Genomic DNA, 113,532 nt, shown 5'->3' with positions numbered 1-113,532 from the left:
GAACAGCACCGACATGGCATCGAACAGATGGCTCTTGAACGCGTCGCCGTCGTTCCAGTGACGCGGCAGCGGGTTGGGCAGATCGAAATCCATGTGTCGCGGGCGGATCTGCAAACCTTCCGGGGTGGTACTGGCCATAAGGGCTCCCTTGCGCTGATGAAGTGCCACCGACTATGGCGCCCGTGGGCTCGCCGGCACAGGTTCGCAACAGCCAATGTTGCAGTCATATCCGGCCATCGGGGCTTGGCCAGTGGAAAGTTGGGGGATAGGTGACGGGCGCGTCGAGGAGATGGGGTGCGCGATGCGCACCAGCTGTTCGCCGCTGGTTGTGTGGGGGGGGACACCGCGCATCCCAGGGCGGACAGCGCCGCCCGAATGCGGCGCATAATCCTGCGGAAATCGCCTTTAGCTGGCCGGCGTATCGAATTCGCCGCGGTACTGCTGCACCAGGTGCAGGTTGTCGTGCTGCCAGGGGTGGAAGTCGGCCTTGTAGAAGTCCAGGTAGACCCGCACCAGCGGCCGATAGATGCCGCGCGAGCCCCATAGCCAGGCCAGGCCGTCGCGCCATACCCGCCAGTTCCACAGCAGGCCGTCGCGCTTGAGCATGTGCAACAGGCCCTTGGTGGTGTCGAGCGTGAAGAAGAAGGTGCTCTGCAGCATGGCGCGGCGGCGCAGCCAGGGGTTGCCGCTGACCAGCTGGAACACGTCGAAGGCCACCGCCTTGTGCTCGGTCTCTTCCAGGGCGTGCCAGCGCCACAGGCGCGCCATGCGCGGGTCCGCGCCTTCCAGCCAGAGCGGATCCTTCAGCAGGGCGTCGGCCATGATCGCGGTCAGGTGCTCCACCGAGGCGGTGGCGGCCAGTTGCAGCTTGCTCGGCAGGTGCTTCTGCAAAAAGGCCAAACGGCGCTTGAGGCCTCGCTCCAGATAATCGATGTCATAGCCCAGCTCGCGCAGGCGCTCGCTGTACTCGAGGTGCTCGCGGCTGTGATGGCCTTCCTGACCGATAAAGCCGCGTATCTGCTCCTTGAGTCGCGGATCTTCGACCTGCTCGCGAAACAGCCGCACCGAATCGATGAAGAAGCGCTCGCCGTCGGGGAACAACACCGACATGGCGTTGAACAGATGGGTCTTGAATGCATTGCCGCCGTGCCAGTGTCGCGGCAGTGGATCGGGCAGCTCGAAGTCGAGCTGGCGCGGGCGGATCTGCAAGCCTTCCGGGGTGGTACTGGCCATGCCTGTTGCCTCCGGTTGCGGGACCATGGTGCAACTATGGGCTTGTGGCGCGGCCGCGGGCAAGGTTAAGGTCAGCCAAAACACGGGTCATTTACGGCCAGCCGCCACGACAAGACGCCCGATGAAAAACGCGCTGAACTTCACTGCCGAACTGGTTCCCGTGGCCTATGCCGAGGCCTTGCTGGCGCTGGCCGAGGAGCGGGGTGTGCCGCGCGATGCCCTGTTCGCCGCCGCACGGGTGCGCCCCGAAGTGCTGGGCAGCCCGAACGGACGTCTGTCCTTTCAGGATTTTCACCTGCTCACCCAGGCCGCGCTGGAGCGCTGCGGCGAACCGGCGCTGGGCCTGGTGCTGGGCCAGCGGCTCAACGTCTCCACCCATGGCATCCTCGGTTATGCGGTGCTGTCCAGCGCCAACCTGGGCAAGGCGCTGCAGTTCGCTCTGAAGTACTACCGGGTGCTTGGCCTGGCTTTCGAGCTGGAGCTGGTGGAGCAGGGCGAGGACATGGAATTGCGCGCCGTCGAGTCCTTCCCCATGGGGCCGCAATCGCGCTTTGCCGCCGAAGGCCTGTTGACCAGCATTCACACCATCGCCCGCTTCCTGCTCGGCGAGGAATTGCAGGGGCTCGCCGTCGGCTTCGCCCATGCCGCGCCGGACTACGCCACACGCTACGCCGAGGTGTTCGGCGTGGCGGCGCAGTTCGAGCAGCCCTGGCACTGGTTGCGCCTGCCGCGGCACTATCTGCAGCGGCCCATGGCCCTGGCCAACCCGGCCACGGTGCAGATGTGCGAGCAGCAGTGCGAGGCGCTGCTGGCCAGCCTCGACGTGCAGGACGGCCTGCTCACCCGCGTGCGTCGCCTGCTGCTGGCGCGCCCTGGCGATTTCCCCGACCTCGAAAGCGCCGCCAGCGCCCTGCACACCAGTGGCCGCAGCCTGCGCCGGCACCTGGCGCAGATGGGCACCAGCTACCAGCAGGTGCTCGACGAGGTACGCAAGCGCCTGGCCCTGCAGTACCTGACCACCACGCATTTGCCGCTGTACGAGATCGCCCAGTTGCTGGGTTTCAGCGACCCGTCCAACTTCCGCCGTGCATTCAGGAAATGGACCGGTAAACTGCCCGGCGATTATCGAAACGAGGCCCTCTGATGAACACCGCCGAACGCCCCTCCCTGATCCGCGAGACCTTTCCCGTCGGCCCCTTGCAGTGCAACTGCACCATCATCGGCGATCCGATTACGAAGAAGGCCATCGTGGTCGATCCGGGCGGCAATCCCGATCTGATCATGGCGCGTCTGGAGGCCCATGGTCTCAAGGTGGTCAGCATCATCCACACCCATGCCCACCTGGATCACTTCCTCGCCTCCGGGCAGATGAAGGAGAAGACCGGCGCCACGCTGCATCTGCACAAGGAGGATCAGTTCCTCTGGGACAATCTGGAGATGCAGTGCCGCATGTTCGGCGTGCCCTACACCCCGGTCCCGGCGCCGGACAGGTGGTTGGCCGATGACGAGGAGCTGGCCTGCGGTTGTGGTGTGGCGCTGCACACGCCGGGGCATACGCCGGGTTCGATGAGCTTCTGGTTCGAAGACGCCAAGCTGCTGATCGCCGGCGACACCCTGTTTCGCCGTGGTATTGGCCGTACCGACCTGTGGGGCGGCGACTACGCCACCATCGAGAGCTCCATCAGGCAGCGCCTGTATCGCCTGGACGAGGACGCCACCGTGGTCACCGGGCACGGGCCGGATACTCGCCTCGGCGACGAGATGCGCGAGAACCCGTTTATCCGTGCCTGAACCCGCTGTCGCGGGTGCTGTCTACACTGGCATTCTGCCGTCCTTCGAGGAGAACTCGTCATGTCCCGTCTATCCCTGATCGCCGCCTGCTCCGCTGCATTGCTGCTGGCCGGCTGCGCCTCGCAGAACCCGTACGACCAGAGCGCCCCGAGCTCGAACAAGACCGCCACCTACGGCGGCCTGGGGGCGCTGGCCGGTGCCGCTGCGGGGGCTTTGATCAATCACGACAACCGCGGCAAGGGCGCGCTGATCGGCGCCGCGGTGGGCGGTGCGGCCGGTGCCGGTTATGGCTACTACGCCGACAGGCAGGAGGCCGAGCTGCGTCGGCAGATGCAGGGCACCGGTGTCGAGGTGCAGCGCCAGGGCGATGTGATTCAGCTGATCATGCCGGGCAACATCACCTTCGCCACCGACTCGGCGGAGATCGCCAGCAGCTTCTACGCGCCGCTGAACAACCTGGCCAACTCCTTCCGCCAGTACAACCAGAACAGCATCGAGGTGGTCGGCCACACCGACAGCACCGGCTCGCACAGCTACAACATGAGCCTGTCGCAGCGCCGTGCGCAGAGCGTGGCCAGCTATCTGATCGCCCAGGGAGTGGATGGCAGCCGGGTCAGCACCCGCGGCATGGGGCCCGATCAGCCGGTGGCGAGCAACGCCACGGCCGAAGGGCGCGCGCAAAACCGCCGGGTTGAGGTCACCCTGCGCCCCCTGCCGGGCGTGCAGTAAGCCCGCACTTCCGGGATTTGTTCTGGGTCGCAGTCCAGCCGCTGCGCGGCTGGTAAGCTTGCGCGGAACTTCGTCCGCACAGTCGGTTCGAAGGCTCCGGCAAGCTGCCGACACCAGAACAACTCCCTAAGGAAGTCCCTATGAACACCAGGCGTAATCTGATCGCGGCCACCGCGGTCATGGCCTTGCTGGCCGGCTGTACCACCAACCCCTATACCGGCGAGCAGCAGGCCGGCAAAGCCGGCATCTACGGCGGTATCGGTGCGGTGACCGGTGCCGCGATCGGTGCAGCTACCTCGAGCAAGAAAGACCGTGCCAAGGGCGCGCTGATCGGTGCTGCAGTGGGCGGTGCGGCGGGTGGCGGCTACGGCTACTACGTCGATACCCAGGAAGCCAAGCTGCGCCAGACCCTGCAGGGCACCGGCGTGCAGGTGCAACGCAATGGCGATGACCTGAAGCTGATCATGCCGGGCAACATCACCTTCGCCAGCAACTCGGCCGACATTTCCAGCAGCTTCTATCCGACCCTGAATTCGCTGGTGCTGGTGTTCAAGGAATTCAACAAGAATGGCGTGAACATCGTCGGTCACACCGACAGCACCGGTTCGCAGGAGCTGAACCAGAGTCTGTCCAGCCGCCGTGCGCAGAGCGTGGCCAACTACCTGACCGCCAACGGCGTACCGGGCCAACGCATTTCCGCCTACGGCGCAGGCCCGAGCCAGCCGATCGCCAGCAACGCCACCGATGCCGGCCGTGCGCAGAACCGCCGCGTCGAGATCAATCTGCGTCCGCTCTGAGGCGCCGATTCGCTGAAACGAAGCCCTCGCTTGCGAGGGCTTTTTTCTGCCCGTTCAGACCCGTTGCGCGGCGCCGCGAGCCAGGCCCAGGCATGTTCCATGGCGCGCCGGCGACCGCCCGTCGCAACCCCTCTGGCCAAAGGCCAGTGATGCAAAAGCTGACTAGAATGCTTGCTGTGGTTCTGTGAAGGCCGTGCAGGGCGTGTCTCTGCGTATTGGTTCTGGATGACCGAAGGGAGAGCGAATGGACGACAGAGCTGTCGAGCGGCCGCACAGGCCCTGGGTGCCATTGCTGGCTGCGCTGGGGCTGCTGCTCGGCCTGGGCGGGCTGGTGTTCTGGCAATGGAGCACCCTTCAGGAGCGCGAGCGCGAGGACGCTCAGCGACGGTTCTTGCTGCAGGCCGAGGATATCGGTCAGCGCATAACGGCTCGTATGCGGACCTACGAAATGGTCCTGCGCGGTGTGTCCGGGCTGATGATCGGCAGCGACCAGGTCTCTCCAATCGAATGGGAGCGAGCCCTGGACCAGCTCCAGCTGCAGGACCGCTACCCCGGCATCCAGGCCGTGGCCTGGGCCCGCTACCTGGCGCCGGAGCAGCTCGCCGAATTCCGCGTCGAGCTGCAGGCGGACGAACTCGACTATCAGGTGTTCCCGCCCGGGCAGCGCGAGCATTACCTGCCGATCAAGTACGTCAGCCCGCTGGATTGGCGCAACAGGCGGGTGCTGGGCTTCGACATGCTCAGCGAAGGGGTCCGCCGCCTGGCCATCGAGCGCGCGATCGAAACGGGGCAGGCCAGCCTGAGCGGCCCCTTGGTCCTGCGTCAGGAAATCGATATCAACGTGCAGCAGGGCGTTCTGCTGTTCCTGCCGGTATTTCGTCCCAGAATGCCGCTCAATACGCCGGAGCAGCGCCGTGCTGCGCTGCTGGGGATGGTCCATGGCGCGTTTCGCAGCCACGACCTGATGGAAGGCATCCTGGGCAGCCAGACACGCCATTTCGACATCGTGCTTCGGGATGTGAGTGCGCAAGGCGGTGAACTGCTGCGTGGCGAGGCCCCGGCCAATGGCTGGGTGCCGCGTTTCAGCAGTCAGTTGCAGCTGCCGCTCTACGGGCGCAACTGGGAGCTGGCGTTGACGGGCACGCCCGAATACGAGCGTAGTCTGATCGACCGCTCCGGTACGTTCAGCCTCTGGTCCGGCCTTGCCGTGGCGCTGCTGCTGGCTCTGCTGGTCGGCGGCTATCTCTATCAGCGCGAGCGCAAGCTGCACATGAGCGAGCAGGCCGCGCGAGACCTGCAGGAGCGCGAGGAGCGTTTTCGCCTGCTGGTGGAGCGTCTGCCGGTGGCCACCGTACTCTGTGACGCCAAGGGGCGGATCGAGATGGCCAACCGCAGCGCCGCCGAACTCTTCGACTGCCCGCTCAATGGTTTGCTCGGCGAGACGGTGCTGCGCGTGCTGCCCAATATCGAATCGCCGCAGGATCTGCAGGAGCAACTGGGCGAGAGTGACGAGCGCATGGTGCGAACCCTGCGTGGCGAGTCGATCCCGGTGAGCATCAGCCTCAACCCGCTGCACGAGGGCAGCAGCTACCTGATCAATCTGGTCGATCTGCGTGCGCGCAAGGTGGCGGAAGAGCGCTTCCGCCTGGTGGTGGAGGCGTCGCCCAATGCCATCGTGCTGGTGGACGGCCTCGGCCGAATTGCCATGGTCAACCGGCAGACCGAACAGATGTTCGGTTACGAACGGCAGATGCTGCTTGGCGAACCGATCGAGATGCTGCTGCCCGCGGCTCTGCGGGGCGGTCATGTGGCGCTGCGCAGGGGTTATCAGGCCATGCCCGAACAGCGCCGTATGGGCGGCAACCGCGAGCTGTTCGGCCAGCATCGCGAGGGGCGGCTGATACCGCTGGAGGTCGGCCTGTCGCCAATCCGCAGCGGCAACGAAAGCCTGGTGCAGGCGGTGATCATCGACATCAGCGAGCGCAGGGCCGCAGAGCAGAAGTTGCGCGAGCAGGCCGAGCAGTTGCTGCTGGCCAACCGCTACAAGTCCGAATTCCTCGCCAACATGTCCCATGAGCTGCGCACGCCGCTTAACAGCATCCTGATTCTCAGCGACCAGCTGCGGCAGAATCTGGCCGGCAATCTCACCGAGAAGCAGACCAAGCATGCCGACATCGTGCATCGCGCCGGCAGCGACCTGCTGCAGCTGATCAACGATGTCCTCGATCTGGCCAAGGTCGAGTCGGGGCGCATGCAGCTCAAGCTCGAACCGATCAACATGCAGGACGTGCTGGTGGAGCTGGACGCCAGCCTGCGGCCGATGGCGGAGCTCAAGGGGCTCAGCCTGCATACCCAGATCGACGCCGGTGTGCCGCGCGTCATCCACAGCGACCGGGTGCGTCTGCACCAGATTTTGCGCAACCTGCTGTCCAACGCGCTGAAATTCACCGACCAGGGCGAGGTGACCCTGACCGTCAGCAGCGAAGGCCGGCAGGAAGACGAGCGCGAGCTGCTCTGCTTCAGTGTGCGCGATACCGGCATCGGCATCGATCCGGCCCAGCACGAGCAGGTGTTCCAGGCCTTCCAGCAGATCGACGGCTCCACCAGCCGGCGCTTCGGCGGCACGGGCCTGGGGCTCGCCATCACCCGCCAGCTGGTGCTGGCGCTCGATGGCGATATCGGCCTGCAGAGCACGCCGGGTCAGGGCTCGACCTTTACCGTCAGGTTGCCGGTGCAGAGCGCACCCGCCACAGCGGAGCCTGCCACCGAAGGCCCTCAGCGGGCCGGCGATGGTCCGCCGCTGCTGATCGTCGAGGACGACGCCAACTTCGCCGCGGTCATCGCCGAGGAGGCGCATGCCCATGGCTTTTCCAGCGTGCATTGCCGCACCGGCCTGCAGGCACTGGGGCTGTTGCAGCAGGAGAGCTTCAATGCGGTCATCCTCGACATCCTGCTGCCTGATCTCAGCGGCTGGCAGCTGTTCCGGCGCTTGCGCGCCCAGCCGAGCCATCGCTACACCCCGGTGCACATCATTTCCTGCGTGCCGCAGCCGGTGGGCTGGAACGACGACGGCACGCGCTATCTGGTCAAGCCCATCGGCCGCGACGAACTGGAACAGGTGTTTCTGGAACTGCAGCATGGCGCCGCGCACGAGCAGGCGTTACTGCTGGTGGAGGACGTGGCGGTCGAGCGTGAGCACTACCGCGAACATCTCGCCCAGCTGGGGTTCGTCGTGACCGCCTGTGCCAATGCCGAGGAGGCCCGTGCGGCCTACGCCAATGGCGAGTTCGCTGCCCTGGTGATCGATCTCGACCTGCCCGACCAGGACGGTTTCGCCCTGCTCGACAGCCTCAACCAGCTGCGGCCGTTGCAGGGTATGCGCGTGGTGATCAACACCGGCGTGGACGTCACCCAGCAGACCCTGCAGCGCCTGCGCCGCTACAGTGCAGTGGTGGTGCGCAAGCATGGCGATGACACCGAGGCGCTGTGCCAGGCCGTGCAGGGTTTTCTCGGCGACGTGCGCACGCCGCAGCAGGCCCACCCGCGTCTCAATCCGCTGCAGGGACGGCGCGTCCTGCTGGTGGACGACGACGTGCGCAACGTCTACGCCCTCACGGCCCTGCTCGATGAAGTGGGACTGCACGTCAGCTCGGCGAAGGATGGCATCGAGGCGATCGCCGCCTACCAGCGTGACACCTTCGATCTGATCCTGATGGATATGGCCATGCCCAACATGGACGGCTACACCGCCACGCGGCTGCTCAAGCAGGAGCACGGTTGCAGCATTCCGATCATCGCCCTGACCGCCCACGCCATGAAGGGGGATCGGGAGAAATGCATCACCGCCGGTGCCGACGACTACATGGCCAAACCCATCAAGCGAGACGAGCTGATTGCGCTTCTGGAACGCTGGTTGAGCATGCCGCTCATGACGTCTGCCAGTAATGAACTAACCTGATGGCAGGAGTGATCGGGACCGGGCAAAAGGACAGAGGAGTTACGATGGCCCAGGCGCAGAGCAAGACCGTCGCCTTACCCGCCACGCAGGTTCTGCTGGTGGTGGATGACCGCGTAGAGAATCTCGAGGCCATGCAGGCGCTGCTCGAGGACGGCGAGTGGCAGTTGCGCTGCGCCAGCTCGGGGGAAGAAGCCCTGCGCTGCATGCTCGAGGAAGACGTCGGGCTGGTGCTGCTGGACGTGCAGATGCCCGGCATGGACGGTTTCGAAGTGGCCCGCCTGATGCGCGGCAACCCGCGTACGCGGCTGACGCCGATCATCTTCGTCTCCGCCATTGCCCAGACCCAGGATGCGGTGCTGCGGGGATACAGCACCGGGGCGGTGGACTTCGTGCTCAAGCCTTTCGACCCCTCTGTGCTGCGGCACAAGATCCACAGCCTGCTGGAGCACGAACGCAATCGCAGCGAGTTGCAGCAGCTCACGCAGCAGCTCGATCGGGCACGAGCCTTCAACGCCTCGGTGCTGGCCAACGCCGCCGAGGGCATCATGGTGGTAGGGGAGGACGGCCGGATCCAGTTCGCCAACCCCGCCATGGCGCAGATGCTGGAGGGCGAAGTCGGTGACCTCGAAGGCGCCGAGCTGATGTCCTTCCTCAAGAATCCCGCCGTCGAAGGCGGATGGCAGGAGTCGGAGTTCTTCCGTCATTTCAAGCGCGAGGCCACCTACCGGGTGCACGAGGCCATGCTGCGCACGCTCAGCGGTGGCTGCCTGCCGGTGGCCTTGTCCTGCTCGCCGCTGCCGCGCATGCAGCAGGCCATGGTGGTCATCGCACTGGACATGTCGGTGGTGCGCAACCTGCACGCCCAGCTCGAGTCGCAGGCGGTGACCGATTCGTTGACCGGCCTGCTCAATCGCCGCGGCTTTCACCTCGCCCTGGAGTCCGCCCTGGCGCGTATCGAGCGCAGCGGCCAGCGCATCGCCGTGCTCTATCTGGATCTGGACGGTTTCAAGCGCATCAACGATTCGCTCGGCCACGACGTCGGCGATCAGCTGCTGCGCCGCGTCGGCGAGCAGCTCAAGGCCTGCCTGCGCCCCTACGACAGCCTGGCACGCATCGGCGGCGACGAGTTCACCGCGCTGCTGGACAACCTCGGCCACCCGGAGGACGCCGCCAAGGTGGCGGAGAAGCTGATCGAGCTGGTCTCGGTTCGTCACACCCTCGATGGCGTGGACTTCACTCTCGGCGCCAGTGTCGGCATCGCCTGCTTCCCCGAGTGCGGGCAGAGCGTCGAGGGTTTGCTGCGCTCGGCCGACATGGCGATGTATGAGGCCAAGCGCGCCGGGCGTCAGCAATACCGCTTCTTCTCGCCGGAGATGAACGGCCGCGCACGCTCGCGGCTGATGCTCGAGGAAAGCCTGCGCCATGCCATCGAGAACGACGACTTCGTGCTGGTGTATCAGCCCCAGTTCCATCTGAATAGCGGACGGCTGCGCGGCTTTGAGGCCTTGCTGCGGTGGCAGCACCGGGTCGCCGGCATCGTCGCGCCCAACGTGTTCATTCCGCTGCTCGAGGAGACCCGCCTGATCAACCGCCTGGGCGAATGGATCTTTCGTGAAGGCGCCAGGCAGCTGGCCGGGCTCAGGAGCCAGTTCGGCGAGGAGCTGATCCTCAGCATCAACGTCAGTCCGGTGCAGTTCGGCATGCCGCAACTGGTGGCGGACCTGCAGCGGGTACTCGACGTCCATGGCCTGAAAGCCAGCCAGCTCGAGGTGGAGGTGACCGAAAGCGCGCTGATGCAGGACCTGGAACTGACCCAGGCGCAGCTGCGTCATCTGCGCGAGCTGGGAGTGAAGATCGCCATCGACGACTTCGGCACCGGCTACTCGTCATTGGCCTATCTGCGGCACTTCGAGCTGGATACTCTGAAGATCGACCGCCTGTTCATTGCCAATATGCTCGATTCGCCGCGCGATGCCGCGGTGGTCAGCACCATCATCGACCTCGGCCATCACCTGGGGCTGGAGGTGATAGCCGAAGGGGTGGAGACCCAGGCCCAGCGCGATTGGCTGGTCGAGCACCGCTGCAGCATCATGCAGGGCTTTCTGGTGGCGCCCGGCCTGTCGGCCGAGGCTGCGCTGCAGGTGCCGGCGCAGCTGGATTGGACCAAACTGCCCCTGCCGCGTGGTGACTGAAGCGTCGGTGATGCGTCAGGTCTGCTGGTGAAGGCTGGCGAGCTCCGCGTCCTTCTCCTCCCACAGGCGATTGACCCACTGCTGGAAGGCCAGACGGTAATCATCGTCCTGGTCGTAGTTGCGACCGATGAATTCACGGGGAATCTCCACCTGCTTGAAGCGAACCTCCACGGCGTCGAGGCGGCCGCAGAGCAGGTCCCAGAAGCCGGGCACACCGTGCGGATAGTGGATGGTGACGTTGACGATGGCATGCAGCTGTTCGCCCATGGCATCGAGCACGAAGGCGATGCCGCCGGCCTTGGGCTTGAGCAGGTAGCGGAACGGCGAGTTCTGCTGCGCGTGCTTGGCCGGCGTCAGGCGCGTGCCTTCGAGGAAGTTGAACACCGCCACCGGGTTGCTCTTGTAGCGCGCGCAGGCGCGGCGGGTGGTGGCCAGGTCCTGGCCGCGCTTTTCCGGGTACTTGGCCAGGTATTCCTTGCTGAAGCGCTTCATGAAGGGAAACTCCAGCGCCCACCAGCACAGACCGATCACCGGCACCCAGATCAGTTCCTGCTTGAGGAAGAACTTCAGCAGCGGCATGCGCCGGTTGAGCAGGTACTGCAGCACCAGAATGTCCACCCAGCTCTGATGGTTGCTGGTGACCAGGTAGGAGTGACGGGTATCGAAGCGTTCCAGGCCTTGAACCTTCCAGTCGATGCGGCCGACCAGGCGCATCCAGAACTTGTTGAAGCCGATCCAGCTTTCCGCGATGCCGTGCATCACGAAGCGCAGCGCACGCTGCGCCGGGGCGAACGGCAGCAGCAACTTGAGCAGGGCGACGAAAAATAGCGGCCAGCACCAGAACAGGGTGTTGAGTGCCAGCAACAGGCCGGCGAGCAGGCCGCGCAGCGGCGCGGGAAGAAAGTGCAGCATCGGGCGAACGCCTCCTTAGGCAGGCCGCGCGTCATGCGGGCGGCCTGGGTATGGGGCTTTCTACGAGCCCCGAATCGATCGAGCGCGCTGCGGCGATCCGTGCGGCAGGCTGGGTCGGCGCCAAGGTTAACGATTGTGCACTGACCTGCAAGTGCCAGTCATGACCATCGGGTGTCACACCGTAGGGTGCGCCGCGCGCACCAGAGGAAACGCATTTGTTTCACGGCGCTTAGGGCGCACCCTACGGCGCTTCAGCTCGGCAGGTTGGCCGCCTGGATCGCGGTGAGGGCGATGGTGTAGACGATGTCGTCGACCAGGGCGCCGCGTGACAGGTCGTTCACCGGCTTGCGCAGGCCCTGCAGCATGGGGCCGACGCTGATGCAGTCGGCGCTGCGCTGGACCGCCTTGTAGGTGGTGTTGCCGGTGTTCAGGTCGGGGAACACGAACACCGTGGCGCGGCCGGCCACCGGGCTGTTCGGCGCCTTCTGCCGGCCGACGCTCTCGATGGCGGCGGCGTCGTACTGCAGCGGACCGTCGAGCAGCAGATCCGGGCGTTTTTCGCGGGCCAGGCGGGTGGCGGCGCGCACCTTCTCCACTTCCTCGCCGCTGCCGGAGTCGCCGGTGGAGTAGCTGAGCATGGCCACACGCGGTTCGATGCCGAAAGCCTGCGCCGAGTTGGCGCTCTGCAGAGCGATTTCGGCCAGCTGTTCGGCATTGGGGTCGGGGTTCACCGCGCAGTCGCCGTAGACCAGCACCTGATCCGGCAGCAGCATGAAGAACACCGAGGACACCAGGTTGTAGCCGGGCGCCGTCTTGATCAGCTGCAGCGCCGGGCGGATGGTATTGGCGGTGGTGTGGATGGCGCCCGACACCAGGCCATCGACCTCGTCCAGGGCCAGCATCATGGTGCCGAGCACCACGGTGTCTTCCAGCTGTGCCTCGGCCATCGGGGCGTTGAGGCCCTTGCCCTTGCGCAGCTCGACCATCGGCTCGACGTAGCGGCCGCGAATCAGGTCCGGGTCGAGAATCTCCAACCCTTCCGGCAGTTCGATGCCCTGCGCGCGGGCCACTGCACGCACGTCTTCCGGCTTGGCCAGCAGCACGCAACGGGCGATGCCGCGCGCCTGGCAGATGGCCGCTGCCTGCACGGTGCGCGGTTCGCTGCCTTCGGGCAGGACGATGCGCTTGGCCGCGGCCTTGGCCCGTTGCACCAGCTGGTAGCGGAACGCCGGTGGTGACAGACGCAGCTCGCGCGGGGTGCCGCAGCGGGTGGTCAGCCAATCGTGGTCGATATGCCCGGCGACGAAGTCGGAGACCTTCTCGGCGCGCTCGCGGTCGTCCACCGGGATTTCCTTGTTCAGCCGGTTGAGGTTGGTGGCGGTGTCATAGGAGCCGGTGCTCACCGTCATCACCGGCAGGCCGCTGGCCAGTGCGCCGTTGCACAGTTCCATGATGCGCGGGTCGGGCGCGAAATCGCTGCACAGCAGCAGCCCGGCCAGCGGCACGCCGTTCATCGCCGCCAGGCAGGCGGAGAGAATGATGTCGTCGCGGTCCCCCGGCGTCACCACCAGGGTGCCGGGCTTGAGCAGTTGTACGCTGTTGGCCACGGCGCGGGCGCAGAGCACGATCTTGAGCATGCGCCGCTGTTCGTAGTCGCCGGCGTTGAGGATGCGGGCGCCGAGCAGCTCGGCGACGTCCTTGGTGCGTGGTGCATTCAGTTCGTCCTGCCAGGGGATGCAGCCGAGCAGGCGAAAGTCCTCGGTCTTGAGCAGCGGCGAGAACTCCTGCAGACGTTCGGCGAAGGCCTCGATGCCGTCCTCGCTGCGCACCTTGTTGAGGATCACGCCGAGCACCTTCGGGTCCTTGGGGCCGCCGAACAGCTGCGCCTGGATCTCGATGCGGTCGGACAGTTCGGTGAGGCTCTCGTCCTCCGGCGCACTGACCAGGATCACGTCGGCATCCAGGCTCTTGGCCAGGTGGAAGTTGACCCGCGCGGCGTAACTGGCGTGGCGCGTCGGCACCATGCCTTCGACTATGACCACGTCCTTGTCGGCGGCGGCCTGCTGATAGAGGCTGATGATCTCTTCCAGCAGTTCGTCCAGCTGGCCGTCGCCGAGCATGCGTTCGACATGGCTGAGCGGCAGCGGTTTGGGCGAGTGCAGGCCGTGGGTGCGGGCGATCAGCTCGCTGGAACGCTCCGGGCCGAGGTCGCCTGCATGCGGCTGGGCAATGGGCTTGAAGAAGCCGACCTTGAGGCCGCTGCGCTCCAGCGCGCCGACCAGGCCGAGGCTGATGGAGGTGAGACCGACACCGAAGCCGGTGGGGGCGATAAAGAAGGTATGCATGAAAAAGCCTCAGTCGAGCAGGGCAAGAGTGTCGAGAGCGATCTGCCGCTCTTCGTTGGTCGGCACCACCAGTACCAGCGGGCCATGCGCTGCCTGGATCGGCCCGCCGACGCCGCGTACGCAGCGCGCGTTGGCTGCAGGGTCGAGGGCAAAGCCGAGCAGGCCGAGGTGTTCGAGGGTCTTGCTGCGGATCAGCGCCGAGTTTTCGCCGATACCGCCGGTGAAGATCAGCCCGTCGAGGCGGCGCAATGCGCAGCTCATGGCCGCCAGCGACTTGGCCAGGCGATAGCAGAACACCTCGATGGCCAGGGTGGCGCCGGCATGACCCTGCTCGCGGGCCTGCTCCAGGCTGCGCATGTCGTTGGACAGGCCGGACAGGCCGAGCAGGCCGCTGTCCTTGTTGAGCATGCTGTCGATCTGTTCCAGGCTCCAGCCCAGGGTACGCGCCAGGTGGCTGTGCAGGTTGGGGTCGACATCGCCGCTGCGCGTGCCCATCACCAAACCCTCCAGCGGCGTCAGGCCCATGCTGGTATCAAGGCTGTGGCCGTTTTCCACGGCGCAGGTCGAGCAACCGTTGCCTAGGTGCGCCACCAGCCAGCTGCTGGCCTCGGCCGACAGGCCGGCCATCTGTGCGGCCTTCTGGCTGACGTAGCGATGGCTGGTGCCATGAAAGCCGTAGCGGCGCACGCCGTGCTCGCGGTACAGCGCCTCGGGCACGGCATAGCGGTAGGCGTGCTCGGGCAGGCTCTGGTGGAAGGCGGTATCGAACACGGCGACCTGGGTAAGCGTCGGGAACAGCTTCATCGCCGCCTCGATGCCCAGCAGGTTGGCCGGGTTGTGCAGCGGCGCCAGCGGCGCGACCTGGCGGATCGCCTGCAGGCTGACGGCATCCAGACGGCTGGCGCCGGAGAAGTATTCGCCGCCATGCACCACGCGGTGGCCGATGCCGTGCAGCTCGCCTGCGGCGACGCGCTGCACGATCGGCAGCAGATGGGACAGCGCCAGGCGGTGGTCGGCGCCGGCAATCACCAGGCTGTCGCGCTCATCGCCCTGCTGCCAGTGCAGGATGGCTTCGGGGCTGCCCAGGCGTTCGGCCAGGCCGCTGAGGGGGAATTGCTCCTGGGCTTCGTTGACCAAGGCGAACTTGATCGACGAACTGCCGCAGTTGATCACCAGAATGTTGCGAGCAGACATTTAAGCTTCCTTGAATTCATCGTGCGACCGATCCCTGGCACACCAGCCGCAGGCGAAGGGGCTGCCCAGTCTGGCCTGACGTCGCTCGGGGTCGAGTACCCAGGCCCGATTCTGCCAGGGTGGTCGGTGGCGTACATGTTGAGTATGACCACAGGACAAGACTGCCACCCAGTCGCCGTGTTCGTCCTGACGAAAATCAACGATACGCGTGGTCCGTTTGTCAGGGCTCGGGTCGCAATCCCGATCGGCCTTGGTTAGACTTGTTCGTTCATTTATCTTTCGCAAAAGGTCTCCCCATGCTGATCGCCGCCAACAAGGCCGTCTCCATCGACTATACCCTGACCAACGATGCCGGTGAGGTGATCGACAGCTCGGCTGGCGGCGCACCGCTGGTCTATCTGCATGGTGCGGGCAACATCATCGTCGGCCTGGAAAAGGCCCTGGTCGGCAAGAAGGCCGGTGACGAGGTCGAAGTGGCCGTCGAGCCGGAAGAAGCCTACGGCGAGTACAGCGCCGAGCTGGTTGCCACCCTGAGCCGCGCCATGTTCGAAGGCGTCGACACCCTGGAAGTCGGCATGCAGTTCCATGCCTCCGGCCCGGACGGTAGCATGCAGATCGTCACCATCCGCGATATCGACGGCGACGATGTGACCGTCGACGGCAACCACCCGCTGGCCGGTCAGCGCCTGAACTTCAAGGTCAAGGTGGTGAACGTGCGTGACGCCAGCGAAGAGGAAGTGGCCCACGGTCACATCCACGGTGAAGGCGGCCATCACCACTGAGTCGCTCAGGCGACTTGCGGTCGTTCACTGCGGAGCAACCGCTGCTAAGCTCAAAGCTCGCGATAAAGGCGCCTCATGGCGCCTTTTTCTTGTATGCCGGCGTGCCTGTCGGCAGCCGCTTCGATGGTTTTCAGGGCCCACGCCCGCTGCACTGAATTCGCTGAGGAAGTTCGTCATGAGTGCCTTTCACGATCTCAATCTCCGTGCCCTGGATGGCCAGGAACTGCCGCTGGCACCCTACAAGGGCCAGGTGGTGCTGGTGGTCAACGTCGCCTCCAAATGCGGCCTGACGCCTCAGTACGCCGGGCTGGAGAAGCTCTACCAGCAGTACAAGGGCAACGGTTTCACCGTGCTCGGTGTGCCCTGCAACCAGTTCGCCGGGCAGGAGCCAGGCAGCGAGGACGAGATTCGCGAATTCTGCAGCCTCAATTACGGCGTGACCTTCCCACTGGGCAGCAAGCTGGAGGTCAACGGCCCCGCTCGCCACCCGCTGTATCGCCTGCTGGCCGGTGAGGGCGCCGAGTTTCCCGGCGACATCACCTGGAATTTCGAGAAGTTCCTGGTCGGCCAGGACGGGCGCGTGCTGGCGCGCTTCTCGCCGCGCACCACGCCGGACGATCCGGCGCTGATCCAGGCCATCGAGAAGGCGCTGGGTCTGTAGCGCCTTCGCGCTAGGGGCCGAGGGCTGCAAGCGCGACTGATCGGCCAATCTCTCGGCCATTTCCTCACGCGGCCTTGTTCGCCCGGTCGTCCGCTTGCTTAATCGGACGACTTGCCGAGGACTGCGCCCATGACCAGTTTTTCCAACGAGCCACTTCCCGCCATGGCTTCACCGGCCGAACTGCGCGCGCTGATCGAAAGCCGCCGCGCGGTGCGCCGTTTCACCCCCGAACCGGTGCCGGACGCGGTGATTCGCGATTGCCTGGAGCTGGCCGTGCTGGCGCCGAACTCCTGCAACCTGCAGCCCTGGAGCTTTCAGGTGATCCGCGATGCGGCGCTGCTGGCGCAGCTGCACCCGGTGTGCATGAGCCAGAACGCCGCACGGGCGCCCCTGATCATCGCCGTGCTGGCGCGGCCCGACACCTGGCGCCAGGCCTGTCGCAACGTCATCGATTACTGGCCGGAAGCCGAGGTGCCGGCGCGCATCCGCCGCTTCTACAGCAAGACCGCGCCGTTCCAGTACAACCAGGGGCCGCTGGGGCTGCTGGGGCTGTTCAAGCGGCAGCTGGTGCGCCTGGTGGGGCTGCGCAAGCCGCTGATGCGCAAGCCCAACAGCAAGGCCGACATGCGCCTGTGGGCGGTGAAGTCCACCGCGCTGGCGGCGCAGAATCTGATGCTGGCCTTCCAGAGTCATGGCTATGCCACCTGTCCGATGGAAGGCTTCGATGAGGTGCGCCTGCGCCGCGTGCTGGACATTCCGCGCCAGGCCATCCCCATCATGCTGCTGGCCGTCGGGCGGCAGGGCGAGAAGGGCGTGTACAACCCGCGCCTGCGTTTTCCGCTGGAGCAGCAGGTCACCTGGCTGTAAGCAGGTTTGACCTGGATCAAATGGCCTCGTCTTGAATACGGCGTAATCGTCCTTATCTAGTCTTCATCTCGGCGGGTTTCGTTTTTCGGGGATGTTGTCCCGGCCCGCCATTCTGGAGGAAGGACATTTATGCGTATCGATCGTTTGACCAGCAAGCTGCAGCTTGCACTCTCCGACGCCCAATCCCTGGCCGTGGGCATGGACCACGCCGCCATCGAACCGCTGCACCTGATGCAGGCGCTGCTGGAGCAGCAGGGCGGCTCGATCAAGCCGCTGCTGATGCAGGTGGGCTTCGACATCAATAGTCTGCGTCAAGCTCTGACCCGCGAGCTGGATCAGCTCGGCAAGCTGCAGAACCCCACCGGCGACATCAACCTGTCGCAGGATCTGGCGCGCCTGCTCAACCAGGCCGACCGCCTGTCACAGCAGAAGGGCGACCAGTTCATTTCCAGCGAGCTGGTGCTGCTCGCCGCCATGGACGAGAACACCAAGCTGGGCAAGCTTCTGCTGGGCCAGGGCGTGTCGAAGAAGGCCCTGGAAAATGCCATCGCCAACCTGCGCGGCGGCCAGGCGGTGAATGATCCCAACGTCGAGGAGTCGCGCCAGGCGCTGGACAAGTACACCGTCGACCTGACCAAGCGCGCCGAGGAGGGCAAGCTCGACCCGGTGATCGGTCGTGACGACGAGATCCGCCGCACCATCCAGGTGCTGCAGCGCCGCACCAAGAACAACCCGGTACTGATCGGCGAACCCGGTGTGGGCAAGACCGCCATCGCCGAAGGCCTGGCCCAGCGCATCATCAACGGTGAAGTGCCCGATGGCCTCAAGGACAAGCGCCTGCTGTCGCTGGACATGGGCTCGCTGATCGCCGGCGCCAAGTTCCGCGGCGAGTTCGAGGAGCGCCTGAAGGCCGTGCTGAACGAGCTCAGCAAGCAGGAAGGGCGCATCATCCTGTTCATCGACGAGCTGCACACCATGGTCGGCGCCGGCAAGGCCGAGGGCGCCATGGATGCCGGCAACATGCTCAAGCCGGCTCTGGCCCGTGGCGAGCTGCACTGCGTCGGCGCCACCACGCTGGACGAGTACCGCCAGTTCATCGAGAAGGATGCCGCGCTGGAGCGCCGCTTCCAGAAAGTGCTGGTGGACGAGCCGAGCGAGGAGGACACCATCGCCATCCTGCGCGGCCTCAAGGAGCGCTACGAGGTGCACCACGGCGTGACCATCACCGACGGTGCGATCATCGCCGCGGCCAAGCTCAGCCATCGCTACATCACCGACCGCCAGCTGCCGGACAAGGCCATCGACCTGATCGACGAGGCCGCCAGCCGCATCCGCATGGAGATCGACTCCAAGCCGGAGGAGCTGGACCGCCTGGATCGCCGCCTGATCCAGCTGAAGATCGAACGCGAGGCACTGAAGAAGGAAGACGACGAGGCGACCAAGAAGCGCCTGGTCAAGCTGGAAGAAGACATCGCCAAGCTGGAGAAGGAATACGCCGACCTGGAGGAAATCTGGAAGTCGGAGAAGGCCGAGGTTCAGGGTTCGGCGCAGATTCAGCAACGCATCGAACAGGCCAAGACCGAGCTGGAAGCCGCGCGGCGCAAGGGCGACCTCAACCGCATGGCCGAGCTGCAGTACGGGGTGATCCCGGATCTGGAGCGCAGCCTGCAGATGGTCGACCAGCACGGCAAGAGCGAGAACCAGCTGCTGCGCAACAAGGTCACCGACGAGGAGATCGCCGAGGTCGTGTCCAAGTGGACCGGCATTCCGGTAAGCAAGATGCTCGAAGGCGAGCGCGAGAAACTCTTGAAGATGGAAGGCCTGCTGCACCAGCGGGTGATCGGCCAGGACGAAGCGGTGGTGGCCGTGGCCAACGCCGTGCGCCGCTCCCGTGCCGGATTGGCTGATCCGAACCGGCCGAGCGGCTCGTTCCTCTTCCTCGGCCCGACCGGGGTGGGCAAGACCGAGCTGTGCAAGGCGCTGGCCGAGTTCCTCTTCGACACCGAGGAAGCGCTGGTGCGCATCGACATGTCCGAGTTCATGGAGAAGCACAGCGTCGCGCGTCTGATCGGTGCGCCGCCCGGCTATGTCGGCTACGAAGAGGGCGGTTACCTGACCGAGGCGGTGCGCCGCAAACCCTACTCGGTGGTGCTGATGGACGAGGTGGAGAAGGCCCACCCGGATGTGTTCAACGTGCTGCTGCAGGTGCTGGAAGACGGTCGCCTGACCGACAGCCATGGCCGCACCGTGGATTTCAAGAACACCGTGATCGTGATGACTTCCAACCTCGGCTCGGCGCAGATCCAGGAGCTGGTCGGCGACAAGGAAGCGCAGCGCGCGGCGGTGATGGACGCGGTGAGCAGCCACTTCCGTCCCGAGTTCATCAACCGTATCGACGAGGTGGTGGTGTTCGAGCCGCTGGGCCGCGAGCAGATCGCCGGCATCGCCGAGATCCAGCTCAAACGTCTGCGTGGTCGCCTGGCCGAGCGCGAGCTGAGCCTGGAGCTGACGCCGGAGGCGCTGGACAAGCTGATCGCCGTCGGTTACGACCCGGTGTACGGCGCGCGCCCGCTCAAGCGCGCGATCCAGCGCTGGATCGAGAACCCGCTGGCGCAGCAGATTCTCGCCGGCGACTTCGCCCCGGGCGCGGTGGTGCATGCCAAGGTGGACGGCGAGGAGATCGTCTTCGCCTGATCGCTTGCCGCGTCAACACAAAGTCCCGCCAAATCGGCGGGCCTTTGCTTTTGTAGCCCGGATGAAATCCGGGGAGTCGGCGTCAGGTGTTCCCGGATTGCATCCGGGCTACGGTGCTTACGCCCCGCAAGCGGGAGAGGGGAGACAAAACCGTAGCCCTCAGCAGCAACCACCCCAATGCTTCTTCTTCGAGGTATGGCCGATGCCGGGGTTGAAGGTGTTGGTCGGGTCCAGTTCGCGGTAGAAACCGGCCAGCGCCGGCTTGGCCACGTACAGGTGGCCGACGTTGTGCTCGGCCGGGTACTCGGCGCGGCGTGCATCCAGCAACTTCCACATGCGGTGCTCCATCTCGATCGGGTCGATGCCCTTCCTGACGATGTAGTCCTGGTGGAACACGTGGCAGAAGAAGTGCCCGTAGTAGAGCTTGTGGATGATCTGCTCTTCCATTTCCTGCGGCAGCGTCTCGACCCAATCGCGGTCGTTGCGGCGCAGGGCGATGTCCAGGGCGAGGATGTCCTCGACGCTGCTGCGGTGTGCCTCACGGTAGCGGATCGCGGCGCCGGCGATGGCGAAGCGGTGCAGGAAGGCCTTGCGCCCTTCCTCGGCGTCGCACTCGAAGTAGGCGCCGCTGGCGCTGCCGGTGAAGTACTTGATGAGGAAGGCGCGGGTCTGCTCCAGGGTGTCGTTGGACACCCGCACCAGCAGGTGATGCTCGAAGCGCTCACGGTACTCGCGCATGCGCGCCGGCAGGTGGCTGGGCAGCAGGTTCATCAGCGCCTGGATCACCCGGTCGGTCACCCCGCGCAGGCCGAAGCGCTCGAAGAAGCCGTCGACCCGGCTCTTCATGGCGAAGGCGGCCGGTACCCTGGCGGTGCCGAATTTGTCGATCACCAGGAAGGTGTCCTTGCCGTATTTTTCGCCGATGTCGAAGGCGGTGCGGTGGATGTACTCGCCGGCAATGGGCAGGCGCGGCAGCTTGGCCAGCAGGTGGCGGCGCACTTCGGTAAGGTCGTGCGGGTCGTTGCTGCCGATGTAGAACACCGTGCTCGGCTCCTTCGGGAAGGTATCCAGGCGCACGGCGAACAGGCACAGCTTGCCGGCCGAGCCGGAGGCTTCGAACAGACGCGACGGGTCGGCGTTGAAACGCGCCGGGGTGTCGGCATCGACATCGCGCACGTGCTCGCCGTAGCGCGCGTCGGAAGCCTTGGCGTGTTCTTCGTTGCGCACCTGCTGCGCCGTGTAGTCGCCGTTCTGCAGGCGGGTGAGGATTTCCTCGGGGCTGTCGCCCAGGTCGATCCCCAGGTGGTTGACCAGCTCCAGCGAGCCGTCATCCTTCACCTGCGCGTACAGCGCCAGTTCGGTGTAGGCCGGGCCGCGGCGCACCAGGGCGCCGCCGGAGTTGTTGCAGATGCCGCCGAGCACCGAGGCGCCGATGCAGGACGAGCCGATCACCGAGTGCGGCTCGCGGTTCAGCGGCGCCAGGGCCTGCTCCAGGCGATCCAGGGTGGCGCCGGGCAGGCAGACCACCTGCTGGCCATCGTTGATCAGTTGCACGCCGGTGATGCGCAGGGTGCTGATCAGCACGATCTCGCGGTCGTAGTCATCGCCATCGGGGGTGGAGCCACCGGTCAGGCCGGTATTGGCCGCCTGCATGATGACGATACGGTCGGCCGCCACCGCCGCCTGCAGGACGCGCCACTGCTCCAGCAGCGAGCCGGGGCGCACCACCGCCAGGACATTGCCCTCACCGGTGCGGTGGCCCTTGCGAAAACGCCGCGTGGCCTGCTCGTCGATCAGCACATGGCTGTCGCCGACGATCTGGCGCATCTGCGCCAGCAGGGTGTCTCGGGATACGGTGGTGGCGACTGCAGCGGTCATCGGCTCAACGCTCCTTTACCAGCAGGTCCGAGGTGATCTCGGCGATGGACTTGGCGCCGGTCAGCACCATGGCCACGCGCATTTCCTTCTCGATCAGGTCCAGCAGGTTGCTCACACCGGCCTGACCGGCGACCGCCAGCGCGTAGATGAAGGCGCGGCCGAGCAGCACGGTGTCGGCACCGAGGGCGAGCATGCGCACCACGTCCAGGCCGGTACGGATGCCGGAGTCGGCAAGGATCTTCAGCTCGCCCTTGACCGCATCGGCGATGGCCGGCAGGGCGCGGGCGCTGGACAGCACGCCGTCGAGCTGACGGCCGCCGTGGTTGGAAACGATGATGCCGTCGGCGCCGAAGGTCACCGCGTCGCGGGCGTCTTCGGGGTCGAGGATGCCCTTGATCACCATCGGGCCGTCCCAGAAGTCGCGGATCCACTCCAGATCCTTCCAGGAGATCGACGGGTCGAAGTTGGCGCCCAGCCAGCCGATGTAGTCGGCCAGGCCGGTGGGATTGCCGCGGTAGGCGGAGATATTGCCCAGATCGTGCGGCTTGCCCATCACCCCGACATCCCAGGCCCACTGCGGGTGGGTCATGGCCTGCAGCACGCGGCGCAGCGGCCCGTTCGGACCGCTCATGCCCGAATGGGCATCGCGGTAGCGCGCACCCGGCACGGGCATGTCCACGGTGAACACCAGGGTCGAGCAGCCGGCGGCCTTGGCGCGCTCCAGGGCGTTCCTCATGAAGCCGCGGTCCTTCAGCACATAGAGTTGGAACCACATTGGCCGGTCGATGGCCGGCGCCACTTCCTCGATCGGGCACACCGATACCGTGGACAGGGTGAAGGGAATGCCCTTGGCCGCTGCCGCCTTGGCCGCCTGCACCTCGCCACGGCGGGCGTACATGCCGGTCAGGCCCACGGGCGCCAGGCCCACCGGCATGGACATCTTCTCGCCGAACAGCTCGGTGGACAGATCCAGCTCGGACATGTTCTTCAGCACGCGCTGGCGCAGTTCGATGTTCGACAGGTCGGCGACGTTGCGGCGCAGGGTGTGCTCGGCATAGGCACCGCCATCGGCGTAGTGGAACAGGAAGGGCGGCAGCTTGCGCTCGGCGGCGGCGCGATAGTCGGTGGAGGCAGAAATGATCATGAGCTCATCCTGTTGCTGAAAAGGGGAAGCGTAGCCTGACGGCAGTAGCCCCGGCATGGCCGGGGCGTTTCAAGGCGCTTGGGGCTATTCGATCAGCCGGCTACCAGCGGATCGCTGACCCCCAGCACGTAGATCGCCAGCATCGCGATGCTGCCGGTGAACAGCACGTAGTACAGCGTCGGCCAGATGGTCTTGCGCAATGTGCTGCCTTCGCGACCGAGCAGGCCGACGGTGGCCGACGCGGCGACCACGTTGTGGATCGCCACCATGTTGCCGGCTGCGGCGCCGATGGCCTGCACGGCGACGATCAGCGCGCCGGAGATACCCAGGCTGCTGGCCACGCCGAACTGGAACTGGCTGAACATCATGTTGCTCACCGTGTTGGAGCCGGCGATAAAGGCGCCCAGGGCGCCGATGCTCGGTGCCAGCAGCGGATAGATGCCGCCGACGCTGTCGGCCACCCAGCGCGCCATCAGGATCGGCATGCTGGCCAGCTCGGCGCCGTTGACACCGGAGTTGATCAGGATGCGCACCATCGGCACGGTGAACAGCAGCACGAAGCCGGCGCTGAGCAGCACGCTGGACGATTCCTTCACCGCCTTGCTCAGCTCACGCACCTTCATGCCGTGCAGGAAGAAGGTGGCCAGAACCACGGCGACCAGAATGCCACCCGGCAGGTAGAGCGGTTGGAAGTTGGCGCTGATGCCGGTTTCGCCAAGCAGGTCGGGGAAGTTCACCACCACCGCCTTGAGCGCGTTGCCCACTTCCGGGAACACACGGCTGATCACCAGCAGGGCGCCGACCAGCACATAGGGCAGCCAGGCGCGCAGGGCACTCATCGGCTTGGCGGTCAGCTCGTCCAGCTTCATCTCGACGGTGCCCAGCCACTCGCTCGGCCACTTGTCGGCCGGGGCGAAGTCCCAGGTCTTCTTCGGTACCAGGAAGCCGAAGCGGGCGGCGCTGGTGACGATGGCCAGGCCGATCAGACCGCCCAGCAGCGAGGGGAATTCCGGGCCGAGGAACACGCCGGTGGCGGCGTAGGGCAGGACGAAGGCCAGGCCGGCGAAGAGGGCGAACGGCAGCACTTCCAGACAGGCTTTCCAGCTTTTCTCCTGACCGAAGAAACGCGTCAGCATCATCGCCATCACCAGCGGCATGACCACGCCGACAGTGGCGTGGATGATCGCCACCTGGCTGGTGATCAGCTGCAGGAACTGCGCCCAGGACGAACCCTGTTCCACCAGGTGTGCGCCGATGGTGGCGGTGTCCAGACCGGTGTTGATGCCGACGATGATCGGCGTGCCGACCGCGCCGAAGGACACCGGCGTGCTCTGCACCAGCATGCCCATCAGCACGGCGGCCATGGCCGGGAAGCCGATGGCTACCAGCAGCGGTGCGGCGATGGCCGCTGGCGTGCCGAAGCCCGAGGCGCCCTCGATGAAGCAGCCGAACAGCCAGGCGATGATGATCGCCTGGATGCGGCGGTCAGGGCTGATGGTGGTGAAGCCGGCGCGGATCGCGGTGATGCCGCCGGAGTGCTTGAGGGTGTTGAGCAGCAGGATGGCGCCGAAGATGATCCACAGCAGACCCAGGGTGATCAGCAGGCCCTGCAGGGTCGAGGCCAGCACGCGGTTGAGGGTCATGTCCCAGGCGAACAGACCGACGGCGGCGGTGACCAGGTACACCAGCGGCATGGCGCGCTTGGCCGGCCAGCGCAGACCGATCAGCAACACGGCTGCCAGCAGGATGGGAGAGAACGCCAGCAGGGCGAGAATTCCGTTGGACATTGGGGCTACTCCGTGGCGAGGCGCACACGGCGCGCGAGGGAGAATGCGGTATCCGGCAGACGTACAACGCTATGGGGTGTCATGGCATGACCTCGACGTCGTTCTTGTTCTTGAAGTGGGTTAATTGGTAATACCAATTTACAAAGGTGCGGGCTCAGGTTAAAAGTCGCTCAATGCCCTGTCAAATCGTCGCGCTAAGACTTTCGTCGTAGAATGCCGTCTTGTCCGCCGCTGACCAGCGCTATAGGCTGGCGGCACAAGGCTTTACGTCTGGTCAAACCAATGGAGAAGTTCGGGATGGAAGTAGGGTTGGTGCGGCAGCGCCGCTTGTCGGACGATATCGTCGCGCAACTGGAAACCATGATTCTCGAAGGCACGCTGCGTGCCGGCGAGAGGCTGCCCGCCGAACGTGCCCTGGCCGAACAGTTCGGGGTTTCACGCCCTTCGCTGCGCGAGGCGATCCAGAAGCTGGTGGCCAAGGGGCTGCTGGTGAGCCGCCAGGGCGGCGGCAACTACGTCGCCGAAGCCCTCGGCTCGACCTTCAGTGATCCACTGCTGCAGCTGCTGGAGAACAAGGAAGATGCCCAGCGCGACCTGCTCGAGTTCCGTCACACCCTGGAAGGTTCGTGCGCCTACTACGCAGCGCGGCGTGCCACGGACATCGATCGGCAGCGCCTGACCGAAGCCTTCGAGGCCCTGCAGGATTGCTATGCCCGGGCGGGCAAGGTGACGCGGGCCGAGGAGGGCGCCGCCGATGCGCGTTTCCATCTGGCGATCGCCGAGGCCAGCCACAACGCCGTGCTGCTGCACACCATCCGCGGCCTGTTCGATCTGCTCAAGCGCAACGTGGTGACCAACATCGGCGGCATGTACGCCCAGCGCGAGGAAACGCGCGACATGCTGATCAGCCAGCACCGCGCGCTCTACGAAGCGATTGTCGAAGGTCGCGCCGAAGACGCGCGGGACCTGTCCAACCAGCACATCGACTACGTGCAGGAAGTGCTCTCGGAAGTGCAGCTGGAGGCGCGGCGGGTGGAGCGGGCGCAGCGGCGCGGAGCGGTCAGACCCTAGGTACGCAGTGCGCACCGCTGCTGGCCTGCGTTGCGCTAAGCCGGTTGTGACGCGAAGGGAGATTGGTGCGCATGGCGCACCCTACGGGAAGCAGCGGTCGGGCTGTAGGGTGCGCCGCGCGCACCGCTGCTGGTCTTTGTTGTGCTAATCCGGTTGTGAGCGAAGGAATATTGGTGCGCATGGCGCACCCTACGGGAAGCGGCGGCCGGGCCGTAGGGTGCGCCGTGCGCACCGCTGCTGGCCTGCGTTGTGTTAATCCGATTGTGATGCGAAGGGAGATTGGTGCGCATGGCGCACCCTACGGGAGGCAGCGGCCTGGCCGTAGGGTGCGCCGTGCGCACCGCTCCGTCCTTCGTCTCGGCCTTTTCCCAAGGTTCGCAGCTGAGGCTGGCCGCTGCGCTCAGTCGTCCTTGCCCTTGCTGCGCATGGCGCGCTGGACTTCGCGGTTGGCGTCGCGTTCCTTCTCGACGTGACGCTTGTCGAAGTCCTTCTTGCCCTTGGCCAGGGCGATCTCGCATTTCACCAGGTGCTGCTTCCAGTACAGTGACAGGGCCACGCAGGTGTAGCCCTTCTGCTGTACGGCGCCGAACAGCTTGTCCAGCTCGCGTTTGTGCAGCAGCAGCTTGCGGGTGCGGATGGGGTCGGCGATGACGTGGGTGCTGGCGGTTTTCAGCGGCGTGATATGCGCGCCCATCAGCCAGGCCTCGTCGTCCTTGAGCAGCACGTAGCTGTCCACCAGCTGCGCCTTGCCGGCGCGCAGGCTCTTGACTTCCCAGCCGGCCAGGGCGACGCCCGCCTCGAACTTCTGTTCGACGAAGTAATCGTGCAGCGCCTTCTTGTTCAGCGCGATGGTGCCTTGAGGATGTTTCTTTTGCTTAGCCATAGGGCGCGCATTATAGGGAGTCGCCCGCGCCTGCGCCATGGGGCTTTACCGCGCCAAACTTGAGCCCATGTCGCTAATCTCCGACAATGCGCGATCTTTTTTCCCGCAGTATGGGGTGTGGGCCGCAATGGCGAGCGACAAAGTTTCGATTCATGGTGCCTGGGCCAGCCGCTGGGTGTTCATTCTGGCGGCCACCGGCTCGGCGGTCGGCCTGGGCAATATCTGGAAGTTTCCCTACATGACCGGCGTCTACGGCGGTGGTGCGTTCGTGGTCATGTATCTGTTCTGCATCGCGCTGGTCGGCGTGCCGATCATGCTGGCGGAAACCCTGATCGGTCGTCGCGGCCGGCAGAGCCCGGTCAACGCGATGAAGAGCCTGGCGGCCGAGGCCGGGGCGTCCAGGCACTGGTCGCTGGCGGCGCTGATCGGCATGGTCGCGGCGCTGTTGATCCTGTCCTTCTACAGCGTGGTGGCGGGCTGGTCGCTCGATTACATCCTCGGTATGGGGCGCGGCGATTTCACCGGCATCAGTGGCGATGGTGCCGGCGCGGCGTTCGGCGGGCTGACCTCCGATCCTTGGCGACTGACCCTGTGGCACAGCCTGTTCATGCTGGTCACTGCCTTCGTCATCGCCAAGGGTGTAGTGGCCGGTCTGGAGCGCAGCCTGCGCATCATGATGCCGCTGCTGTTCGTGCTGCTGCTGGTACTGCTGGGCTACAGCTTCACCACCGGGCATTTCCGCGAAGGCTTCGATTTCCTCTTCCATTTCGATCCGAGCAAGGTTCAGGACGGCATTCTCGCCGCCATGGGTCATGCCTTCTTCACCCTGAGCGTCGGCGTCGGCTCGATCATGGTCTACGGCGCCTACATGCCGAAGAAGGCCTCGATCGGCGCCACCGTGCTCACTGTTGGCCTGCTCGATACCCTGGTGGCGCTGACCGCGGGGCTGGCCCTGTTCCCCATCGTCTTCGCCGCGGGGCTTGAGCCGGGCGGTGGTCCGGGGCTGATGTTCGTCACCCTGCCGATCGCGTTCGGCAATATCGCCTTCGGTCAGGTCATGGGGCTGATCTTCTTCGTGCTGGTGGCCGTAGCCGCCTGGAGCTCGTCGATCTCCATGCTGGAGCCGGCCGTGGCCTACTTCGTCGAGAAGACCGGGCGCAGCCGGGCCAAGGTAACTGCCGCGCTGGCGCTGGTGTGCTGGCTGCTGGGCATGGGGACGGTGCTGTCGTTCAATCTGTGGGCCGAGGCCAAGTTCTTCGTCTTCGCCGATGATGGTTTCCACCTGTTGCAGTGGGGCGCCGAGGGCGGCAAGACCTTCTTCGACAGCATCGACTACCTCACCAGCCGCATTCTGCTGCCACTGGGTGGCCTGTCCTTCGCGCTGTTCGCCGGTTGGGTGCTGAGCCGCGACGCGGTGCGCGAAGAGCTGGCGATCAGAAGCCCGCTGCTGTTCAATCTGGCCCTCTGGCTGATTCGCGTCGTGGCGCCTATCGGCGTGCTGATCGTGTTCATCGCGGAGCTGAGCAAGTAATGACCACTCGAATCCAGCGTTCGGCGTTGTTGCCCTATCCGGCGCAGGCGCTGTTTGATCTCGTCAACGACGTGGCCCGTTACCCCGAGTTCCTGCCCTGGTGCAGCAGCAGTCAGGTTCTGGAAGTGAGCGAGAGCCATATGCTGGCCAGCCTCGAGGTGGCCAAGGGCGGGCTCAGCCAGCGCTTCGTCACGCGCAATGCGCTGCAGCCCGGCGAGCGCATCGAGATGAACCTGCAGGAGGGACCTTTCACCCGCCTGCATGGCGTCTGGGAGTTCAAGGCGCTGGGCGACAAGGCCTGCAAGATCAGCCTGGACCTGACCTTCGACTACGCCGGGCCGCTGGTGCGCGCCACGCTCGGCCCCCTGTTCAATCAGGCAGCCAACACCATGGTCGATGCCTTCTGCCAGCGAGCCAAGCAACTGCATGGATAATCCCAACATCGCCATAGAGGTGGTCTACGCCCTGGCCGACAGGCAGAAGCTGCTGCGCCTTTCCGTACCGGTTGGCACCACGGTGCGCGAGGCGGCGCTGCGTTCGGGCATGCAGCAGTTCTTTCCCGAACTGGACCTGCATCACGCGCCCTTGGGCATCTTCGGCAAGGCGGTCGCCAAGCCCGAGGAGCGGGTGCTCGAGGAGGGCGAGCGGGTCGAGATCTACCGACCCTTGATCGCGGATCCCAAGGAGGTGCGCAAGCAGCGTGCAGCCAAGGCCAAAGCCAGGGAAGAGGGCGAAGAGCCGGCCTGATGGGGTTGTCGTCTCTACTGGAGCGATCGCCAGATGCAAAAAAGCCCGGAAGATTCCGGGCTTTTTCGTGTCCGCGTGTTACTGCGGATCGGTGTCCAGCGGCTCTGGCGTGGGGACCGGAACGGTTTCCACCTGGTCCACTTCGCGCTGGATCTGCTCCAGCAACGAGCCGGGCGCCGGCGGCGTTTCGCTCTGCGGTCTGGCTTGCGGCTGCGCGCTGCTGGTGTCGCTGCCTTCGCCCATGATGGCCTGATCGCGGCTGACGCCGGGCATGAAGTCGCCGGCCAGGCCGACCAGTTGATCGTTGCCGTCGAACACCAGGCTGACGCGTTCCTGCAGGCGCTGGGTGCCGCCGGGTTGCATGCTGTATAGGTAGTCCCAGCGGTCGGCGTGGAAGGTGTCGGTGATCAGCGGGTTGCCCATGATAAACCGCACTTGGCGTCGGGTCATTCCCGGGCGCAGCTGGTCTATCATGTCCTGTGTCACGACATTGCCCTGTTGAATGTCGATCTTGTAAACCCCGGGGAATGAACAACCGGCGAGTGCGAAGAGCCCGGTCAGCGACAGGCTGGTCAGCAAGAGCTTGGTTTTTTGCATCGGAGGGTGACTTCCACTATCTTGGGCAACTTGAACCCCGGATCATACCCGTATTGAAGGATGCTGCGAAGCAGCATCCATGAGAAAGCAGACCATGGTTGAAAATAACGAACTGCGCAAAGCTGGACTGAAGGTGACCTTGCCACGGGTCAAAATCCTGCAGATGCTGGACAACGCCGAGCACCGCCACATGAGTGCGGAAGACGTCTACAAGGCACTGATGGAAGCCGGTGAAGACGTCGGTCTGGCGACCGTGTACCGCGTGTTGACCCAGTTCGAGGCTGCTGGTCTGGTGGTGCGTCACAACTTCGATGGCGGCCATGCGGTGTTCGAACTGGCCGACAGTGGCCACCACGATCACATGGTCTGTGTCGATTCCGGCGAAGTGATCGAGTTCTTCGACGCCGAGATCGAGAAGCGCCAGAAGGAAATCGTCAAGGAGCACGGTTTCGAGCTGGTCGATCACAACCTGGTGCTGTACGTGCGCAAGAAGAGCTGATGCTTCTGCGGCAATGAGAAAGGCGACCCTAGGGTCGCCTTTTTTGCTTTGGCCTCGCCCGGCTGCAAGCCGGGGCTTGCGGATTGCGGCCGGCTGCGTCGTTTCAGGCCGCCTGGGCGTTGGTGACCATCTTGCGGGCATGCGCCAGGGATTCTTCGGTCAGGTCGACGCCGCCGAGCATGCGTGCGATCTCCTCGACGCGGCCGGTCTCATCCAGCTTGCTCACGGCAGTGGAAGTGGCGTCGACGCCGCGGCGCTTGTGCACGAACAGATGCTGATGGCCCTGCGCGGCGACCTGCGGCAGGTGGGTGACGCACAGCACTTGGCCGCGTTCGCCCAGGCGGCGCAGCAGCTGGCCGACCACTTCGGCGGTGGGGCCGCCAATGCCGACGTCCACCTCGTCGAATACCAGGGTCGGCACGCGCGAGGTCTGCGCGGTGATCACCTGAATCGCCAGGCTGATGCGTGACAGCTCGCCACCCGAGGCGACCTTGGCCAGGCCGCGCAGCGGCTGACCGGGGTTGGCGCTGACCAGGAACTCCACGGCCTCCAGGCCATTGGCATGCGGCTCTTCGCTGTTGATTGCCTGCAGCTGGATGCTGAAACGCCCGCCCGGCATGCCCAGCGCCTGCATTTCCTGCTCCACGGCGGCGGCCAGGCGCTCGGCGGCACTGCTGCGCAGGGCGCTGAGCTCGGCGGCCTTTTCCTGATAATGACGTTCATAGGCGGCCAGTTCTTCGCTCAGGCGTTCGCCGGCCTGGTCGTCGGCGTTGAGGTTTTCCAGCTCCTCGAACAGCTGCTGCTGCAGGGCGGCCAGTTCGCCGGGCTGGATGCGGTGCTTGCGCGCCAGGGTGTAGATGCTGTCCAGGCGTTCTTCGAGAAATTGCTGGCGCTGCGGGTCCGCATCGAAGTGATCGACGAAGCGGTTCAGTTCGCCCACGGCTTCCTCGACCTGGATCTGTGCGCTGGCCAGCAGGTTGCTCGCTTCCGCCAGCGCGCCGCCCTGGCCGCCGAAAGCGCCGAGGCGGTTGAGGCTGGCGGTGAGTGCCGACAGCACGTTGCCGGCATCGCTCTCGCTGCACAGCTCCAGCACCTGGCGGCAGGCGCCGAGTAGTGCCTCGGCATTGCTCAGGGCCTTGTGCTCCTGTTCCAGCTGTTCCAGTTCGTTTTCGCCGAGAGCAAGGTTCTCCAGTTCTTCGAGCTGGTAGCTGAGCAACTGATGACGGGCGCGCTGCTCGTCGCCCTGGCTCGAGATGCGCTCCAGCTCGTTGCGCGTCTGTTTCCAGCGCTGTGCGGCCAGCTGCACCTGGCGCGCCAGTTCCTGGCTGCCGGCGTACTCGTCGAGCAGGCGGCGGTGGGTGTCGGTCTTGAGCAGCGATTGGTGTTCGTGCTGGCTGTGGATATCGATGATCAGCTCGCCGAGGGCCTTGAGGTCGGCCTGCGGGCAGGGGCTGCCATTGATATAGCCGCGCGAGCGGCCTTCGGCGGTGATCACCCGGCGCAGGATGCACGGGCCGTCGCTGTCCAGGTCGCGCTCGGCGAGCCAGGCACGCGCTTCGGGGATGTCCGCCAGGTCGAAGCTGGCGAGAATGTCCGCCTTGTCTGCACCGGGGCGTACCACGCCGCTGTCGGCGCGATCGCCCAGGCACAGACCGAGGGCGTCGAGCATGATCGACTTGCCCGCGCCGGTCTCGCCGCTGATGGCGCTCATGCCGCCGTCCAGTTCGAGGTCGAGGTGGTCGACGATGGCGTAGTTGTGAATGGACAGGTGCACCAGCATGGCGAACGCTCCCGAATTGATGTCTGGTTATTTATACAGTGTTTTTTCTTTTCCTGGCAATCCTCGCTATCGCCCCTTGAAAGCTGTGGAATTGGCTCCATATAGGCGGCAGGTGCGCGGGCTTGACTCGCGCCGATTCAATCGAGAGGAGGAAGGCATGGCTGACGAACAGAACCTGGATACGCAGAACCCCGAAGCGCAGGCGGCCGAGAATGCCGCGCCGAGCGACGACCTGGCGGCTCGCGTGCAGGCCCTGGAAGAGCAGCTGGCTGCGGCGCAGGATCAGTCGCTGCGCATGGCGGCCGAGCTGCAGAACGTACGTCGTCGCGCCGAGCAGGATGTGGAGAAGGCGCACAAGTTCGCACTGGAGAAGTTCGCCAACGATCTGCTGCCGGTCGTCGATAGCCTGGAGCGCGGCCTGGAGCTGTCGAGCCCGGACGACGAGGCGATCAAGGGCGTGCGCGAGGGCATGCAACTGACCCTCAAGCTGTTCATCGACACCCTGGCGCGTCATCAGCTCGAGGCGGTCGAGCCGCATGGCGAGCCGTTCAACCCGGAGCACCATCAGGCCATGGCGATGGAAGAAAGCACCCACGTCGAGCCGAACTCGGTGCTCAAGGTGTTCCAGAAGGGTTATCTGCTCAACGGTCGTCTGCTGCGCCCGGCCATGGTCGTGGTCAGCAAGGCGCCGACCACGCCGCCGCCGTCCATCGACGAGCAGGCTTGAAATTTTCGGGGGCGACCCCATTTTTCAGTCAAGCGTTTTAGTGCTGCCGGCGCCTGAGAAACGAGGCGCCGGAAAAATCAAAGTTTCGGGAGAATTTTCATGGGCAAAATCATCGGTATCGACCTGGGGACCACCAACTCCTGCGTCTCCATTCTGGAAAACGGCAACGTCAAGGTGCTGGAGAACGCCGAAGGCGCTCGCACCACGCCGTCCATCATCGCTTACGCCAACGATGGCGAAATCCTGGTTGGTCAGTCGGCCAAGCGTCAGGCCGTCACCAACCCGCACAACACCCTGTACGCGGTTAAGCGTCTGATCGGTCGTCGTTTCGACGAAGACGTCGTGCAGAAAGACATCCAGATGGTGCCGTACAAGATCGTCAAGGCGGACAACAACGACGCCTGGGTCGAAGTGAACGGCCAGAAGATGGCGCCACCGCAGATCAGCGCCGAAGTGCTGAAGAAGATGAAGAAGACCGCCGAGGACTACCTGGGCGAGCCGGTGACCGAAGCGGTGATCACCGTGCCGGCCTACTTCAACGACAGCCAGCGTCAGGCCACCAAGGATGCCGGTCGCATCGCCGGTCTCGACGTCAAGCGCATCATCAACGAGCCGACCGCGGCGGCGCTGGCCTATGGCATGGACAAGGCCAAGGGCGACCACACCGTGATCGTCTACGACCTGGGTGGCGGTACCTTCGACGTGTCGGTGATCGAGATCGCCGAAGTCGACGGCGAGCACCAGTTCGAAGTGCTGGCCACCAACGGTGACACCTTCCTCGGTGGTGAAGACTTCGACATTCGCCTGATCGATTACCTCGTCGACGAATTCAAGAAAGAAACCGGCATGAACCTCAAGGGCGACCCGCTGGCCATGCAGCGCCTGAAGGAAGCTGCCGAGAAGGCCAAGATCGAGCTATCCTCGAGCCAGCAGACCGACGTCAACCTGCCGTACATCACTGCAGACGCCACCGGTCCGAAGCACCTGAACGTGAAGATCTCCCGTTCCAAGCTCGAGTCGCTGGTCGAGGACCTGGTGCAGCGCACCATCGAGCCGTGCCGTATCGCGCTGAAGGACGCCGGTATCGACGTCAGCAAGATCGACGACGTGATCCTGGTCGGCGGCCAGACCCGTATGCCGCTGGTGCAGAAGACCGTTGCCGAGTTCTTTGGCAAGGAGCCGCGCAAGGACGTCAACCCGGACGAAGCCGTGGCCATGGGCGCTGCCATTCAGGGCGCGGTACTGGCTGGTGACGTCAAGGACGTGCTGCTGCTGGACGTCTCCCCGCTGACCCTGGGTATCGAAACCATGGGCGGCGTGATGACCGCACTGATCGAAAAGAACACCACCATCCCGACCAAGAAGTCGCAGGTGTTCTCCACTGCCGACGACAACCAGAGCGCCGTGACCATTCACGTGCTGCAGGGCGAGCGTAAGCAGGCTGCGCAGAACAAGTCCCTCGGCAAGTTCGACCTGGCCGAGATTCCGCCGGCTCCGCGTGGCGTGCCGCAGATCGAGGTGACCTTCGATATCGACGCCAACGGCATCCTGCACGTGTCCGCCAAGGACAAGGCCACCGGCAAGCAGCAGTCCATCGTGATCAAGGCCAACTCCGGTCTGTCCGAGGAAGAGATCCAGCAGATGGTGCGTGATGCCGAGGCCAACGCCGAGGAAGACCGCAAGTTCGAGGAGCTGGCCACCGCGCGCAACCAGGGCGATCAGCTGGTGCATGCCACCCGCAAGATGCTCACCGAAGCGGGCGACAAGGCCACTGCCGACGAGAAGGCGGCCATCGAGAAGGCCATCGGCGAGCTGGAAGTGGCCGTGAAGGGGGACGACAAGACCGCCATCGAGGCCAAGATGAACGCACTGTCCGAAGCCACCACGCCGCTGGCGCAGAAGATGTATGCCGAGCAGCCGCAGGGCGCCGCTCAGCCGGGCGCGGAAGAGCCGAAGGACGCTGCCGACGACGTGGTCGACGCTGAGTTCGAAGAGGTCAAGGAGAACAAGTAAGGGACGCGGCCCGGCAAGCGGGCCGCCTCTTCTTTACGCTCCACCGTCGCTCGCGACGGGCAGGATTCGCCGCGCGGGAGCCTTCTCCCGCGTCGGCGTATCTGGAGCTCACGAATCTGAGAGTGCAGCACAACTATGGCAAAACGTGACTATTACGAGGTACTGGGGGTCGAGCGCGGCGCCAGCGAAGCCGAATTGAAGAAGGCTTATCGGCGTTTGGCGATGAAGTACCACCCGGACCGCAACCCGGATGACAAGGGCGCCGAAGAGAAATTCAAGGAGGCCAACGAGGCCTACGAAGTGCTCTCCGACGCCGGCAAGCGTTCGGCCTACGACCAGTACGGCCATGCCGGCGTCGACCCGCAGATGGGCGGCGGCGGTGGCGCCGGTTTCGGCGGTGCCAACTTCTCCGACATCTTCGGCGACGTGTTCAGCGACTTCTTCGGCGGTGGCCGCGGTGGCTCGCGCGGCGGCGCCCAGCGCGGCTCGGATCTGCGCTACACCCTGGAGCTGGACCTGGAAGAAGCGGTGCGCGGCACCACCGTGACCATTCGCGTGCCGACCCTGGTCGGCTGCAAGACCTGCGATGGTACCGGCGCCAAGAAGGGCACCAGCCCGGTCACCTGTACCACCTGTGGTGGTATCGGTCAGGTGCGCATGCAGCAGGGCTTCTTCTCCGTGCAGCAGACCTGCCCGCGCTGCCACGGCAGCGGCAAGATGATCACCGACCCCTGCGGCAGCTGCCACGGTCAGGGGCGCGTGGAAGAGAGCAAGACCCTGTCGGTCAAGGTGCCGCCGGGCGTCGATACCGGTGACCGCATTCGCCTGTCCGGCGAGGGCGAGGCCGGTACGCATGGCGGTCCGGCTGGTGACCTCTACGTGGTGGTCAACGTCCGTGAGCATGCGATCTTCCAGCGTGACGGCAAGCACCTGTACTGCGAAGTGCCGATCAGCTTCGCCGATGCGGCGCTGGGCGGCGAGCTGGAAGTGCCGACCCTCGATGGCCGGGTCAAGCTGAAGATCCCCGAAGGCACCCAGACCGGCAAGCTGTTCCGTCTGCGCGGCAAGGGCGTGGCCCCGGTGCGCGGCGGCGCGGCGGGCGATCTGATGTGCCGGGTCGCGGTGGAAACGCCGGTCAACCTGAACAAGCGTCAGCGCGAGCTGCTCGATGAGTTCCGCAAGTCGCTGCAGGGCGATGACTCCCACTCGCCCAAGGCCAGTGGCTGGTTCGAGGGCGTCAAGCGCTTCTTCGGCGACGTTTAACCCCAAAGCGCCCCGGCAATGCCGGGGCGACGGCTTGGAGCTGATGTATGCAACGTATTGCAGTGATGGGCGCCGCCGGGCGCATGGGCAAGACCCTGATCGAGGCCGTGAGTCAGGCCGAGGGCGCAACGCTCAGCGCGGCCATCGATCGCGCCGACAGCAGCCTGATCGGTGCCGATGCCGGTGAGTTGGTCGGCCTGGGCAAGATCGGCGTGACCCTGGCGGGTGATCTGGCGGCGGTGGTCGATGATTTCGACGTGCTGATCGATTTCACCCACCCGTCGGTAACGCTGAAGAACCTGGAGGTCTGCCGTCAGGCCGGCAAGGCCATGGTGATCGGCACCACCGGCTTTACCGTGGAAGAGAAGCAGCAGCTGAGCGAAGCGGCCAAGCAGATCCCGATCGTCTTCGCCGCCAACTTCAGCGTCGGCGTCAACCTGTGCCTGAAGCTGCTGGATACCGCCGCCCGCGTGCTGGGCGATGACGTGGATATCGAGATAATCGAAGCGCATCACCGGCACAAGGTCGATGCGCCGTCCGGCACGGCGCTGCGCATGGGTGAAGTGGTCGCCGATGCGCTGGGGCGTGATCTGCAGAAGGTCGCCGTGTATGGCCGCGAAGGTCAGACCGGGGCGCGCGAGCGCGAGACCATCGGTTTCGCCACCGTGCGTGCCGGCGACGTGGTAGGGGATCACACCGTGCTGTTCGCCGCCGACGGCGAGCGTGTGGAGATCACCCACAAGGCTTCCAGCCGCATGACCTTTGCCAAGGGCGCGGTGCGTTCGGCGCTGTGGCTGCAGCAGCGTTCGCCTGCCCTGTACGACATGCAGGACGTGCTGGGGCTGCGCTGACGCGAATGTGTGACTGGGCGTCTTATCGGGTGGACCGAAAAAGGGTTTTCCTGTAAGCTTCCTGTTTTAGTGTGTCCACTAAAGTTACGCAGAATGGCTCAAATAAAAAAGCGGGATGACCTTCACACGTCATCCCGCTTTTTTACAACCTGCGTTTGCTTCAAGCCTTGATCGAGACGGAGGTCTTCTTGACTAAGCCAGCCCCCAAACCTGCCATTTTGGCCCTTGCTGACGGCAGCATTTTTCGCGGCGATTCCATCGGGGCCGATGGCCAGACGATCGGAGAGGTGGTGTTCAACACCGCCATGACCGGCTATCAGGAAATCCTTACCGATCCGTCCTATGCCCAGCAGATCGTCACCCTGACTTACCCGCACATCGGCAACACCGGTACCACCCCGGAAGATGCCGAGTCCAATCGCGTCTGGGCTGCTGGCCTGATCATTCGCGACCTGCCGCTGACCTCCAGCAACTGGCGCGACAAGCAACCGCTGGACGAGTACCTGAAAGCGAACGGCACCGTCGCCATCGCCGGTATCGATACCCGCCGCCTGACCCGCATCCTGCGCGAGAAAGGCTCGCAGAACGGCTGCATCCTGGTCGGTGACGACGCCACCGAAGAGAAAGCGCTGGAACTGGCGCGCAGTTTCCCGGGCCTCAAGGGTATGGACCTGGCCAAGGAAGTCACCTGCGACAAGTCTTACGAGTGGCGCTCCAGCGTGTGGAACCTGGAAAGCGACAGCCATCCGGAGATCGCCGCTGCCGACCTGCCGTATCACGTGGTTGCCTATGACTACGGCGTGAAGCTGAACATCCTGCGCATGCTGGTCGCCCGTGGCTGCCGCCTGACCGTGGTACCGGCGCAGACGCCGGCCAGCGAAGTGCTGGCCCTGAATCCCGATGGCGTGTTCCTCTCCAACGGCCCTGGCGACCCCGAGCCGTGCGACTATGCGATCAAGGCGATCAAGGAAATTCTGGAAACCGAGATTCCGGTGTTCGGCATCTGCCTCGGCCACCAGCTGCTGGCCCTGGCCTCCGGCGCCAGGACCCTGAAGATGGGCCACGGCCACCACGGCGCCAACCACCCGGTGCAGGACCTGGATACCGGCGTGGTGATGATCACCAGCCAGAACCACGGTTTCGCCGTGGATGAAGGCAGCCTGCCGAGCAACCTGCGGCCGATCCACAAGTCGCTGTTCGACGGCACCCTGCAGGGTATCGAGCGCACCGACAAGGACGCCTTCAGCTTCCAGGGCCACCCGGAGGCGAGCCCCGGCCCGCACGACGTGGCCCCGCTGTTCGACCGCTTCATCGAAGCCATGGCCAAGCGCCGCTAAGCCCCGCCGACTGACCCAAGGATTCGAGTAACCGCTATGCCAAAACGTACAGACATCAAAAGCATCCTGATCCTCGGCGCCGGCCCCATCGTCATCGGCCAGGCCTGCGAGTTCGACTACTCCGGCGCCCAGGCGTGCAAGGCGCTGAAGGAAGAAGGTTTCCGCGTCATCCTGGTGAACTCCAACCCGGCCACCATCATGACCGACCCGGCCATGGCCGACGCCACCTACATCGAGCCGATCAAGTGGGCCACCGTGGCCAAGATCATCGAGAAGGAGCGTCCGGACGCGCTGCTGCCGACCATGGGCGGCCAGACCGCGCTGAACTGCGCCCTGGACCTGGAGCGCCACGGCGTGCTGGAAAAGTTCGGCGTCGAGATGATCGGTGCCAACGCCGACACCATCGACAAGGCCGAAGACCGCTCGCGCTTCGACAAGGCCATGAAGGACATCGGCCTGGCCTGCCCGCGTTCGGGTATCGCCCACAGCATGGAAGAAGCCTACGGCGTGCTGGAGATGGTGGGCTTCCCCTGCATCATCCGCCCCAGCTTCACCATGGGCGGCACCGGCGGCGGCATCGCCTACAACCGTGAAGAATTCGAAGAAATCTGCGCCCGCGGTCTGGACCTGTCGCCGACCAACGAGCTGCTGATCGACGAATCGCTGATCGGCTGGAAGGAATACGAGATGGAGGTGGTCCGTGACAAGAAGGACAACTGCATCATCGTCTGCTCCATCGAGAACTTCGACCCGATGGGCGTACACACCGGCGACTCCATCACCGTGGCCCCGGCGCAGACCCTGACCGACAAGGAATACCAGATCATGCGCAACGCCTCGCTGGCGGTGCTGCGTGAGATCGGCGTGGAAACCGGCGGCTCCAACGTGCAGTTCGGCATCTGCCCGAACACCGGGCGCATGGTGGTGATCGAGATGAACCCGCGCGTGTCGCGCAGCTCGGCACTGGCCTCCAAGGCCACCGGCTTCCCCATCGCCAAGATCGCCGCCAAGCTGGCGGTCGGCTACACCCTCGACGAGCTGTCCAACGACATCACTGGCGGTCGCACCCCGGCGTCGTTCGAGCCGGCCATCGATTACGTGGTAACCAAGGTCCCGCGCTTCGCCTTCGAGAAATTCCCCAAGGCCGATGCCCGCCTGACCACCCAGATGAAGTCCGTGGGTGAAGTCATGGCCATCGGCCGTACCTTCCAGGAGTCGGTGCAGAAGGCCCTGCGCGGTCTGGAAGTCGGCGTTGCCGGCTTCGATCCGAAGCTCGACCTGAACGACCCGGAAGCCGAGAGCACCCTGCGTCGCGAGCTGACCGTGCCCAGCGCCGACCGTATCTGGTACGTGGCCGATGCCTTCCGCGCCGGCAAGAGCGTTGCCGAAGTGTTCGAGCTGACCCGTATCGACGAGTGGTTCCTGGTGCAGATCGAGGATCTGATCAAGGACGAAGCCACCGTGCAGACCCTCGGCCTGTCCGCCATCGACTACGACCTGATGTTCAAGCTCAAGCGCAAGGGCTTCTCCGATGCGCGTCTGGCCAAGCTGCTGGGCGTTTCCGAGAAGAGCCTGCGTGCCCACCGCCACAAGCTGAAAGTGCTGCCGGTGTACAAGCGCGTGGACACCTGCGCCGCCGAATTCGCCACCGACACCGCCTATATGTACTCGACCTACGAGGAAGAGTGCGAGGCCAACGCGTCGAACCGCGAGAAGATCATGATCCTCGGCGGCGGTCCGAACCGTATCGGCCAGGGCATCGAGTTCGACTACTGCTGTGTACACGCCGCACTGGCCATGCGTGAAGACGGTTTCGAGACCATCATGGTCAACTGCAACCCGGAAACCGTCTCCACCGACTACGACACCTCCGACCGCCTGTACTTCGAGCCGGTGACCCTGGAGGACGTGCTGGAAATCGTCCGCGTCGAGCAGCCCAAAGGCGTGATCGTGCAGTACGGCGGCCAGACCCCGCTGAAGATCTGCCGCGCCCTGGAAGAAGCCGGCGTGCCGATCATCGGCACCAGCCCCGAGGCCATCGACCGCGCCGAAGACCGCGAGCGCTTCCAGCAGATGGTGCAGCGCCTGAACCTGCGTCAGCCGGCCAACGCCACTGCGCGCAGCGAAGACGAAGCCCTGGCGCTGTCCAAGGGCATCGGTTACCCGATGGTGGTGCGTCCGTCCTACGTGCTGGGCGGTCGGGCGATGGAAATCGTCTATCAGGAAGAAGAGCTCAAGCGCTACATGCGCGAAGCGGTGAAGGTGTCCAACGACAGCCCGGTACTGCTGGATCGCTTCCTCAACTGCGCCATCGAAGTGGACGTGGACGCGGTCAGCGACGGCGAGACCGTGGTGATCGGTGCGATCATGCAGCATATCGAACAGGCCGGCGTGCACTCCGGTGACTCCGCCTGCTCGCTGCCGCCGTACTCGCTGCCGGCGCACATCCAGGACGAGATTCGCGAGCAGGTCAAGAAGATGGCTCTGGAGCTCGGCGTGGTCGGCCTGATGAACGTGCAGATGGCCGTGCAGGGTGAGGACATCTACGTCATCGAAGTGAACCCGCGCGCCTCGCGTACCGTGCCGTTCGTTTCCAAGTGCGTCGGCGAGTCGCTGGCCAAGGTGGCGGCGCGCGTCATGGCCGGCAAGACCCTGGCCGAAGTCGGCTACACCAAGGAAATCATCCCGCCGTTCTTCAGCGTCAAGGAAGCGGTGTTCCCCTTCGCCAAGTTCCCGGGCGTCGACCCGATCCTCGGCCCGGAGATGAAGTCCACCGGTGAAGTCATGGGCGTCGGCGACAGCTTCGGCGAAGCCTTCGCCAAGGCCCAGCTGGGTGCCAGCGAGATCCTGCCGAATTCCGGTTGCGCCTTCATCAGCGTGCGTGAGGACGACAAGGCCGAGGCCGTTCAGGTCGCACGCGATCTGGTCAGCCTGGGCTTCGAAGTGGTCGCCACTGCCGGTACCGCCAAGGTGATCGAGGCTGCCGGCCTGCCGGTACGCCGCGTGAACAAGGTGACCGAAGGTCGTCCGCACGTGGTCGACATGATCAAGAACGACGAAGTCACCCTGATCATCAATACCACCGAGGGGCGTCAATCCATCGCTGACTCCTACTCGATCCGTCGTAACGCTCTGCAGCACAAGATCTACTGCACCACCACCATCGCGGCGGGTCAGGCGGTCTGTGAGGCGCTCAAGTTCGGTCCCGAGAAGACCGTGCGCCGGCTGCAGGATCTGCATGCAGGAATCAAGGCATGAACAAGTACCCCATGACCGTCCAGGGCGCTCGCGCCCTGGAAGAAGAGCTGGCGCACCTGACCAAGGTGCGTCGTCCCGCACTGAGCCAGGCGATCGCCGAGGCTCGCGAACTGGGCGACCTCAAGGAAAACGCCGAATACCATGCCGCGCGTGAAGAGCAGGGTATGGTCGAGGCGCGCGTGCGTGATATCGAAGGTCGCCTGCAGAATGCGGTGATCATCGATGTCACCAGCATCGAGCACACCGGCAAGGTGATCTTCGGCACCACGGTGGAAATCGCCAACGTCGAGACTGACGAAAGCGTGACCTACCAGATCGTTGGCGAAGACGAAGCCGACATCAAGCAGGGCAAGATCTCCGTCGGTTCGCCCATTGCCCGTGCCCTGGTGGGCAAGAGCGAGGGTGACGTGGTCGGCGTGCAGACCCCCAGTGGCCTGGTCGAGTACGAGATTGTCGAAGTCCGCCACATTTAAGCCGCAACAGCCGTCGCGGGCCGCTGCCGTCAGTTGGCAGCTGGCCCAGACCCTCTGGGTCGGCGGCTTGTGGTTGTTGCAGTTCGTCATTCTGCCTGCCATCGGCCAGACGGGCCTGGCGCCCTTGCTGGTGCAGGAGATAGCCGAGCGCCTGGTGCCGCTGCTGGTCGGCCTGGCGGCAGTCTGCGTTGCGCTGCAGGCCTTCGCCCTGCTGCGAAGCGAGGGGTTGCCGAGTCTGCTGCGGGATATGCGTGGGCAGTTGCTGTTGACCGTTGCGGTCATGGCCCTGAGTTACTTTGTGACGCTGCACTACTGGCCCGAGGCCCAGTACTGGCTACGCTTCAGCTATCTGGTGATGGCTTTCTGCGGGTTGCTGCTGGTGCTGCAGCCTGTGCCAGGCGCGCCACTCAGGCGCTAGCAGCCTGTGCAGGAGCGAGTCATTTGCGACCAGGGCTTGGTGTGATGCCTGCCCAGCCGCGAATGAGTCCGCTCCCGCGCCTGCTCAGCCCTGATAACGAATCACGTTGGACAGGTTGCGATTGGGCTTGGGGTTCTTGCGATAGAGCAGGGCGACCTTGCCGATCGATTGCACCAGTTCGGCGCGGCCGGCTTCGCACAGGGCGGTGATGGCGGCCTGACGATCCTCGCGTTCGGCGAGGCGCAGCTGTACCTTGATCAGCTCGTGGTCGTTGAGTGCGCGGTCCAGTTCGGCCAGCACGCCCTCGGTCAAACCATTGTCCGCCACGATCAATACAGGTTTCAGGTGGTGGCCGATAGATTTGAATTGTTTCTTCTGCTCTTGAGTGAGCGGCATAATCGTTAGTACCTAATTCGGTCTGGAAAACGGCGCCTATCTTACCCGAGCCCGCGCAGTTATTCATGGCCCGTTGAGTTCGAGGTTTCAGTGGCACGTTCCAAGACCAGCCAGCGTTGGCTGAAAGAACATTTCGATGATCCTTACGTGAAGATGGCGCAGAAGGACGGCTATCGCTCGCGCGCCAGCTACAAGCTGCTGGAGATCCAGGAGAAGGATCGCATCCTGCGTCCGGGCATGACCGTGGTCGATCTCGGCGCCGCGCCGGGCGGCTGGTCGCAGGTCACCAGTCGGGTGATCGGCGACAAGGGGCGTCTGATCGCCTCGGACATTCTGGAAATGGACAGCATTCCCGATGTCACCTTCATTCAGGGCGACTTCACCGACGATGCGGTCTTCGCGCGCATTCTCGAGGCCATTGGCGAGAATCCGGTCGACCTTGTTATTTCCGATATGGCCCCCAATATGAGTGGGGTGAGGGCGGCCGATCAGCCGCGCGCCATGTACCTGTGCGAACTGGCGCTGGATCTGGCCGGGCGCGTGCTGCGCCCCGGCGGCGATTTCCTCATCAAGATTTTCCAGGGTGAAGGCTTCGACACCTACCACAGGCAGGTGCGCGACAGCTTCGACAAGGTGCAGATGCGCAAACCGCTGTCCTCGCGCGATCGTTCGCGTGAGCAGTATTTGTTGGCGCGTGGCTTTCGCGGCTTGTGAGTTGAAACTGGTGTCCGCCCTGTCGGTCTCAGTGGCAGAAACCTCATAAAGGGTTACAGACGGCGCCTGCGGGATGCGGGCGTTTGGTGTAAGTTAGTCGGTATATCACTGGTCGTCATGGGAAGCCCGCTTCGCCACGAGGCCTGCTTCAGAGGGTAGCTAATTGAACGACATGGCAAAGAATCTGATCCTGTGGCTGATCATCGCGGCGGTACTGGTTACCGTGATGAACAACTTCTCCAGCCCGAGCGAGCCGCAGACCCTGAGCTACTCGCAATTCATCGAGCAGGTGAAGGAAGGGCGCGTCGAGCGCGTCACCGTCGATGGTTACGTGATCACCGGCAAGCGCACCGACGGCGAAGGCTTCAAGACCATCCGCCCGGCGATTCAGGACGGTGGCCTGATCGGTGACCTGATCGACAACAACGTGGTCATCGAAGGCAAGCAGCCCGAGCAGCAGAGCATCTGGACCCAGCTGCTGGTGGCCAGCTTCCCGATTCTTGTGATCATTGCTGTGTTCATGTTCTTCATGCGCCAGATGCAGGGCGGCGCTGGTGGCAAGGGCGGGCCGATGAGCTTCGGCAAGTCCAAGGCGCGCCTGCTCTCCGAAGACCAGGTCAAGACCACCTTCGCCGACGTCGCCGGTTGCGACGAGGCCAAGGAAGAGGTCAGCGAGCTGGTGGAATTTCTTCGCGATCCGGGCAAGTTCCAGCGCCTGGGTGGCCGCATCCCGCGTGGCGTGCTGATGGTCGGCTCGCCGGGTACCGGCAAGACGCTGCTGGCCAAGGCCGTGGCCGGCGAAGCGAAAGTGCCGTTCTTCACCATTTCCGGTTCCGACTTCGTCGAGATGTTCGTCGGCGTCGGTGCCAGCCGCGTGCGCGACATGTTCGACCAGGCCAAGAAGCACGCGCCGTGCATCATCTTCATCGACGAGATCGATGCCGTCGGTCGCCATCGTGGCGCCGGCATGGGCGGCGGTCACGACGAGCGTGAGCAGACCCTCAACCAGCTGCTGGTGGAGATGGATGGCTTCGAGATGAACGACGGCATCATCGTCATCGCAGCCACCAACCGTCCGGACGTTCTGGACCCGGCGCTGCTGCGTCCCGGCCGCTTCGACCGTCAGGTGGTGGTCGGCCTGCCGGATATCCGCGGTCGCGAACAGATTCTGAAAGTGCACATGCGCAAGGTGCCGATGGGCGACGACGTCAATCCGGCGGTCATCGCACGCGGTACCCCGGGTTTCTCCGGTGCCGATCTGGCCAATCTGGTCAACGAAGCCTCGCTGTTCGCCGCTCGTGCTGGCAAGCGCCTGGTGGAGATGAAGGAATTCGAGCTCGCCAAAGACAAGATCATGATGGGCGCCGAGCGCAAGACCATGGTCATGTCCGACAAGGAGAAGCTCAACACCGCGTTCCACGAGGCGGGCCACGCCATCGTCGGTCGTCTGGTGCCCGAGCACGATCCGGTCTACAAGGTTTCCATCATTCCGCGCGGTCGTGCCCTGGGCGTGACCATGTTCCTGCCGGAAGAGGATCGCTACAGCCTCAGCAAGCGCGCCCTGATCAGTCAGATCTGCTCGCTGTTCGGTGGCCGTATCGCCGAGGAAATGACCCTGGGCTTCGATGGTGTCACCACCGGTGCATCCAACGACATCATGCGCGCCACGCAGCTGGCCAAGAACATGGTCACCAAGTGGGGCCTGTCCGAGAAGCTCGGCCCGCTGATGTATGCCGAAGAAGAGGGCGAAGTGTTCCTCGGTCGTAGCATGGGCAGCCAGCACAGCAATGTGTCCGGTGAAACCGCCAAGCAGATCGACGAAGAGGTGCGCCGCATCATCGACGAGTGCTACGCCACCGCCAAAAAGCTGCTGGTGGAAAACCGCGACAAGCTCGACGCCATGGCCGAAGCGCTGATGAAGTACGAAACCATCGACGCCGAGCAGATCGACGACATCATGAACGGTCGCGAGCCGCGCGAACCGCGTGGTTGGGACGGTGGCGGCGACTCCGGTGCCCCGCAGGCCAAAGTCGACGAGGTTGATCGTCCCGAGAAGCCCATTGGCGGGCCGGCGGCCGAGCACTAAGGTCGTCTATGTTCGAACGGCAATACCCGAGCCGGCTGCCCTGTGGCAGCCGGCTTCTTGATTTGTCCCGTCCGCAAGTGATGGGCATCCTCAACGTCACGCCCGATTCATTCTCCGACGGCGGTCTCTTCGTTGCCCGTGACGCTGCGCTGCGCCATGCCGAGGCGATGGTCGCCGCTGGTGCGACGCTGATCGATATCGGGGGGGAGTCCACCCGTCCTGGGGCGCGCAGCGTTTCGCCGACCGAGGAGCTGGAGCGCGTGGCGCCGATGGTCGAAGCCATCGCTCGTGAGCTCGACGTGATCATTTCCGTGGATACCTCGACGCCGGCCGTCATGCGCGAAAGCGCGAGGCTTGGGGCCGGGCTGATCAATGACGTACGCTCGCTGCAGCGTGACGGCGCGCTGGATGCTGCGGCAGACACGGGTCTGCCGGTGTGTCTGATGCACATGCGCGGCGAACCGGGGACCATGCAGGACAATCCGCAGTACCCGGACATCGTTGTCGAGGTGCGTGATTTTCTCGTCGAGCGCATGGCGGCGTGCGCGACAGCCGGTATTCCCGCCGAGCGGATCGTGCTCGATCCGGGCTTTGGTTTTGCCAAGACACTGGAGCACAATCTCGCCCTGTTCAAACACATGGGCGAGCTCCTGGCACTGGGGAGGCCCTTGCTGGTAGGCGTTTCTCGCAAGAGCATGATCGGCAAGGTGCTTGGTCACGAGGTCGGCGAGCGGCTCTATGGCAGCCTGGGGTTGGCGGCTCTTGCCCTGACCAAGGGCGCGAATATTCTGCGTGTGCACGATGTTGCCGAAACGGTGGACGTGGTGCGCATGATCGCTGCGGTCGAGGCAGCGCAATAACAAGGAAAGCGTTATGGCTAGAAAATACTTCGGCACCGATGGCATCCGTGGCCGCGTCGGGCAGTTCCCCATCACTCCGGACTTCATGCTCAAGCTCGGCTGGGCGGCGGGCATGGCGTTTCGCAAGGAAGGCAAGTGCCGCATCCTGATCGGCAAGGACACGCGCATTTCCGGCTACATGTTCGAGTCGGCCCTGGAGGCCGGCCTCGCTGCAGCGGGTGCCGATGTGCAACTGCTCGGCCCGATGCCGACGCCGGCCATTGCCTATCTGACCCGGACCTTCCAGGCCGATGCCGGTATCGTCATCAGCGCCTCGCACAATCCGCATGACGACAACGGCATCAAGTTCTTCTCCAGTGAAGGCACCAAGCTGCCGGATGACGTCGAGGCGATGATCGAAGAGCTGCTCGACCAACCGATGACGGTGGTCGAGTCTGCCGGGATCGGTAAGGCTTCGCGGATCAACGATGCTTCCGGTCGCTATATCGAGTTCTGCAAGGGCAGCGTGCCCAGTGGTACCAGCTTCAAGGGGCTGAAGATCGTCATCGATTGCGCCCATGGCGCTGCCTACAAGGTCGCGCCAAGCGTGTTTCGCGAGCTGGGTGCCGAGGTGCGGGTCATCTCGGCGCAGCCCGACGGGCTGAACATCAACGACGGTTGCGGCTCCACGCATATCGCCGCGTTGCAGGCCGAAGTGGTGGCGCAGCAGGCCGATCTGGGTATCGCCTTCGACGGCGACGCCGACCGCGTGCTGATGGTCGATCAATATGGTGCGGTGGTCGATGGTGACGAACTGCTGTTCATCATCGCTCGCGACCTGCAGGAGCGTGGGCGGCTGCGCGGTGGCGTGGTCGGCACGCTGATGAGCAACCTGGGGCTGGAGCTGGCGCTGGCCGAGCTGAACATCCCCTTCGTTCGCGCCAAGGTGGGCGATCGTTACGTGATCGCCGAGCTGCTGGCGCGCAACTGGCAACTGGGCGGCGAGAACTCGGGGCATCTGGTGTGCTTCCAGCACACCACCACGGGCGATGCGATCATCGCCGCGCTGCAGGTGCTGATGGCGCTCAAGCGCCGTGGGCAAAGCCTGGTCGAGGCGCGCAGCGATCTGAAGAAATGCCCGCAGGTGCTGGTCAATGTGCGCCTGTCCGGTGCGGTCGATCCGCTCGAGCACCCTTCGGTGAAAGAGGCCTGCGCGCGGGTGACCGAGCGTATGGCCGGGCGCGGCCGCGTACTGCTGCGCAAGTCCGGTACCGAGCCGCTGGTGCGAGTGATGGTCGAAGGTGACGAAGAAAGCAGCGTGCGCAGCTATGCCGATGAATTGGCTAAGATTGTTGCCGAAGTCTGTGCTTGATTGAGCTTGCTACCGAGGGTGCTCTTGGGTAACATCTGCGCCCTCTTTGATCGACGAGGTAAAACATGCGTCGCCCCTTGGTCGCCGGTAACTGGAAAATGCACGGTACCCGCGCCAGCGTCGCAGAGCTGATCGAAGGGTTGCGTCGGCAGGAGTTGCCTGTCGAGGTGGATGTCGCGGTGTTTCCCTCCAGTCTGCATGTCGCGCAGGTCGTTGAAGGCCTGGCAGGCAAGGTAGTGAAAGTTGGGGCGCAAGATTGCGCAGCGCAGGTGGAGCAGGGCGCCTTGACCGGTGAGCTGGCAGTGAGTCAGTTGGTCGATGGCGGTTGCGAACTGGTGCTGGTCGGTCACTCCGAGCGTCGCCTGATTCTGGGTGAAAGTGACGAGGTGGTCGTTAGCAAGTTTGCGGCGGTGCAGAAGGCGGGGCTGACCCCTGTGCTCTGCGTCGGTGAGACCCGTGAGCAGCGTGAAGCGAATGCGACGCTGGGTGTGGTGGGTGGTCAGTTGGCGGCGGTGATAGACGCTCTTGGCGTCCAGGCCCTGAACAACGCCGTTGTCGCTTATGAGCCTGTCTGGGCCATTGGCACCGGGTTGACCGCTACGCCCGAGCAGGCTCAGGAAGTCCATGCAGCTATCCGCGCGCAGGTCGCGCAGCTGGATGCGCAGGTGGCCAGTGAGCTGAGAATTCTTTATGGCGGCAGTGTAAAGGCCGCCAGTGCAGCCGAGTTGTTCGGCATGCAGGATATCGATGGGGGGCTTGTAGGTGGCGCCTCTCTGAATGCGGATGAATTCGGTGCGATCTGTCGCGCTGCAGGAAACTGAAGAATGCTGGAAACAGTCATTGTTGTTCTGCACCTGCTGGGTGCGATCGGTGTAGTGGTTCTGGTGCTGTTGCAGCAGGGCAAGGGTGCTGATGCTGGCGCCTCTTTCGGTGCGGGTGCTTCGGCAACTGTTTTCGGAAGCCAAGGTTCCGCTACCTTTCTGAGTAAGTTTACTGCTATACTCGCCACCGGTTTTTTCATTACTAGCTTGGGCTTAGCGTTCTTTGCTAAAGAGAAAGCTGATGCACTGAGTCAGGTTGGTCTGCCAGATCCAGCGGTTCTGGAAGTCCAGCAAAAGCCGGCGGTCGAAGACGTGCCGGTGCTCGAAGAGCAAGCTCCAGCATCCGATGCTTCGGATGTGCCGGAGGCTCCAGAGCAGTAACAGTTTTGCCGAGGTGGTGGAATTGGTAGACACGCTACCTTGAGGTGGTAGTGGCCATAGGCTGTAGGGGTTCGAGTCCCCTCCTCGGTACCATACTCAAGAAAGCCCGCAGTTCGCGGGCTTTCTTGTTGCTGGAGTGTTTGGTTGACCCTCGCCAGGGGGTGGCCGTATAATTCCGGCCCAGCTTTGACGCGGGGTGGAGCAGTCTGGTAGCTCGTCGGGCTCATAACCCGAAGGTCGTAGGTTCAAATCCTGCCCCCGCAACCAGTTTCAGCAGGCCCCTTTTCAGGGGCTTTTTGTTAGCTGAAAGACAATGTCCGCCGGTATTTCCGGTGGGTTGAAGGGATGGGCGTTTCGCCCATTTTTTATTTGCACAGCATGCACGAGGGCCGTTAAGTGTCGAGCAAGCTAGAACAGTTGCAGGCCTTGTTGGCCCCGGTAATCGAAGCGCTCGGTTATCAGTGTTGGGGCATCGAGTTCCTGTCGCAGGGGCGTCATTCGCTGCTGCGTGTCTATATCGATAAGGCCGATGGCATCCTGATCGACGATTGCGAGATCGTCAGCCGTCAGCTCAGTGGTGTGCTCGACGTCGAGGACCCGATTTCCTCGGAGTACACGCTGGAAGTTTCTTCTCCTGGCATGGATAGACCGTTGTTCACGCTTGAGCAGTTCGCGGCGCATGTCGGTGAGCAGGTGAAGATCAAGTTGCGCTCGCCCTTCGAGGGGCGTCGCAATTTCCAGGGCCTCCTCCGCGGCGTGGAGGAGCAGGACGTGGTGGTACAGGTGGATGACCACGAGTATCTGTTGCCGATCGATCTGATCGACAAGGCCAATATCATCCCCCGATTTGATTGAGATGCGGATTCTGCGTCGCTGCCGGGCTGCCGACTATCGGTGCAGCACGAGCGACACAGATGGCGCGAAGGTAGCGCGGCAGCGCACGGGTGTAGCGCCAATGGCGTGAACGTGACGCGGATTGCGCAGAACCAATGGATTGCGAAAGGCGAGGCGTACGATGAGCAAAGAAGTACTGCTGGTTGTTGAGTCGGTATCCAACGAGAAGGGTGTACCGGCCGGCGTGATTTTCGAGGCGCTGGAGCTGGCTCTGGCGACCGCCACCAAGAAGCGTTTCGAAGACGAAGTCGATCTGCGTGTGTCGATCAATCGTCAGAACGGTAGCTACGAAACCTTCCGTCGCTGGACCGTGGTCGACGAGTCCGAGTTCGAAGATCCGGCCTATCAGCTGACCGAGGACATGCCGCAGGCCGTTGAAGCCAAGGCCAAGATCGGCGATGTGCTCGAAGAGAAGGTCGAGTCCATCGAGTTCGGTCGCATCGCTGCGCAAACCGCCAAGCAGGTCATCGTGCAGAAGGTGCGCGAAGCCGAGCGCGCCCAGGTGGTCGATGCCTACCGCGAGCGTCTGGGCGAGATCATCTCGGGTACCGTGAAGAAGGTCACCCGCGACAACGTCATCGTCGACCTGGGCAACAATGCCGAGGCGCTGCTGGCCCGCGAAGACATCATCCCGCGCGAGACTTTCCGCGTCGGTGTGCGCCTGCGTGCCCTGCTCAAGGAAATCCGTACCGAGAACCGCGGCCCGCAGCTGATCCTGTCGCGTACAGCGCCGGAAATGCTGATCGAGCTGTTCCGCATCGAAGTACCTGAAATCGCCGAAGGGCTGATCGACGTCAAGGCCGCCTCCCGTGATCCGGGTTCGCGCGCCAAGATCGCCGTGCGCTCCAAGGACAAGCGCATCGACCCGCAGGGCGCCTGCATCGGCATGCGCGGTTCGCGCGTGCAGGCCGTTTCCGGCGAGCTGGGCGGTGAGCGCGTGGATATCGTGCTGTGGGACGACAACCCCGCGCAGTTCGTCATCAACGCCATGTCGCCGGCCGAGGTGGCAGCGATCATCGTCGACGAAGATGCCCATGCCATGGACATCGCCGTCGCCGAAGACAACCTGGCTCAGGCCATCGGCCGTGGCGGTCAGAACGTACGCCTGGCCAGCCAGCTGACCGGCTGGACCCTGAACGTGATGACCGAAGCGGACATCCAGGCCAAGCAGCAGGCGGAAACCGGCGACATCATGCAGTCCTTCATCGACGAGCTGGAAGTCGACGAAGAGCTGGCTCAAGTCCTGGTCGAAGAGGGTTTCACCAGTCTCGAAGAGATTGCCTACGTACCCATGGAAGAAATGCTCAGCATCGATGGCTTCGACGAGGAGATCGTCAACGAGCTGCGTGCACGGGCCAAGGATCGTCTGCTGACCAAGGCGATCGCCAACGAGGAGAAGTTGGCCGATGCCCATCCGGCAGATGATTTGCTGGAACTGGAAGGCATGGACAAGGCGCTGGCTCTAGAGCTTGCGCTGCGCGGCGTGATTACCCGTGAAGACCTGGCCGAGCAGTCGATCGACGACCTGCTCGACATCGACGGCATCGACGAAGAACGTGCCGGCAAGCTGATCATGGCCGCTCGAGCCCACTGGTTCGAATAAGCGGTTGCGGCCTGAGGAGAAAGATGCATGACGCAAGTCACGGTGAAAGAACTGGCCAAAGTGGTCGACACCCCGGTAGAGCGCCTGCTGCAGCAGATGCGTGAAGCCGGCTTGTCCCACGACAATGCCGAACAAGTAGTGACCGATAGTGAGAAACAGGCCCTGTTGGCCCATCTCAAGAGCAGTCACGGCGACAAGGTCGAAGAGCCGCGCAAGATTACCTTGCAGCGCAAGACCACCAGCACCCTGCGGGTGGCTGGTAGCAAGACCATCAGCGTTGAAGTGCGCAAGAAGAAGACCTTCGTCAAGCGCAGCCCGGAAGAGCTCGAGGCCGAGAAGCAGCGCGAGCTCGAGGCTCAGCGTGCCGAAGCCGAGGCCGAGCGCCTGAAGGCCGAGGAAGAAGCCAAGCGCAAGGCTGAAGAAGAGGCCAAGCGTCAGGCTGCGGCCGCTACGAGCGAAGCACCGGCACCGGCAGCAGCACCGGCTCCGCTGAGCGAGCCGGTGGTTGCGGCGCCGGTCGTCGAAGTCGAGCGCAAGAAAGAGGAAGTGCGTCGCCCCGAGAAGGCGCGCAGCGACGAAGACGAGCGTCGTGACCGCAAGCACGCGCAGCATCGCCCGACCCTCAAGGAGAAGGCGCCGGCTCCGCGTGTCGCACCGCGCAGCGTCGACGAAGAGAGCGACGGTTTCCGTCGTGGCGGTCGCGGCAAGGCCAAGATGAAGAAGCGCAACCAGCACGGCTTCCAGGCTCCGGCCGGCCCGGTGGTGCGCGACGTGGCCATTGGCGAAACCATCACCGTGGCCGACCTGGCCCAGCAGATGTCGATCAAGGCCGCCGAAGTCATCAAGTTCATGTTCAAGATGGGCACCCCGGTGACCATCAACCAGGTGCTGGACCAGGAGACCGCTCAACTGGTCGCCGAAGAGTTCGGTCACAAGGTCAAGCTGGTCAGCGACAACGCGCTGGAAGAACAACTGGCCGAGTCGCTGAAGTTCGAAGGCGAGGCCATGTCCCGCGCGCCGGTGGTGACCGTGATGGGTCACGTCGACCACGGTAAGACCTCGCTGCTCGACTATATCCGTCGTGCCAAGGTGGCTTCCGGTGAGGCGGGTGGCATCACCCAGCACATCGGCGCCTACCACGTGGAAACCGACCGCGGCATGGTCACCTTCCTCGACACCCCCGGTCACGCCGCGTTCACCGCGATGCGTGCCCGTGGTGCGAAGGCCACCGACATCGTCATTCTCGTCGTCGCAGCCGATGACGGCGTGATGCCGCAGACCCAGGAAGCCGTACAGCATGCGAAAGCAGCTGGCGTGCCGATCGTGGTTGCGGTGAACAAGATGGACAAGCCGGAAGCCAACCCGGACAACATCAAGAACGGCCTGGCCGCGCTGGACGTGATTCCGGAAGAGTGGGGCGGCGACGCACCGTTCGTACCGGTTTCCGCCAAGGCCGGTACCGGTATCGACGAGCTGCTCGAAGCCGTGCTGCTGCAGGCCGAGGTTCTCGAACTGAAGGCCACTCCGACCGCGCCTGGTCGTGGTGTGGTGGTCGAGTCGCGCCTGGACAAGGGCCGTGGCCCGGTGGCTACCGTGCTGGTTCAGGACGGTACCCTGCGTCAGGGCGACATGGTCCTGGTCGGCGTCAACTACGGCCGCGTGCGTGCCATGCTCGACGAGAACGGCAAGCCGATCAAGGAAGCCGGTCCGTCGATTCCGGTCGAGATCCTCGGCCTGGATGGCACGCCGGATGCCGGTGACGAGATGATGGTGGTGGCCGACGAGAAGAAGGCCCGCGAAGTCGCGCTGTTCCGTCAGGGCAAGTTCCGCGAGGTCAAACTGGCTCGTGCCCACGCCGGCAAGCTGGAAAACATCTTCGAAAGCATGGGCCAGGAAGAGAAGAAGACCCTCAACATCGTCCTCAAGGCCGACGTGCGTGGTTCTCTGGAAGCCCTGCAAGGCTCGCTCAGCACCCTGGGCAACGACGAAGTACAGGTGCGTGTGGTCGGTGGCGGCGTCGGTGGTATCACCGAGTCCGATGCCAACCTGGCGCTGGCTTCCAATGCCGTGCTGTTCGGCTTCAACGTCCGTGCTGACGCCGGTGCGCGCAAGATCGTCGAGTCCGAAGGCCTCGACATGCGCTACTACAACGTCATCTACGACATCATCGAAGACGTCAAGAAGGCCCTCACCGGTATGCTCGGCAGCGATGTTCGCGAGAACATCCTGGGCACCGCGGAAGTGCGTGACGTGTTCCGTTCGCCGAAGTTCGGCGCCGTCGCTGGCTGCATGGTCATCGAGGGTACCGTGTACCGCAACCGTCCGATCCGCGTACTGCGCGAGGACGTGGTGATCTTCGAAGGCGAGCTGGAATCGCTGCGTCGCTTCAAGGACGACGTCGCCGAAGTGCGTAACGGCATGGAGTGCGGTATCGGCGTGAAGAGCTACAACGACGTCAAGGTCGGCGACAAGATCGAAGTGTTCGAGAAGGTCCAGGTGGCGCGCAGCCTGTAAGCGCGGCATCCCGATCACGCAACGCCCGGCCCCGCTCATGCGCGGCCGGGCGTTTGCCGCTTTTACGTCCGCTGCCGCCAAGGCATGCGGGCGAAGGAAAGGTAAGTAAGAAATGGCCAAAGATTACAGCCGTACCCAGCGTATCGGTGATCAGATGCAGCGCGAGCTGGCAGTGCTGATCCAGCGCGAGATCAAGGACCCGCGCCTGGGTCTGGTAACCATCACTGCGGTCGACGTGAGCCGCGATCTGTCCCACGCCAAGGTGTTCATCACCGTGATGGGCAAGGACGACGATGCCGAGCAGATCAAGCTCAACCTGGAGATTCTCGGCGAGGCGGCCGGTTATCTGCGCATGCTGCTGGGCAAGTCGATGAAGGTGCGCACCATCCCCCAGCTGCACTTCCACTACGACGCCAGCATCCGCCGTGGCGCCGAGCTGTCGGCGCTGATCGAGCGTGCGGTGGCGGAAGACCGCAAGCACCAGGACGGCAGCGAGGGTTGAGCGTGGCGCAGGTCAAACGTATTCGCCGCAAGGTCGACGGCATCATCCTGCTCGACAAGCCGCGCGGCTTTACCTCCAACGCGGCCCTGCAGAAGGTGCGCTGGCTGCTCAATGCAGAGAAGGCCGGGCATACCGGCAGCCTCGATCCGCTGGCAACCGGCGTGCTGCCGCTGTGTTTCGGCGAGGCGACCAAGTTTTCCCAGTACCTGCTCGATGCCGACAAGGGCTACGAGACCGTGGCGCAACTGGGCGTGACCACCACCACCGGCGACGCCGAAGGTGAGGTGCTCGAGCGACGCCCGGTGACCGTTGGTCGCCCTGAAATCGAGGCCCTGTTGCCGCGTTTTCGTGGAGAAATCAAACAGATACCTCCAATGTATTCGGCCCTGAAGAAGGACGGCCAGCCGCTGTACAAGCTGGCCCGTGCAGGCGAAGTAGTGGAGCGCGAAGCGCGTTCTGTTACTATTGCGCGCTTGGAATTGCTGGCCCTCGAAGGCGAGCAGGCGCGTCTGTCCGTGGACTGCAGCAAGGGGACCTACATTCGTACCCTGGTCGAGGACCTCGGCCAATTGCTCGGTTGTGGCGCACACGTCGCCGAGCTGCGTCGAACCAAGGCCGGTCCCTTCGAGCTGGCGCGTACCGTGACCCTGGAAGAGCTGGAGGCGGTGCACGCCGAAGGTGGCAGCGAAGCGCTCGATCGCTTCCTGCAGCCGGTCGACAGCGGTTTGCTGGACTGGCCGCTGCTGCAGTTTTCCGAGCACAGCGCGTTCTACTGGTTGCAGGGGCAACCGGTACGGGCACCGGAAGCGCCGAAGTTCGGCATGGTGCGCGTGCAGGATCACAATGGTCGCTTCATCGGCATCGGTGAAGTGAGCGACGACGGGCGCATTGCCCCGCGTCGATTGATTTATACCGGTGCGTAGCACGGGTGGAGACACGGGCCTCAAGGCCCGGACGGATTCTACCGGTGCGTAGCACCGAACGGTTCGGCCGAGAGGTCGAAACCTGAGGCTGGCGATACCAGCGTCGGGATTGCGAGGGTGGCTGTTAGTAGGCACGGTCATGCCTCTTTTTAAAACACGGGAAGCGATTCCCGGCCTATTGAGACTGCTTCGGCAGTTTCCAGATGAGAGGAAGCCAACATGGCACTCAGCGTTGAAGAAAAAGCCCAGATCGTAAACGAGTACAAGCAAGCTGAAGGCGACACCGGTAGCCCGGAAGTGCAGGTAGCCCTGCTGACCGCCAACATCAACAAGCTGCAAGGCCACTTCAAGGCCAACGGTAAGGACCACCACAGCCGTCGTGGTCTGATCCGTATGGTTAACCAGCGTCGTAAGCTGCTGGACTACCTGAAGGGCAAGGACACCACTCGTTACAGCGCCCTGATCGGTCGCCTGGGCCTGCGTCGTTAATAGACGCGAGCTGCACAAGTTGGAAGCTGGAAGTTCGCAGCGGCACCTCGGGGCTTACCCCGGAGTGCGGCTGCGGGCTTCCAGCTTTTGGCTTTTCGAAGGATGCATCGGGTCCGACTCCCATGCCGCTTTCAGATTTCCCCCAAAGGCAACAAAGAGAAGGAAAACACCGTGAACCCGGTAATCAAACAGTTCAAGTTCGGTCAATCGACCGTAACCCTCGAGACCGGCCGCATCGCCCGTCAGGCCAGCGGTGCCGTGCTGGTGACCGTCGACAACGACGTCACCGTGCTGGTCACCGTGGTCGGTGCCAAGACCGCCGACCCGAGCAAGGGCTTCTTCCCGCTGTCCGTGCACTACCAGGAAAAGACCTACGCTGCCGGCAAGATTCCTGGCGGTTTCTTCAAGCGTGAAGGCCGTCCGAGCGAGAAGGAAACCCTGACCTCGCGCCTGATCGACCGTCCGATCCGCCCGCTGTTCCCCGAAGGTTTCATGAACGAAGTGCAGGTCGTCTGCACCGTCGTTTCCACCAGCAAGAAGACCGATCCGGACATCGCTTCGATGATCGGTACCTCCGCTGCCCTGGCCGTTTCCGGCATCCCGTTCAACGGCCCGATCGGTGCCGCCCGCGTGGCCTTCCACCCGGACACCGGCTACCTGCTGAACCCGAACTACGAGCAGCTCAAGGCCTCCAGCCTGGACATGGTCGTCGCCGGTACCGAGACCGCCGTGCTGATGGTGGAGTCCGAAGCTGACGAGCTGACCGAAGACCAGATGCTCGGCGCCGTGCTGTTCGCCCACCAGGAATTCCAGGCCGTGATCCAGGCCGTCAAGGAATTCGCTGCCGAAGCTGGCAAGCCGACCTGGAACTGGCAGGCTCCGGCCGCCAATACCCCGCTGCTGGACGCCATCCGCAGCCAGTTCGGCGAGGCCATCAGCCAGGCCTACACCATCACCATCAAGCAGGACCGCTACAACCGTCTGGACGAGCTGCGTGAGCAGGTCATCGCTGCCCTGGCCGGCGAAGGCGAAGGCAAGTTCGCTGCCGACGAGGTCAAGGCCGCTTTCGGTGAGATCGAGTACCGCACCGTGCGCCAGAACATCGTCGACGGCAAGCCGCGTATCGACGGTCGCGACACCCGCACCGTACGCCCGCTGAAGATCGAAGTCGGCGTACTGGACAAGACCCACGGCTCGGCTCTGTTCACCCGTGGCGAAACCCAGGCTCTGGTCGTCGCCACCCTCGGCACCGCCCGCGACGCGCAGCTGCTCGACACCCTGGAAGGCGAGAAGAAAGACCCCTTCATGCTGCACTACAACTTCCCGCCGTTCTCGGTCGGTGAGTGTGGCCGCATGGGTGGCGCCGGTCGCCGCGAAATCGGCCACGGCCGTCTGGCCCGTCGTGGCGTTGCCGCCATGCTGCCGAAGGACGACGAGTTCCCGTACACCATCCGCGTGGTGTCGGAGATCACCGAGTCCAACGGTTCTTCCTCCATGGCTTCGGTCTGCGGTGCCTCCCTGGCCCTGATGGACGCCGGCGTGCCGATGAAGGCGCCGGTTGCCGGTATCGCCATGGGTCTGGTGCTGGAGGGCGAGAAATTCGCCGTTCTGACCGACATCCTCGGTGACGAAGACCACCTGGGCGACATGGACTTCAAGGTAGCCGGTACCGCCAAGGGCGTCACCGCGCTGCAGATGGACATCAAGATCCAGGGCATCACCGAAGAGATCATGGAGCAGGCCCTGGAGCAGGCGCTGGAAGCTCGCCTGAACATCCTCGGTCAGATGAACCAGGTCATTTCCCAGTCGCGCACCGAGCTGTCGGCCAACGCGCCGACCATGCTGGCGATGAAGATCGATCAGGACAAGATCCGCGACGTCATCGGCAAGGGTGGTGCCACCATCCGCGCGATCTGCGAAGAGACCAAGGCTTCGATCGACATCGAAGACGACGGCTCGATCAAGATCTTCGGCGAAACCAAGGATGCCGCCGAGGCTGCCAAGCAGCGCGTGCTGGCCATCACCGCCGAAGCCGAGATCGGCAAGATCTACGTCGGCAAGGTCGAGCGCATCGTCGACTTCGGCGCCTTCGTCAACATCCTGCCGGGCAAGGACGGTCTGGTGCACATCTCCATGCTGAGCGATCAGCGCGTGGAGAAGGTCACCGACGTACTGAAGGAAGGTCAGGAAGTGAAGGTACTGGTACTGGACGTGGACAACCGCGGCCGTATCAAACTGTCGATCAAGGACGTAGCTGCTGCCGAGGCCTCCGGGGTCTAAGCACGGTTCGCCGGTTCGAACGAGAAGGGCTCCTGCGGGAGCCCTTTTTTGTGCCTGATCGCCAGGCCTGGCGCTGCTTGTGTTCGCCTATTACCGAAGCGGCAGTGGCATGCGGTCTGTCTTGCCGAGGTGCTCGGGATCCATTGCCCAGGCGATTCGTCACCCGGTGTTCGCATTCAGGTACGGTAGTACCGAATAAATCATGCAAATTGCCCGGGAGATTTTCCCCAACTCGGCGAAATGCAATCAAAAGCCGGTTTTGCCATATCTATAAATTGCTGATTTATAAGGATTTATTCCTTTTCCGGAAACTGGCACAGCGCTTGCGATAGTACTGGTGAACCTGCAGCCAGGAGCTGGCTTGCAGATTGTCTGGAAAGTACAGGAGTCCAATCCATGAAACAGCCAATCAACCGTTTTGCCGCTGCCACTCTGACCGCCGCCGTACTGAGCCTGCCGCTCGCCTCGGCCGCGCTTGCCCAGCCGACCATGCTCGCAGCCAACGACACTATGGACAGTGCCGGGCAAGCGGTCTCCGATACCTGGATCACCAGCAAGGTGAAGTCGACCTTCATCGCTGACCAGAATCTGAGCGGGCTGGACATCAAGGTCGAGACCAACCAGGGCGTGGTGTCCCTGTCCGGTACGGTTGCCACCGATGCCGAGCGCGACCTGGCCATCGCCAAGGCCAAGGAAATCGAAGGCGTGCGTGACGTTTCCGCCGATGCCCTGAAAGCGGCTGACTAATCAACGAAGTGGCCGGCTCACGCCGGCCGCTTCCCCGTCACCGGGAGAAAGACCATGAACAGCGACATCATCAAAGGTAAATGGAAGCAGCTCAGTGGCCGCATCAAGGAGCGCTGGGGCAACCTCACCGACGACGATCTGAACGTCGCCGACGGTCACAGCGACTATCTCGCCGGCAAGCTGCAGGAACGCTATGGCTGGACCAAGGAAAAGGCCCAGCAAGAGCTGCGCGATTTCAGCGACAAGCTCTGAGCTCGGATAGCCTGGTAGGGATGCCGCACCAGCACGGATGGCTGCAGGTACGGACGCCGATCAGCATGGATAGCCAAGGCATGGATGCTCAAAGGCCCCGCCGGTGTGACCGGCGGGGCCTTGGTTTTTGTGGCCGGGCATGCGGGGCGGGGCTCATGAGCCGCGCTTGCTTCGTATCTCGCTGAGCCTGCCCCCCTCGAAACGCAGGAAGTGGTACATGCCGTTGTTCGGCCCGTATACCCATTCCTCGACGTTTACCTCGTTACGGAAACCATAGGCATCGACCACCTCCTTGTAGCCGAGAAAGTCGCGGCTGGAAGGCTCTCCACACTTGCTCAGCACTTCGCTGGTGGGCGCCGTCTTGCTGACCAGGGCGCTGCCGCAGCGATAGGTAGAGGATGCCTGGGCCGCCAGCGGCAGGCACAGCAGCAACATCAGGTAGTTCAGTTTGCGCATGGGATTCTCCCGCTCAGCGTTCGCGCCGCCGCTCGATGGCGACCAGGCGATTGCCCTCGAAGCGCAGGATGCTGAGCATGCCGTTGCTCGGGCCGTAGACCCACTCTTCGATCATGAACTCGCGGCGATCGTAGGAGCCCAGCGTATAACCGATGGGATCCTGGTGCATGGGGGCGCCGCATTTGCGCTCGACCTCGAACTTGCGATCCCCCAGGCTGACCAGCTGGCTGCCGCAGCGCAGGGTGTCGGCCCACAGAGCCGTGCTGAACAGGGCTGCGAATGGAATGACGAGCAGGCTGCGCATGTTCATTGGCTGTCCAGATGCAGAGCGGTGAGTACGCGCCCATCGGCTTCGGGCTCACCCAGGTTGACGTCGATCAGGTAGATGCGCTCATCGTACAGCCCACCCTGCTCGACCAGGTAATCCTTGATGGTTGCAGCGCGTTGCTGAGCCAGTTGGCGCAGCAGCAGCTTGCTCTGCGCCCAGGAGTCCAGCACCGCCTCGCGCATGTTCTGCGCGCGCAGCTTTTCGTCGAGCGCGGCCCACTCGGCCGGCGGCTGCTGCTTGAGGCGAGTACGGTAGATGCCTTCGAGCAGGGCGGCCTGCTCGTCTTCGCCCACTTCCAGTTCGTCGGGGCTGGCCGGAACCTTGTCGCCACGGCGCTGCAGCACCTTGTACCAGCCCTCGCGGAATTCGCGTTGCAGGCGCTGTTCGGCCAGCAGCGGGCCGTCGGCGCCCTGTGCGCTCTGGCCTTCCACCTCCAGACGCAGATTCGGGCGCTCCTGCAGCGCCTTGGCCAGGGTGTCGAGGGCCTGGCGGGCGTCGCCTTCCAACTGCGCCGAGCCGGCCGAGAAGGGCACGGTGCTGAGGTCGACGTCGCTGCCGCCAACCAGGCCGGCGATGAACTTGAACGGCGCCTGCGCGGCGCGCAGCACGAGGTTGCGCAGCGTCTGCCAGACGATGGGCATGACGCTGAATTCGGGGTTGTTGAGGTCGCCCTGTACCGGCAGTTCGATGGATATGCGGCCCTGGGTGTCCTTGAGCAGGGCGACCGCCAGGCGAATCGGCAGATCGACCGCGTCCGGGCTGTCGACTCGCTCGCCCAACTGCAGGTTTTCCACCAGCACCTTGTTCTCGGCGTTGAGCTGGCCCTTCTCGATACGGTAGTGCAGGTCCAGGTTGAGACGACCCTTGCGGATGCGGTAGCCGGCGAACTTGCCGGAATAGGGGGTGATGGTGGTCAGCTCGACGTTCTTGAAGCTGGTGGCGATATCCAGGCTGTTGAGCGGATCGAAAGGCGTCAGCTTGCCCTTGATGCTCATCGGCGCGTAGCGGTCCACCTTGCCCTGGATGTCCACGCTGGCCGCTTGCGGCTTCTGGTTGTCGAGCACGCCGATGCGCCCGTTCATCTGCTGAATGGCGGTGGCGAAGCTGGGCGTCAGGCTGAAGTCGGCGAAGTTGGCCGAGCCGTCATTGATGGCCACGCCGCCGATGCGGATCGCCAAAGGCTTGCCGGCATCCGCCTTGCTCTCGTTCGGTGTCGCCGGTTGCGGCACGATCAGTTCGCTGACGTTGGTGGTCAGGTTCTCGTTGATCACGAAGCGCGCATAGGGCTGATCCAGTTCGACGCGTTCGATGGCCAGACTTTGGCCATGTCGATAGTCGAGACCGTTGACTCGCACCTGCTTCCAGCGCACGAAATCGCGTTCGCGCAGGGTATCGAGGGTGTGCAGCTGATCGACCCTGGCGTTGCCGCTGACGCTGAGCGCCAAGGGCTCGGTGCTCTTGAGCTGCACGTCGAGGTCGCTGCCGAGCAGGCCGCTGCGCAGTTCGAGGCGAATGAAGGGGCTCAGATAGGCCTGCGCCAGGCGCAGGTCGATGTCCTGGGTGGCGACCTTGAGCTGTGCGCTGGTCGGGCTCAGTTGCACCGTACCCGACGCCTGCAATTTGCCCTGCCTGCCCAGGCCGCTATCGAGCCTGAGCTCGAAAGGCTTGTCGCCGAGGCTGTCGAAGTTCTTCAGGTCGAGGTTCAGCGGGCCGACATCCACGGCCACTTCCTGCTGCGGTACGCGGTCGGCCAGGTGGGCCTTGTAGTCACGCAGCTGTACATCCTGCAGCAGCACCTGCCAGGGCTTGCTCTCGCCGGGCGACGCCGCGGGCTTGGGCGCTTCGCTCTCGGCGGCGTCGGGTTTGGCGAACAGCTTCTGCCAGTCCAGCTGGCCGTCGGCCTCACGTGCCGCCCAGGCCTCCAGGCCCTGGCTGCGTACCTGGCCGATCACCACCTGTTGTTTGGCCAGATCGAGGCTGCTGTTGTCGATATCCAGGCGTTGCAGGCGTACCAGCGGCTTGCCCGACGGATCGTCGATGGCGAAGGGGGCCAACTGCACCTTGATCTTGCTCAGCTGCAGTTCGGTGCCCTTGGACAGGTCCAGTCGGTAGTCGCTGCTGAGATCGACCTCACCCTCCTTGAGCACCAGCGGCAGGGCGTCGCGCACGTAGGGCCAGAAGGCGCGCAGGCGGCCGTCGGTGATCTGCAGGCTGCCGCTGGAGGTGAGCGGGCTCAGGCTGACCTGACCCTGCCAGTCGACATGCCCGCCGTACGGGCCACGTGCGGTGAGCGTCATCCTGGCGTTGTCGCCAGCCAGGGTGCTGAGGTTGTGCAGCTCCACATCCAGCGCATCGTAGGCGAATTCCACCGGCTCGCTGGGGCGCAGGTCCTGGAAGTGCAGCGCCTTCTCGCGCAGGTGAAGGTTGTCGATGCGCAGCGGGAAAGGCTCGCTGTCGCTGTCCTCGTTCTGCGCCGAGCTTTCCGGCAGGCGGAACAGCTGCGTCAGGTTCAGCGTGCCGTCCTTGGCGAACAGCACCTCGGTGCGGGCGCCATCGAGTTCCACCTGCGCCAGGTGCAGTGCGCCGCTCCACAGGCTGTCCAGCTCGAGATTGGCGTACAGACGCTGGAAGCCCAGATGTTCCTGCTCGGCATCGCCGATGCGCAGGCCCCAGAGGCTGAGTTCGAGGCTGAACGGGTTGAGCTGCAGTCGCTGCAGCGACGCGGGCACCGTGGCGAGCTGCGCCAGTTGCTGATTGGCGATGCGCAGGGCCACGCCCGGCAGAATCAGAAAGCCGATCAGGCTGTAGAGGAAAAGGGTGATCAACAGGGCGCTCAGCGCGCGCTTCAGTCCTTTGGGCATGGCGGGGCGTCATCTATCCAGACGAAGAGATGCCTTGGAGTATGGCACGGCGGTTCGGTTCCGGGCGTGCCGCACCCCGCGCATTTTTCTCCGGCGGCGCCTGGCTAGAGCCTCAGGATCAGGGTTTTCAGCGGCGGCCTGGCGTCCGTGGATGGGAAATCGGCGGCGGGTGTCAGCACCTGGCAGTCGCGTACCGGGCGGCCGAGTTTCTCCGCGCAGCGCAGCACCTGCTGGCGCCAGTCCTCCAGCGCCACCTTCGCCAGGTTGTTGCAGCACACCAGGGTGCCGCCTTCTGCGGTGGCCAGCAGCGCCGGTTTGAGCAGGCTCTGGTAGTCGCGCAGCAGGTCGACCGTGCCGAAGGCGCTCTTGGCCCAGGCCGGCGGGTCGAGGAAAACCAGATCGAACTGGCGTGGTTGCAGGCGCGGATAGCTCGACAGCTTCTGCCCGCGGCGGCTGGTGATCGGCAGATCGGCCAGCTGACGGATGGCCGGGAAGTAGTCGGATTGAATGAACTGCATGCTCGGCAATTCGGGATTCAGCTCGCCGTTCTCGCGACCCACGGCCAGGTTGCCCTGAGCGAAGTCGAGGTTGGTCACCTCGCGTGCGCCGCCAGCCGCGGCGCACAGGCCGACGCCGCAGGTGTAGGCGAACAGGTTGAGCACGGACTTGCCAGCGCTGTTGGCCTTGACCCAGCCGCGGGCGTTGCGCAGATCGAGAAACAGCAGCGGATCCTGCCCGGCATGGCGGCCGCGCACGCGGTAGTTCAGCCCCCACTCGTGGCCGACCTGGTCTTCGAGGGCGGCATCGCTGGCCAGAAATAGCGCCGGATCGCGGTCGATGCGCGAGTTGCCCTGGGAGCGGTCGTTGTAGACCGGCAGCAGGCGGTGCCCTAGATGGGCTTCGACGCTGCTGGTGATGCTGTGCAGATCATCTGCCTGCAACGGCTGATGAAAGCTCTGTACCAGCAGCTGCGGGCCGTAGCGGTCGACGGTCAGGCCTGGCGCACCTTCCTGGCTGCCATGGAACAGTCGGTAGCAGTCGGTGCCCTGGGCATGCAGTTCGGCCAGAAGACTCTGGCGGGCGTCGAGGGCGGCGCGCAGCGCCTGGTCAAGAGAGGGCATGCGCGGCGTCTCGGAGAAAGGAAGGCCGGCAGTTTATCAAGAAAACCGCTCGCCTCAGCACCATGAGGTAGCCCGGATGCAATCCGGGGGGAGCCCGGGATGGGCTCCCCGGATTGCATCCGGGCTACGGTGTTCGGGTTGCTTAATTGCGCTCGATGGCCAGCGCCACACCCTGACCGCCACCGATGCACAGGGTGGCCAGACCTTTCTTCGCGTCGCGGCGGATCATCTCGTGCAGCAGGGTCACCAGCACGCGGCAGCCCGAGGCGCCAATGGGGTGACCCAGAGCGATGGCGCCGCCGTTGACGTTGACTTTGTCGGCATCCCAGCCCAGCTCCTGGCCAACCGACAATGCCTGCGCAGCAAAGGCCTCGTTGGCTTCGATCAGGTCCAGATCGGCCAGGCTCCAGCCGGCCTTGTCCAGGCAGCGGCGGGTGGCCGACACCGGGGCGATACCCATGATCGCCGGGTCGACGCCGGCATTGGCGTAGCCGGCAATCTTCGCCAGCACCGGCAGGCCCAGCGATTGCGCCTTGCTCGCGCTCATCAGCAGCACGGCAGCGGCGCCGTCGTTGAGGCTGGAGGCGTTGCCGGCGGTGACGCTGCCGTCCTTTTTGAACGCCGGCTTGAGCTTGGCCAGGGATTCGGCGGTGGTGCCGGCGCGCGGCTGCTCATCACGGGCGAAGGCGACAGGATCGCCCTTGCGCTGTGGAATCAGTACCGGGGTGATTTCTGTGTCGAAACGACCGGACTCGATAGCGGCCACGGCTTTGCGCTGCGACTCGGCGGAGAAGGCGTCCTGGGCTTCACGGCTGATGCCGTATTTCTCCACCAGATTTTCGGCGGTGATGCCCATGTGGTAATCGTTGAAGGCATCCCACAGGCCGTCGAGGATCATGCTGTCCTGCAACTGGGCGTGGCCCATGCGCAGGCCGGTGCGCGCCTTGGGCAGCACGTAGGGTGCCAGGCTCATGTTTTCCATGCCGCCGGCGATGATCACCTCGGCATCGCCGCAGCGAATGGCCTGGGTGGCCAGGTGCAGGGCCTTGAGGCCCGAGCCGCAGACCTTGTTCAGGGTCATGGCCGGTACGGCATGGGGCAGGCCGGCGCGGATGGCGGCCTGGCGTGCAGGGTTCTGCCCGGAGCCAGCAGTGAGCACCTGGCCGAGGATGACTTCATCGACCTGGGCGGCATCGAGGCCGGTCTGCTCCAGCAGGCGCTTGATGACGATGGCGCCGAGTTCGGGCGCGGGAATCTCCGCCAGGCTGCCCTGGAAGCTGCCGATGGCGGTGCGGGTGGCGGCGACGATGACGACGTCTTGCATATGCTGGTCCTCGAATCGGTTCAGACAATGACCGGAAAGAGGCTGATGGTCGCATGGCTGACCGTGACCGGCCAGCCACGCCTCCTAGGGCTGCAGGCGACGGCGCGCGCGCTGGGCAGCGCTGTTGCGCACGGCCCAGCGCAGCACGTTGGCGGTGCGTTGCACGCTGGCGCGGATCAGGGGCCGGCGCCAGGCCGCCTGCTGTTCGCCGAGCAGGTCGCTGGCCCAGTCCGGCAGCAGGTCGACGCCGGCCTGCAGCATCAGGTTGCCGAACGGTTTGGCGAGAATGCTCGGCATCGGCGCGGCGTACAGCAGTCGCACCACTTCGCGGGTGCGCTCATCACAGAGCAGTTGCGGGCGCAGGCGCTGCAGATAGTCGGCGATGGCCTGAGCCGATTGGGGCACGTCCTGCGCGCCGAGGCGTTCGGCGATCAGCGCCACTTCGCGGTAGTAGCGATCCTGCTCGGCCACCGGCAGCTGCGGGTCGACGTAGCGCAGGTAGCCGGCGAGAAACTGGCTGACCTCGGAGACATGCACCCAGGTCAGCAGCTCGGGATCGCTGGCGCGATAGGGGCGACCGTCCGGCGCGCTGCCGGTCACCTGCAGGTGGATGCGGCGCACCTTGTCGATCAGCTGTTCGGCATCGTGCAGCCCGCCGTAGGTGGTGCCGGCGATGAACAGGCTGGTGCGGCGCAGGCGGCCGAGCATGTCCTGGCGAAAGGTGGAGTGATCCCACACGCCGGCCAAAGCCAGCGGATGGAGCATCTGCAGGAGCAGGGCGGAGATGCCGCCGACCATCATCGCGGTAAAGTCGGCGTGGACTTCCCAGACCATCGACTCGGGGCCGAACAGGCCGGCATCACCGCGCGGCTGGTCGAGGTCGAGCACGCCCAGCGAGGCGCCGGTGAGGCTGTGCACCTGTTTTTCGATCTGACGACGTAGGCTTTCCATGCTGCGCAGTGTCGAACCTCGGCTCGGCAGACGCAAGGCGGAGGTCCGCAGGGTGCACCGCGCGCACCTTCATGCGCTGCGGCGAGTGACCTGGTGCGCACGGCGCACCCTACGGTGGGCTCAGCGGTTGAGGCGCTGATCGATCAGGCTGTCGACCACGCTGGGGTCGGCCAGGGTCGAGGTGTCGCCCATGTTCTCCAGCTCGTTGCAGGCGATCTTGCGCAGGATGCGCCGCATGATCTTGCCCGAGCGGGTCTTGGGCAGGCCCGGCGCCCACTGGATCAGCTCCGGCTTGGCGAAGCTGCCGATCTCCTTGCCGACCAGGGCCAGCAGATCCTTCTTCAGCTCGTCGGAAGGTTCCTGGCCGTTCATCAGGGTGACATAGGCGTAGATGCCCTGGCCTTTCACGTCATGCGGGTAGCCGACCACCGCCGCCTCGGCCACCGCGTCGTGTAGCACCAGGGCGCTTTCCACCTCGGCAGTGCCGATGCGGTGCCCCGAGACGTTGATCACGTCATCGACACGGCCGGTGATCCAGTAGTAGCCGTCCTCGTCGCGGCGCGCGCCGTCGCCGGTGAAGTAGTAACCGGGGTAGGGCTTGAAGTAGGTATCGACCATGCGCTGGTGATCGCCGTAGACGCTGCGAATCTGGCTCGGCCAGCTGGCCTTGATCGCCAGCACGCCGGCGCCTGGGCCTTCGATCTCCTTGCCCTGCTCATCGAGCAGCACCGGCTGTACGCCAAAGAAGGGGCGGGTCGCCGAGCCGGGTTTGAGGTCGGTGGCGCCGGGCAGCGGGGTGATCAGGATGGAGCCGGTTTCGGTCTGCCACCAGGTGTCGACGATGGGGCAGCGCATGTCGCCGACCACATGGAAATACCATTCCCAGGCTTCGGGGTTGATCGGCTCGCCCACCGTGCCGAGCAGACGCAGGCTCGAACGCGAGGTGGCTTTGACCGGCGCCTCGCCTTCGCGCATCAGTGCACGCAGGGCGGTGGGAGCGGTGTAGAAGGTGTTGACCTGGTGCTTGTCGATCACCTGCCAGAAGCGCGAGGCATCCGGGTAGTTGGGCACGCCCTCGAACATCAGGGTGGTGGCGGCGTTGGCCAGCGGGCCGTAGACGATGTAGCTGTGCCCGGTGACCCAGCCGACATCGGCGGTGCACCAGTAGACGTCGCCCTCGTGGTAGTCGAACACGTACTTGTGGGTCATGGCCGCGCCGAGCAGATAGCCGCCAGTGGTATGCAGCACGCCCTTGGGTTTGCCGGTCGAGCCCGAGGTGTAGAGGATGAACAGCGGGTCTTCGGCATCCATCGGCTCGGCCGGGCAGTCGGCATCGACCTCCTTGAGCGCCTGGTGGTACCAGAGGTCACGGCCCTCCACCCAGGCCACGTCACCCTGGGTGCGCTCGACCACCACCACGGTGGAGACGTTCGGGCAGCTCTGCAGGGCCTTGTCGACGTTGTTCTTCAATGGGATGTACTTGCCGCCGCGCACACCCTCGTCGGCGGTGATCACGGTGCGGCAGTCGGCATCGAGAATGCGATCGCGCAGGGCATCCGGGGAGAAGCCGCCGAATACCACCGAATGCACCGCGCCGATGCGTGCGCAGGCCAGCATGGCGTAGGCCGCCTCCGGCACCATCGGCATGTAGATGCATACCCGGTCGCCCTTCTTCACGCCGCGGCGTTTGAGCACGTTGGCCAGGCGGCTGACGTTGTGGTGCAGCTTGTTATAGGTGATGTGCGCCGACTCGGCCGGGTTGTCGCCTTCCCAGATGATGGCGACCTGCTCGCCGCGCTGTTGCAGATGGCGGTCGATGCAGTTGTAGGCGACATTGAGCTGGCCGCCCTTGAACCACTCGGCGCGGCCCTGCTTCAGGTCGCTGCTGTGGACCTGATCCCAGGGCTTGAACCAGGTGAGGAAGGCCTTGGCCTGCTCGGCCCAGAAGGTATCGGGTTGCTCGACGGACTGCTGGTACAGGCGCAGATAGGCGTCGTTATCCAGGTGTGCACGCTGGCGCACCGCGTCGGCCACGGGGTGACGGGTGATCTCGAACATGGCGGGGTCCTTGTAATTGTTTGTCCGCAACAGGTCCAAGGGTGCATCCAAGCCCGTGCAGGTTCAAGGGCTATGCAACTCGATTTGCCCCCTGACAGGATTGACCGAGCCGGCGGGCGCATGTTCCAGCTGCGCGGCGACCAGACGACGGGTCGCCCCGCCGTAGCGCAGCGGTTTCGAAAGTGCATACAACCTCCGGCATGCCTTCAGCCGGGCCCTGGGGGTGACGCCGGCGGAGTACTGGCAGCGCTTCTGCCGCTAGGCGCACGCATGCGCCCGCGGCAGGGCGGTCAGCCGCGATGCTGCGAACGGAAGTGCTCGATCAGGCCCTGGGTGGAGGCGTCGCTGGCCGGTTCGCCACTGGCGCCGGTGAGGCGCTGGTAGACTTCCTTGCCCATTTCCTTGCCCAGTTCCACGCCCCATTGGTCGAAGGCGTTGATGCCCCAGATGGCGCTCTGCACGAACACCTTGTGCTCGTACAGCGCCACCAGCGCACCGAGGTTGAACGGCGCGATGCGGTTCATCACCAGGATGTTGCTCGGCCGGTTGCCGGGGATCACCTTGTGCGGCGCCAGGCGCTGCACCTCGTCTTCGCTCAGCCCCTTGGCGCGCAGCTCGGCCTCGGCCTCCTCGCGGGTCTTGCCCTGCATCAGCGCCTGGGCCTGCGACAGGCAGTTGGCGAACAGCCACTGATGATGGTCGGACAGCGGGTTGTAGCTGTTGACCGGGACGATGAAGTCCGCCGGCACCAGCAGGCGGCCCTGGTGCAGCAGCTGGTGGTAGGCATGCTGGCCGTTGCAGCCGACGCCGCCCCAGATGATCGGGCCTGTGGCGATGTCCAGCGGCGTGCCGTCCTGGCGCACGCTCTTGCCGTTGGACTCCATGTCCAGCTGCTGCAGGTGCTTGGTGAAATTGCGCAGGTAGTGGTCGTACGGCAGGATCGCGTGGCTCTGCGCGCCCCAGAAATTGGTGTACCAGACGCCTAGCAGCGCCATCAGCACCGGCATGTTCTCGGCCAATGGTGCCTGGGTGAAGTGCTCGTCCATGGCGTAGGCGCCGGCCAGTAGCTCCTTGAAGTTGGATACGCCGATGGCCAGGGCGATGGGCAGGCCGATGGCCGACCACAGCGAGTAGCGGCCGCCGACCCAGTCCCACATGGGGAAGATGTTCTCCTCGCCGATGCCGAACTCGATGGCCGCCTTGCGGTTGCTGGTCACGGCGATGAAGTGACGGTGCAACTGTTCTTCCGGGCCGCCCATGGCCAGGTACCAGTCGCGTGCGGCCAGGGTGTTCTTGAGGGTTTCCAGGGTGCCGAAGGACTTGCTGGAAACGATGAACAGGGTGGTTTCCGGATCGAGGCGGGCGGTCAGTTCGCGGAACTCGCTGCCGTCGATATTGGCCAGGTAGTGGCAGCGCACGCCGCGCTGGGTGAACGGGCGTAGCGCCTCGGAGACCAGTTGCGGGCCGAGGAAGGAGCCGCCGATGCCGATGTTCACCACTTCCTTGATCGGCTTCTCGCTGTAGCCACGCCACAGACCGCTGTGAATGCGACTGACCAGTTCGGTGACCTGGTTCAGCACGCGGTGCACCTCGGGGATGATGTCATTGCCATCGACCAGCAGGCGGCGACCGATGGGGCTGCGCAGCGCCGTGTGCAGCGCGGCGCGGCCTTCCGAGGCATTGACCCGCTCGCCGTTGTACAGGGCCGCGATGGCCTCGTGCAGGTCGGCCTGTTCCGCCAGCTGAATCAGCAGCTCGAGGCTTTTTTCGGTGATCAGGTTCTTCGAGTAGTCCAGCAGCAGGCCGCAGCTGTCGAGGGAAAAGCGCTGGAAGCGGCGGGGATCGCCGGCGAAGGCTTCGCGCATGCTGAAGCCGGCCATCTCGGCGCGATGTTGCTGCAGGGCTTGCCAGGCGGGCAGGCGAGTGATGTCGTGCGGCTGCTGGTAGTAGGCCATCGGAACTCCTGATCCGGGAAAGCAAAAGGCCCGGTGCGACCGGGCCTCGCGAGTTTAACCGCCTGGCTTTGGATGCAGCTACTGGCCCGCCAGTTCAACCAAAAGGTTGTCGATCAGGCGGGTGCTGCCCAGATGCGCCGCGGTGAGCACCACCAGGTGGCGGTCGTCGAGCTGAGCCGGACGCAGGTTGAGGGCGTTGCGGATCTCCAGGTAGTCTGGCGTGAAGCCGGCCTCGCGCTGCTGCGTCTGGGCGGTTTCGATCAGCCGGGCATAATCCCGAGCGCCGTGGTGCAGCGCCTCGGCGATGCTTTGCAGGCTGCGGTACAGCGCCGGGGCGACGGCGCGTTGCTCGGCGCTCAGATAGCCGTTGCGCGAGGACAGCGCCAGGCCGTCCTCGGCACGCTGGGTCGGCGCGCCGATGATCTGGATCGGCATGTTCAGGTCCTGCACCAGGGCGCGTATCACGGCCAGCTGCTGATAGTCCTTCTCGCCGAACACGGCCAGATCGGGCTGGACCATGTTGAACAGCTTGGTCACCACCGTGGCCACGCCCTCGAAATGGCCGGGTCGGCTGGCGCCGCACAGGCCTTCGGAGACGCCGGGAACCGTCACCCGGGTCTGATCACCCATGCCGTGCGGGTACATTTCCGCAACGTCGGGGTGGAACAGCAGATGGCAGCCGGCCGCCAGCAGCTTCTCCTGATCGGCGGCGAGGGTGCGCGGGTACTTGTCCAGGTCCTCGCCGGCGCCAAACTGCAGCGGATTGACGAAGATGCTGGCGACCACGAAGTCGGCCCGCTGGGCGGCGATCTGCACCAACGAGGCGTGACCGGCATGCAGGTTGCCCATGGTCGGCACGAAACCGATCTGTTTGCCCTCGGCACGTGCCTGGGCGACGGCCGCACGCAGCTCGCGCAGGGTCTTGACCGTATTCATGCGGAGAACCCGTGTTCGGCGGCAGGGAAGCTGCCGTCCTTGACCGCCTGGACGTAAGCGCTCAGAGCACCGTGAATGCTGCTCTGGCCCTCCATGAAGTTGCGCACGAACTTCGGCGCGCGGCCGGACAGCGACAGGCCGAGCATGTCGTGCTGCACCAGCACCTGGCCATCGGTAGCGGCGCCTGCGCCGATGCCGATCACCGGAATCTTCACCGCCTGGGTGATTTCCGCCGCCAGCTCGCTGGGCACGCATTCGAGCAGCAGCATGGCCGCGCCAGCCTGTTCCAGGGCCATGGCATCGGCACGCATCTGCCGCGCCTGGGCTTCCTGGCGGCCCTGTACCTTGTAGCCGCCGAGGATGTTCACCGCCTGCGGGGTGAGGCCAAGGTGCGCGCAGACCGGCACACCGCGTTCGGCCAGCAGGCGGATCGGTTCGGCCAGCCAGCCGGCGCCTTCCAGCTTGACCATGTGGGCGCCGGCCTGCATCAGCCGGGCGCTGTTGTTCATGGCTTGTTCGGCCGTGGCGTAGGCCATGAAGGGCAGGTCGGTCAGGATCAGCGCGCCCTGATTGCCGCGTTTCACGCAGGCAGTGTGGTAGGCCATTTCCTCGACGCTGACCGGCAGGGTGCTGTCGTGACCCTGCAGGACCATGCCCAGGGAGTCGCCGACCAGCAGCACATCGACGCCAGCCTGGCAGGCCGCACGGGCGAAGGTGGCGTCGTAGCAGGTCAGCATCGCGATCTTGTCACCGCCTTGCTTGAGGCTCTGCAGTGTGGTCAGGGTAACGTCAGGCATTTCAAGGGTCCTCGCTCAGGCTCGGTATACCGCTTCTATCCGGCTGCAATCCGGCCTGGATTGGCATAAAGGTGCGCCCGGCGCGGGGCGACGGGACGCCTATAGTCCTGATGGGGGGGCGTGAAGTCAATTGCGGGTGTTACCGCCCTGTTACTGGCGTTACCGCCAATGTAGACGGAAGCGGCCTGGGCTAGAGCCGGCGCGGGCTGGCGTCGGGTAGCAGGAGAATCGGTACGGGGCGCGGTGGAGGCGGTGTTGCAACCGTGGGCCGCGCTATTCCGGCAGACGTTCCAGGCCGGTAAAGGGGCAGGCGGCAAGGAGGGTGGCGAGGCTGCGGCCATCCGGCAGCTGCAGCTCGGCTGCGAGCTCGGCCAGCGGGTAGAGCACGAAGGGGCGGGCGTGCATATGGTAGTGCGGCACGCACAGGCGCTCGTCGTCGATCAGCCTGGCACCGAACAGCAGGATATCCAGATCCAGCGTGCGCGGCCCCCAGCGTTCGGCCTTGCGCACGCGGCCCTGCTCCTGCTCGATGCGCTGCAGGGCGTCGAGCAGTTCCCAGGGTTGCAGCTCGGTATCCAGCGCCGCCACGGCGTTGACGTAGCGTGGCTGGTCCGGCGGGCCGAGCGGGTCGCTGGCATAGAAGGAAGAGTGAGCGACCAGGGCCGTTTGCGGCAGCTCACCGAGCGCGGCGAGGGCGCTGCGCAACTGCTGCAGCGGCTCGGCGAGATTGCTGCCGAGGCCGACGTACACCCGCTCCATCATTCGCCGCTGCTCTCACCGCCGCGCTTGCGTTTGCCGCCGCTGCGGCGGCGTTTGCGCGGTGCGCTGCCTGCCGCCTCCGGTTTGCCGGCCAGATCGCGGATCATCTGCCGACGCTGGCTGTCGCTGGCTTCCTGATAGTCGGTCCACCAGTCGCCCAGGCCTTCGGTGTCTTCGCCAGCGCGCTCGCGCAGCAGCAGGAAGTCATAACCTGCGCGAAAGCGCGGGTTTTCCAGCAGCAGGTCGGCACGCTTGCCGCTACGTCGCGGCAGGCGCTCCTGCATGTCCCAGATTTCGCGGATGGGAATGGTGAAGCGCTTGGGTACGGCAATGCGCTGGCACTGCTCGGTGATCAGCTCGTGGGCCGCTTCCTGCATCGCCGGAATCGGCGGCATGCCCTTGCTTTGCAGATGCAGCACACGGGCCGGCAGGGCTGGCCAGAGCAGGGCGGCGAAGAGGAAGGCCGGGGTGACCGACTTGCCGTCGTGGATACGGTCATCGGTGTTGATCAGCGCTTCGCGGATCAGCTTCTCGGTGTACTCGGGATTGCGCTTGAGCGCCTCGCCGCTGGCCGGGAACAGCTGGGCGAACAGGTCGTGTTCGAGCAGCAGATCGAAGGTGTACTCGGCGTAACCGGCCAGGAACAGCTTGAGCACCTCATCGAACAGACGCGCTGCCGGGATGTCGCGCAGCATCGGGGCCAGGCGGCGGATCGGCGCGGCGCTGTGCTTCTCGATGTCGAAGTCCAGCTTGGCGGCGAAGCGCACCGCACGCAGCATGCGCACCGGGTCTTCCAGGTAACGCTGTTCCGGATCGCCGATCAGGCGTACCAGGTGATTGCGCACGTCATGCATGCCGCGGGCGTAATCGAGGATGTGCTCCTGCGTCGGGTCGTAGTACAGCGCATTGATGGTGAAGTCGCGACGCTGGGCGTCGTCCTCCAGGGTGCCGTAGACGTTGTCGCGCAGGATGCGCCCGCTTTCGTGGCGCGCGGCCTGGTTGCTGTTCTCCTCTTCCTCGCCTTGCGGGTGGTTGGCACGGAAGGTGGCCACTTCGATGATCTCGCGGCCGAAGTGCACATGAACCAGCTTGAACCGGCGGCCGATGACGCGGGCGTTGCGAAACTCGGCGCGCACCTGCTCGGGCGTGGCGCTGGTGGCCACGTCGAAGTCCTTGGGGTCGATGTCCAGCAGCAGGTCACGCACGCAGCCGCCGACCAGATAGGCCTGATAACCGGCCTTCTGCAAGCGCTCGACCACGCTGATGGCGTGACGGCTGATCTCGTTGCGATTGATCGGGTGTTGACGGCTGCTCAGCACTTCGGGCGTGCTGCGAGGACGTGGCGCGCGGCGCAGGGGCGAGCGAAAAGACGTAAACAGCTTCTTCAGCATGGGATGCACTGTGTGGGGAGGTGACCGATCAGGCTCGCAGGTTGAAAAACAGCCTGCATCGGCAACTCGGCGCTGGAAGCATTTCCTCGGTGCTCATCCACTTCAGGTAGATATCGCGATCGCGGTTGTGCTGGCCGTGTTCTGGCTGCCTCGTCAATGTTTTTCAACGGTCTGCGAAACGATGACCGCATGTTTGCTGCGGATTCTAGCATCGTGTCGGGAGAAGATGTGTAAAGCGGCAGGCGGGGATCCGTGGAGCGGAAGCTACTGGGGGAGCCGAAGCTCCCCCCCAAGTTGGTGCGTGCTTTGTTTTTGTTGTTATTGAGGGCCTGTTGTTCTTGTTGTTTGGCCCTTCCCGGCTCGCCGTGGCTCACCGGGTGCTCCCTAGAGTGGGGAGCCAATAGCAAACGGATTTCTTTGGACGCTGATGCTGCCATTAATCAACCAGTTCGGGTGCTGCCTGAAGGCAGTTTTGTTGTTCTCGGTCTGGTTGCAGGGGCAGAACCCCTTGCGGCAACTCCTCTCCAAAAGAATCAGTTAGCTGCGCCTCCGTCCTTGTTGTTTTTGTTGTTCTGGAGTCGTTGCGTCTTGTTCTTATTGTGTAGGGCATTGCTTGTTATTGTTGTTGTGCCAGAGATAAAGCAGATGCCGTGCCAGTTTTTGCGATTCCTTTTAAATCAAGGGTTTGCGGCAATGCGACGTGATCGGGAGGGTAGAAAAAAGCCGGGTTTCCGTTACCTTTAGACCCGGCTTTTGTTACGAGATATTGGTTCGGTAACAACCTGTAGAACCTGCGCAGGATGAGGTTGTCATCCTGGATGCGACGTCAAGGCCCACTGGTCACGCCGGATTTGCGCCGCGGGATGCCCAGGCGCTGGCGACGTTCCCACAGACACTTGCGGCTGATGCCCAGCTTGCGCGCCAGCTCGGTTTCGGTCATGTGATCCTGATGTTCGAGGACGAAGTGCTGGAAATAGTCCTCCAGCGACAGGTCCTCGGTCGGTTCGTGGCTGTTGCCGGCGCTCTGGCCGGCTACCGCGGGCAGGCCGAAGTCGTCATCGTCCAGATCGTCCAGCTCGATGTCGATGCCCAGCAGGTCGGCAGAAATCTCCGCGCCCTCGCAGAGGATCACCGCGCGCTCGATGGCGTTCTCCAGCTCGCGCACGTTGCCCGGCCAGGGATAATGGCGGATGGCCTGTTCGGCATCCTGGGCGAAGCGCAGAGGCTCGCGCCCCATGCGCGTGCACTGGCGCACCAGAAAGGCCTGGGCGATTTCGCTGACGTCGCTGCCGCGCTCGCGCAGCGCCGGCAGCTTCAGGGCGATGACGTGCAGGCGGTAGTAGAGGTCTTCGCGGAACTGGCCGGTCTTGGCCAGGGTCTTGAGGTCGCGGTGAGTGGCGGCGATCAGGCGTACGTCGACCTTCTGCGACTGCACCGAGCCGACCCGGCGAATCTCGCCTTCCTGCAGCACGCGCAGCAGGCGCGCCTGGGCTTCCAGCGGCAGTTCGCCGATCTCGTCGAGGAACAGGGTGCCGCCATCGGCCGCTTCCACCAGGCCGGCGCGTCCGGCGCTGGCGCCGGTGAAGGCGCCTTTCTCGTGGCCGAACAGTTCGGACTCGATCAGGGTTTCCGGAATGGCCGCGCAGTTCACCGAAATCAGCGGCGCCTTGGCGCGCTTGGAGAGGTTGTGCAGGGCACGCGCCACCAGCTCCTTGCCGGTTCCGGATTCGCCCTGCACCAGCACGTTGGAGTCGGTGGGGGCGACCTTGCGAATCTTGCTGTAGAGCTCCTGCATGGCGGCGCAGGAGCCGATGATGCCGATCTCGCCGTTGGCGTTGTCTGCCGTCTTCTCGGCACTGCCACTGCGCGCGTTGCCGGCGGCAGCTGGCGCCGGTGCGCTCTTGGCTTCCTGGCGGTCGCGCAGGATGCGGGCCACGGCCTGGAGCATCTCGTCGTGGTCGAAGGGTTTGGCGATGTAGTCCACCGCGCCCATCTTCATCGAGTCCACCGCCGAGCGCAGGCTGGCGTAGCTGGTCATGATCAGCACCGGCGTGCCTTCGGCCAGCTTGATCAGTTCGGTGCCGGGGGCGCCGGGCAGGCGCAGATCGCTGACGATCAGGTCGAAGGTGGGAATGCTGTAGCGCTCCTGGGCCTCCTGTACCGAGCCGGCTTCGCTGACCTGGTACTGATTGCGTTCGAGCAGGCGGCGCAAGGCAGAGCGGATAATGGTTTCGTCTTCGACGATAAGAATATGTGGCATCAATTCGGTCTCTCGACGGTCACGGAGGTGCCGCTGGCACCCTCTCTCGCTGTTTACATCGCTACGGACGTCGCCTCGACATGCCTTGGCAGGGTGACCCTGATGCGAGTGCCCAGTTGGCGCTCGGGGTCGGCCGGGCTGTCGATTGTTATTTGTCCATAATGCTCTTCCACGATCGAATAGACCAGCGCGAGGCCCAGGCCGGTCCCCTCGCCGGGGTCCTTGGTGGTGAAGAACGGCTCGAACAGGCGATCGATGATCGCCTTGGGAATGCCGCTGCCTTCGTCCTCGACGATCAGGTCGACGGTATGTTCGCTGGCCTCGCTGCGCACGCGGATGGCGCCGCCGGGTGGCGAGGCGTCGCGGGCGTTGGACAGCAGGTTGATCAGCACCTGCGCCAGACGCTGCGGATCGCCCTCGGCCCAGTGTTCCGGGTCGCAGAGGTTGTAGAACTGGATCTCGAAGTTGCGCTTGTTCAGCGACAGCAGGCCGATGGCGTCCTGGGCCACGTCGGCCAGGCACACCGGCTCGTCGCTATGCTGGTGGCCCCCGGAGTGGGCGAAGCTCATCAGCGACTGGACGATGCGCGAGACGCGCTTGGTCTGTTCCAGTATCTGCCCGCTGATTTCGGCCAGCTCGGCGTCGGTCTCGCGCTCTTCACGCAGGTTCTGCGCCAGGCAGGCGATGCCGGTGATGGGATTGCCGATCTCGTGGGCCACGCCGGCAGCCAGGCGGCCGATGCTGGCCAGGCGCTCGGAGTGCACCAGCTTGTCTTCGAGCATCTGGGTTTCGGTCTGGTCCTCGACCAGCAGCACCAGGCCGCTATTGCCGGGGGCCAGCGGCTCGTCGATGGCGGCCTTGTGCAGGTTGAGCCAGCGGATCTGGCCATCGACGGCCAGGTGCTGTTTGTGCAGGTGTTGATCAGGACGCTCGATGAAATCCTGCAGTAGGCTCTGCCAGGGTTCGGCCAGGGCCGACAGGCGCGAGCCGACGATGCGCTGCGCGGGAATCTCGGTGAGCTCTTCCATGGCCCGGTTCCACATCAGGATCTCCTGATCCTTGGCCAGCGAGCACACGCCCATCGGCAGTTCCTGCAGGGTCTGGCGGTGGTAGCGGCGCAGCGCGTCGAGTTCGGCGGCCAGGCCGGTGAGGCGCGACTGGTAATCCTCCAGGCGGCTTTCGATGAAGTGGATGTCCTCGGTGACGTAGCCCTCGCTGCCGGATTTGTAGGGCAGGAAGGTCTCGACGATGTCCTGCGCCACGCTCGGTCCCATCAGGCCGGAGAGGTTGGCTTCGATGCGGTCGCGCAGGCGACGCAGCGCGTAGGGGCGGCCCTCGTCGAAGGGCAGGTGCAGGTCGCGCAGGGCCTGCTCCACCTCGCGCTGGGCGGTCTTGGCGCCCAGCGGTTTGGCCAGCTGGGCGGCGAAGTCCTGTGGCGATACCGCCACCAGTTCGCGGCGCTGCGGGCGGCGCACGTTGTCCACCGCGCAGGCTTCGGCGGCGCTCTTTTCCTCGGGGCTGGCTTCGGTGAACAGCGAAACCAGGGTGAACACCAGCACGTTGGCGGCCAGCGAGGCGATCGCCGCCAGGTGCCAGCTGGCGTCGTCGAGCACGTAGACCACGTTGAACAGCGGCAGGTAGAAGCCTTCCAGATTGCCCAGCAGCGGCAGCAGCATGGTCAGCGCCCAGACGCTGATTCCGGCCAGCAGCCCGGCGAGGAAACCGCGGCGATTGGCCGTCTGCCAGTACAGCACCGAGAGCACGCCAGGCAGGAACTGCAGGGTGGCGACGAAGGCGACGATGCCCAGGTTGGCCAGGTCCTGCTGGGCACCGAGCAGCAGGTAGAAGCCGTAACCGGCCATGATGATGAAGGCGATCAGCGCGCGGCGGGTCCACTTCAGCCAGCGGTAGATGTTGCCTTCGGCCGGTGGCTGGTACAGCGGCAGCACCAGGTGGTTCAGCGCCATGCCGGACAGTGCCAGGGTGCTGACGATGATCAGGCCGCTGGAAGCCGACAGGCCGCCGACATAGGCGAGCAGCGCCAGCGCCTCGCTGTTCACCGCGATGCCCAGGCCCAGGGTGAAGTATTCCGGGTTGGTGGTGGCGCCGAGCTTGAGGCCGGCCCAGAGGATCAGCGGCACGGCCAGGCTCATCAGCAGCAGGAACAGCGGCAGGCCCCAGCTGGCGCTGACCATGGCGCGTGGATTGAGGTTCTCGGTGAAGGTCATGTGATACATGTGCGGCATGACGATGGCCGAGGCGAAGAACACCAGCAGCAGGGTGCGCCACGGACCTTCCTGCAGCGGCGTGTGCAGCGTGGCCAGCGCCGCCTGGTTCTGCACCAGCCACAGTTCCAGTTCACGTGGGCCGCCGAACACCTGGTACAGCGCATACCAGCCGATGACGCCGAGGGCGACCAGCTTGACCAGCGATTCGAAGGCGATGGCGAACACCAGACCCTCGTGTTTCTCGCGCGTGGCGATATGGCGTGCGCCGAAGAGAATGGTGAAGAGGATGATCAGCCCGCAGTAGCTCAGCGCCACCTTCTCCTGCAGCGGCTCGCGGCTGAGGATGCCGATGGAGTCGGCCACCGCCTGAATCTGCAGGGCCAGCAGCGGCAGTACGCCGATCAGCATGAACAGAGTGGTCAGCACACCCGCCCAGGTGCTGCGAAAGCGGAAGGCGATCAGGTCGGCCAGCGACGACAACTGGTAGGTGCGGGTGATGCGCAGGATCGGATAAAGCAGCACCGGTGCCAGCAGGAAGGCACCGGACACCCCGAGGTAGCTGGCAAGAAAGCCGTAGCCGTACTGATAGGCCAGGCCCACCGTGCCGTAGAAGGCCCAGGCGCTGGCGTAGACGCCCAGTGACAGGGTGTAGGTCAGCGGATGGCGGATGATCCAACGCGGGATCAGACCGTGTTCGCTGACCCAGGCAACGCCGAACAGCACCAGCAGATAGCCGGCGCTGATCAGGATCAGTTCGCTCAGGCTAAAGCTCGTCAGCATCGCGTTGGCTCTGAAGAATGAAGGTGACGACGATCAGGATCAGCCACAGCAGATAGGGCCGATACCACGCGCCGTTGGGGTCGATCCACCAGTCCATGATGGCTGGGGAGAACAGGTAGATCCCCACCACCAGGATCAGAACCAGTCGGTAGATATACATGTGGCATCTCGTCGAACGATGCCGCGATGGTAAAGGATGCCGCGCGTTTCAAGCCACAAACTTGAAGCCGGGGTAGGGTGCGCCGTGCGCACCGAGGCCGTGCGAGGTTTTCTCAAGGCACTGGTGCGCGCGGCGCACCCTACCTCAATTGCGCTTCTGCCAGGGTGCGGCTGCGCGGAATGCGCGTGGCGTCCCAGTTGGCGCGGCCCCAGCTCAGCAGCTCGGCCGGAGCGGCGCCTTGCAGTTCGGTGGGCGGTTGCTGGCCCAGGGCACGCAGGGCGCGCAGCAGCAGAGGTCCGGCCTGGTCGGCGGGCAGCGGTGGCGAGCGGTAGCTCTTGCCCAGCTTGTGGCCATCGGGCTGGATGATCAGCGGCACGTGCAGGTAGCGCGGTTGTGGCAGCCCGAGCAGCTCCTGCAGATACAGCTGGCGCGGCGTGGAGTCGAGCAGGTCGGCACCGCGCACCACATCGGTGACACCCTGCCAGGCATCGTCCAGCACTACCGCCAGCTGATAGGCGAACAGGCCGTCGCGCCGGCGAATGACGAAGTCGCCCACCTCGCGCCCCAGGTGCTGGCGAAATTCGCCCTGCACGCGGTCGACGAAGTGATAGGCCAGCTCGGGCACGCGCAGGCGGATCGCCGCGTCCTGGTCGGGGTGGCCGGCATCGCGGCAGAACCCCGGGTAGATACCGGCGTAGCCTTCCAGCTGCTTGCGTGAGCAGATGCAGGCATAGGCCAGGCCCTGACTGAGCAGGCGGGCGATCACGGCGGCGTATTCGGCGTGCCGCTCACTCTGGCGCACCAACTCGCCATCCCACTCGAAACCGTAGCACTCCAGGGTGCGCAGGATCGCATCCTGGGCGCCGGGTACCTCCCGGGGTGGGTCGAGATCCTCCATGCGCAGCAGCCAGCGGCCGCCAACGGCGCGGGCATCGAGGTAGGAGGCGAGGGCGGCGACCAGCGAGCCGAAGTGCAGATAGCCGCTGGGCGTGGGGGCGAAGCGCCCGATATAGGCTGTGTTCATGAAGCGAAGGCCAGAAACAGAGCGGGGCGCCTAAGCGCCCCGTCGTCAGATCAGGAACCGATCTGCTTTTCCTTGATTTCCGCCAGCGTCTTGCAGTCGATGCACAGGGTCGCGGTCGGGCGGGCTTCGAGGCGGCGAATGCCGATCTCGACGCCGCAGGAGTCGCACCAGCCGTACTCGTTGTCTTCGATCAGCTGCAGGGTCTCGTCGATCTTCTTGATCAGCTTGCGCTCGCGATCACGGGCACGCAGCTCCAGGCTGAACTCTTCTTCCTGGCTGGCGCGGTCGGCCGGATCGGGGAAGTTGGCCGCTTCGTCCTGCATGTGGTGCACGGTACGGTCGACTTCCTGCATCAGCTCCAGCTTCCACTTGTTGAGGATGCTGGTGAAGTGAGCGCGCATCGGCTCGCTCATGTATTCCTCGCCTTTCTTCTCTTGATAAGGCTCGAAACCACGAATCAGCTGGCTGGTGCTTTTGGCTTTTTCTTTTGTGGGCATGGATGACGCCTCTCACTCTTTCGAATCCATCGCGCAGGTTATTCCATTGCCAGGCGGTTGTCCGGCCCTGCGGCTGCAAGCGGGCGAACTTACCAGATCGAATCGGGGCGCGCTACTCCCGGTTGTCTCTGCTTCGCCCAGGGTGTGAACGAAAGCTGCATGAGCACGGGCCGCAAGCGAAACGGCCTGCACGACCCCTGCCGAGGCGCGCGCCTGCCCTGCTAGAATCCGCGCCTTGCAACCGTGAAGGCAGGCCCATGGCTCAGCTCTACAGTGCGCGCAGTCGCGCCATCGAACCCTTTCATGTGATGGCCCTGCTGGCCCGCGCCAACGAGCTGCAGGCCGCCGGTCACGACGTCATCCACCTGGAAATCGGCGAGCCGGACTTCACCACGGCAGAGCCGATCATCCGCGCCGGCCAGGCGGCCCTGGCTGCCGGGCATACCCGCTATACCGCCGCGCGTGGCCTGCCGCAGCTGCGCGAGGCCATCGCCGGCTTCTACGCCGAGCGTTACCGCTTGAGCGTAGACCCCCAGCGCATTCTGGTCACCCCGGGCGGTTCCGGTGCGCTGCTGCTGGCGGCCAGCCTGCTGGTCGATCCGGGCAAGCACTGGTTGCTCGCCGACCCCGGTTATCCCTGCAACCGTCACTTCCTGCGCCTGGTGGAAGGCGCCGCACAGCTGGTGCCGGTCGGCCCCGACGTGCGTTATCAGCTGACCCCGCAACTGGTCGAGCGGTACTGGGATTCGAGCAGCGTCGGGGCGCTGGTCGCCTCGCCGGCCAACCCCACCGGCACCCTGCTGCACAAGGATGAACTGGCCGCCCTGGCCGGCTGCATCAAGCAGCGCGGTGGCCATCTGGTGGTGGACGAGATCTACCACGGCCTGACCTACGGTTGCGACGCCGCCAGCGTGCTGGAGGTAGATGACGAGGCCTTCGTGCTCAACAGTTTCTCCAAATATTTCGGCATGACGGGCTGGCGCCTGGGTTGGCTGGTGGCGCCGGAGAACGCCGTGCCTGAGCTGGAGAAGCTGGCGCAGAACCTCTACATCAGCGCGCCGAGCATGGCTCAGCATGCCGCGCTGGCCTGCTTCGAGCCCGCGACCCTGGCCATCCTCGAAGAGCGTCGCCACGAGTTTCAGCGCCGCCGCGACTATCTGCTACCGGCCCTGCGCGAGCTGGGCTTCGGCATCGCCGCCACGCCCGAGGGCGCCTTCTATCTATATGCCGATATCAGCGCCTTCGGTGGCGATGCCTTCGCCTTCTGCCGCCACTTCATCGAAACCGAGCACGTGGCGTTTACCCCGGGCCTGGATTTCGGTCGCTACCAGGCCGGGCATCATGTGCGCTTTGCCTACACGCAGAACATCGACCGCCTGCAGCAGGCGGTCGAACGCATCGCCCGCGGCTTGAAGAGCTGGAACCCCGATGCGCTTTGATCCGCCGTTGGAAGAAGGCCGCCTGCTACGCCGCTACAAGCGCTTTCTCGCCGATATCGAGACCGCCAGCGGCGAGCCGATGACCATTCACTGCGCCAACACCGGTTCGATGCTCAACTGCATGAGCGAGGGTTGTCGGGTGTGGTTCGGCCGCAGCAACGATCCCAAGCGCAAGCTGGCGGGCAGTTGGGAAATCAGCGAAACGCCGCAAGGGCGCCTGGCCTGCATCAACACCGCGCGAGCCAATGCCCTGGTGGAGGAAGCGCTGCGTGCCGGGCTGATCACCGAGCTGGCCGGCTTCACCGCGCTCAAGCGCGAGGTGCCCTATGGTGTGGAGAACAGCCGCGCCGATTTTCGCCTGGATTATCCGAGCGGGCCGGTCTTTGTCGAGGTCAAGAGCGTGACGCTGGGCTTCGATGGCAGCGACGTGGCGGCCTTTCCCGATGCGGTGACGCTGCGTGGCGCCCGGCACCTGCGTGAGCTGGCCGCCCTGTCGCGCCTAGGTGTACGTACCGTGCTGCTGTACTGCGTGAATCTGTCCGGCATCGTCGCCGTGCGGGCTGCGGAGGACATCGATCCGGCCTACGCCGCCGGTCTGCGCGAAGCCAGAGCGGCGGGTGTGGAAGTGCTGGCCTACGGCGCCGAGCTCAGCCCTGAGGGTATCTCGCTGGTTCGCCGGCTGGAGGTGTTTGCGTAAGGTGCGCTGTAGCAGCCTCTAGCCGTGAGGCTCTCCTTTGCGCGTGTATGGCGCCCTTGGTTGATTGGACGCTACGAGGCCTGGCGTCAATGCGCATGCGCTTCAATGGGCGGTCGGCCACGCTGGAAAACTGACATGGGTCCCAGGCTAGTGCGTCCGGCGCGTCCTGCGCATGCCTCCTGCGACCTTGCCAAGCTTCCAATGCCTCCGTATGGTGCAAAGCCGTCTATTCGGAAGCTACGCAATGATCGCTCAGCATTCCCCGCTCGGTGACCGCGCACAACCGGCCAAACCCCTTTCAGATAAACGCCGCCCTGTAGGGGTGGCGCTTGCTTTATGAACGCACTCAACCATTCCCGCTCGCTGGCTTTCTTCGGCTTGTTGCTGGCCAATCTCTGCTGGTCCGGCAATGCCCTGGTGGCGCGTGCCTTCGCCGGTGAGATCGCGCCGTTCACCTTGTCGTTCTGGCGCTGGTGCCTGGCGTTAGCGCTGCTGCTGCCATTCGTGGCCGTGCCGCTGTGGCGCCATCGTGCGGCCGTGGCCAAGGCCGGCTGGCGCTTGCTGGTGCTCGGTGGCCTGGGCATCGCGGGCTACAATTCGCTGCTCTACAGCGCCGCGCAAACCACCGCGGCGATCAATATCTCGCTGGTCAACACCTGCCTGCCGCTGGTGACCTTCATCGGCGCCGGGCTATTGCTCAACGAATGGCCGGCACGCCGCGCCTGGTGGGGCATGCTGGTGGCGGTGGTGGGCCTGGCGGTGCTGATCAGTCAGGGACAGTGGAGCCGTCTGGCCAGCCTGTCGTTCAATCAGGGTGACCTGATCATGTTGCTCGCCGTGGTGGACTGGGCGTTGTATTCGCTGCTGCTGCGGCGCTGGGCCGCCTACCTGCAGCCTATTCCGCCGCTGGCCCTGCTGGGCGTGTTCATCCTGCTTGGGGTACCGCTGATTCTGCCGTTCTACCTGTACGAACTGGCGCAGGGCGTGCAGCTGGCGCTGAACGTCGCCAACCTCTCGGCCATCGCCTACACCGCCGTGTTCGCCTCGCTGCTGGCCTACCTGGCCTGGAACCACGGCATCCGCGTGGTCGGCGCCGCCAAGGCCGCGCTGACCAACTACCTGATGCCGGTGTTCACCGCGCTGCTGGGCTGGGTGCTGCTGAACGAGAGCCTGCAGCTCTATCACTGGCTTGGCGCCGCGATGATCTTCGGCGGCCTGCTGCTGGCGACCCGGCCGAGTAAGGCCTGACTTCCAAGCGCCCTTCGGCGGCGCTTCTGGCCGGGCTGCCGCTCCTTGACTAGCCTTCGAACTTCAGTGCTGTCGTTCATGGCCAATCAGGAGGGCTCGTCATGCCTGCTTTCACCTATACCGGAAACTACTCAAGCCTGTCCGGATGGATGTGGTTCACGGATCGGCTGGATATCGCCGACGAAGGCTGGAAGCTTCACGTCAGTGGCAATGCGCGGTTTGGCCAGGCCATTCTGGATCGCGTTCTGCCGGTTTTGCAGAACGGCATGGTCGGCCACAAATTCCTCGCCACCAGCGAGGAGGTGGAGGCGCTGCATGGCCTGCAGCGCGGCAAGATGCTCGCGGTGTACCCGGACAGCATCGTGCAGGCATTCATGGTGGTAACGGAAATCGACCGCGCGTTGGTTGGCGTGGTCGGTCGGCACGATGTGCCATGCATCGTGCAAGAGAAGTGGGTTGGACGTACGGTCGTCTACACCCGCTACGGTGCCTATAACAGCAGCATCTACCACCCCACTCGCGACATCTACGTCGATGACAGTATCGGCGAAACCGCGCCGCCCTGGGTTTCCGACCCTTGGGGGCTGTACTCGGCCAACCCGGATTGGCGCGCCGTCACCGCGCACCAGCCTTGGCCCAGGCACTCGAAGGAAGGTCACCGGCGCATGGGGCGCAAGTGATGAGCCGGCTACTCCGGCTTGAGCATCACAAAGGCTTCGCCGCCCTTGCGGTCGTGCATCAGGATGAACTGCTGCCCGGCAATCATCATTTTCACTGGCACCCGACTCGGCACCGTGGTGCCTGCGCTCACCGCCGCGGCAGTCAGCAACTGGCGGGTCAGGGTCGCATCCTCCTGCACCTCGCTGGTGACCACACACTCATGACCGGCCTTGACCTGGATGCCCAGGCTCTTGTCGGCATTGAAGCCGATGGTGGCAAAGCCCATGTCGGTGACTTCGCTGACGCCGTGCTGGCGCGCCACGCTGTGCGCCTCGGCGAAGCTTGGCGCCGTCTGCAGACAGATGTCGCGAAACGCCTGCACCACAGGCGAAGTGACCGGCACCGGCGGCTGCGAACCCAGATTGGCGCAGGCACCCAGCAGGGTGAAGCTGACGAGCGAGGCGAATTTCTTCATCACATCTTCCTTAATGAGCTTTGGATTCAGGGTTGTTGGCACAGGTCATGGCCGAGCAATTGCGAAGCCAGCCCCTTGGCCAGGTAGGTTTCCACCACTCGGCCATCTGCACATTCGGTCTTGTGACCGATGGCGATACCGATGGACAGCAGCACGAATAGTGCCAGGCCGAGATTCTGGATAGGCGTCATGACGGGCTCTGAGCGAAAACAATGGCGCAGGATGCAGAGGCCGGCAGGGGATGGCAAGAGCGCCAGTGCTCAAGTCTCGCCAAGGATTCCGAGCACGACGATACTGTCAGCCATTACAGGCCAAGCAAGGATCGCGCGATGAAAAAGCTGCTCGTCATGCTGCTGCTCGGTGCAGCCTTCTGGCAGTTCTACCTGAGCAAACCCGGCAGCCCGGTGATCAGCAACATCGCCAACGACGGCTCGGTAATGGGCAACCCGGTGGTCACCCAGCCAGGCTCGGCTTTCTCGCTCGACAGCCTGCGCCCGTCGTCTTCCATCAGCCAACCAGCTGCCCAGGTCGCCGGCAACCCATACCGCTGCGATGGCCGCACTCATTGCTCGCAGATGACCTCCTGTGCCGAAGCCATTTTCTTTCTGAGCAACTGCCCTGGCACCAGAATGGACGGTGACAACGACGGTGTGCCCTGTGAGGGGCAGTGGTGCGGACGTTAGGGTAGGGTGATCGACAGGCTGCTCAGTGCGACCTGGGCCACAAGCATCCAGACAACCGCGCTGATGATGCCCAGCACGCTGTAGCCGACCACGATCCCAATCGCGATCTGCTTCCACAGCCCGGCGAAGCGGTTGGGCTCGTGCCGATAATGAGTGGGCACATCGCGTTCCGCACGCAGATCGTCGAAGTCGTCTCTCGCTCTCAAGGTGTTCTCCTGGTTCATGGGCCAGCGCGGCGGCGCTGCAGCCGATTGCCGACGAATTTTCCGGCATCGCCCGATCGCCCCGCAAGCGCCGTTCGAGCGGTTCAAAGCTGTGCCGCAGGCTCAGAAGCGAGCTGTAGCGGGCGTTACCACCACCGAAGCCTAACCGCTTGATAAAACGTAAATTTATCGATGATCTGGGGTTGACAGCGGTAGGCGAGACGCGGAAAATGCGCGCCACGTTGGCTACATAGCTCAGTCGGTTAGAGCGCAGCATTCATAATGCTGATGTCCCAGGTTCAAGTCCCGGTGTAGCCACCATATTTTTCAAAGGGTTAGCTTAGGCTAGCCCTTTGTCGTTTCTGGGGTAGTGACTACAGAGTGACTACACCCTGTCTACAGCGGCTGATCCTGGCTAATTGCTCCAGGGATCTACCAGGGCAACGCCTAGCGTTTCGAAGTGGCGAATATTGCGAGTTGCGATCACGGCATCATGTAGCCGACCGATTGCAGCGATCTGCGCATCGGCCATATCAACCACCCGCCCTTTAGCCTCGGTTTCTGCGGCTATCTCTGCGTAATGCACAGCGGCATCTGCATCGAACGGCAGGATATTGCCCGCGAAGTCTTCATCGAACATGACCGAGGCTACATCGAGCAGTCCCTGCTTGCGTTTCCCGTCCGGCATCCTGGCAATGCCATAGAGAATTTCCGCAACGGTGATCGAGGTGATTACCAGATCCCCGACAGGCTGAGCGTCAACCCACTCCAGAACCTGAGGCGCAGGCTTGGCACGCATGAGTTCCGACAGCACGTTGGTATCAAGCAGGATCATTCATCAAAGCTCGCGGCTCGGGCTTTGGTTTTGCGTTCTGGCAGCTCAAGGTCAGCCCCACCGACAGCGGCAAAGCGGGAGTGAATACGACTGCCCAAGCCGCCACGCTTTTCTTGACGTGACAGAGCCTGCCGAATGATGAACCGGACCTCTTCTTCCATGGAGCGACCGTGGCTAGCCGCGACAATACGCAGCTGGGCTTTCAAGTCGTCGTCGAGGTTTCGAATAGTGATAGCGGCCATGGCTACCTCCTGTGGATTCAGTGCAATCATTGATAGCATACCTGCATGCAGGTTACATGCATACCACGGCATGACCGCTCTGATTGAGAGGGGAGAGCCGAAGCGCTGATTCCAGATGATCCGGTGACAGGTGGGCATAACGCATGGTCATTGTGATGGACGAGTGCCCGAGAATGCGTTGCAAGCCCAGGATGTCGCCACCACCCATCATGTAATGGCTGGCGAAGGTGTGTCGCAGGATATGGGTCATCTGGCCCGGTGTATGGAAGCCGCAACGCAGGTAGGCAGATCGAAATGCCGACCGGCAAGGCATGAACAGTCTGCCATTCCCAGGCATCCCCACCTTTAAGGCAATCTCTTCGACCTCTTTGGGGATGGGCACCGACCGGGACTGGCGGTTTTTCGTTCTGTGAAAGTGGGCCTTGCCGCCGAAGATGGCACCGCGTTGCAGCGACTCGGCTTCATCCCATCGTGCCCCCGTGGCCAAGCAGATCAGCGCAACTGGATAGGTGTGGTTGTTGGTCGAGCGCTTGCACTCTTCCAGCAGTTGTTCGACTTGTTGCAGGGTCAGAAACGTCAGCTCGGTTTGGTCGGTCTTGATCTGACGAACCTTGGCCAACGGGTTGTTGCCGACCCAGGCACCCAGGCGGATCAGTTCGGAGAAGACCGCCGACAGGTAACGCTGTTCGTGATTGACGGTATGCGGGCTTACATCCTTGAGGCGAGACTGGCGATAGCGTGCCCAGGCGAGGGCATCGAAGTTGGAGGCCATTGGATCGCCCAGGCGTTCGACGGTCGCCAATGTCCGCGCCAAACGATACTTGGCGTCCTTTAGCGAGCAGCCGTGCAGGTCATGCCAGAGCGTCACCAGATCCGACAGGCGATCATCGAGCGGTCGGCCGGTTCTGGTCAGGCTGGCGAAGAACTCCGATTCATAGCGCTGGGCTGCGGCTTTGGTCTTGAAGCCCTTCTTGCGAATGCGGCGACCCGAGCGACCGTTTTCGTAGAAGTCAGCGGTCCAGGTATTGCCGTCTTTCCTGGCCGTCATACAGCACGCCCCCAGCGCACATGCCGTTCTTCTAGGATGCCCTTGATGTGCTTATACAGGCCGTCTTCATCCATGCCCTTGGCGGCATAGTGGTCGCGGATCACTGGCCAGCACTCCCAATCCTTGAGCCGGTGAAATGCTCGCCTAGCGCCCACTCGCTCCCGTGCCAGCAGGCTGACGAAGTTTCCCAGGAATAGCTCGACGTTCTTCCCCGAGAAGCCCCGAGACGTCTTGTATTGGCGCTTGTACTCGGTTTCATCCACCAGGGAATCCACCGGCAGATCCACGCGCACGTCATCACGGATCAGTGTCCAAATGGGTTCGAAGTAGCCAGGGCGAGCCAGCAGCTTGAATTGGCGTAGGCCATAGCGCCACAGGCCGTCTAGGTGCGGAGCGAAGGCAGCGTAGCTGTTGGTTTCGATGGTCTGGCCGCTGTGCAGATCGAACGAGCCGGAGGCGAATTGCTGGATGACTGAGTGGTGATAACGCAGCTCTACGCGCCACACATCTTGATCAGGGTTGTAGTTGTCCGGGTCGGTTTCATCGAAGCTGTCGCGACGCTTCCAGACGTTCTCCCAGTAGTCGAGCTTGTCGATGGAGCGGGCCTGTTCGGTCTTGTTGTAGATACCGAGCTGGACACCACCAGCGGAGCCGAACAGGTAGGACTGGCCTTTGCCGTAGGTGGCAGACTCCAGCGTCCACTGAATTTCCTTGATGCCAGAGATATCGCGGGCAGCGCGTGCGCGGCAGTGCATGCGGGCGACCAGATCAGCGGGCGGTTGCCATCCTTGCAGGTCTAGCGCGAGATGAACGGCGCATTGGTTGCGTTCGACGTTGGTCAGTACGTGGCTGGCGTAGTAGTCCAGGCGCTCTTGCAGGCGCTCGGGCGAGAAAGCGTCGATAGCATGCGGAGATACCTCGATTTTCAGGTGTGGGCCGATGTTCTCGATTTTGGCGTTGAAGTTCTTCACCAGCAGGATGATCCCCAGGTCAGCGTTTTGCAGCTTGTACTGGTAGCCAGAATCCTTGCTGACGCGACCGGAGTGCCAGCGCTGGTAGACGGTGAGCGGCTGAGGCCATCCGAGCGGACGGGCGAAGCTGCGGACATGCCACTGGCTACCTGTCGGTTGCCACTGCTGTCTCGCTGTGGCGGTCGGCCACGGCACATGACGTGCCCGGAGTAGCCCATGGGGTGGCTGATATGGGCCATGCAGGGGCTGAGGATGCGCACGAGGTAGCCAAGCTGGCGAAGGTCGGCCAGGGACTGACCGAGCACCTGGCCGTCGCTGTCGATCACGTCGAACAGGCCTAGCTCTCTGTTCTTGCCTTCGGCCTGGGCGATCATCAGTGCACGAACCGCAAAGGTTCGCGGGGCAAAGGGGTGGTTCAGCTCACCAGCCAGTACATCAGGCGGCTGGTTAACCAGAAGATCACCAGCAGCATCAAGACGCGTATCAGCAGGAAGCGCAGGACTCGCCACACCGGGCGCAGCAGCTGGAGCAGCATCGAGCGCAGGGGCTTGAGCGCTGCTAGGAGCGCCGAACTTAGGTGTGCCGAGAGATAGTAGAGCGACAAACAGGCAGGCAATAAATGCCAGTAGAAAAAGTAGCTTCGGCGACTTGAGCAGGCTCTTTCCGGCTTTGGTGTCCTGGGTTTTTCCGGTGGCGGTGGATTGGTAGAGCCGGAAGGTCTCCTGCTTGATTCGCTTGTATTCAATGATGGTGCCTTCGGCGGGTGGCCGGTTGAGCTGGGCGTCATGCTGGGCCTCCTTGTAGCGACCTTTGATGCCGATGACGGCGAGGTTGGAATGCTTGTAGGCCATCTCGCAGGTCATGCGGATGTCGTCGCGGATGTAGCTGATGTTGGGGGTGGTGAGCACCACGTCCCAGTTCCAGTGGCGGTGGCGGGTCCAGCCGTCGAGCCAGTTCATGGGCCGGTCAGCGGCCTGGGCGGCTTCGGAGCCGCCTGGGAAATCGAAGCGCTCGAGGTCGCGTTCGCGCCAGGCTTTGGGGAAGACGAGCTGGGTTTCATCGAAGATGATGAAGGCGCCGCGGGGTGCCCACTGGAACCAGGTGCGCATGCGCTCCATGTCGGCTTGTTGTTCCAGGTCGAGGTTGATGATGTCGACCGACTCCGGCAGATCGGGCATGACCTGCAGCACCCGCTCCAGGGTGAAACCACGCACGTTGGTGATGATCAAGCGACCCTCTTTGAGGGCCGGTACGGCGTCGTCTTGAATGGCGCCGCTGGTCTTGTAGGAGCCGTTGGGGCCGTGGTGGATTTTGATCGACATGGTTAACGCCCTATGAACGGTACGAACTTGAGGGCGAAGCGGGTGGAGAGCGCCGAGAAGAGGATGTTCAGCGCCTGGGGGATGCCGAAGAAGTTAAGCGCGTTGACCACCTCGGCAGGCAGTGCACCCCAGCGCTCACGCACGGCTTCGGCTAGGCCGATGTCATCCATGACCCCTTGGGCCGCTTCATAGGCGACTTCCAGGGCGAGCAGTTGCACTTGCACCCAGGAATAGATCGCGGCTTTGGTGAGCAGGACGAGGCCGTCTTTGACGAAGTCGTAGATGCCGGAGCTGAGGAAGTCCCAAACGAATTGGAAGAAGGCGATGACTTGATCGAGAAAACCAGCGAGCCATTCGAACATGGTGGTTACCCTCTGAGGACAATGACGGCGGCCAGGGCGGCGGCAGCCAGGAGCAGGACATAGCGCAGGTAGGAGAGCTGTTCGGAGTAGTCGGCCGGGCAGATGCGCAGGGACACGCCGCCCGTGCTGATGGAGAAGGTTTCGCAGGGGAGCGAGCCGCCAGCAGCGCCCAGGTTCAGATCGAACACGCCTTTGAACAGGGCGCCGTATTCATCGAGCTTTTGGTCGAGTTCGGCGCGTGCCTCAGCAATGCGTTCGTCCCATTCGCTGAGCCCTTCGGCAAAGCTGCCCTGTTCACCCTGCTGGAGGTTGCGCGAGGGGCCGGGAGGGCCTTCTTCCTCTTCTTCCTCGCCCTGGCCATCACCCTTACCGTCACCTTCCTTGATGCCACCCGTGCCCTTGCAGTTAGGACCAGTGCATTTGGAGCTTTCCGAGGTGACGTTACCGTTGGCGTCTTTGGTGGTGTTGCTGACGTTGGTGGCCGACTCGACGTGCAGGACGATGAACTTGCCGGCGTTCTTGGAGCCGCGTTCGATTTCCACGGTTACGCGGACAGTTTCGAGCACGTCGAGGTCTTTGCAGGCGCCCCATACTTCTTCGCGGACGTCTTCGGATACCTGCATCGAGAGCAGGGAGACGCCCAGGTCCTTTTCGCCGTCCGGTTCATCGCCGAAATAGAGTTTGATCAGGTCAACGTTGTCGAACTTCACGCGCTCAGCGCTGATGAATGCCAGTTCCATAGTGGTGCGTGCCATGTTGTGTTTCCTCGCTTGGTTGCGCCTTATTGCGCGGGTTTGCCTTTCAGCAGGCCGAGCGGGTCCACACGGGCAAACTTCGCGTTTTTGCCCAGGTGGGGTTCTCGACTTGCCTAGGTTTTCAGTTAGCGCCGCTGGTGCAGCGGGTTGGGTTCAACACCAAGGGCTTTGCCCTTGTCATCCCACTCTTGCCGCCGAGGGCTCGGGAGCGCGGGGCGGTGGAGCTGCCCCACACTCACGAGCGGAGGCTATTCAGGGTGGTGGGTGTTCAAGGGTGCGCTCCGCCCGTGCTTCCGTTCGCCGGATCGATGAAGCGTGATCCGACGAGCCGGGAGCGCGGCCCTTGACCTGTTCAGCATCGGCGGCGTTGGCCGGATCGCTGGGGGCTGCTTTGCATTGGTCGATGACGGCTTCGAATGAACGAAGGAACAGGTCATCGTTCGCTTCCAGAATCTCTATGTGCGCGTGACTGATGTAGAGGCCGCCGAGTGATGCGCCGATCAGGAAGGGCAGGGACCACGACCAGAGCAGCGCGACCAGATAGCGGCCAGTGCGGAAGGAAACGGTCATGCGATCACCCCACCAGTTCGAACGGTTCGCGCAGGGGCACGAAGGGCGTTGGTTTGCCGGTGTCGTGCACAACGTGCCAATACTTCGGCGGTCGGCTCGGTGGCGTGTGTTTCTCGCAGGTATAGGCCGGCGTAACGTGGGTCCGACCATTTACCTTGGACCATTGCGCGGGGCGGCACTCGGTGCATGGTGTGGATTGGCAGGTAGCCGATGGAGACGATGCTGGGAGCATCGACCAGTTTCGATTGACGTAGCACACAGAGCAGTCGCAGTTCGCGGGGTGCGGCTGGTGCAGGTACTGGCTCAGGCTTTTCATTAGCCGACACCTCGGGCTTTACCTGGGTGAAGCTGGCTTGCAGGCGAGTGACGATTTCGGCGTTCAGGGAGCGGTTAGCCTGTTCGGCGGCTTGCTCTACCTGTGCGCGCAGGGCTGGCGGCATGCGCAGCTTGAATTGCGGGTATTCCCTAGTCATCGCTGTAATCCCCCGCGCAGAAGATGGTTTTGCCTCGGTCGAGGTCGCGGCGGATGCGGTGCAGGTTGATGACGCGGTGACGGCCGATTTTCACGGTCGGCACGGTGTTGCTTTCGATCCAGCCGCGCACCACGTCTTCGGTGATTTGCTCCATGCCCAGGAGCTGAGCCAGCACGTATTTCGTGCAGAACGGTGCGTCGCGGAAATCCGTTACGCGTTGGGCGTCTCCAGAAATCGAAAGCCCCACTACACCAGACTGTTCCATGCAATTACCCCTATAATCCGACCCAACGTTCCACTTTTGGGAACCTAATGCGGCGCTCCTAAAGCGTAACTTTTACTCTCGGAGTGAATATTACGCCAAGATTCCATTGGAGTAAATTTTACGCCTATTGATTTTTTATAAATGGACGCGGTTAGAGATAGAGCGCTTCAATTGATCAAGCGGATAGGCCCGAAACAGCTGAGCGAGCTGGGCGGGAAAAATCACGATAGGTGGAAGAACATCAGTCGGGGGGCTATCCGAATCAGCACGGTAGAGGTGGGCGTGCTTGCAGAGGCGTACCCCGAGTACGCGCTATGGCTGATATCCGGCCGGATTGAGCCTGAAAACGGCCACAGAAGCCCTGATTACGATGAAGCCAATCGAAACTTGGCCAATCCAAACGCGGGATAGCGATCACAGAAGAAGTAGCTAGGCGCTGGTACGCCCGAAGAAATGGAGAAGACCAATGAAAAGGACGCTGTTGGCACTGGCCCTAGCCGCAAGCCCCACCATCGCAGAAGAATCCAAGCCCATTGCCACCCAGGTGGGTGACGCCATCCGGCCTGCTGCCGAAGCCTACGGCAAAGGTATGCAGCAACTGGTGAACGAACTGTTCGCCGGATCCAAAGGCCCCATGGGCGAAGCCGCCCGAGCGAACCTCAAAGCCCAAGACCAAAGAGAACGCGAAGCCAATCGCGGGGTTCGACGCACCATGAAAGAGTGCATCAAGCCTGGGAACGTCATTGATGATGACGTGAAGGAGTGCATGGATGGGCTACGCGAAAAAAATTGGTGAATCTCTAGTCTTTAATTGCCGTTTCTATTGCGTCTTCTAGATGCCTTAGCCGCTTTTCTACGCGCTTTTGCTTTTTTGTTGTCTTCGGAGTTGCGACTTGAGTTAAATATTTTTGCTGGATTAAGTTTGGTTAGGTTTGGTGAAGTGATGGTTAGCTCAAATTTCTGGTTGGAAAGCTCGCAATAGTAAATCTTATCAAAAATATCTGATTCGCTGATATCTAGAGGGATTAAGTCTGCCTTGGTGTCTATAAACTCTTGAAGTCCGCCATATTTCAAGAATGCGCCTGCGTATTCTAATTCATCAGAGCCAAGAACTTTCCCATGCAGTTTTGTTCTTTGGTCGATGTAATGGAGTAAGTCTGGGAGGCCTTTATCTAAATGAAGCAGTCCGCTAATAAAACACTCAAGGTCGTTAATGCTTAAAACCCATGGGTATGGGTCAGAGGCATCTTTCTTTAGCAGGAGGCTTAGGTTGGTTGCCAAAGCTCCGAAGTCGTCTCTCGTAACACATATGCAATAAATTTTCTCATAATCCTGCGCGGAAAGACTTGCCAGCAACTCTCCCTTTTGGTTGTAAAGGTCAACATGGCCATTGGTGATCAAATTTCTCTTTAATGCATTAGCTTGGTCATACGCTTTCTGGATTCCATTCTTGCCTCTGAAGTGATCATTGATCCGCTCATACGCTTTAGATGGATCTCGTAAAGGCTCTTTAGGTGGCGAGGCTTTTGCCTCGATGACGTAAAGAACACTTTGGTGACTAATAATTAAGTCATGTTCAAATTGAGATTTTGGACTCTCAAACGCACTAGCGTAGAATTCTGCATCTAATGGGAATATGCGTCTCAATACGCTGGATGCTTTAGACTCAAGGCGGGAGTCTCGTTCCTTAAGGTATCGCTTAGAGTGTTCGCTGCGTGAAAGATAGCGTTCGAAGTTTGTAATTATAGAAAGGTAGAATGAGTTGTTTGCTAGGAAGAATAGATTCTCCCCGTCCGTTGTCAGTAAAGGCTTTAAAAGTGTAGGGCTTTCTTCGGTGATATATGTGATTTCTTGGCTTCGTCCTCTGAAAGTCACAAAGTGCTCAAGCACAAGAGATTTTATTTCACTGCCGAATTTTTCTTCAAGTGTCGATATGTTGATGGAGTGAAGCTCGTTGATATCATGCAGAAATTGATTCATTGTTGTATTCAGGTCTCCGCCTGCTGAAACCTCCTCAAGTGCTTGCTTAGGAGATAGTCCTTGAGAAAGTTTTTCAATGAATTCTAATCGGCTTTTATCAATTTTGTCGTATTGTTCTTTAAGTTTATCGTATTTTAAGAGAATGCTTTGTTCGAAGAAATCTCCTAGCTTGAGGAAGATTTCGGGTGAGGCACCAAACGACTTTGATATTTCGTCTTCAAAGCCATTAAAGCTGAAGCTGATCCAGTTTTTTATTTCGGTTGTTGAGAATTTTGGGCCTGCCATGAAATAATTGATAAATGCTGGCGCAGCCACTTCTCTATGTTTTCGCCACTCTGTAGTTAGTCCGTTGGCTTTATCGCCATTTGTCGGGAAATATGCCAGCATGTATTTCGTAAAAATTTTCTCTAGCTGCTCTGTGATCTGATCGTATTTTCCGTCATTTAGCGGCTTTGGGTTGTCTGGTTCGTTAGTTGAACAGGCAATTCCTAGTAAATATATACCCTGCCTTAGTGGTGAGCTTAAGCGTCGGCGCGCTGTCTTTCTGTCATGGTTGAAGTTGAACTGCTGGTTAGAAATAAAGTTTACTAATTCCTGTAGCGATAATTCAGCAGTGATTCGCCTTAGCTTTGATACTTCTGACATTAGCTGTTTGTGAAGAAGTTGGTTCATTTTGCGATGTCACTCTGGATTATTGGTTCTGTAATTGCAGTAGAAATACTGAATGGAAGGTTGCTCTATCCGCTGGCGGGAAGTCTTTATGTGGAGTTATTTTTTGAAATATAAAGACTGAGGTTGGGGGGTTAAAAACAAATGCTGCAATAAAAGGGCATCCCTGTCTATAAAGCGCATGCATAGATCCATTTGTTAGGACGGATAATTCCGAGAAAAAGAAGTAGCACACCATCATCATGCTTAATAGAAGGTAGCTCAATAGGCTTTGAACGCAAAGAGTCTGGAGTGACTACATTGGTCGAATCTTCTGGAAAGGACTGGTCTAGCCAGCTTGGGGGAGGTCTGAAAACCCCGTTTTATGGGGCTTTCTGGCTCAGCGGGGCGGTTCGTAGCGGATTCATAATGCTGATGTCCCAGGTTCAAGTCTCGGTGTAGCCACCATAAATTCAAGGGGTTAGCGCAAGCTAACCCCTTTTTGTTTGCGTGCGAAAAACGTTCTCAGCGAGGCTGGGCCGGCCCCTTAACCCAGCAGCCGCTCCAGCGCACTGTCCACATGCTCCTGCCATTCCCCGCGTCTCATTTCCTGAAAGCCGCTACTGCCAGAGAAGGCGCTGCCGATCACCAGATCGGGCTGCAGATCGCGTAGGCCGGCGATGCTGGTGGCCATGGTCTGGCGGTCTTCGGGGCTGTTGTGGCCGGGGATGAAGCCGGCTTTCCAGCTGCCGTCCGCGCTGCGGTAGAGGGTGTCGCCGGTGAATAGGTAGCGCTGGCCGGTCGGGCTGTGTACCAGAAAGCAGGTGCTGCCGGGGCTATGGCCCGGGCTGGGAATCACGTCGATATTGCCGAACAGCGTCTGGCGTTCGGTGAAGAGAATATCCACCGGGGCCTGTCGGCTGAAGTCTTCCTGCTCTTCTCGGTGGCCGCCAAGCCGGGTGCCGAAGCGCTGGCGTATCTGCAGCAGCGAGTCGCCGAGTTCGTCGCGGTGGCTGAGGAACTGGTAGGCAACACCGCCCAGCTCGGTCATCTGCTCGATCTCCCGGCGCAGGCTGGTGTTGTAGAACAGCAGGTTGCCGCTCTCGCGGGTCAGCAGGTAGGCGTGGGTTTTCAGGCCCGGGGCGGGGTTCTCGGTCGCGGTTTCCCAGAGGTCGGGACGAATCTGTTGCATGGCTGGCTCCTTGGTCTTGGGAGGGATGCAGGCCAGCCTGGGACCTCAGGTTAGGTTGAGGTCAAGGGAACGGGCAGGGCGATGGCGACAGGGGCGCGTTCGTTTCCTGCGCTTTGGTGTCGTCGACCATAGCCGCTTCCACCACAGGTGTGGCTCCTACCTGGGTAACAGGCAAAGAAAAACCCCGCCGAGGCGGGGTTTTTATGCGCTGACTAGATCAGACGTTAAACCAGAAATCTGTCCGTAAAGCGTTTATGGATGCGGAATTACCCCTGTTGTCACTCATCTTGTAGTCACTTCCATATACACTTTGGCCGCTGCTACCCGGAGCGAAGCCCGCGCATCGCTTGCCTGGCCCGCATCGCTGCTGTCGGATTTTTTGCTGCAAAAATTCCCTTCTGGGAATCCGTGACCGCTGCCGGGTCGCCGCCTGAAACTTCCTGCATCGACTTTCAATGTGCAGGAGGTGGGGACGATGAAAATTCTACGCCGCAAGGCCGTCTGCGAAAAGCTTGGCGGCATCAATGACGTAACGCTCTGGCGGATCACACGCGATGATCCGACATTCCCGGTATGCATCCAGATCAACAAGCGGGTTGTCGGATGGCTGGAACACGAGATTGATACCTGGCTCGGACAGAAGGCCGCTGCCGCCCGCACCGCCAACAACAACGCTGTCCATCCCTGATCGCTGCGATCCCGCCGGTCGAGGGTCAGGATTTGACGATGCGCAGCGTGGGCAATTTGCTGGACGCTGGTGTGGCAAAAGCCACGCTCAAGCGCGATCCGCTGGAGCGGATCAGGCAGAATGCCGCCGAGGTGGCGAAGCAGGCGGAGCAGCACGACGCCGCCCAAGTATTGACTCCGCGGGTACGCCACCTGATCGACGAAGCCGTGGAGCTGGAGGTCGAGCAGGCCCGCAGCGCAGGCGCGACAGGCTACATCGCGCACTTTCTGGCGCAGGCCACGCTTCCTCATACAGACCCCAAGAGCAACTACTTTGAACGCGGCACAGGCAAGCTGACCCTCTCCATCACAGCTAACCCCAAACATGGCGTGCCCTATGGCGGTCTGCCGCGCCTGCTGTTGGCGTGGATGTGTACCGAGGCCGTCCGCACAGGCAGTCCGGAGCTATCGCTGGGGCGCTCACAGGCGGAATTTCTGGAAAAGCTCGACCTGTACAACGATGGCCGGTACATCGCCAGAGTGCGTGACCAGAGCTTGCGGCTAGTCCGCTCGCTGATCTCCGTCAGCGGCGCGGACGGGGATGCACTGGGTATCGAAAACATCCTGATCGCCAAACGGGCATTTCTCTTCTGGAACGCCCGCGACACTGAGCAGCCCGCACTGTGGGACAGCTCAATCACCCTCAGTACGGACTTCTTCGAGAGCCTGACCCATGCTCCGGTGCCGATCAGAATGGAGGCGCTTCAAGCGCTCAAGAAGTCGCCTCTGGCGATGGATATCTACACATGGCTGGTCTACCGCATGTTCAGTCTGAACGTGGCGACAATCAAGGGCGGCAAGCGGCTTGCTCAGGTGCCTTGGGCTGGCTTGATGAGGCAGTTCGGCTCTGGCTATGCGAATACTCCTAAGGGGCTGGCCAACTTCAAGACCAATTTCCGCCTCCGGCTAAATGAAGCGCTGCTGTTCTATCCCGAGGCTCGGAACCACATCGAGGAAACGAAAGACCACCTGATCCTCACCCCTGCACGCCTACATATCGCAGCGACCAAGAGGAGAGGATAAGCCTGTGGGCTTTTCGGGTTGTCCACGTGACATCACTAGTAAGGCTGAAACCCTTGCCAGAGCTGGCTTTGGTGCCATTTCTGCAAGTTGTCCACGTGACATTGCTAGTCATCGGTACGTGACATCGCTAGCCGTTTTACGTGACATCGCTAGTCACGGCCGACGTGCGGAATCGCCTGTAAACCCCACTGGGACGGGGATTCAGCGAAATGGAGAGACCGCCCCTAGTAGTTCTGCTTTTAGGCTTTTCTAGTATTTATAGAAAACCTAGTAGCTGCCGCTCTTCGGCTGTGGGCAATCCTTCGCACCCTCCGGTCGCTGCGCGGCTACTCGTTATTTAAAAATAGCAGGGCTACTTGGCGTCGGCTGTTTCCAATATGCCTTCGGTGGGCCTGCCCAGTGGTCTTGCCCACTCGCTCCTTTCAGACGACATCGTAACGTTACGATAACGTAGCGTTACGATGTTACGGTGCAGGCTCCTGTCCAGCCGCCGGCGCCTCCAGCAGTACTGAAGGCTCCACCCCCAGCGCCTCGGCCAGCTTGAAGATGTTGAGCAATGCGATGTTGCGCTGCCCACGCTCAACACCCCCCAGATAGCTGCGTGCCAAGCCACTTTCCAGTGCTAGGCGTTCTTGCGACCACCCTCTGGTCTTTCTGATTTCTATCAGCTTCAGGCCGAAGCGTAGTCGGGGATCAAGGGCCATATTTCTCTCTTCTTTAAAGAGAAATGACTCTATGAGTACCCCCTCTATAGGGCTACGCCCGATAAGTACCCGCACTATGAGTGACAATTGAATGCAGGCCCCATAAAATGGCCTCTATGAGTAACAAAATGGGGGAAATGACGTATGGCAAGCGTCTGGAAGACTGCGGGGGTGGGAGCGGCGGCGGGGCTGGCAGTTCCGGTGGCTGGGCTTTCAGGTCTTGCTGCCGCTGGTCTTACGCTGATTCTTGTACTGGCGATGATCGGCGTGGGGCCTGCGCGCCTGTCACAGGCATCGCTTTGGGGGCTGTTGACCAGTGAGCTGATGCTCTATCTACTGATTTCGCTGGCGATCTTCACGCTGTCCTTCCGCTTTCTGGCGCGCTTGCAGGCCCGCTGTCAGGCCCTTGTCGCCAGGATCAACGCCCAGCAGGGACTGTCATTCGATGCTGGACATCTCCTGGGTTATCCCGCACCGGCATTCCTTGTTTTTGACTCTCAGAATCGCAAGATCGCGGCCTGTGATGTGGTCAATGACGCATACAAACTGCACGACTTCTCCTGGCTGCTTGGTTGGCGGATGACCTGGCGCGAGGTCGAGAGCATGGAGATGAACGGCGGCAGCCGTCAGGTCAACGCCAGCGGCATGAGCGTGCCGACCTTCGAGCGCACGGTACGCGCCAAAAACTTCGCCATCGAGCTGCAAACCGCCGATCCGCAACGACCAGTGCTCAGTTTTCCCATGAGCCGTCGGGCGGCGGAAACCTGGTGCGCCCGGCTCAATACCCTCTTCAACGGATAACCTCGCGAGGAACTGCGATGAAACACTACCGGAGCTTGCTGCTTCTGCCTTTTGTATTGACGGGCTGCGCCACAACCGACATGCAGGGGGCGTTGGATTCCCTGAACGGACTAGGACACTCCATTGGGACCAGTCTGTCGCAAGCGGCTACGCCCGCAAGCGCGGCAAGTCGCAACAGCTTGCTGGGCACTCCACTACATAACGCCTTGCGCCACAATCTGTCTACCGACGGTCGCGCCCCGGAGTGGCCCAAGGTGGTGATCAGCAATCTGCAAATTCCGGCTGATCAGATGACGCTGACCCGCAGCCTCACGCTCAAAGCCAGCGATTGCATTCACTTTGACGCAGTGCTCTGGCACGACGCCAAGCGCTCCGAGCGCTTCAGCAATCTGTCGCTTTGCGCACCGGAGTTGCCGAAACAGTCGAACAATTTCGTGCTGACCTGGAAGAGCTTTTCCATCTCCGGAAAAACCAGTGGTCAGGTTCGCAGCGACGGCCCAATCCCACCGTACAGTAAGTTGCCCGGCGACCCAGCGATGGAACGCTGGCTGATGAATCAGTTCGGCCTTTACTATGTCGGTTCACTGTTGACGCTGGTCGGCTATGACCCCAACTTCACGGTCGATGACCGCCGCTTCTGGATCAGGAACATCAAGGGATGAAAGCGTTGCTGCTGGCGGCCATGCCAGTGATGCTGATGGATGGCACTGCCCCAGACCTCAACCACTGGTTGCGGATCGAGCCAGCCATCGTAGCCGCCGTGGAATGCCGTCAAGCCTTGCCGTTGCACGTACTGGACGGCATTGCGCCCAATGCTCCCGGCAGTTGGTCGCTGACGCCGGCGCGCAGCTTCACGGCATTCGGCCTGCCGGTGAAGCGGATCGAGCTGCTCATCGACCCGGATGGTGAATTGGGTGCGAGCTATACCGCAGTGATCGAAAAGCGCAGCCTGGCACAGGTGCGCAAGCAACTGACACTTGCCAGCCAGCGCGGACGCATCGGCCAGCTCTCGGCAGATCAGCCCGGCGCAGAGGTTCAAGTGAGTTGCACGGTCGCCGCAACGGGGCAAGGGTGAAAATTCAGCGCATCCTCTCCGGCGGCCAAACCGGCGTAGACCGGGCGGCGCTGGATTTCGCCATTGCCCGGCAGATTCCGCACGGCGGCTGGTGCCCGGCAGGCCGACGGGCCGCTGATGGCGTACTGGATGCTCGCTACCAGTTGATGGAGACCGAATCCAGCGGTTATCGCCAGCGTACCAAGCGCAATGTGCTGGACGCTGACGCCACGCTGATCATTTACTGGGACAGGCTAGAAGGTGGCAGCCTGCTCACTCGCGATCTGGCGGCGGGACACGGCAAGCCGCTGCTGCTGTGCGATTTGCATGCCCCTACAGAAGAGCTGTTGGCGGCATGGCAAGACTGGTTGGTTAGCCATCCCATCGCTATTCTCAACATTGCTGGCCCGAGTGAAGCTCGCAACCCCGGTATTTACTTGCAGGCGAGCGCACTACTGGCGCTTTTTTTGGAGCACGGAACATGAACCCATCTGACGCCCGCTGCGCGACACCTTATATCTATTCGGGTGAGCTGCAGATCCGCCCCGAAGTGGATGCCGCGCTGGCTGCGCTGAAAGACAAACCCTATACCGCCATCCCCAGCTGGAAAAACGACGGAACCTGGGAGCTGTGGACGGTGGAAGGCGACGGCGAAACCGAACCCTGCATCATCAGCGGCCCATCGACCACTTACCCCAGCGAGGCCGATGCACTGGCCGCCGGTGCGGCCTGGCTATCCGGACAACGCTGAGCAACCTCAATTCCATCCCTCGCTAACAAAGCCAACACCACGGTGACTGATCTCGACCAGCGGCCTGATGTCTTGCACCTGGACGATTCCTCGGTCATCACGAGCTGCCGAACCCAAGGCCCGCTGCAGAACCAGACGCACACTGCGCGGTGGCAAGGCTTGCAGACGGGACAGGACATCATCATCCAGTCGCTCGGCAAAGGCAGTGCCCCAGCTCGCTTCGTCGCGCAGACGGTTGTAAATTGACTGCGCAATGCTTCTGACCTGCTCCGGCTTGGGTGGTTGAATGTGCAACACCGTCAGCCGTGAGCGTAGCGGCCCCGGAATCGCCTCCAGCTCATTCGCGGTCGCCATCCAATTCACATGACTGGCGTCGATGGCAAAGTCGCGGATCGACAGGTCGATGAAATCTCGCGCACTGCGCGGTTCCAGCAAGGTATAGAGCGCGGCCAGCGGGTCGTATTGCGGTCGCCCGTTGCTGGCCTTATCCAGCTCATCGAGCACCACCACCGGGTTGGCCAGTGGCTGGTAGGCCAGCAGCTCAAAGAGCTGGCCTGGCTCGGAATTGCTCCAAAATGATTCGGAACCGGCGAGCGGCGAACTTGATTGCGTACTCGCCATGTCGAAGACCCGGAACGGTAGCACGAGCTGATCGGCAAGCCAGCGTGCCGCCTCGGTTTTGCCGATGCCCGCCGGGCCGACCAGCAACACGGCAGGCCAGGACACCCGGCCATCGCCCAGACTGGACAAGGCGAAGTGATCACGCATCAGCTCGGCCAGTTCATGGAAGTTTGGAAAGGCCTGCGCGAACTCATCCAGAAGGGCTTTCCAGTCCGGGGGCAGCAGGCCCAGTTGGCGGCTACCATGGCCCGCCCGCTTGATCCGCTCCGCCATCGCCTGTGCGCGCTTGAACTTGTCGTCGCCTTTCGGTCGGTGGCGATCCACGAACGTCTCCAGCCCGGCTTCATCGAGAAAGACGATGCTCGGCAAGGGCATTGATTTAGCGGTTTCTGTCGGCTGCTCCTGAACCTGTTCCGGTTTGGCTTCACTCGGGACGGGCTCATCTTCAACCGCTATGGCGGCGCGTACATCTTCGGTCGTCACCTTGCCCAGATCGAGCACCACCTGCTGTACACCCTGTTCGACGATGAGCTGGCGGCTGCGGCGCACTTCTTCGGCAAACAATCCTTGGATGCCGTCGTGTTGCGGGCAGCGTTTCGGACGGATGCCGTCCCCGACAACCTGTACACCGCAAACGGGGCATTTTTGCAGCGAAAGGTGCTTGGTCTGGGCAATCAGATCGAACACGGCTGCTGCACGTTCGCTGTGGCGTCGCGGCGGCTGGTAATGAATGGCCAGGCGATCCCGGTTGCAACTCACCGACAGTGAGCCCTTGCGTGCGACCACTGTGGGCGGCAGCAGATATTCCACCTGGGCAAACAGATGTGCCACCACGGCCAAATGCCCCGGCGCGGGTTCGACGATTTGCCGGGCAAGCCAGGGGTGTCGCGCCTTGAGCGCAGCAATGGCGGCTTCGTATTCCCGCAGGCGCAACGGGCGGGCTTGCTTTGGTTTGCGCATGATGGCCTCTCAGATTGCCTAACTATAATTTACTATAAGTGCGATTTACGCGAATCGCCAAGCTCCGTACTCTCGTCTTGTCAGCCAATAAGTCTTATAGTGATTTACAGTGAATTTAGAGATCCCGACATGCCAACCCTTGCCAACGAACAATTGCCAGGCTTTGCCGCCGCCTTGATACGACTGCGCGGGGAAACGCTGGGGCGGATCGCTGAAGCCACCGGTATCCGCACTGCCAACCTCTCGGTCTGGCTACGTGGCAAAGAGCAGGTGATCTCCGCCAAACGACTAGTCGGCCTGTTGCACCACCTCGGTGTGGAAGGCGGGCGCCTGCGTAGCGACGTGTTGCACCAGTGGCAGGATCGTGGGGCACTGGATGACAGCAAGCTCGTGCTAGGCAAGCTGCTGGCCGACAAGCAGTCGGTGTGGTTGTTTCAGGATGAGCAGCCGGGGCTTATCAAGACCCGCTTTCTGTTGGCTGGCGATGTGCTGATCCGCATGGAGATCGAGCCGGGCGTCGATCAAGCCCTTGATTTGGCGACAGTCGTCAGGGTGGATCGTGTCATCAGCACCCCTACAGCATTGGCCGGGGTACCAATCGACTCGTTGGCATCTGCGCGCAACGTCCTCTTGGCCCTGGCGGAGCAGACCGCATCGGACGTGGGTGACGAAGAGCTGCTGGAAGGGCTGATGTTCCGTCTGACCGAAACATTAGGCAGTAATGTCACTTCAGCGCAGGGCTGGCAACAACTGGAGCAGGCGCTGCGCTTTGCATTCAACGCAGGAGCCCAGCCTGGCGACATCGCCAAGCTGGTTGATAGCCATTTCCGCAGCGGCGGCAACGCGGACATGCCGCCAGCTCAGTAGGCAAAAAAATACGCTGCTTCCAGCCTCTGGGCTTTCAAATCGAACTGCGCTGATCGCAATAACCGTTGGCTGGTCACATGCCCCGTTACTCCCTATCTGGCACTACGTTGTTTCCAACAAGGCGCAACGTTCTTTCCAATGCTCTGTTGTTCGGGCACATGATCAGGCAGCGAAAAGCTAATTTCCGGCCACGTACATTCCAAAGTTGTACAACGTACATTCCAAATCCCTCGACTGTTATTGCTTATCTTGTGCCCAGGTTAGTGAGTAACGGGGCATGGGTCTTTGTGACCAGCAAAAATTATCTGTGCGATCAGATCGGGCTGCCGGCTAACTGTGTAAACAGTGTGGCGGCATGCTGGCAACAACGTGGCAACCTTGTGCGAACAATGTGTTGAATGGGTGGCAAGGATGGTGGCGACAATGTGGTCACCCTATGGCGACAGTGTGTAGCCATGGTGGTGACAGTGCGGCACTGCGCCCCTTGTTACCACATTCAACTCACAAGGGCAGTAGCCAAGAACAATCTTGCTGCTTCCGCAGCATTCAAATGATAGACTCCAAACGACTTAAGACGACTTTCAACTGCAACCTTCGAGCGCCATCGACATGAGCACAGAACCGTGGGTTACCGCCGATCACGTCGCCCAGCACTTGGGCGTGGCCAAGGACACCGTGTACCGCTGGCGCGAGCGCAAGGGTCTGCCCGCACACCGCGTGGGGCGGCTGTGGAAGTTCCAGCTCTCCGAGGTGGATGAATGGGTGCGTGCAGGCGGCGCAGATGAAGATGTCGGTGAGCCGGGGAGTCGGCATACATGAGCTCCATGGCATTCCCCCGCCAGAACAACGGCGGTAGCAAACCGTTTGGGTCTTTGAGGCAAGGTTCATGACGACCACAGAACAACAAATCGAACTCGATCTGATCGCCAAGCTCGGCGACCTCAAGTACACCTATCGCCCCGACATTCGCGACCGTGCCGCGCTCGAAGCCAACTTCCGAGCCAAGTTCGAGGCGCTGAACCGCGTGCACCTGACTGACAGCGAGTTTCAACGCTTGCTCGACGGCATTATCACACCCGATGTCTACGCCGCTGCCCAGCGGCTTCGCAACATCAACAGCTTCGAGCGCGACGATGGTACGCCGCTGAACTACACCTTGGTGAACATCCGGGACTGGTGCAAGAACGACTTTGAGGTCGTCAACCAGTTGCGCATGAACACTGACAACAGCCATCACCGCTACGACGTGATGCTGCTCATCAACGGCGTACCGGTGGTGCAAATCGAGCTGAAGACCTTGGCGGTCAGCCCGCGCCGGGCCATGCAGCAGATCGTTGATTACAAGACTGACCCCGGCAATGGGTATAGCAAGACACTGCTGTGCTTCCTGCAGCTCTTCATCGTCAGCAACCGCACTGACACTTGGTATTTCGCCAACAACAACGCACGGCACTTCAGCTTCAACGCAGATGAGCGCTTCTTGCCGGTTTACCAGTTTGCCAGCGAAGACAACAAGAAAATCACGCTGCTCGATAGTTTTGCCGAGAAGTACCTGGCCAAGTGCACTCTAGGGCAAATGATCAGCCGCTACATGGTGCTGGTGGCCAGCGAGCAGAAACTGCTGATGATGCGGCCATACCAAATCTATGCCGTCAAAGCCATCGTGGAGTGCATCCACCAGAATTGCGGCAACGGCTACATCTGGCACACCACCGGCTCAGGCAAGACGCTGACTTCGTTCAAGGCGTCCACCCTGCTCAAAGACAATCCGGACATCGACAAGTGTCTGTTTGTGGTGGATCGCAAAGACCTGGATCGCCAGACTCGCGAGGAATTCAACCGTTTTCAGGAAGGCTGCGTCGAAGAGAACACCAACACCGAGACACTGGTGCGCCGCCTACTGTCGGATGACTACGCCGATAAAGTCATCGTCACCACCATTCAGAAGCTGGGCCTGGCTCTGGATGGGGCCAACAAGCGCAACTACAAGGAGCGGCTAGAGCCATTACGCAACCAGCGCATGGTGTTTATCTTTGATGAATGCCACCGCTCACAATTTGGCGACAACCACAAAGCCATCAAGGAGTTCTTCCCCAACGCCCAGCTTTTTGGCTTTACCGGCACACCCATCTTCGAGAAGAACGCCAGCTACCAGCAGATCGAAGGTCAGCAGGCCAGTTACCGCACGACCGACGACCTCTTCCAGCGTTGCCTGCATCAATACACCATCACCCACGCCATCGAGGATCGCAACGTCCTGCGCTTTCACGTGGATTACTTCAAGCCCGAAGGCAAGAATCCTCCCAAGCCTGGTGAAGGTGTGGCCAAGCCCAAGGTCATTGAAACCATTCTCGCCAAGCACGATGCAGCGACCAATGGCCGCAAGTTCAACGCGGTGTTGGCAACGGCCAGCATCAACGATGCCATCGAGTATTTCGAAGTGTTCGCGGAGATTCAAAAACAAAAGACCGAGCAAGACCCTGAGTTCCGTCCGCTGAACATTGCCTGCGTATTCTCTCCACCTGCCGAGGGCAACAAGGACGTACAACAGATTCAGGAAGACCTGCCGCAAGAGAAAGAAGATAACCAGCAAGACCCCGAAGGCAAGAAGGCGGCGCTCACGCGCATCGTGACCGATTACAACGCGCGCTTTGGCACCAACCATCGCATCAGCGAGTTCGACCTGTACTACCAGGATGTGCAAAAGCGCATCAAGGATCAGCAGTATCCCAACAGCGATCTCCCCGCCGCGCAAAAGATCGACATCACCATCGTGGTGGACATGCTGCTCACCGGTTTCGACTCCAAGTACCTCAATACCCTATACGTGGATAAGAACCTCAAGCATCACGGCTTGATCCAGGCGTTTTCGCGCACCAATCGCGTGCTGAACGACAGCAAGCCCTATGGCAACATCCTCGACTTCCGTCAGCAGCAAAAGTCGGTCGAAGACGCGATAGCACTGTTTTCCGGCGAGAAGATCGACAACCCGCGTGAAATCTGGCTGGTGGAATCCGCAGCAGAAGTCATCCGCAAGTACGAAGCTGCCGTGGCGGGCATGTCGCGCTTCATGGCCGACAAAAACCTCGTGTGCGAACCCGAGGCGGTATACAACCTCAAGGGCGATACCGCCCGCATCGAGTTTGTCAACCGTTTCAAGGAAGTGCAGCGGTTGAAAACCCAGCTCGATCAGTACACTGATTTGGCACCCGAGCAGAAAGCGCACATTGACACCGTCCTGCCGCCCGACCAGTTGCAGAGTTTCCGCAGTACCTACCTGGAAACCGCCAAGCGTCTGAAAGAAATACAGAGCAAGGAAGGCGATCAGGCTCCGCCAGAAGTGCAGCAGCTTGATTTCGAATTCGTGCTCTTCGCCTCAAGCGTGATCGACTACGACTACATCATGAGCCTCATCGCCAAGCTGACCCAGCAGAAGCCCGGCAAGCTCACCATGAACCGTGAGCAGCTCATCGGCCTGATCCAGTCCGATGCCAAGTTCATCGACGAGCGTGAGGACATTGCCGAGTACATCCGGGGCTTACCGGTCAACGAAGCATTGGATGAAAAGCAAATCCGCAGCGGATTCGACCGCTTCAAGGCAGAGAAAAAAACACGGGAACTCACCGATCTCGCCAACCGCCACACACTGGACGCATCAGCGCTGCAAGCCTTTGTCGATGACATTTTGCGCCGCCGCATTTTCGATGGCGAACGCCTCTCCGAGTTGATGGCCCCGCTGGAACTTGGCTGGAAAGCCCGCACGCAGAAAGAGTTGGCCCTGATGGAAGAGCTGACACCACTGCTGCACAAGCTCGCCCAGGGTCGAGAGATTGCTGGTTTGGCTGCCTATGAGGAGGGGCGATGATGGGAACCGTCTTTACACAGGGGGCGCAGTGGGTTCGTGCGGACTTCCATCTGCACACCCGCGCAGATCGTGAGTTCAAGTACACAGGCGATGACAACTTCTACAACAGCAATTATGTGAACGCGCTGGAGAAAGCAGGTATCCAGCTGGGCGTCATCACCAATCACAACAAGTTCGATTTTGAGGAGTTCAAAGCGCTGCGCAAGACAGCGCAGAAGAAGGATATTGCGCTGTTGCCCGGCGTCGAGCTGTCGGTCAATGACGGGGCCAATGGCATCCACACCTTGGTTGTTTTTTCCGACGACTGGTTGGCCGATGGTCATGACCATATCAACCCCTTCCTGGGCGTTGCGTTTGAAGGAAAAATCCCTGCCCAGTACGAGCAGGAAAACGGGCGTTCCTCTCTGTCACTGTTGGAAACCATCAAGAAGCTGGAAAGCTATCACCGCGACTTTTTCCTTGTCTTTGCCCATGTCGAAGCACCGAGCGGACTGTGGGCCGAATTGGACGGGGGGCGTCTTGCCGAACTGGGCCAGAACGAATTCTTCCGCCGTCGCACGTTGGGCTTCCAAAAGGTACGCACGTACAACAAGCTGCAAGAGAAAAGCAAACCCTGCCGGACTAAAACGCAGCAGCATCTAGGTGGCTGGTACCCCGCCGAACTGGAAGGCTGCGACGCCAAATGCATCGAAGAGATTGGTCAGGGCAAAGCCTGTTACCTCAAATTGGGTGAACTGTCCTTTGAGGCGGTCAAGTTTGCTCTGAGCGATTCTGCTTCGCGGGTCGCCACGGAGCCGCCCAAGCATCTCGCATCGCACATCCGCAGCATTCACTTTGATGGGGGCATCCTTGACGGGAAAACGCTGCATTTCTCGCCTGAACTGAACACGTTGATCGGCATCCGGGGCAGCGGCAAGTCTTCCATTCTGGAAGCAGTGCGCTACGCCCTCGATATTCCTCGCGGGGAGAAGGCGCAGGACACCAAGTACAAGGATGAACTGATCCGCCACACTCTGGGCAGCGGCGGCAAGGTGACGCTGACGGCCTGTGACGTATACGGACAGGTATTCACCATCTCCCGCATTTTTCGCGAAGCGCCGAACGTCTATCTGGACGGCAAATTGCAGCCCGGTGTATCGATCCGGGAAACTGTGCTGCGCCGTCCGATCTACTTCGGGCAGAAAGACCTTTCCAGCACCGGCGAAGGTTTCGAGACCGATCTAGTGGAAAAGCTGGTGGGCGAAAAGCTCCGCACACTGCGAGACGAAATCGAAACCCAACGCCAGCATGTGCGTGATGCTGCGCAGCGCTGGCTCAAGCTCAGCAATACTGCCGAACTCAGGCGTGATTACCAGTCCCAGCTCACCGATGCCAACTTCCGACTGAAGAAATTTGAAGAGTACGGGGTTGCCGATAAGCTGCAAAAGCGCCTTGGCTTCCAGCAGGATGCCAGTGCACTGGCACGCATGAAGGAGCGGGCAGACAGCTTCGTGCTCGCCTTGGGGCAATTGATCGCCGAGCACGAAGACGATCTGCGTAATGCCACGAGCTACGTCTCCAAGCAGAACCCCGATTTCTTCACGGCTTATTACGCCGAATTTGCCAATCTCGTTGCCAAAGTCGATCAGCTCAAGCAAATCGAGCAGGAGGCCCGCGCTGTTACCTCCCGGCTTCAATTCAAACAAGGCGAGTTCGATGCCGCGCGCCAGAGTCTTCAGGAAGAGTTTGCCCAGGTCGAACGTCAGCTGGCTCAGGAACTCAAGCAGACCGGCATGACGGCCATCCAGCCGGATGACTTCCTGACCCAACAGCAGCGTAAAACCAAGGCGGAGCAAATGCTGGAGGCGCTCGCCAAGCAGGAAAGCCAGCAAAGCAGTATCCGCGACGCACTGTTTGCCGAGATCGACAAGCTCAACGGCCTGTGGCTGCGCGAGTTCAACGCCATCAAGGCCGAACTGGATCGGGTGAACGCTGGCCATACCGCCTTGCAGATCGAAGCCGACTTCAAAGGCGACAAGGAAGCCGCCATCGGCTTCATGCAGCAGCTCTTCAAGGGCAGCAACATCCGCGAAACCACCCTGCGCGCCGTGATGGAGGACTATGCCGATTTCGGCGGCCTGCTGCGTGATTTGCCAAACGCCTTGAAAAAAGCGGGCAGCACGCCGGAGGTGTTCGAAAAGACCTTTATGCAGAACCTGACGGAGTTCGTCACCTGGCAGGTGCCCAACCGTTTCGTCATTCGCTATCGCGGCAAGGAACTCAAGCACCACTCGCTCGGGCAGCGTGCTTCCGCGTTGCTGCTATATGTGCTCAGCCAGCGCCAGAACGACGTGATCATCATTGACCAGCCGGAAGACGATCTGGACAACCAGACCATCTACGACGACGTGATCAAGCTGCTGCGCGAGATGAAGCCTCACGCCCAATTCATCTTCGCTACCCACAACGCCAACTTTCCGGTGCTGGGTGATGCGGAGCAAGTGCATGCCTGCCGCTATCAGGATGAGCAAGTCACCGTACAAAGCGGCAGCATCGACGCTCGTCCGGTGCAGGACGCCATCATCAACATCATGGAAGGAGGCCAGGAAGCCTTCAACCGACGCAAAGAGGTTTACAACCTATGGAAACCACAGAACTGATCGACTGCTTGAGCCGTGGCGAAGACAGCCGCCATCAGTTCAAAGAGAACTTCACCAATGCCGACGCGCTGGCGGCGGAGATCGTGGCCTTCGCCAACACCGCTGGCGGGCAGATTTTCATTGGCGTGCAAAACGACGGCACGGTGCTGGGCTTGTCTCACGCGGACATTGACCGCCTGAACCAGCTCATCTCCAACAGTGCCTCACAAAACGTGCGGCCTGCGGTGAACCCGCTCACCGAAAATGTGCCGCACCCCAACGGCACCGTAATGGTGGTCACCGTTGTGGAAGGCGTCAGCAAACCCTACATGGACAAGAACGGCGCCATCTGGGTAAAGAACGGCTCGGACAAGCGCCGAGCCACCTCGCGTGAAGAAATCCAGCGCCTGTTCCAACAGGCGGGTCTGGTACATGCGGATGAAACGCCCGTGGCGGGCTTGAGCGCGGGCGATGTGGACCTGCCCTATTTCGCAACCTTTTTCGAACAGCAATTTGGCGAGCCGCTCGCCCAGCACAAGCAACCGCTGCCGCAGCTCTTGACCAACATGAACCTGATGAACCACGGGCAGCTCAATGTGGCGGGCAGTCTGCTGTTTGCCAAAGCGCCGCAGTACGCACTGCCTGCCTTCATCGTCAAGGCGGTGGCTTTTGTCGGCAATGAGATCGAAGACCAGCGCTACATCGACAGCCGCGACATCACCGGTAAGCTGGCCGATGTATTCCAGCAGACGCTCGGCTTCATCGTCGCTAACACCCGTGCCACTCAGGGTGAACAGGGCTTCAACTCCCAAGGCCAATCGGAGATTCCGCGCATCGTCTGGGAAGAGCTGGTCGCCAACGCGCTCATCCACCGCGACTACTTCATCAGCGCGCCGGTGCGCGTGCTGGTGTTTGCCGATCGGGTCGAGATCATCAGTCCCGGTCATCTGCCCAATAACCTGACCATCGAAAACATCAAGGCAGGCAACTCCAATATGCGCAACCCAATCCTGGCGTCCTTTGCCGCCAAGCTGCTGCCCTATCGCGGACTGGGCAGCGGCCTGCTGCGCGCCTTGCGGGCCTGGCCGCAGATTGAACTCATCGACGACCGGGCGGGGAATCTGTTCAAGGCCATCGTGAAACGGCCGCAGGAGCAAGCGGCATGAGTGGCAATAAAAAACAGCCCTTGGTGCCTCGGTTACGGTTTCCTGAGTTCAAGAATACAGCCGAGTGGCAAAGTCCTACATTGGGCGAAGTATCTGAACCGGTTGAAGAACGGGTGGGCGAGCGAAAACTCACGCCGGTGAGTATCTCTGCCGGAATTGGTTTTGTACCACAGGCAGAGAAATTTGGACGGGATATTTCCGGGAGCCAATACAAGCTATACACCGTAGTGCGTGATGGTGACTTTGTTTATAACAAGGGGAACTCTCTCAAGTTCCCACAAGGTTGCGTATACGATCTTCAAGGTTGGGGTGAAGTTGCAGCACCTAATGTTTTTATCTGCTTTCGCTTGAAAAATGGATACGAGAATGGCTTTTATCGTCAATGCTTTGAACGGAATGTGCATGGCATCCAGCTGAGAAAGCACATTACAAGCGGAGCAAGGAGCAATGGACTGCTCAATATCAGTAAGGAGGCTTTTTATGGCGTGGCAATTCCAGTGCCAAGCCATGCAGAACAACAAAAAATCGCTGACTGCCTGTCTTCGCTGGATGATCTGATCGCGGCGGAAACCCAAAAGCTCGACACCCTCAAGACCCACAAAAAGGGCCTGATGCAGCAGCTTTTCCCCCGCGAAGGCGAAGCCGTGCCACGGCTGCGGTTTCCGGAGTTTCGGGAGGCGGGGGAGTGGGCGACTAAGACATTGGCAGAACTAGCAGAGAACTTGGATAATCGCCGGGTCCCAGTAACCGAAAAAGATCGCACCAAGGGAAATATCCCTTATTACGGAGCCTCTGGGATAGTTGATTACATTCGCGACTTTATCTTCGACGAAGACCTACTTTGCATCTCAGAGGATGGGGCTAATTTGCGAGCAAGGACGGCACCGATTGCATTTTCCATCTCAGGGAAAACATGGGTTAATAACCATGCACATGTCTTGAGATTTGATAGTAAGTGCGTTCAGAAGATTGTCGAGGATTACCTGAATTCGATTTCCCTTGAGGATTATCTAACGGGTATGGCCCAGCCCAAACTGAACCGCGCGATGCTCGATACGATCCCAGTGCCTGTTCCACAAGATGATGATGAGCAACAGGCCGTTTCCGATTGTCTATCCTCCCTCGACGACCTCATTACCGCCCAAAGCCAGAAAATCGACGCCATCAAGATCCACAAGAAGGGCCTGATACAGCAGT

Annotated in this window: 103 protein-coding genes, 3 tRNA genes and 1 pseudogene (2 of these 107 only partly in view); 60 read left to right on the top strand and 47 right to left on the bottom strand. The window is 62.7% G+C overall.

Annotated features, from left to right (window positions below; genetic code table 11):
- Positions 1-138, bottom strand: partial view of a metal-dependent hydrolase gene (locus tag L1F06_RS20355; protein WP_129482941.1) — the beginning only. It extends 708 nt beyond the left edge of the window; the window shows 138 of its 846 coding nt (coding positions 1-138); it begins with the start codon at positions 136-138; its stop codon lies off the left edge, out of view.
- 267 nt (positions 139-405) lie between these two features.
- Positions 406-1,233, bottom strand: a complete 828-nt coding sequence (locus tag L1F06_RS20350) for a metal-dependent hydrolase (protein WP_041772961.1) — start codon at positions 1,231-1,233, stop codon at positions 406-408.
- A gap of 121 nt (positions 1,234-1,354) precedes the next feature.
- Here L1F06_RS20350 and L1F06_RS20345 point away from each other — a divergent pair, with 121 nt between their 5' ends.
- The 6 genes from L1F06_RS20345 to L1F06_RS20320 all read left to right on the top strand — a co-directional run bounded on the left by L1F06_RS20345 (position 1,355) and on the right by L1F06_RS20320 (position 10,700).
- Positions 1,355-2,377 (top strand): AraC family transcriptional regulator, encoded by a 1,023-nt coding sequence (locus tag L1F06_RS20345; protein ID WP_129482940.1) that lies wholly within the window; start codon positions 1,355-1,357, stop codon positions 2,375-2,377.
- A complete protein-coding gene (locus tag L1F06_RS20340) occupies positions 2,377-3,024 on the top strand; it encodes an MBL fold metallo-hydrolase (protein ID WP_129482939.1) in 648 nt (215 codons plus the stop codon). Before L1F06_RS20345 ends, L1F06_RS20340 begins: the two co-directional genes overlap by 1 nt.
- Positions 3,025-3,084: 60 nt before the next feature.
- Entirely contained in the window at positions 3,085-3,753 is a 669-nt protein-coding gene (locus L1F06_RS20335) for a YiaD family glycine zipper/OmpA-like lipoprotein (RefSeq protein WP_012019600.1), read from the top strand.
- Positions 3,754-3,893: 140 nt separating this feature from the next.
- On the top strand, positions 3,894-4,550 hold the full coding sequence (locus L1F06_RS20330) for a YiaD family glycine zipper/OmpA-like lipoprotein (protein WP_003240491.1): 657 nt from the start codon (positions 3,894-3,896) through the stop codon (positions 4,548-4,550).
- Positions 4,551-4,794: 244 nt separating this feature from the next.
- Complete coding sequence (locus L1F06_RS20325; protein ID WP_036986833.1) at positions 4,795-8,508, top strand: response regulator; 3,714 nt, start codon at positions 4,795-4,797, stop codon at positions 8,506-8,508.
- A gap of 44 nt (positions 8,509-8,552) precedes the next feature.
- Positions 8,553-10,700: a putative bifunctional diguanylate cyclase/phosphodiesterase gene (locus L1F06_RS20320; protein ID WP_129482938.1), complete on the top strand. Its 2,148-nt coding sequence runs from the start codon at positions 8,553-8,555 to the stop codon at positions 10,698-10,700.
- Between the two features lie 15 nt (positions 10,701-10,715).
- Here the strand turns inward: L1F06_RS20320 and yihG are convergent, their stop codons facing one another.
- From yihG to L1F06_RS25040, 4 genes are all read right to left on the bottom strand, one after another.
- Positions 10,716-11,612, bottom strand: a complete 897-nt coding sequence (yihG, locus tag L1F06_RS20315; protein WP_003240497.1) for a 1-acylglycerol-3-phosphate O-acyltransferase, YihG family — start codon at positions 11,610-11,612, stop codon at positions 10,716-10,718.
- 251 nt (positions 11,613-11,863) lie between these two features.
- On the bottom strand, positions 11,864-13,957 hold the full coding sequence (gene pta / locus L1F06_RS20310; protein WP_129482937.1) for a phosphate acetyltransferase: 2,094 nt from the start codon (positions 13,955-13,957) through the stop codon (positions 11,864-11,866).
- A gap of 9 nt (positions 13,958-13,966) precedes the next feature.
- Complete coding sequence (locus tag L1F06_RS20305) at positions 13,967-15,151, bottom strand: acetate kinase (protein WP_129482936.1); 1,185 nt, start codon at positions 15,149-15,151, stop codon at positions 13,967-13,969.
- Complete coding sequence (locus tag L1F06_RS25040; protein WP_237717994.1) at positions 15,152-15,319, bottom strand: DUF3565 domain-containing protein; 168 nt, start codon at positions 15,317-15,319, stop codon at positions 15,152-15,154.
- 128 nt (positions 15,320-15,447) lie between these two features.
- On the opposite strand from L1F06_RS25040, the gene L1F06_RS20295 reads away from it, so the two are divergent.
- The 4 genes from L1F06_RS20295 to clpB all read left to right on the top strand — a co-directional run bounded on the left by L1F06_RS20295 (position 15,448) and on the right by clpB (position 20,155).
- Positions 15,448-15,933, top strand: coding sequence for an FKBP-type peptidyl-prolyl cis-trans isomerase (locus tag L1F06_RS20295; RefSeq protein ID WP_003240505.1), 486 nt, complete (start codon positions 15,448-15,450; stop codon positions 15,931-15,933).
- Between the two features lie 175 nt (positions 15,934-16,108).
- Entirely contained in the window at positions 16,109-16,594 is a 486-nt protein-coding gene (locus L1F06_RS20290) for a glutathione peroxidase (RefSeq protein ID WP_003240508.1), read from the top strand.
- A gap of 129 nt (positions 16,595-16,723) precedes the next feature.
- Complete coding sequence (locus L1F06_RS20285; RefSeq protein WP_129482934.1) at positions 16,724-17,461, top strand: nitroreductase family protein; 738 nt, start codon at positions 16,724-16,726, stop codon at positions 17,459-17,461.
- A 129-nt stretch (positions 17,462-17,590) separates the two neighbouring features.
- A complete protein-coding gene (clpB, locus tag L1F06_RS20280; protein WP_129482933.1) occupies positions 17,591-20,155 on the top strand; it encodes an ATP-dependent chaperone ClpB in 2,565 nt (854 codons plus the stop codon).
- Between the two features lie 159 nt (positions 20,156-20,314).
- Here the strand turns inward: clpB and dld are convergent, their stop codons facing one another.
- The 3 genes from dld to L1F06_RS20265 all read right to left on the bottom strand — a co-directional run bounded on the left by dld (position 20,315) and on the right by L1F06_RS20265 (position 24,964).
- On the bottom strand, positions 20,315-22,033 hold the full coding sequence (dld, locus tag L1F06_RS20275; RefSeq protein WP_129482932.1) for a D-lactate dehydrogenase: 1,719 nt from the start codon (positions 22,031-22,033) through the stop codon (positions 20,315-20,317).
- 4 nt (positions 22,034-22,037) lie between these two features.
- Complete coding sequence (gene lldD, locus L1F06_RS20270; protein WP_003240516.1) at positions 22,038-23,177, bottom strand: FMN-dependent L-lactate dehydrogenase LldD; 1,140 nt, start codon at positions 23,175-23,177, stop codon at positions 22,038-22,040.
- 92 nt (positions 23,178-23,269) lie between these two features.
- Positions 23,270-24,964 (bottom strand): L-lactate permease, encoded by a 1,695-nt coding sequence (locus L1F06_RS20265; protein ID WP_129482931.1) that lies wholly within the window; start codon positions 24,962-24,964, stop codon positions 23,270-23,272.
- A gap of 297 nt (positions 24,965-25,261) precedes the next feature.
- On the opposite strand from L1F06_RS20265, the gene L1F06_RS20260 reads away from it, so the two are divergent.
- Positions 25,262-26,035, top strand: coding sequence for an FCD domain-containing protein (locus tag L1F06_RS20260; protein ID WP_003240520.1), 774 nt, complete (start codon positions 25,262-25,264; stop codon positions 26,033-26,035).
- Positions 26,036-26,435: 400 nt separating this feature from the next.
- On the opposite strand, the gene smpB is transcribed toward L1F06_RS20260, so the two are convergent.
- Positions 26,436-26,918: an SsrA-binding protein SmpB gene (gene smpB, locus L1F06_RS20255; protein WP_003240522.1), complete on the bottom strand. Its 483-nt coding sequence runs from the start codon at positions 26,916-26,918 to the stop codon at positions 26,436-26,438.
- A 127-nt stretch (positions 26,919-27,045) separates the two neighbouring features.
- Between smpB and L1F06_RS20250 the strand changes: the two genes are divergently transcribed.
- The 3 genes from L1F06_RS20250 to L1F06_RS20240 are packed head-to-tail and all read left to right on the top strand — an operon-like array spanning position 27,046 to position 29,196.
- Positions 27,046-28,449: a sodium-dependent transporter gene (locus tag L1F06_RS20250; protein WP_096825649.1), complete on the top strand. Its 1,404-nt coding sequence runs from the start codon at positions 27,046-27,048 to the stop codon at positions 28,447-28,449.
- Positions 28,449-28,883 carry a type II toxin-antitoxin system RatA family toxin gene (locus L1F06_RS20245; protein WP_003240525.1) on the top strand — a complete coding sequence of 145 codons (435 nt, stop codon included), beginning with the start codon at positions 28,449-28,451 and terminating at the stop codon, positions 28,881-28,883. Before L1F06_RS20250 ends, L1F06_RS20245 begins: the two co-directional genes overlap by 1 nt.
- On the top strand, positions 28,876-29,196 hold the full coding sequence (locus L1F06_RS20240) for an RnfH family protein (protein WP_096825650.1): 321 nt from the start codon (positions 28,876-28,878) through the stop codon (positions 29,194-29,196). The genes L1F06_RS20245 and L1F06_RS20240 overlap by 8 nt, the downstream gene beginning before the upstream one ends.
- A 78-nt stretch (positions 29,197-29,274) precedes the next feature.
- Here the strand turns inward: L1F06_RS20240 and L1F06_RS20235 are convergent, their stop codons facing one another.
- Positions 29,275-29,793, bottom strand: a complete 519-nt coding sequence (locus L1F06_RS20235; RefSeq protein ID WP_003240528.1) for an outer membrane protein assembly factor BamE — start codon at positions 29,791-29,793, stop codon at positions 29,275-29,277.
- Between the two features lie 94 nt (positions 29,794-29,887).
- Here L1F06_RS20235 and fur point away from each other — a divergent pair, with 94 nt between their 5' ends.
- Positions 29,888-30,292: a ferric iron uptake transcriptional regulator gene (gene fur / locus L1F06_RS20230; RefSeq protein ID WP_003240531.1), complete on the top strand. Its 405-nt coding sequence runs from the start codon at positions 29,888-29,890 to the stop codon at positions 30,290-30,292.
- Between the two features lie 103 nt (positions 30,293-30,395).
- Here fur and recN read toward each other — a convergent pair whose 3' ends face one another.
- Positions 30,396-32,072 (bottom strand): DNA repair protein RecN, encoded by a 1,677-nt coding sequence (recN, locus tag L1F06_RS20225; protein WP_129482930.1) that lies wholly within the window; start codon positions 32,070-32,072, stop codon positions 30,396-30,398.
- 157 nt (positions 32,073-32,229) lie between these two features.
- On the opposite strand from recN, the gene grpE reads away from it, so the two are divergent.
- The 8 genes from grpE (at position 32,230) to L1F06_RS20185 (ending at position 42,412) form a co-directional block, all read left to right on the top strand.
- Complete coding sequence (gene grpE, locus L1F06_RS20220) at positions 32,230-32,799, top strand: nucleotide exchange factor GrpE (RefSeq protein ID WP_003240535.1); 570 nt, start codon at positions 32,230-32,232, stop codon at positions 32,797-32,799.
- A gap of 99 nt (positions 32,800-32,898) precedes the next feature.
- Positions 32,899-34,812, top strand: coding sequence for a molecular chaperone DnaK (gene dnaK / locus L1F06_RS20215; protein WP_129482929.1), 1,914 nt, complete (start codon positions 32,899-32,901; stop codon positions 34,810-34,812).
- Between the two features lie 135 nt (positions 34,813-34,947).
- On the top strand, positions 34,948-36,075 hold the full coding sequence (gene dnaJ, locus L1F06_RS20210) for a molecular chaperone DnaJ (RefSeq protein ID WP_003240538.1): 1,128 nt from the start codon (positions 34,948-34,950) through the stop codon (positions 36,073-36,075).
- Positions 36,076-36,122: 47 nt separating this feature from the next.
- Positions 36,123-36,926 carry a 4-hydroxy-tetrahydrodipicolinate reductase gene (gene dapB / locus L1F06_RS20205; RefSeq protein WP_003240540.1) on the top strand — a complete coding sequence of 268 codons (804 nt, stop codon included), beginning with the start codon at positions 36,123-36,125 and terminating at the stop codon, positions 36,924-36,926.
- A 188-nt stretch (positions 36,927-37,114) separates the two neighbouring features.
- Positions 37,115-38,263: a glutamine-hydrolyzing carbamoyl-phosphate synthase small subunit gene (carA, locus tag L1F06_RS20200; RefSeq protein ID WP_129482928.1), complete on the top strand. Its 1,149-nt coding sequence runs from the start codon at positions 37,115-37,117 to the stop codon at positions 38,261-38,263.
- A gap of 36 nt (positions 38,264-38,299) precedes the next feature.
- Complete coding sequence (gene carB / locus L1F06_RS20195; protein WP_129482927.1) at positions 38,300-41,521, top strand: carbamoyl-phosphate synthase large subunit; 3,222 nt, start codon at positions 38,300-38,302, stop codon at positions 41,519-41,521.
- The gene (gene greA, locus L1F06_RS20190; protein ID WP_012019582.1) at positions 41,518-41,994 is read left to right on the top strand and encodes a transcription elongation factor GreA; all 477 of its coding nucleotides are present in this window, start codon (positions 41,518-41,520) and stop codon (positions 41,992-41,994) included. Before carB ends, greA begins: the two co-directional genes overlap by 4 nt.
- Positions 41,972-42,412 carry a hypothetical protein gene (locus tag L1F06_RS20185; RefSeq protein ID WP_049767410.1) on the top strand — a complete coding sequence of 147 codons (441 nt, stop codon included), beginning with the start codon at positions 41,972-41,974 and terminating at the stop codon, positions 42,410-42,412. The genes greA and L1F06_RS20185 overlap by 23 nt, the downstream gene beginning before the upstream one ends.
- An 84-nt stretch (positions 42,413-42,496) precedes the next feature.
- Here the strand turns inward: L1F06_RS20185 and yhbY are convergent, their stop codons facing one another.
- Positions 42,497-42,808 carry a ribosome assembly RNA-binding protein YhbY gene (gene yhbY, locus L1F06_RS20180; protein ID WP_003240550.1) on the bottom strand — a complete coding sequence of 104 codons (312 nt, stop codon included), beginning with the start codon at positions 42,806-42,808 and terminating at the stop codon, positions 42,497-42,499.
- Positions 42,809-42,898: 90 nt separating this feature from the next.
- On the opposite strand from yhbY, the gene rlmE reads away from it, so the two are divergent.
- The 17 genes from rlmE (at position 42,899) to L1F06_RS20095 (ending at position 59,225) form a co-directional block, all read left to right on the top strand.
- A complete protein-coding gene (gene rlmE / locus L1F06_RS20175; RefSeq protein ID WP_003240552.1) occupies positions 42,899-43,522 on the top strand; it encodes a 23S rRNA (uridine(2552)-2'-O)-methyltransferase RlmE in 624 nt (207 codons plus the stop codon).
- A gap of 172 nt (positions 43,523-43,694) precedes the next feature.
- Entirely contained in the window at positions 43,695-45,608 is a 1,914-nt protein-coding gene (gene ftsH, locus L1F06_RS20170) for an ATP-dependent zinc metalloprotease FtsH (RefSeq protein WP_129483039.1), read from the top strand.
- 8 nt (positions 45,609-45,616) lie between these two features.
- Complete coding sequence (gene folP, locus L1F06_RS20165) at positions 45,617-46,468, top strand: dihydropteroate synthase (protein WP_129482926.1); 852 nt, start codon at positions 45,617-45,619, stop codon at positions 46,466-46,468.
- 13 nt (positions 46,469-46,481) lie between these two features.
- Positions 46,482-47,819, top strand: coding sequence for a phosphoglucosamine mutase (gene glmM, locus L1F06_RS20160; RefSeq protein ID WP_096825656.1), 1,338 nt, complete (start codon positions 46,482-46,484; stop codon positions 47,817-47,819).
- A gap of 65 nt (positions 47,820-47,884) precedes the next feature.
- Positions 47,885-48,640, top strand: a complete 756-nt coding sequence (tpiA, locus tag L1F06_RS20155) for a triose-phosphate isomerase (protein ID WP_129482925.1) — start codon at positions 47,885-47,887, stop codon at positions 48,638-48,640.
- Positions 48,641-48,643: 3 nt separating this feature from the next.
- A complete protein-coding gene (secG, locus tag L1F06_RS20150; RefSeq protein ID WP_003240564.1) occupies positions 48,644-49,021 on the top strand; it encodes a preprotein translocase subunit SecG in 378 nt (125 codons plus the stop codon).
- Between the two features lie 7 nt (positions 49,022-49,028).
- A tRNA-Leu gene (locus L1F06_RS20145) sits at positions 49,029-49,114 on the top strand.
- A 97-nt stretch (positions 49,115-49,211) separates the two neighbouring features.
- Positions 49,212-49,288, top strand: a tRNA-Met gene (locus tag L1F06_RS20140).
- Positions 49,289-49,417: 129 nt separating this feature from the next.
- A complete protein-coding gene (gene rimP / locus L1F06_RS20135) occupies positions 49,418-49,876 on the top strand; it encodes a ribosome maturation factor RimP (protein WP_003240566.1) in 459 nt (152 codons plus the stop codon).
- Positions 49,877-50,036: 160 nt separating this feature from the next.
- Positions 50,037-51,518 carry a transcription termination factor NusA gene (gene nusA / locus L1F06_RS20130; RefSeq protein WP_003240569.1) on the top strand — a complete coding sequence of 494 codons (1,482 nt, stop codon included), beginning with the start codon at positions 50,037-50,039 and terminating at the stop codon, positions 51,516-51,518.
- 27 nt (positions 51,519-51,545) lie between these two features.
- Positions 51,546-54,032, top strand: a complete 2,487-nt coding sequence (gene infB, locus L1F06_RS20125; protein WP_129484204.1) for a translation initiation factor IF-2 — start codon at positions 51,546-51,548, stop codon at positions 54,030-54,032.
- A 112-nt stretch (positions 54,033-54,144) separates the two neighbouring features.
- Complete coding sequence (gene rbfA / locus L1F06_RS20120; RefSeq protein ID WP_003240572.1) at positions 54,145-54,534, top strand: 30S ribosome-binding factor RbfA; 390 nt, start codon at positions 54,145-54,147, stop codon at positions 54,532-54,534.
- A 2-nt stretch (positions 54,535-54,536) separates the two neighbouring features.
- Positions 54,537-55,457 (top strand): tRNA pseudouridine(55) synthase TruB, encoded by a 921-nt coding sequence (gene truB, locus L1F06_RS20115; protein ID WP_129484205.1) that lies wholly within the window; start codon positions 54,537-54,539, stop codon positions 55,455-55,457.
- Positions 55,458-55,676: 219 nt separating this feature from the next.
- The gene (gene rpsO / locus L1F06_RS20110) at positions 55,677-55,946 is read left to right on the top strand and encodes a 30S ribosomal protein S15 (protein ID WP_003240577.1); all 270 of its coding nucleotides are present in this window, start codon (positions 55,677-55,679) and stop codon (positions 55,944-55,946) included.
- Positions 55,947-56,117: 171 nt separating this feature from the next.
- Positions 56,118-58,226 (top strand): polyribonucleotide nucleotidyltransferase, encoded by a 2,109-nt coding sequence (gene pnp, locus L1F06_RS20105; RefSeq protein ID WP_003240580.1) that lies wholly within the window; start codon positions 56,118-56,120, stop codon positions 58,224-58,226.
- A 396-nt stretch (positions 58,227-58,622) separates the two neighbouring features.
- On the top strand, positions 58,623-58,973 hold the full coding sequence (locus L1F06_RS20100; protein WP_003240582.1) for a BON domain-containing protein: 351 nt from the start codon (positions 58,623-58,625) through the stop codon (positions 58,971-58,973).
- A gap of 54 nt (positions 58,974-59,027) precedes the next feature.
- Positions 59,028-59,225 carry a CsbD family protein gene (locus L1F06_RS20095; protein WP_003240584.1) on the top strand — a complete coding sequence of 66 codons (198 nt, stop codon included), beginning with the start codon at positions 59,028-59,030 and terminating at the stop codon, positions 59,223-59,225.
- 153 nt (positions 59,226-59,378) lie between these two features.
- Here L1F06_RS20095 and L1F06_RS20090 read toward each other — a convergent pair whose 3' ends face one another.
- From L1F06_RS20090 to dksA, 17 genes are all read right to left on the bottom strand, one after another.
- Complete coding sequence (locus L1F06_RS20090; RefSeq protein WP_129484206.1) at positions 59,379-59,681, bottom strand: DUF2845 domain-containing protein; 303 nt, start codon at positions 59,679-59,681, stop codon at positions 59,379-59,381.
- 13 nt (positions 59,682-59,694) lie between these two features.
- Complete coding sequence (locus L1F06_RS20085) at positions 59,695-59,991, bottom strand: DUF2845 domain-containing protein (RefSeq protein ID WP_129484207.1); 297 nt, start codon at positions 59,989-59,991, stop codon at positions 59,695-59,697.
- Positions 59,988-62,870 (bottom strand): DUF748 domain-containing protein, encoded by a 2,883-nt coding sequence (locus L1F06_RS20080; protein ID WP_129484208.1) that lies wholly within the window; start codon positions 62,868-62,870, stop codon positions 59,988-59,990. Before L1F06_RS20080 ends, L1F06_RS20085 begins: the two co-directional genes overlap by 4 nt.
- A 104-nt stretch (positions 62,871-62,974) precedes the next feature.
- Complete coding sequence (locus L1F06_RS20075; protein ID WP_129484209.1) at positions 62,975-63,991, bottom strand: class I SAM-dependent rRNA methyltransferase; 1,017 nt, start codon at positions 63,989-63,991, stop codon at positions 62,975-62,977.
- A gap of 142 nt (positions 63,992-64,133) precedes the next feature.
- Positions 64,134-65,315 (bottom strand): acetyl-CoA C-acetyltransferase, encoded by a 1,182-nt coding sequence (locus L1F06_RS20070; RefSeq protein ID WP_252576689.1) that lies wholly within the window; start codon positions 65,313-65,315, stop codon positions 64,134-64,136.
- A gap of 84 nt (positions 65,316-65,399) precedes the next feature.
- Positions 65,400-66,266, bottom strand: a complete 867-nt coding sequence (locus tag L1F06_RS20065; protein WP_129481813.1) for an oxygenase MpaB family protein — start codon at positions 66,264-66,266, stop codon at positions 65,400-65,402.
- Positions 66,267-66,386: 120 nt separating this feature from the next.
- On the bottom strand, positions 66,387-68,324 hold the full coding sequence (gene acs, locus L1F06_RS20060) for an acetate--CoA ligase (RefSeq protein ID WP_012019570.1): 1,938 nt from the start codon (positions 68,322-68,324) through the stop codon (positions 66,387-66,389).
- A 290-nt stretch (positions 68,325-68,614) separates the two neighbouring features.
- Positions 68,615-70,279, bottom strand: coding sequence for a glucose-6-phosphate isomerase (gene pgi, locus L1F06_RS20055; protein WP_003244639.1), 1,665 nt, complete (start codon positions 70,277-70,279; stop codon positions 68,615-68,617).
- 78 nt (positions 70,280-70,357) lie between these two features.
- The gene (gene panC, locus L1F06_RS20050) at positions 70,358-71,215 is read right to left on the bottom strand and encodes a pantoate--beta-alanine ligase (RefSeq protein ID WP_129481812.1); all 858 of its coding nucleotides are present in this window, start codon (positions 71,213-71,215) and stop codon (positions 70,358-70,360) included.
- A complete protein-coding gene (gene panB, locus L1F06_RS20045; protein ID WP_003244641.1) occupies positions 71,212-72,012 on the bottom strand; it encodes a 3-methyl-2-oxobutanoate hydroxymethyltransferase in 801 nt (266 codons plus the stop codon). Before panB ends, panC begins: the two co-directional genes overlap by 4 nt.
- A gap of 273 nt (positions 72,013-72,285) precedes the next feature.
- Positions 72,286-72,774, bottom strand: a complete 489-nt coding sequence (gene folK / locus L1F06_RS20040) for a 2-amino-4-hydroxy-6-hydroxymethyldihydropteridine diphosphokinase (RefSeq protein ID WP_129481811.1) — start codon at positions 72,772-72,774, stop codon at positions 72,286-72,288.
- Positions 72,771-74,162: a polynucleotide adenylyltransferase PcnB gene (locus L1F06_RS20035; RefSeq protein WP_129481810.1), complete on the bottom strand. Its 1,392-nt coding sequence runs from the start codon at positions 74,160-74,162 to the stop codon at positions 72,771-72,773. The genes folK and L1F06_RS20035 overlap by 4 nt, the downstream gene beginning before the upstream one ends.
- Positions 74,163-74,988: 826 nt before the next feature.
- Positions 74,989-76,422, bottom strand: a complete 1,434-nt coding sequence (locus L1F06_RS20030; protein ID WP_012019565.1) for a sigma-54-dependent transcriptional regulator — start codon at positions 76,420-76,422, stop codon at positions 74,989-74,991.
- Positions 76,423-76,475: 53 nt separating this feature from the next.
- Complete coding sequence (locus tag L1F06_RS20025) at positions 76,476-79,430, bottom strand: sensor histidine kinase (protein WP_129481809.1); 2,955 nt, start codon at positions 79,428-79,430, stop codon at positions 76,476-76,478.
- Positions 79,414-79,590 carry a hypothetical protein gene (locus L1F06_RS20020; RefSeq protein ID WP_003244646.1) on the bottom strand — a complete coding sequence of 59 codons (177 nt, stop codon included), beginning with the start codon at positions 79,588-79,590 and terminating at the stop codon, positions 79,414-79,416. Before L1F06_RS20020 ends, L1F06_RS20025 begins: the two co-directional genes overlap by 17 nt.
- 139 nt (positions 79,591-79,729) lie before the next feature.
- A complete protein-coding gene (gene gluQRS / locus L1F06_RS20015; protein WP_129481808.1) occupies positions 79,730-80,614 on the bottom strand; it encodes a tRNA glutamyl-Q(34) synthetase GluQRS in 885 nt (294 codons plus the stop codon).
- A gap of 50 nt (positions 80,615-80,664) precedes the next feature.
- Positions 80,665-81,111: an RNA polymerase-binding protein DksA gene (gene dksA, locus L1F06_RS20010; RefSeq protein ID WP_003244648.1), complete on the bottom strand. Its 447-nt coding sequence runs from the start codon at positions 81,109-81,111 to the stop codon at positions 80,665-80,667.
- Positions 81,112-81,368: 257 nt separating this feature from the next.
- Here dksA and L1F06_RS20005 point away from each other — a divergent pair, with 257 nt between their 5' ends.
- The 4 genes from L1F06_RS20005 (at position 81,369) to L1F06_RS19990 (ending at position 85,175) form a co-directional block, all read left to right on the top strand.
- Positions 81,369-82,550: a pyridoxal phosphate-dependent aminotransferase gene (locus L1F06_RS20005; RefSeq protein WP_129481807.1), complete on the top strand. Its 1,182-nt coding sequence runs from the start codon at positions 81,369-81,371 to the stop codon at positions 82,548-82,550.
- Positions 82,540-83,247 (top strand): DNA/RNA nuclease SfsA, encoded by a 708-nt coding sequence (gene sfsA / locus L1F06_RS20000; RefSeq protein ID WP_129481806.1) that lies wholly within the window; start codon positions 82,540-82,542, stop codon positions 83,245-83,247. Before L1F06_RS20005 ends, sfsA begins: the two co-directional genes overlap by 11 nt.
- A 336-nt stretch (positions 83,248-83,583) precedes the next feature.
- Complete coding sequence (locus L1F06_RS19995) at positions 83,584-84,495, top strand: DMT family transporter (RefSeq protein ID WP_011921109.1); 912 nt, start codon at positions 83,584-83,586, stop codon at positions 84,493-84,495.
- 101 nt (positions 84,496-84,596) lie between these two features.
- A complete protein-coding gene (locus tag L1F06_RS19990) occupies positions 84,597-85,175 on the top strand; it encodes a class III lanthionine synthetase LanKC N-terminal domain-containing protein (RefSeq protein WP_003244654.1) in 579 nt (192 codons plus the stop codon).
- An 8-nt stretch (positions 85,176-85,183) separates the two neighbouring features.
- On the opposite strand, the gene L1F06_RS19985 is transcribed toward L1F06_RS19990, so the two are convergent.
- Positions 85,184-85,630 carry a hypothetical protein gene (locus L1F06_RS19985; protein ID WP_129481805.1) on the bottom strand — a complete coding sequence of 149 codons (447 nt, stop codon included), beginning with the start codon at positions 85,628-85,630 and terminating at the stop codon, positions 85,184-85,186.
- Between the two features lie 26 nt (positions 85,631-85,656).
- The gene (locus L1F06_RS19980) at positions 85,657-85,821 is read right to left on the bottom strand and encodes a hypothetical protein (protein WP_096825672.1); all 165 of its coding nucleotides are present in this window, start codon (positions 85,819-85,821) and stop codon (positions 85,657-85,659) included.
- Positions 85,822-85,959: 138 nt separating this feature from the next.
- Between L1F06_RS19980 and L1F06_RS19975 the strand changes: the two genes are divergently transcribed.
- Complete coding sequence (locus L1F06_RS19975; RefSeq protein WP_129481804.1) at positions 85,960-86,313, top strand: excalibur calcium-binding domain-containing protein; 354 nt, start codon at positions 85,960-85,962, stop codon at positions 86,311-86,313.
- Here L1F06_RS19975 and L1F06_RS19970 read toward each other — a convergent pair.
- The gene (locus L1F06_RS19970; RefSeq protein ID WP_003244658.1) at positions 86,310-86,537 is read right to left on the bottom strand and encodes a hypothetical protein; all 228 of its coding nucleotides are present in this window, start codon (positions 86,535-86,537) and stop codon (positions 86,310-86,312) included. The two genes, L1F06_RS19975 and L1F06_RS19970, sit on opposite strands and share 4 nt — an antisense overlap.
- Positions 86,538-86,760: 223 nt before the next feature.
- Between L1F06_RS19970 and L1F06_RS19965 the strand changes: the two genes are divergently transcribed.
- A tRNA-Met gene (locus tag L1F06_RS19965) sits at positions 86,761-86,837 on the top strand.
- Positions 86,838-86,931: 94 nt separating this feature from the next.
- On the opposite strand, the gene L1F06_RS19960 is transcribed toward L1F06_RS19965, so the two are convergent.
- The 10 genes and pseudogenes from L1F06_RS19960 to L1F06_RS19915 form a co-directional block, all read right to left on the bottom strand.
- Positions 86,932-87,351: a type II toxin-antitoxin system VapC family toxin gene (locus L1F06_RS19960; RefSeq protein ID WP_129481803.1), complete on the bottom strand. Its 420-nt coding sequence runs from the start codon at positions 87,349-87,351 to the stop codon at positions 86,932-86,934.
- Positions 87,348-87,593, bottom strand: coding sequence for a FitA-like ribbon-helix-helix domain-containing protein (locus L1F06_RS19955; RefSeq protein WP_011921115.1), 246 nt, complete (start codon positions 87,591-87,593; stop codon positions 87,348-87,350). Before L1F06_RS19955 ends, L1F06_RS19960 begins: the two co-directional genes overlap by 4 nt.
- A 52-nt stretch (positions 87,594-87,645) precedes the next feature.
- Positions 87,646-88,641 carry a phage integrase gene (locus tag L1F06_RS19950; protein WP_129481802.1) on the bottom strand — a complete coding sequence of 332 codons (996 nt, stop codon included), beginning with the start codon at positions 88,639-88,641 and terminating at the stop codon, positions 87,646-87,648.
- A pseudogene (locus L1F06_RS19945) lies at positions 88,638-89,696 on the bottom strand (hypothetical protein); the annotation flags it as partial. The gene L1F06_RS19950 and the pseudogene L1F06_RS19945, both read right to left, overlap by 4 nt.
- The gene (locus L1F06_RS19940; RefSeq protein ID WP_129481801.1) at positions 89,609-90,934 is read right to left on the bottom strand and encodes a zonular occludens toxin domain-containing protein; all 1,326 of its coding nucleotides are present in this window, start codon (positions 90,932-90,934) and stop codon (positions 89,609-89,611) included. The gene L1F06_RS19940 and the pseudogene L1F06_RS19945, both read right to left, overlap by 88 nt.
- 2 nt (positions 90,935-90,936) lie before the next feature.
- Positions 90,937-91,296 (bottom strand): DUF2523 family protein, encoded by a 360-nt coding sequence (locus tag L1F06_RS19935; protein ID WP_129481800.1) that lies wholly within the window; start codon positions 91,294-91,296, stop codon positions 90,937-90,939.
- A 5-nt stretch (positions 91,297-91,301) separates the two neighbouring features.
- The gene (locus L1F06_RS19930; RefSeq protein ID WP_252576688.1) at positions 91,302-92,051 is read right to left on the bottom strand and encodes a hypothetical protein; all 750 of its coding nucleotides are present in this window, start codon (positions 92,049-92,051) and stop codon (positions 91,302-91,304) included.
- Between the two features lie 252 nt (positions 92,052-92,303).
- Positions 92,304-92,621, bottom strand: coding sequence for a hypothetical protein (locus L1F06_RS19925; protein WP_177491018.1), 318 nt, complete (start codon positions 92,619-92,621; stop codon positions 92,304-92,306).
- 4 nt (positions 92,622-92,625) lie between these two features.
- Positions 92,626-92,937, bottom strand: a complete 312-nt coding sequence (pflM, locus tag L1F06_RS19920; RefSeq protein WP_252576794.1) for a lysogeny maintenance protein PflM — start codon at positions 92,935-92,937, stop codon at positions 92,626-92,628.
- A gap of 149 nt (positions 92,938-93,086) precedes the next feature.
- On the bottom strand, positions 93,087-93,359 hold the full coding sequence (locus L1F06_RS19915) for a MerR family transcriptional regulator (protein WP_115299392.1): 273 nt from the start codon (positions 93,357-93,359) through the stop codon (positions 93,087-93,089).
- A gap of 466 nt (positions 93,360-93,825) precedes the next feature.
- Here L1F06_RS19915 and L1F06_RS19910 point away from each other — a divergent pair, with 466 nt between their 5' ends.
- Entirely contained in the window at positions 93,826-94,155 is a 330-nt protein-coding gene (locus L1F06_RS19910; RefSeq protein WP_129481798.1) for a hypothetical protein, read from the top strand.
- 11 nt (positions 94,156-94,166) lie between these two features.
- On the opposite strand, the gene L1F06_RS19905 is transcribed toward L1F06_RS19910, so the two are convergent.
- Together L1F06_RS19905 and L1F06_RS19900 are read right to left on the bottom strand one after the other, a co-directional pair.
- The gene (locus tag L1F06_RS19905; RefSeq protein WP_129481797.1) at positions 94,167-96,011 is read right to left on the bottom strand and encodes an NERD domain-containing protein; all 1,845 of its coding nucleotides are present in this window, start codon (positions 96,009-96,011) and stop codon (positions 94,167-94,169) included.
- 523 nt (positions 96,012-96,534) lie between these two features.
- On the bottom strand, positions 96,535-97,179 hold the full coding sequence (locus tag L1F06_RS19900) for an MBL fold metallo-hydrolase (RefSeq protein ID WP_129481796.1): 645 nt from the start codon (positions 97,177-97,179) through the stop codon (positions 96,535-96,537).
- Between the two features lie 475 nt (positions 97,180-97,654).
- Between L1F06_RS19900 and L1F06_RS19895 the strand changes: the two genes are divergently transcribed.
- On the top strand, positions 97,655-97,867 hold the full coding sequence (locus tag L1F06_RS19895; protein WP_021264081.1) for a helix-turn-helix transcriptional regulator: 213 nt from the start codon (positions 97,655-97,657) through the stop codon (positions 97,865-97,867).
- Between the two features lie 38 nt (positions 97,868-97,905).
- On the top strand, positions 97,906-98,928 hold the full coding sequence (locus tag L1F06_RS19890; RefSeq protein ID WP_023109374.1) for a replication protein RepA: 1,023 nt from the start codon (positions 97,906-97,908) through the stop codon (positions 98,926-98,928).
- Positions 98,929-99,392: 464 nt separating this feature from the next.
- Here L1F06_RS19890 and L1F06_RS19885 read toward each other — a convergent pair whose 3' ends face one another.
- Positions 99,393-99,632 (bottom strand): helix-turn-helix domain-containing protein, encoded by a 240-nt coding sequence (locus L1F06_RS19885; protein WP_011806687.1) that lies wholly within the window; start codon positions 99,630-99,632, stop codon positions 99,393-99,395.
- A gap of 144 nt (positions 99,633-99,776) precedes the next feature.
- On the opposite strand from L1F06_RS19885, the gene L1F06_RS19880 reads away from it, so the two are divergent.
- The 5 genes from L1F06_RS19880 to L1F06_RS19860 are packed head-to-tail and all read left to right on the top strand — an operon-like array spanning position 99,777 to position 102,238.
- Entirely contained in the window at positions 99,777-100,433 is a 657-nt protein-coding gene (locus L1F06_RS19880; RefSeq protein ID WP_046720607.1) for a hypothetical protein, read from the top strand.
- A 17-nt stretch (positions 100,434-100,450) separates the two neighbouring features.
- Positions 100,451-101,095, top strand: coding sequence for a hypothetical protein (locus tag L1F06_RS19875; protein ID WP_046720606.1), 645 nt, complete (start codon positions 100,451-100,453; stop codon positions 101,093-101,095).
- Positions 101,092-101,508, top strand: coding sequence for a hypothetical protein (locus L1F06_RS19870; protein ID WP_046720605.1), 417 nt, complete (start codon positions 101,092-101,094; stop codon positions 101,506-101,508). The genes L1F06_RS19875 and L1F06_RS19870 overlap by 4 nt, the downstream gene beginning before the upstream one ends.
- Positions 101,505-101,972: a putative molybdenum carrier protein gene (locus L1F06_RS19865; RefSeq protein WP_233787626.1), complete on the top strand. Its 468-nt coding sequence runs from the start codon at positions 101,505-101,507 to the stop codon at positions 101,970-101,972. The genes L1F06_RS19870 and L1F06_RS19865 overlap by 4 nt, the downstream gene beginning before the upstream one ends.
- The gene (locus L1F06_RS19860; protein ID WP_046720604.1) at positions 101,969-102,238 is read left to right on the top strand and encodes a hypothetical protein; all 270 of its coding nucleotides are present in this window, start codon (positions 101,969-101,971) and stop codon (positions 102,236-102,238) included. Before L1F06_RS19865 ends, L1F06_RS19860 begins: the two co-directional genes overlap by 4 nt.
- Before the next feature lie 6 nt (positions 102,239-102,244).
- Here L1F06_RS19860 and L1F06_RS19855 read toward each other — a convergent pair whose 3' ends face one another.
- Positions 102,245-103,819: an AAA family ATPase gene (locus L1F06_RS19855; RefSeq protein WP_046720603.1), complete on the bottom strand. Its 1,575-nt coding sequence runs from the start codon at positions 103,817-103,819 to the stop codon at positions 102,245-102,247.
- Positions 103,820-103,948: 129 nt separating this feature from the next.
- Here L1F06_RS19855 and L1F06_RS19850 point away from each other — a divergent pair, with 129 nt between their 5' ends.
- The 6 genes from L1F06_RS19850 to L1F06_RS19825 all read left to right on the top strand — a co-directional run.
- Entirely contained in the window at positions 103,949-104,686 is a 738-nt protein-coding gene (locus L1F06_RS19850) for a hypothetical protein (RefSeq protein WP_023109366.1), read from the top strand.
- A gap of 609 nt (positions 104,687-105,295) precedes the next feature.
- A complete protein-coding gene (locus tag L1F06_RS19845) occupies positions 105,296-105,505 on the top strand; it encodes a helix-turn-helix domain-containing protein (RefSeq protein ID WP_023109365.1) in 210 nt (69 codons plus the stop codon).
- 67 nt (positions 105,506-105,572) lie between these two features.
- Positions 105,573-108,551 carry a type I restriction endonuclease subunit R gene (locus tag L1F06_RS19840; RefSeq protein WP_046720602.1) on the top strand — a complete coding sequence of 993 codons (2,979 nt, stop codon included), beginning with the start codon at positions 105,573-105,575 and terminating at the stop codon, positions 108,549-108,551.
- Positions 108,548-111,190 carry a TrlF family AAA-like ATPase gene (locus tag L1F06_RS19835; protein ID WP_023109363.1) on the top strand — a complete coding sequence of 881 codons (2,643 nt, stop codon included), beginning with the start codon at positions 108,548-108,550 and terminating at the stop codon, positions 111,188-111,190. The genes L1F06_RS19840 and L1F06_RS19835 overlap by 4 nt, the downstream gene beginning before the upstream one ends.
- Entirely contained in the window at positions 111,172-112,335 is a 1,164-nt protein-coding gene (locus L1F06_RS19830; RefSeq protein WP_043743047.1) for an RNA/DNA-binding domain-containing protein, read from the top strand. Before L1F06_RS19835 ends, L1F06_RS19830 begins: the two co-directional genes overlap by 19 nt.
- Positions 112,332-113,532, top strand: the 5' portion of a protein-coding gene (locus tag L1F06_RS19825; RefSeq protein ID WP_047362881.1) for a restriction endonuclease subunit S. It continues 32 nt past the right edge of the window; only the first 1,201 of its 1,233 coding nucleotides appear in the window; it begins with the start codon at positions 112,332-112,334; the stop codon falls past the right edge of the window. The genes L1F06_RS19830 and L1F06_RS19825 overlap by 4 nt, the downstream gene beginning before the upstream one ends.

Origin of the sequence: Pseudomonas hydrolytica, from assembly GCF_021495345.1 — a bacterium.
Taxonomy (GTDB): domain Bacteria; phylum Pseudomonadota; class Gammaproteobacteria; order Pseudomonadales; family Pseudomonadaceae; genus Aquipseudomonas; species Aquipseudomonas hydrolytica.
The sequence above is the reverse complement of the archived record's forward strand: the minus strand, read 5'-3'. Positions and strand labels throughout refer to the sequence as shown.

Excerpts from the sequence above, each read along its gene's own strand:
- panC (WP_129481812.1), bottom strand. The coding sequence starts at position 71,215 with ATGAATACGGTCAAGACCCTGCGCGAGCTGCGTGCGGCCGTCGCCCAG.
- L1F06_RS19975 (WP_129481804.1), top strand. The coding sequence starts at position 85,960 with ATGAAAAAGCTGCTCGTCATGCTGCTGCTCGGTGCAGCCTTCTGGCAG.
- L1F06_RS19935 (WP_129481800.1), bottom strand. The coding sequence starts at position 91,296 with ATGTTCGAATGGCTCGCTGGTTTTCTCGATCAAGTCATCGCCTTCTTC.
- L1F06_RS19940 (WP_129481801.1), bottom strand. The coding sequence starts at position 90,934 with ATGTCGATCAAAATCCACCACGGCCCCAACGGCTCCTACAAGACCAGC.
- L1F06_RS19840 (WP_046720602.1), top strand. The coding sequence starts at position 105,573 with ATGACGACCACAGAACAACAAATCGAACTCGATCTGATCGCCAAGCTC.
- clpB (WP_129482933.1), top strand. The coding sequence starts at position 17,591 with ATGCGTATCGATCGTTTGACCAGCAAGCTGCAGCTTGCACTCTCCGAC.
- L1F06_RS20235 (WP_003240528.1), bottom strand. The coding sequence starts at position 29,793 with ATGCAAAAAACCAAGCTCTTGCTGACCAGCCTGTCGCTGACCGGGCTC.
- L1F06_RS20340 (WP_129482939.1), top strand. The coding sequence starts at position 2,377 with ATGAACACCGCCGAACGCCCCTCCCTGATCCGCGAGACCTTTCCCGTC.
- ftsH (WP_129483039.1), top strand. The coding sequence starts at position 43,695 with ATGGCAAAGAATCTGATCCTGTGGCTGATCATCGCGGCGGTACTGGTT.
- L1F06_RS20030 (WP_012019565.1), bottom strand. The coding sequence starts at position 76,422 with ATGCCACATATTCTTATCGTCGAAGACGAAACCATTATCCGCTCTGCC.
- yhbY (WP_003240550.1), bottom strand. The coding sequence starts at position 42,808 with ATGCCGCTCACTCAAGAGCAGAAGAAACAATTCAAATCTATCGGCCAC.
- recN (WP_129482930.1), bottom strand. The coding sequence starts at position 32,072 with ATGCTGGTGCACCTGTCCATTCACAACTACGCCATCGTCGACCACCTC.
- sfsA (WP_129481806.1), top strand. The coding sequence starts at position 82,540 with ATGCGCTTTGATCCGCCGTTGGAAGAAGGCCGCCTGCTACGCCGCTAC.
- L1F06_RS20245 (WP_003240525.1), top strand. The coding sequence starts at position 28,449 with ATGACCACTCGAATCCAGCGTTCGGCGTTGTTGCCCTATCCGGCGCAG.
- L1F06_RS19970 (WP_003244658.1), bottom strand. The coding sequence starts at position 86,537 with ATGAACCAGGAGAACACCTTGAGAGCGAGAGACGACTTCGACGATCTG.
- lldD (WP_003240516.1), bottom strand. The coding sequence starts at position 23,177 with ATGATCATTTCTGCCTCCACCGACTATCGCGCCGCCGCCGAGCGCAAG.
- dksA (WP_003244648.1), bottom strand. The coding sequence starts at position 81,111 with ATGCCCACAAAAGAAAAAGCCAAAAGCACCAGCCAGCTGATTCGTGGT.
- L1F06_RS20075 (WP_129484209.1), bottom strand. The coding sequence starts at position 63,991 with ATGCCCTCTCTTGACCAGGCGCTGCGCGCCGCCCTCGACGCCCGCCAG.
- secG (WP_003240564.1), top strand. The coding sequence starts at position 48,644 with ATGCTGGAAACAGTCATTGTTGTTCTGCACCTGCTGGGTGCGATCGGT.
- L1F06_RS20290 (WP_003240508.1), top strand. The coding sequence starts at position 16,109 with ATGAGTGCCTTTCACGATCTCAATCTCCGTGCCCTGGATGGCCAGGAA.
- L1F06_RS19925 (WP_177491018.1), bottom strand. The coding sequence starts at position 92,621 with ATGACCGTTTCCTTCCGCACTGGCCGCTATCTGGTCGCGCTGCTCTGG.
- L1F06_RS19835 (WP_023109363.1), top strand. The coding sequence starts at position 108,548 with ATGATGGGAACCGTCTTTACACAGGGGGCGCAGTGGGTTCGTGCGGAC.
- L1F06_RS20070 (WP_252576689.1), bottom strand. The coding sequence starts at position 65,315 with ATGCAAGACGTCGTCATCGTCGCCGCCACCCGCACCGCCATCGGCAGC.
- L1F06_RS19885 (WP_011806687.1), bottom strand. The coding sequence starts at position 99,632 with ATGGCCCTTGATCCCCGACTACGCTTCGGCCTGAAGCTGATAGAAATC.
- pgi (WP_003244639.1), bottom strand. The coding sequence starts at position 70,279 with ATGGCCTACTACCAGCAGCCGCACGACATCACTCGCCTGCCCGCCTGG.
- dld (WP_129482932.1), bottom strand. The coding sequence starts at position 22,033 with ATGACCGCTGCAGTCGCCACCACCGTATCCCGAGACACCCTGCTGGCG.
- folK (WP_129481811.1), bottom strand. The coding sequence starts at position 72,774 with ATGATGGAGCGGGTGTACGTCGGCCTCGGCAGCAATCTCGCCGAGCCG.
- infB (WP_129484204.1), top strand. The coding sequence starts at position 51,546 with ATGACGCAAGTCACGGTGAAAGAACTGGCCAAAGTGGTCGACACCCCG.
- L1F06_RS19890 (WP_023109374.1), top strand. The coding sequence starts at position 97,906 with ATGCGCAGCGTGGGCAATTTGCTGGACGCTGGTGTGGCAAAAGCCACG.
- dnaK (WP_129482929.1), top strand. The coding sequence starts at position 32,899 with ATGGGCAAAATCATCGGTATCGACCTGGGGACCACCAACTCCTGCGTC.
- L1F06_RS20320 (WP_129482938.1), top strand. The coding sequence starts at position 8,553 with ATGGCCCAGGCGCAGAGCAAGACCGTCGCCTTACCCGCCACGCAGGTT.
- L1F06_RS19915 (WP_115299392.1), bottom strand. The coding sequence starts at position 93,359 with ATGGAACAGTCTGGTGTAGTGGGGCTTTCGATTTCTGGAGACGCCCAA.
- L1F06_RS19910 (WP_129481798.1), top strand. The coding sequence starts at position 93,826 with ATGAAAAGGACGCTGTTGGCACTGGCCCTAGCCGCAAGCCCCACCATC.
- L1F06_RS19950 (WP_129481802.1), bottom strand. The coding sequence starts at position 88,641 with ATGACGGCCAGGAAAGACGGCAATACCTGGACCGCTGACTTCTACGAA.
- greA (WP_012019582.1), top strand. The coding sequence starts at position 41,518 with ATGAACAAGTACCCCATGACCGTCCAGGGCGCTCGCGCCCTGGAAGAA.
- L1F06_RS20020 (WP_003244646.1), bottom strand. The coding sequence starts at position 79,590 with ATGTATATCTACCGACTGGTTCTGATCCTGGTGGTGGGGATCTACCTG.
- L1F06_RS20090 (WP_129484206.1), bottom strand. The coding sequence starts at position 59,681 with ATGCGCAAACTGAACTACCTGATGTTGCTGCTGTGCCTGCCGCTGGCG.
- dapB (WP_003240540.1), top strand. The coding sequence starts at position 36,123 with ATGCAACGTATTGCAGTGATGGGCGCCGCCGGGCGCATGGGCAAGACC.
- rbfA (WP_003240572.1), top strand. The coding sequence starts at position 54,145 with ATGGCCAAAGATTACAGCCGTACCCAGCGTATCGGTGATCAGATGCAG.
- L1F06_RS19985 (WP_129481805.1), bottom strand. The coding sequence starts at position 85,630 with ATGAAGAAATTCGCCTCGCTCGTCAGCTTCACCCTGCTGGGTGCCTGC.
- glmM (WP_096825656.1), top strand. The coding sequence starts at position 46,482 with ATGGCTAGAAAATACTTCGGCACCGATGGCATCCGTGGCCGCGTCGGG.
- L1F06_RS20065 (WP_129481813.1), bottom strand. The coding sequence starts at position 66,266 with ATGGAAAGCCTACGTCGTCAGATCGAAAAACAGGTGCACAGCCTCACC.
- L1F06_RS20080 (WP_129484208.1), bottom strand. The coding sequence starts at position 62,870 with ATGCCCAAAGGACTGAAGCGCGCGCTGAGCGCCCTGTTGATCACCCTT.
- L1F06_RS20240 (WP_096825650.1), top strand. The coding sequence starts at position 28,876 with ATGGATAATCCCAACATCGCCATAGAGGTGGTCTACGCCCTGGCCGAC.
- L1F06_RS20330 (WP_003240491.1), top strand. The coding sequence starts at position 3,894 with ATGAACACCAGGCGTAATCTGATCGCGGCCACCGCGGTCATGGCCTTG.
- L1F06_RS20095 (WP_003240584.1), top strand. The coding sequence starts at position 59,028 with ATGAACAGCGACATCATCAAAGGTAAATGGAAGCAGCTCAGTGGCCGC.
- L1F06_RS20250 (WP_096825649.1), top strand. The coding sequence starts at position 27,046 with ATGGCGAGCGACAAAGTTTCGATTCATGGTGCCTGGGCCAGCCGCTGG.
- L1F06_RS19860 (WP_046720604.1), top strand. The coding sequence starts at position 101,969 with ATGAACCCATCTGACGCCCGCTGCGCGACACCTTATATCTATTCGGGT.
- gluQRS (WP_129481808.1), bottom strand. The coding sequence starts at position 80,614 with ATGAACACAGCCTATATCGGGCGCTTCGCCCCCACGCCCAGCGGCTAT.
- L1F06_RS19855 (WP_046720603.1), bottom strand. The coding sequence starts at position 103,819 with ATGCGCAAACCAAAGCAAGCCCGCCCGTTGCGCCTGCGGGAATACGAA.
- L1F06_RS20025 (WP_129481809.1), bottom strand. The coding sequence starts at position 79,430 with ATGCTGACGAGCTTTAGCCTGAGCGAACTGATCCTGATCAGCGCCGGC.
- L1F06_RS20005 (WP_129481807.1), top strand. The coding sequence starts at position 81,369 with ATGGCTCAGCTCTACAGTGCGCGCAGTCGCGCCATCGAACCCTTTCAT.
- L1F06_RS19955 (WP_011921115.1), bottom strand. The coding sequence starts at position 87,593 with ATGGCCGCTATCACTATTCGAAACCTCGACGACGACTTGAAAGCCCAG.
- tpiA (WP_129482925.1), top strand. The coding sequence starts at position 47,885 with ATGCGTCGCCCCTTGGTCGCCGGTAACTGGAAAATGCACGGTACCCGC.
- grpE (WP_003240535.1), top strand. The coding sequence starts at position 32,230 with ATGGCTGACGAACAGAACCTGGATACGCAGAACCCCGAAGCGCAGGCG.
- L1F06_RS20325 (WP_036986833.1), top strand. The coding sequence starts at position 4,795 with ATGGACGACAGAGCTGTCGAGCGGCCGCACAGGCCCTGGGTGCCATTG.
- L1F06_RS19990 (WP_003244654.1), top strand. The coding sequence starts at position 84,597 with ATGCCTGCTTTCACCTATACCGGAAACTACTCAAGCCTGTCCGGATGG.
- L1F06_RS20345 (WP_129482940.1), top strand. The coding sequence starts at position 1,355 with ATGAAAAACGCGCTGAACTTCACTGCCGAACTGGTTCCCGTGGCCTAT.
- nusA (WP_003240569.1), top strand. The coding sequence starts at position 50,037 with ATGAGCAAAGAAGTACTGCTGGTTGTTGAGTCGGTATCCAACGAGAAG.
- L1F06_RS19845 (WP_023109365.1), top strand. The coding sequence starts at position 105,296 with ATGAGCACAGAACCGTGGGTTACCGCCGATCACGTCGCCCAGCACTTG.
- fur (WP_003240531.1), top strand. The coding sequence starts at position 29,888 with ATGGTTGAAAATAACGAACTGCGCAAAGCTGGACTGAAGGTGACCTTG.
- L1F06_RS19875 (WP_046720606.1), top strand. The coding sequence starts at position 100,451 with ATGAAACACTACCGGAGCTTGCTGCTTCTGCCTTTTGTATTGACGGGC.
- pta (WP_129482937.1), bottom strand. The coding sequence starts at position 13,957 with ATGCATACCTTCTTTATCGCCCCCACCGGCTTCGGTGTCGGTCTCACC.
- L1F06_RS20085 (WP_129484207.1), bottom strand. The coding sequence starts at position 59,991 with ATGAACATGCGCAGCCTGCTCGTCATTCCATTCGCAGCCCTGTTCAGC.
- smpB (WP_003240522.1), bottom strand. The coding sequence starts at position 26,918 with ATGGCTAAGCAAAAGAAACATCCTCAAGGCACCATCGCGCTGAACAAG.
- L1F06_RS19850 (WP_023109366.1), top strand. The coding sequence starts at position 103,949 with ATGCCAACCCTTGCCAACGAACAATTGCCAGGCTTTGCCGCCGCCTTG.
- L1F06_RS20335 (WP_012019600.1), top strand. The coding sequence starts at position 3,085 with ATGTCCCGTCTATCCCTGATCGCCGCCTGCTCCGCTGCATTGCTGCTG.
- L1F06_RS20035 (WP_129481810.1), bottom strand. The coding sequence starts at position 74,162 with ATGCTGAAGAAGCTGTTTACGTCTTTTCGCTCGCCCCTGCGCCGCGCG.
- L1F06_RS20100 (WP_003240582.1), top strand. The coding sequence starts at position 58,623 with ATGAAACAGCCAATCAACCGTTTTGCCGCTGCCACTCTGACCGCCGCC.
- L1F06_RS19980 (WP_096825672.1), bottom strand. The coding sequence starts at position 85,821 with ATGACGCCTATCCAGAATCTCGGCCTGGCACTATTCGTGCTGCTGTCC.
- carB (WP_129482927.1), top strand. The coding sequence starts at position 38,300 with ATGCCAAAACGTACAGACATCAAAAGCATCCTGATCCTCGGCGCCGGC.
- panB (WP_003244641.1), bottom strand. The coding sequence starts at position 72,012 with ATGCCTGACGTTACCCTGACCACACTGCAGAGCCTCAAGCAAGGCGGT.
- L1F06_RS19870 (WP_046720605.1), top strand. The coding sequence starts at position 101,092 with ATGAAAGCGTTGCTGCTGGCGGCCATGCCAGTGATGCTGATGGATGGC.
- acs (WP_012019570.1), bottom strand. The coding sequence starts at position 68,324 with ATGTTCGAGATCACCCGTCACCCCGTGGCCGACGCGGTGCGCCAGCGT.
- L1F06_RS19830 (WP_043743047.1), top strand. The coding sequence starts at position 111,172 with ATGGAAACCACAGAACTGATCGACTGCTTGAGCCGTGGCGAAGACAGC.
- rpsO (WP_003240577.1), top strand. The coding sequence starts at position 55,677 with ATGGCACTCAGCGTTGAAGAAAAAGCCCAGATCGTAAACGAGTACAAG.
- L1F06_RS20285 (WP_129482934.1), top strand. The coding sequence starts at position 16,724 with ATGACCAGTTTTTCCAACGAGCCACTTCCCGCCATGGCTTCACCGGCC.
- L1F06_RS20305 (WP_129482936.1), bottom strand. The coding sequence starts at position 15,151 with ATGTCTGCTCGCAACATTCTGGTGATCAACTGCGGCAGTTCGTCGATC.
- L1F06_RS19930 (WP_252576688.1), bottom strand. The coding sequence starts at position 92,051 with ATGGCACGCACCACTATGGAACTGGCATTCATCAGCGCTGAGCGCGTG.
- L1F06_RS19960 (WP_129481803.1), bottom strand. The coding sequence starts at position 87,351 with ATGATCCTGCTTGATACCAACGTGCTGTCGGAACTCATGCGTGCCAAG.
- L1F06_RS20260 (WP_003240520.1), top strand. The coding sequence starts at position 25,262 with ATGGAAGTAGGGTTGGTGCGGCAGCGCCGCTTGTCGGACGATATCGTC.
- pflM (WP_252576794.1), bottom strand. The coding sequence starts at position 92,937 with ATGAAAAGCCTGAGCCAGTACCTGCACCAGCCGCACCCCGCGAACTGC.
- folP (WP_129482926.1), top strand. The coding sequence starts at position 45,617 with ATGTTCGAACGGCAATACCCGAGCCGGCTGCCCTGTGGCAGCCGGCTT.
- L1F06_RS19880 (WP_046720607.1), top strand. The coding sequence starts at position 99,777 with ATGGCAAGCGTCTGGAAGACTGCGGGGGTGGGAGCGGCGGCGGGGCTG.
- L1F06_RS19995 (WP_011921109.1), top strand. The coding sequence starts at position 83,584 with ATGAACGCACTCAACCATTCCCGCTCGCTGGCTTTCTTCGGCTTGTTG.
- L1F06_RS19895 (WP_021264081.1), top strand. The coding sequence starts at position 97,655 with ATGAAAATTCTACGCCGCAAGGCCGTCTGCGAAAAGCTTGGCGGCATC.
- yihG (WP_003240497.1), bottom strand. The coding sequence starts at position 11,612 with ATGCTGCACTTTCTTCCCGCGCCGCTGCGCGGCCTGCTCGCCGGCCTG.
- L1F06_RS20295 (WP_003240505.1), top strand. The coding sequence starts at position 15,448 with ATGCTGATCGCCGCCAACAAGGCCGTCTCCATCGACTATACCCTGACC.
- dnaJ (WP_003240538.1), top strand. The coding sequence starts at position 34,948 with ATGGCAAAACGTGACTATTACGAGGTACTGGGGGTCGAGCGCGGCGCC.
- L1F06_RS19905 (WP_129481797.1), bottom strand. The coding sequence starts at position 96,011 with ATGAACCAACTTCTTCACAAACAGCTAATGTCAGAAGTATCAAAGCTA.
- L1F06_RS20350 (WP_041772961.1), bottom strand. The coding sequence starts at position 1,233 with ATGGCCAGTACCACCCCGGAAGGCTTGCAGATCCGCCCGCGCCAGCTC.
- L1F06_RS20265 (WP_129482931.1), bottom strand. The coding sequence starts at position 24,964 with ATGTCCAACGGAATTCTCGCCCTGCTGGCGTTCTCTCCCATCCTGCTG.
- L1F06_RS19900 (WP_129481796.1), bottom strand. The coding sequence starts at position 97,179 with ATGCAACAGATTCGTCCCGACCTCTGGGAAACCGCGACCGAGAACCCC.